112 protein-coding genes, 2 pseudogenes and 1 riboswitch (2 of these 115 cut by a window edge) are annotated in these 115,343 nt (G+C 37.4%); of the genes and pseudogenes, 70 read left to right on the top strand and 44 right to left on the bottom strand.

Annotation, left to right across the window (positions count from 1 at the left end; translation table 11 throughout):
- From ribD to J7E77_RS07200, 11 genes are all read left to right on the top strand, one after another.
- Positions 1-783, top strand: the 3' portion of a protein-coding gene (gene ribD, locus J7E77_RS07250; RefSeq protein ID WP_214713280.1) for a bifunctional diaminohydroxyphosphoribosylaminopyrimidine deaminase/5-amino-6-(5-phosphoribosylamino)uracil reductase RibD. The gene continues 324 nt to the left of window position 1, outside the view; 783 of the gene's 1,107 nt are visible here — the last part of the coding sequence; its start codon lies beyond the left edge, outside the window; the stop codon is at positions 781-783.
- The gene (locus tag J7E77_RS07245) at positions 783-1,355 is read left to right on the top strand and encodes a 5' nucleotidase, NT5C type (protein WP_214713279.1); all 573 of its coding nucleotides are present in this window, start codon (positions 783-785) and stop codon (positions 1,353-1,355) included. The genes ribD and J7E77_RS07245 overlap by 1 nt, the downstream gene beginning before the upstream one ends.
- 194 nt (positions 1,356-1,549) lie before the next feature.
- Positions 1,550-2,725, top strand: a complete 1,176-nt coding sequence (locus J7E77_RS07240; RefSeq protein ID WP_214713278.1) for a hypothetical protein — start codon at positions 1,550-1,552, stop codon at positions 2,723-2,725.
- A 113-nt stretch (positions 2,726-2,838) separates the two neighbouring features.
- Complete coding sequence (locus tag J7E77_RS07235) at positions 2,839-3,795, top strand: NAD-dependent epimerase/dehydratase family protein (protein ID WP_214713277.1); 957 nt, start codon at positions 2,839-2,841, stop codon at positions 3,793-3,795.
- Entirely contained in the window at positions 3,776-4,726 is a 951-nt protein-coding gene (locus tag J7E77_RS07230; RefSeq protein ID WP_214713276.1) for a lysylphosphatidylglycerol synthase transmembrane domain-containing protein, read from the top strand. The genes J7E77_RS07235 and J7E77_RS07230 overlap by 20 nt, the downstream gene beginning before the upstream one ends.
- The gene (locus tag J7E77_RS07225; RefSeq protein ID WP_214713275.1) at positions 4,723-6,171 is read left to right on the top strand and encodes an alkaline phosphatase family protein; all 1,449 of its coding nucleotides are present in this window, start codon (positions 4,723-4,725) and stop codon (positions 6,169-6,171) included. The genes J7E77_RS07230 and J7E77_RS07225 overlap by 4 nt, the downstream gene beginning before the upstream one ends.
- 3 nt (positions 6,172-6,174) lie before the next feature.
- The gene (locus J7E77_RS07220) at positions 6,175-6,954 is read left to right on the top strand and encodes a glycosyltransferase family 2 protein (RefSeq protein WP_214713274.1); all 780 of its coding nucleotides are present in this window, start codon (positions 6,175-6,177) and stop codon (positions 6,952-6,954) included.
- Between the two features lie 93 nt (positions 6,955-7,047).
- Entirely contained in the window at positions 7,048-7,800 is a 753-nt protein-coding gene (locus J7E77_RS07215; protein WP_214713273.1) for a hypothetical protein, read from the top strand.
- 37 nt (positions 7,801-7,837) lie between these two features.
- Positions 7,838-8,761: an FTR1 family iron permease gene (locus J7E77_RS07210; RefSeq protein WP_214713272.1), complete on the top strand. Its 924-nt coding sequence runs from the start codon at positions 7,838-7,840 to the stop codon at positions 8,759-8,761.
- A gap of 69 nt (positions 8,762-8,830) precedes the next feature.
- The gene (locus J7E77_RS07205; protein ID WP_214713271.1) at positions 8,831-10,294 is read left to right on the top strand and encodes a glycosyltransferase family protein; all 1,464 of its coding nucleotides are present in this window, start codon (positions 8,831-8,833) and stop codon (positions 10,292-10,294) included.
- Between the two features lie 50 nt (positions 10,295-10,344).
- The gene (locus J7E77_RS07200) at positions 10,345-11,691 is read left to right on the top strand and encodes a UDP-glucose dehydrogenase family protein (RefSeq protein ID WP_214713270.1); all 1,347 of its coding nucleotides are present in this window, start codon (positions 10,345-10,347) and stop codon (positions 11,689-11,691) included.
- 21 nt (positions 11,692-11,712) lie between these two features.
- Here J7E77_RS07200 and alr read toward each other — a convergent pair whose 3' ends face one another.
- The 3 genes from alr to J7E77_RS07185 form a co-directional block, all read right to left on the bottom strand.
- Positions 11,713-12,897: an alanine racemase gene (gene alr, locus J7E77_RS07195; protein ID WP_214713269.1), complete on the bottom strand. Its 1,185-nt coding sequence runs from the start codon at positions 12,895-12,897 to the stop codon at positions 11,713-11,715.
- Positions 12,898-12,957: 60 nt separating this feature from the next.
- Positions 12,958-14,091 carry an alanine dehydrogenase gene (ald, locus tag J7E77_RS07190; RefSeq protein WP_214713268.1) on the bottom strand — a complete coding sequence of 378 codons (1,134 nt, stop codon included), beginning with the start codon at positions 14,089-14,091 and terminating at the stop codon, positions 12,958-12,960.
- Between the two features lie 129 nt (positions 14,092-14,220).
- Entirely contained in the window at positions 14,221-15,459 is a 1,239-nt protein-coding gene (locus tag J7E77_RS07185; protein ID WP_251026725.1) for a PucR family transcriptional regulator, read from the bottom strand.
- Between the two features lie 331 nt (positions 15,460-15,790).
- Between J7E77_RS07185 and alaP the strand changes: the two genes are divergently transcribed.
- Both alaP and J7E77_RS07175 read left to right on the top strand, forming a co-directional pair.
- Positions 15,791-17,191 (top strand): alanine permease AlaP, encoded by a 1,401-nt coding sequence (gene alaP, locus J7E77_RS07180; protein ID WP_214713266.1) that lies wholly within the window; start codon positions 15,791-15,793, stop codon positions 17,189-17,191.
- 207 nt (positions 17,192-17,398) lie between these two features.
- Positions 17,399-18,178, top strand: coding sequence for a 5'-nucleotidase, lipoprotein e(P4) family (locus tag J7E77_RS07175; RefSeq protein ID WP_374102956.1), 780 nt, complete (start codon positions 17,399-17,401; stop codon positions 18,176-18,178).
- A gap of 78 nt (positions 18,179-18,256) precedes the next feature.
- Here J7E77_RS07175 and J7E77_RS07170 read toward each other — a convergent pair whose 3' ends face one another.
- Together J7E77_RS07170 and J7E77_RS07165 are read right to left on the bottom strand one after the other, a co-directional pair.
- Positions 18,257-18,622: a cytochrome-c oxidase gene (locus J7E77_RS07170; protein ID WP_088085957.1), complete on the bottom strand. Its 366-nt coding sequence runs from the start codon at positions 18,620-18,622 to the stop codon at positions 18,257-18,259.
- Between the two features lie 152 nt (positions 18,623-18,774).
- The gene (locus tag J7E77_RS07165) at positions 18,775-20,031 is read right to left on the bottom strand and encodes a DUF445 domain-containing protein (protein WP_214713264.1); all 1,257 of its coding nucleotides are present in this window, start codon (positions 20,029-20,031) and stop codon (positions 18,775-18,777) included.
- A 264-nt stretch (positions 20,032-20,295) separates the two neighbouring features.
- Here J7E77_RS07165 and J7E77_RS07160 point away from each other — a divergent pair.
- Positions 20,296-20,520 (top strand): annotated as a pseudogene (locus tag J7E77_RS07160) (CGCGG family putative rSAM-modified RiPP protein); the annotation flags it as partial.
- Between the two features lie 104 nt (positions 20,521-20,624).
- Positions 20,625-20,921, top strand: a complete 297-nt coding sequence (locus J7E77_RS07155) for a hypothetical protein (protein ID WP_214713263.1) — start codon at positions 20,625-20,627, stop codon at positions 20,919-20,921.
- Positions 20,922-20,975: 54 nt separating this feature from the next.
- Here the strand turns inward: J7E77_RS07155 and J7E77_RS07150 are convergent, their stop codons facing one another.
- The 4 genes from J7E77_RS07150 to J7E77_RS07135 form a co-directional block, all read right to left on the bottom strand.
- Positions 20,976-22,328 carry a hemolysin family protein gene (locus J7E77_RS07150; protein ID WP_214713262.1) on the bottom strand — a complete coding sequence of 451 codons (1,353 nt, stop codon included), beginning with the start codon at positions 22,326-22,328 and terminating at the stop codon, positions 20,976-20,978.
- A gap of 292 nt (positions 22,329-22,620) precedes the next feature.
- Entirely contained in the window at positions 22,621-23,949 is a 1,329-nt protein-coding gene (locus J7E77_RS07145) for a hemolysin family protein (protein ID WP_214713261.1), read from the bottom strand.
- A 139-nt stretch (positions 23,950-24,088) separates the two neighbouring features.
- Positions 24,089-24,643, bottom strand: coding sequence for a GNAT family N-acetyltransferase (locus tag J7E77_RS07140; RefSeq protein ID WP_214713260.1), 555 nt, complete (start codon positions 24,641-24,643; stop codon positions 24,089-24,091).
- A 133-nt stretch (positions 24,644-24,776) separates the two neighbouring features.
- Entirely contained in the window at positions 24,777-25,916 is a 1,140-nt protein-coding gene (locus tag J7E77_RS07135; RefSeq protein WP_214713259.1) for a histidine kinase N-terminal domain-containing protein, read from the bottom strand.
- Between the two features lie 298 nt (positions 25,917-26,214).
- Between J7E77_RS07135 and J7E77_RS07130 the strand changes: the two genes are divergently transcribed.
- The 7 genes from J7E77_RS07130 to J7E77_RS07100 all read left to right on the top strand — a co-directional run bounded on the left by J7E77_RS07130 (position 26,215) and on the right by J7E77_RS07100 (position 35,590).
- The gene (locus J7E77_RS07130; RefSeq protein ID WP_214713258.1) at positions 26,215-26,439 is read left to right on the top strand and encodes a FeoA family protein; all 225 of its coding nucleotides are present in this window, start codon (positions 26,215-26,217) and stop codon (positions 26,437-26,439) included.
- On the top strand, positions 26,439-28,442 hold the full coding sequence (gene feoB / locus J7E77_RS07125) for a ferrous iron transport protein B (RefSeq protein WP_214713257.1): 2,004 nt from the start codon (positions 26,439-26,441) through the stop codon (positions 28,440-28,442). The genes J7E77_RS07130 and feoB overlap by 1 nt, the downstream gene beginning before the upstream one ends.
- Before the next feature lie 21 nt (positions 28,443-28,463).
- Positions 28,464-28,619: a FeoB-associated Cys-rich membrane protein gene (locus tag J7E77_RS07120; protein ID WP_214713256.1), complete on the top strand. Its 156-nt coding sequence runs from the start codon at positions 28,464-28,466 to the stop codon at positions 28,617-28,619.
- A 110-nt stretch (positions 28,620-28,729) separates the two neighbouring features.
- Positions 28,730-29,185, top strand: a complete 456-nt coding sequence (locus J7E77_RS07115) for a helix-turn-helix transcriptional regulator (RefSeq protein ID WP_088085971.1) — start codon at positions 28,730-28,732, stop codon at positions 29,183-29,185.
- A 153-nt stretch (positions 29,186-29,338) separates the two neighbouring features.
- The gene (locus tag J7E77_RS07110; protein WP_214713255.1) at positions 29,339-31,387 is read left to right on the top strand and encodes a transglycosylase domain-containing protein; all 2,049 of its coding nucleotides are present in this window, start codon (positions 29,339-29,341) and stop codon (positions 31,385-31,387) included.
- A gap of 433 nt (positions 31,388-31,820) precedes the next feature.
- On the top strand, positions 31,821-33,578 hold the full coding sequence (locus J7E77_RS07105) for an ABC transporter ATP-binding protein (protein WP_214713254.1): 1,758 nt from the start codon (positions 31,821-31,823) through the stop codon (positions 33,576-33,578).
- The gene (locus J7E77_RS07100; RefSeq protein WP_214713253.1) at positions 33,575-35,590 is read left to right on the top strand and encodes an ABC transporter ATP-binding protein; all 2,016 of its coding nucleotides are present in this window, start codon (positions 33,575-33,577) and stop codon (positions 35,588-35,590) included. The genes J7E77_RS07105 and J7E77_RS07100 overlap by 4 nt, the downstream gene beginning before the upstream one ends.
- Before the next feature lie 74 nt (positions 35,591-35,664).
- Here the strand turns inward: J7E77_RS07100 and J7E77_RS07095 are convergent, their stop codons facing one another.
- On the bottom strand, positions 35,665-36,285 hold the full coding sequence (locus J7E77_RS07095) for an NAD(P)-dependent oxidoreductase (RefSeq protein ID WP_214713252.1): 621 nt from the start codon (positions 36,283-36,285) through the stop codon (positions 35,665-35,667).
- A gap of 316 nt (positions 36,286-36,601) precedes the next feature.
- On the opposite strand from J7E77_RS07095, the gene fumC reads away from it, so the two are divergent.
- A complete protein-coding gene (fumC, locus tag J7E77_RS07090) occupies positions 36,602-37,984 on the top strand; it encodes a class II fumarate hydratase (protein WP_214713251.1) in 1,383 nt (460 codons plus the stop codon).
- A gap of 76 nt (positions 37,985-38,060) precedes the next feature.
- Here fumC and J7E77_RS07085 read toward each other — a convergent pair whose 3' ends face one another.
- The gene (locus J7E77_RS07085) at positions 38,061-38,264 is read right to left on the bottom strand and encodes an alpha/beta-type small acid-soluble spore protein (protein ID WP_026566044.1); all 204 of its coding nucleotides are present in this window, start codon (positions 38,262-38,264) and stop codon (positions 38,061-38,063) included.
- Between the two features lie 356 nt (positions 38,265-38,620).
- Between J7E77_RS07085 and J7E77_RS30475 the strand changes: the two genes are divergently transcribed.
- Positions 38,621-38,863: a hypothetical protein gene (locus tag J7E77_RS30475; RefSeq protein ID WP_251026727.1), complete on the top strand. Its 243-nt coding sequence runs from the start codon at positions 38,621-38,623 to the stop codon at positions 38,861-38,863.
- Between the two features lie 34 nt (positions 38,864-38,897).
- On the opposite strand, the gene J7E77_RS07080 is transcribed toward J7E77_RS30475, so the two are convergent.
- The 8 genes from J7E77_RS07080 to J7E77_RS07045 all read right to left on the bottom strand — a co-directional run bounded on the left by J7E77_RS07080 (position 38,898) and on the right by J7E77_RS07045 (position 46,583).
- On the bottom strand, positions 38,898-39,998 hold the full coding sequence (locus tag J7E77_RS07080; protein ID WP_214713250.1) for an ABC transporter ATP-binding protein: 1,101 nt from the start codon (positions 39,996-39,998) through the stop codon (positions 38,898-38,900).
- Between the two features lie 105 nt (positions 39,999-40,103).
- Entirely contained in the window at positions 40,104-41,015 is a 912-nt protein-coding gene (locus J7E77_RS07075) for a PucR family transcriptional regulator (protein ID WP_214713249.1), read from the bottom strand.
- Positions 41,016-41,145: 130 nt separating this feature from the next.
- Entirely contained in the window at positions 41,146-41,337 is a 192-nt protein-coding gene (locus J7E77_RS07070; protein ID WP_214713369.1) for a hypothetical protein, read from the bottom strand.
- Positions 41,338-41,418: 81 nt separating this feature from the next.
- On the bottom strand, positions 41,419-41,628 hold the full coding sequence (locus tag J7E77_RS07065) for a YheE family protein (protein ID WP_088085981.1): 210 nt from the start codon (positions 41,626-41,628) through the stop codon (positions 41,419-41,421).
- A gap of 85 nt (positions 41,629-41,713) precedes the next feature.
- Positions 41,714-42,760 (bottom strand): YheC/YheD family endospore coat-associated protein, encoded by a 1,047-nt coding sequence (locus J7E77_RS07060; RefSeq protein WP_214713248.1) that lies wholly within the window; start codon positions 42,758-42,760, stop codon positions 41,714-41,716.
- Entirely contained in the window at positions 42,757-44,121 is a 1,365-nt protein-coding gene (locus J7E77_RS07055) for a YheC/YheD family endospore coat-associated protein (protein ID WP_214713247.1), read from the bottom strand. Before J7E77_RS07055 ends, J7E77_RS07060 begins: the two co-directional genes overlap by 4 nt.
- Entirely contained in the window at positions 44,099-45,202 is a 1,104-nt protein-coding gene (locus J7E77_RS07050; protein ID WP_214713246.1) for a YheC/YheD family endospore coat-associated protein, read from the bottom strand. Before J7E77_RS07050 ends, J7E77_RS07055 begins: the two co-directional genes overlap by 23 nt.
- A 1-nt stretch (position 45,203) precedes the next feature.
- Positions 45,204-46,583: a YheC/YheD family endospore coat-associated protein gene (locus tag J7E77_RS07045; RefSeq protein ID WP_214713245.1), complete on the bottom strand. Its 1,380-nt coding sequence runs from the start codon at positions 46,581-46,583 to the stop codon at positions 45,204-45,206.
- Positions 46,584-46,777: 194 nt separating this feature from the next.
- Between J7E77_RS07045 and J7E77_RS07040 the strand changes: the two genes are divergently transcribed.
- The 3 genes from J7E77_RS07040 to J7E77_RS07030 all read left to right on the top strand — a co-directional run bounded on the left by J7E77_RS07040 (position 46,778) and on the right by J7E77_RS07030 (position 50,005).
- Positions 46,778-47,125, top strand: a complete 348-nt coding sequence (locus J7E77_RS07040; protein WP_168242412.1) for a YlbF/YmcA family competence regulator — start codon at positions 46,778-46,780, stop codon at positions 47,123-47,125.
- Positions 47,126-48,110: 985 nt separating this feature from the next.
- The gene (locus J7E77_RS07035; protein WP_214713244.1) at positions 48,111-48,980 is read left to right on the top strand and encodes a Cof-type HAD-IIB family hydrolase; all 870 of its coding nucleotides are present in this window, start codon (positions 48,111-48,113) and stop codon (positions 48,978-48,980) included.
- 233 nt (positions 48,981-49,213) lie between these two features.
- The gene (locus J7E77_RS07030; protein ID WP_214713243.1) at positions 49,214-50,005 is read left to right on the top strand and encodes an enoyl-CoA hydratase; all 792 of its coding nucleotides are present in this window, start codon (positions 49,214-49,216) and stop codon (positions 50,003-50,005) included.
- Positions 50,006-50,043: 38 nt separating this feature from the next.
- Here J7E77_RS07030 and J7E77_RS07025 read toward each other — a convergent pair whose 3' ends face one another.
- A complete protein-coding gene (locus tag J7E77_RS07025; RefSeq protein WP_214713242.1) occupies positions 50,044-50,229 on the bottom strand; it encodes a YhzD family protein in 186 nt (61 codons plus the stop codon).
- 122 nt (positions 50,230-50,351) lie between these two features.
- Here J7E77_RS07025 and J7E77_RS07020 point away from each other — a divergent pair, with 122 nt between their 5' ends.
- The 6 genes from J7E77_RS07020 (at position 50,352) to J7E77_RS06995 (ending at position 58,200) form a co-directional block, all read left to right on the top strand.
- Entirely contained in the window at positions 50,352-51,251 is a 900-nt protein-coding gene (locus J7E77_RS07020) for an ABC transporter ATP-binding protein (RefSeq protein ID WP_214713241.1), read from the top strand.
- Positions 51,244-52,497 (top strand): ABC transporter permease, encoded by a 1,254-nt coding sequence (locus tag J7E77_RS07015; protein WP_214713240.1) that lies wholly within the window; start codon positions 51,244-51,246, stop codon positions 52,495-52,497. Before J7E77_RS07020 ends, J7E77_RS07015 begins: the two co-directional genes overlap by 8 nt.
- Positions 52,498-52,645: 148 nt before the next feature.
- Complete coding sequence (locus J7E77_RS07010; protein ID WP_214713239.1) at positions 52,646-53,866, top strand: metallophosphoesterase family protein; 1,221 nt, start codon at positions 52,646-52,648, stop codon at positions 53,864-53,866.
- 18 nt (positions 53,867-53,884) lie between these two features.
- Complete coding sequence (locus tag J7E77_RS07005; RefSeq protein ID WP_214713238.1) at positions 53,885-56,890, top strand: AAA family ATPase; 3,006 nt, start codon at positions 53,885-53,887, stop codon at positions 56,888-56,890.
- A 50-nt stretch (positions 56,891-56,940) separates the two neighbouring features.
- A complete protein-coding gene (gene yhaM, locus J7E77_RS07000) occupies positions 56,941-57,885 on the top strand; it encodes a 3'-5' exoribonuclease YhaM (RefSeq protein ID WP_168242419.1) in 945 nt (314 codons plus the stop codon).
- A 114-nt stretch (positions 57,886-57,999) separates the two neighbouring features.
- Complete coding sequence (locus tag J7E77_RS06995; RefSeq protein ID WP_168242420.1) at positions 58,000-58,200, top strand: sporulation YhaL family protein; 201 nt, start codon at positions 58,000-58,002, stop codon at positions 58,198-58,200.
- A 45-nt stretch (positions 58,201-58,245) separates the two neighbouring features.
- Here the strand turns inward: J7E77_RS06995 and J7E77_RS06990 are convergent, their stop codons facing one another.
- A complete protein-coding gene (locus tag J7E77_RS06990) occupies positions 58,246-59,118 on the bottom strand; it encodes a peptidylprolyl isomerase (RefSeq protein ID WP_214713237.1) in 873 nt (290 codons plus the stop codon).
- 209 nt (positions 59,119-59,327) lie between these two features.
- Between J7E77_RS06990 and J7E77_RS06985 the strand changes: the two genes are divergently transcribed.
- Together J7E77_RS06985 and J7E77_RS06980 are read left to right on the top strand one after the other, a co-directional pair.
- Positions 59,328-59,414: a YjcZ family sporulation protein gene (locus J7E77_RS06985; protein WP_214713368.1), complete on the top strand. Its 87-nt coding sequence runs from the start codon at positions 59,328-59,330 to the stop codon at positions 59,412-59,414.
- A 35-nt stretch (positions 59,415-59,449) separates the two neighbouring features.
- Positions 59,450-59,542, top strand: coding sequence for a YjcZ family sporulation protein (locus tag J7E77_RS06980; protein WP_066251949.1), 93 nt, complete (start codon positions 59,450-59,452; stop codon positions 59,540-59,542).
- 94 nt (positions 59,543-59,636) lie between these two features.
- On the opposite strand, the gene J7E77_RS06975 is transcribed toward J7E77_RS06980, so the two are convergent.
- Positions 59,637-59,816, bottom strand: coding sequence for a hypothetical protein (locus tag J7E77_RS06975; RefSeq protein ID WP_214713367.1), 180 nt, complete (start codon positions 59,814-59,816; stop codon positions 59,637-59,639).
- Between the two features lie 241 nt (positions 59,817-60,057).
- Between J7E77_RS06975 and J7E77_RS06970 the strand changes: the two genes are divergently transcribed.
- Positions 60,058-60,393: a DUF1878 family protein gene (locus tag J7E77_RS06970; protein ID WP_214713236.1), complete on the top strand. Its 336-nt coding sequence runs from the start codon at positions 60,058-60,060 to the stop codon at positions 60,391-60,393.
- A gap of 7 nt (positions 60,394-60,400) precedes the next feature.
- Here J7E77_RS06970 and J7E77_RS06965 read toward each other — a convergent pair whose 3' ends face one another.
- On the bottom strand, positions 60,401-60,976 hold the full coding sequence (locus tag J7E77_RS06965; RefSeq protein ID WP_088090333.1) for an HTH-type transcriptional regulator Hpr: 576 nt from the start codon (positions 60,974-60,976) through the stop codon (positions 60,401-60,403).
- Between the two features lie 335 nt (positions 60,977-61,311).
- Between J7E77_RS06965 and yhzF the strand changes: the two genes are divergently transcribed.
- Positions 61,312-61,503, top strand: a complete 192-nt coding sequence (gene yhzF, locus J7E77_RS06960) for a membrane protein YhzF (RefSeq protein ID WP_168242423.1) — start codon at positions 61,312-61,314, stop codon at positions 61,501-61,503.
- Between the two features lie 57 nt (positions 61,504-61,560).
- On the opposite strand, the gene J7E77_RS06955 is transcribed toward yhzF, so the two are convergent.
- On the bottom strand, positions 61,561-62,088 hold the full coding sequence (locus J7E77_RS06955; protein ID WP_088086002.1) for a tryptophan transporter: 528 nt from the start codon (positions 62,086-62,088) through the stop codon (positions 61,561-61,563).
- Between the two features lie 145 nt (positions 62,089-62,233).
- Positions 62,234-62,653 (bottom strand): HIT family protein, encoded by a 420-nt coding sequence (locus tag J7E77_RS06950; protein ID WP_214713235.1) that lies wholly within the window; start codon positions 62,651-62,653, stop codon positions 62,234-62,236.
- Between the two features lie 596 nt (positions 62,654-63,249).
- On the opposite strand from J7E77_RS06950, the gene J7E77_RS06945 reads away from it, so the two are divergent.
- The 3 genes from J7E77_RS06945 (at position 63,250) to J7E77_RS06935 (ending at position 66,018) form a co-directional block, all read left to right on the top strand.
- Positions 63,250-63,990, top strand: a complete 741-nt coding sequence (locus J7E77_RS06945) for an ABC transporter ATP-binding protein (protein ID WP_214713234.1) — start codon at positions 63,250-63,252, stop codon at positions 63,988-63,990.
- Positions 63,983-65,194 carry an ABC transporter permease gene (locus J7E77_RS06940; RefSeq protein ID WP_214713233.1) on the top strand — a complete coding sequence of 404 codons (1,212 nt, stop codon included), beginning with the start codon at positions 63,983-63,985 and terminating at the stop codon, positions 65,192-65,194. Before J7E77_RS06945 ends, J7E77_RS06940 begins: the two co-directional genes overlap by 8 nt.
- A gap of 98 nt (positions 65,195-65,292) precedes the next feature.
- Positions 65,293-66,018, top strand: a complete 726-nt coding sequence (locus tag J7E77_RS06935; RefSeq protein ID WP_214713232.1) for an EcsC family protein — start codon at positions 65,293-65,295, stop codon at positions 66,016-66,018.
- A 16-nt stretch (positions 66,019-66,034) separates the two neighbouring features.
- Here the strand turns inward: J7E77_RS06935 and J7E77_RS06930 are convergent, their stop codons facing one another.
- Complete coding sequence (locus J7E77_RS06930; protein ID WP_285290500.1) at positions 66,035-67,213, bottom strand: M20 family metallopeptidase; 1,179 nt, start codon at positions 67,211-67,213, stop codon at positions 66,035-66,037.
- A gap of 146 nt (positions 67,214-67,359) precedes the next feature.
- Between J7E77_RS06930 and J7E77_RS06925 the strand changes: the two genes are divergently transcribed.
- A complete protein-coding gene (locus J7E77_RS06925) occupies positions 67,360-67,998 on the top strand; it encodes a phosphatase PAP2 family protein (RefSeq protein ID WP_214713231.1) in 639 nt (212 codons plus the stop codon).
- A 39-nt stretch (positions 67,999-68,037) separates the two neighbouring features.
- Here J7E77_RS06925 and J7E77_RS06920 read toward each other — a convergent pair whose 3' ends face one another.
- Positions 68,038-69,435, bottom strand: a complete 1,398-nt coding sequence (locus tag J7E77_RS06920) for a hypothetical protein (protein WP_214713230.1) — start codon at positions 69,433-69,435, stop codon at positions 68,038-68,040.
- Positions 69,436-69,736: 301 nt separating this feature from the next.
- Between J7E77_RS06920 and hemE the strand changes: the two genes are divergently transcribed.
- The 8 genes from hemE to J7E77_RS06880 all read left to right on the top strand — a co-directional run bounded on the left by hemE (position 69,737) and on the right by J7E77_RS06880 (position 80,860).
- Positions 69,737-70,783: a uroporphyrinogen decarboxylase gene (hemE, locus tag J7E77_RS06915; RefSeq protein ID WP_214713229.1), complete on the top strand. Its 1,047-nt coding sequence runs from the start codon at positions 69,737-69,739 to the stop codon at positions 70,781-70,783.
- 172 nt (positions 70,784-70,955) lie between these two features.
- Entirely contained in the window at positions 70,956-71,888 is a 933-nt protein-coding gene (gene hemH / locus J7E77_RS06910; RefSeq protein WP_214713228.1) for a ferrochelatase, read from the top strand.
- Positions 71,889-71,918: 30 nt separating this feature from the next.
- Entirely contained in the window at positions 71,919-73,361 is a 1,443-nt protein-coding gene (hemY, locus tag J7E77_RS06905) for a protoporphyrinogen oxidase (protein ID WP_214713227.1), read from the top strand.
- A 203-nt stretch (positions 73,362-73,564) separates the two neighbouring features.
- Entirely contained in the window at positions 73,565-75,928 is a 2,364-nt protein-coding gene (locus J7E77_RS06900) for a YhgE/Pip family protein (RefSeq protein ID WP_483861469.1), read from the top strand.
- A 108-nt stretch (positions 75,929-76,036) separates the two neighbouring features.
- Positions 76,037-76,771 carry an MBL fold metallo-hydrolase gene (locus tag J7E77_RS06895; protein ID WP_214713226.1) on the top strand — a complete coding sequence of 245 codons (735 nt, stop codon included), beginning with the start codon at positions 76,037-76,039 and terminating at the stop codon, positions 76,769-76,771.
- A 16-nt stretch (positions 76,772-76,787) separates the two neighbouring features.
- Positions 76,788-77,777: a lipoate--protein ligase gene (lplA, locus tag J7E77_RS06890; protein ID WP_214713225.1), complete on the top strand. Its 990-nt coding sequence runs from the start codon at positions 76,788-76,790 to the stop codon at positions 77,775-77,777.
- Positions 77,778-77,928: 151 nt separating this feature from the next.
- Positions 77,929-79,491, top strand: a complete 1,563-nt coding sequence (locus tag J7E77_RS06885) for a fatty acid--CoA ligase family protein (RefSeq protein ID WP_214713224.1) — start codon at positions 77,929-77,931, stop codon at positions 79,489-79,491.
- A 97-nt stretch (positions 79,492-79,588) separates the two neighbouring features.
- Complete coding sequence (locus J7E77_RS06880; protein WP_214713223.1) at positions 79,589-80,860, top strand: M48 family metallopeptidase; 1,272 nt, start codon at positions 79,589-79,591, stop codon at positions 80,858-80,860.
- 162 nt (positions 80,861-81,022) lie between these two features.
- On the opposite strand, the gene J7E77_RS06875 is transcribed toward J7E77_RS06880, so the two are convergent.
- A complete protein-coding gene (locus tag J7E77_RS06875; protein ID WP_088086018.1) occupies positions 81,023-81,259 on the bottom strand; it encodes an IDEAL domain-containing protein in 237 nt (78 codons plus the stop codon).
- A 192-nt stretch (positions 81,260-81,451) separates the two neighbouring features.
- Between J7E77_RS06875 and J7E77_RS06870 the strand changes: the two genes are divergently transcribed.
- Complete coding sequence (locus J7E77_RS06870) at positions 81,452-82,027, top strand: competence protein ComK (RefSeq protein WP_246869705.1); 576 nt, start codon at positions 81,452-81,454, stop codon at positions 82,025-82,027.
- Between the two features lie 21 nt (positions 82,028-82,048).
- On the opposite strand, the gene J7E77_RS06865 is transcribed toward J7E77_RS06870, so the two are convergent.
- The gene (locus J7E77_RS06865; RefSeq protein ID WP_088086020.1) at positions 82,049-82,414 is read right to left on the bottom strand and encodes a YhjD family protein; all 366 of its coding nucleotides are present in this window, start codon (positions 82,412-82,414) and stop codon (positions 82,049-82,051) included.
- Positions 82,415-82,685: 271 nt separating this feature from the next.
- Here J7E77_RS06865 and J7E77_RS06860 point away from each other — a divergent pair, with 271 nt between their 5' ends.
- The 5 genes from J7E77_RS06860 to addA all read left to right on the top strand — a co-directional run bounded on the left by J7E77_RS06860 (position 82,686) and on the right by addA (position 92,315).
- On the top strand, positions 82,686-83,621 hold the full coding sequence (locus J7E77_RS06860; RefSeq protein ID WP_168242440.1) for an LCP family protein: 936 nt from the start codon (positions 82,686-82,688) through the stop codon (positions 83,619-83,621).
- A 41-nt stretch (positions 83,622-83,662) separates the two neighbouring features.
- Positions 83,663-84,328: a TVP38/TMEM64 family protein gene (locus J7E77_RS06855; protein ID WP_214713222.1), complete on the top strand. Its 666-nt coding sequence runs from the start codon at positions 83,663-83,665 to the stop codon at positions 84,326-84,328.
- Positions 84,318-84,872 carry a signal peptidase I gene (gene lepB, locus J7E77_RS06850; RefSeq protein ID WP_214713221.1) on the top strand — a complete coding sequence of 185 codons (555 nt, stop codon included), beginning with the start codon at positions 84,318-84,320 and terminating at the stop codon, positions 84,870-84,872. The genes J7E77_RS06855 and lepB overlap by 11 nt, the downstream gene beginning before the upstream one ends.
- Before the next feature lie 169 nt (positions 84,873-85,041).
- Positions 85,042-88,524, top strand: coding sequence for a helicase-exonuclease AddAB subunit AddB (addB, locus tag J7E77_RS06845; protein ID WP_214713220.1), 3,483 nt, complete (start codon positions 85,042-85,044; stop codon positions 88,522-88,524).
- Positions 88,521-92,315, top strand: a complete 3,795-nt coding sequence (gene addA, locus J7E77_RS06840; protein ID WP_214713219.1) for a helicase-exonuclease AddAB subunit AddA — start codon at positions 88,521-88,523, stop codon at positions 92,313-92,315. Before addB ends, addA begins: the two co-directional genes overlap by 4 nt.
- Positions 92,316-92,362: 47 nt before the next feature.
- On the opposite strand, the gene J7E77_RS06835 is transcribed toward addA, so the two are convergent.
- From J7E77_RS06835 to J7E77_RS06810, 6 genes are all read right to left on the bottom strand, one after another.
- A complete protein-coding gene (locus J7E77_RS06835; protein ID WP_214713218.1) occupies positions 92,363-92,581 on the bottom strand; it encodes a spore germination protein in 219 nt (72 codons plus the stop codon).
- Between the two features lie 56 nt (positions 92,582-92,637).
- The gene (locus tag J7E77_RS06830) at positions 92,638-93,045 is read right to left on the bottom strand and encodes a spore germination protein GerPE (RefSeq protein WP_214713217.1); all 408 of its coding nucleotides are present in this window, start codon (positions 93,043-93,045) and stop codon (positions 92,638-92,640) included.
- A gap of 5 nt (positions 93,046-93,050) precedes the next feature.
- A complete protein-coding gene (locus tag J7E77_RS06825) occupies positions 93,051-93,227 on the bottom strand; it encodes a spore gernimation protein GerPD (protein ID WP_168242447.1) in 177 nt (58 codons plus the stop codon).
- Entirely contained in the window at positions 93,224-93,838 is a 615-nt protein-coding gene (gerPC, locus tag J7E77_RS06820; RefSeq protein ID WP_214713216.1) for a spore germination protein GerPC, read from the bottom strand. The genes J7E77_RS06825 and gerPC overlap by 4 nt, the downstream gene beginning before the upstream one ends.
- Positions 93,839-93,900: 62 nt before the next feature.
- Complete coding sequence (locus J7E77_RS06815; RefSeq protein ID WP_214713215.1) at positions 93,901-94,128, bottom strand: spore germination protein GerPB; 228 nt, start codon at positions 94,126-94,128, stop codon at positions 93,901-93,903.
- An 18-nt stretch (positions 94,129-94,146) separates the two neighbouring features.
- The gene (locus J7E77_RS06810; protein WP_214713214.1) at positions 94,147-94,368 is read right to left on the bottom strand and encodes a spore germination protein; all 222 of its coding nucleotides are present in this window, start codon (positions 94,366-94,368) and stop codon (positions 94,147-94,149) included.
- A 261-nt stretch (positions 94,369-94,629) separates the two neighbouring features.
- Positions 94,630-94,716, top strand: a riboswitch (cyclic di-GMP riboswitch).
- Positions 94,717-94,849: 133 nt separating this feature from the next.
- Here J7E77_RS06810 and J7E77_RS06805 point away from each other — a divergent pair.
- The 6 genes from J7E77_RS06805 (at position 94,850) to J7E77_RS06780 (ending at position 98,639) form a co-directional block, all read left to right on the top strand.
- Positions 94,850-96,154: a TadA family conjugal transfer-associated ATPase gene (locus J7E77_RS06805; RefSeq protein WP_214713364.1), complete on the top strand. Its 1,305-nt coding sequence runs from the start codon at positions 94,850-94,852 to the stop codon at positions 96,152-96,154.
- Positions 96,151-96,441, top strand: a complete 291-nt coding sequence (locus J7E77_RS06800; RefSeq protein ID WP_251026717.1) for a type II secretion system F family protein — start codon at positions 96,151-96,153, stop codon at positions 96,439-96,441. Before J7E77_RS06805 ends, J7E77_RS06800 begins: the two co-directional genes overlap by 4 nt.
- Before the next feature lie 113 nt (positions 96,442-96,554).
- Positions 96,555-97,463 carry a fumarylacetoacetate hydrolase family protein gene (locus tag J7E77_RS06795; protein WP_214713213.1) on the top strand — a complete coding sequence of 303 codons (909 nt, stop codon included), beginning with the start codon at positions 96,555-96,557 and terminating at the stop codon, positions 97,461-97,463.
- A 140-nt stretch (positions 97,464-97,603) separates the two neighbouring features.
- Entirely contained in the window at positions 97,604-97,963 is a 360-nt protein-coding gene (locus tag J7E77_RS06790) for a YisL family protein (RefSeq protein WP_214713212.1), read from the top strand.
- Positions 97,964-98,092: 129 nt separating this feature from the next.
- Positions 98,093-98,365 carry a ubiquitin-like small modifier protein 1 gene (locus J7E77_RS06785; protein WP_214713211.1) on the top strand — a complete coding sequence of 91 codons (273 nt, stop codon included), beginning with the start codon at positions 98,093-98,095 and terminating at the stop codon, positions 98,363-98,365.
- Position 98,366: 1 nt separating this feature from the next.
- Positions 98,367-98,639: a MoaD-like domain-containing protein gene (locus J7E77_RS06780; protein WP_214713210.1), complete on the top strand. Its 273-nt coding sequence runs from the start codon at positions 98,367-98,369 to the stop codon at positions 98,637-98,639.
- 83 nt (positions 98,640-98,722) lie between these two features.
- On the opposite strand, the gene J7E77_RS06775 is transcribed toward J7E77_RS06780, so the two are convergent.
- Positions 98,723-100,555: an aldehyde ferredoxin oxidoreductase family protein gene (locus J7E77_RS06775; RefSeq protein ID WP_214713209.1), complete on the bottom strand. Its 1,833-nt coding sequence runs from the start codon at positions 100,553-100,555 to the stop codon at positions 98,723-98,725.
- A 243-nt stretch (positions 100,556-100,798) separates the two neighbouring features.
- On the opposite strand from J7E77_RS06775, the gene J7E77_RS06770 reads away from it, so the two are divergent.
- Positions 100,799-101,827: a ThiF family adenylyltransferase gene (locus tag J7E77_RS06770; protein WP_214713208.1), complete on the top strand. Its 1,029-nt coding sequence runs from the start codon at positions 100,799-100,801 to the stop codon at positions 101,825-101,827.
- 45 nt (positions 101,828-101,872) lie between these two features.
- Here J7E77_RS06770 and J7E77_RS06765 read toward each other — a convergent pair whose 3' ends face one another.
- On the bottom strand, positions 101,873-102,436 hold the full coding sequence (locus tag J7E77_RS06765) for a DUF2777 domain-containing protein (protein ID WP_214713207.1): 564 nt from the start codon (positions 102,434-102,436) through the stop codon (positions 101,873-101,875).
- Between the two features lie 222 nt (positions 102,437-102,658).
- Between J7E77_RS06765 and asnB the strand changes: the two genes are divergently transcribed.
- On the top strand, positions 102,659-104,506 hold the full coding sequence (gene asnB, locus J7E77_RS06760) for an asparagine synthase (glutamine-hydrolyzing) (RefSeq protein ID WP_214713206.1): 1,848 nt from the start codon (positions 102,659-102,661) through the stop codon (positions 104,504-104,506).
- A 115-nt stretch (positions 104,507-104,621) separates the two neighbouring features.
- The gene (locus tag J7E77_RS06755; RefSeq protein ID WP_214713205.1) at positions 104,622-106,133 is read left to right on the top strand and encodes an alpha-amylase family glycosyl hydrolase; all 1,512 of its coding nucleotides are present in this window, start codon (positions 104,622-104,624) and stop codon (positions 106,131-106,133) included.
- A gap of 27 nt (positions 106,134-106,160) precedes the next feature.
- Here the strand turns inward: J7E77_RS06755 and J7E77_RS06750 are convergent, their stop codons facing one another.
- A complete protein-coding gene (locus J7E77_RS06750; RefSeq protein ID WP_214713204.1) occupies positions 106,161-107,033 on the bottom strand; it encodes an SDR family oxidoreductase in 873 nt (290 codons plus the stop codon).
- Positions 107,034-107,147: 114 nt separating this feature from the next.
- Positions 107,148-107,645: a YajQ family cyclic di-GMP-binding protein gene (locus J7E77_RS06745; protein ID WP_088086042.1), complete on the bottom strand. Its 498-nt coding sequence runs from the start codon at positions 107,643-107,645 to the stop codon at positions 107,148-107,150.
- A 136-nt stretch (positions 107,646-107,781) separates the two neighbouring features.
- Here J7E77_RS06745 and J7E77_RS06740 point away from each other — a divergent pair, with 136 nt between their 5' ends.
- Both J7E77_RS06740 and J7E77_RS06735 read left to right on the top strand, forming a co-directional pair.
- On the top strand, positions 107,782-108,645 hold the full coding sequence (locus J7E77_RS06740; RefSeq protein WP_214713203.1) for a CvfB family protein: 864 nt from the start codon (positions 107,782-107,784) through the stop codon (positions 108,643-108,645).
- A gap of 67 nt (positions 108,646-108,712) precedes the next feature.
- Entirely contained in the window at positions 108,713-108,844 is a 132-nt protein-coding gene (locus J7E77_RS06735; RefSeq protein ID WP_024028473.1) for a DUF3941 domain-containing protein, read from the top strand.
- 46 nt (positions 108,845-108,890) lie between these two features.
- On the opposite strand, the gene J7E77_RS06730 is transcribed toward J7E77_RS06735, so the two are convergent.
- A complete protein-coding gene (locus tag J7E77_RS06730) occupies positions 108,891-109,751 on the bottom strand; it encodes a DegV family protein (RefSeq protein ID WP_214713202.1) in 861 nt (286 codons plus the stop codon).
- Positions 109,752-109,875: 124 nt separating this feature from the next.
- On the opposite strand from J7E77_RS06730, the gene J7E77_RS06725 reads away from it, so the two are divergent.
- Complete coding sequence (locus tag J7E77_RS06725) at positions 109,876-110,718, top strand: YitT family protein (protein ID WP_214713201.1); 843 nt, start codon at positions 109,876-109,878, stop codon at positions 110,716-110,718.
- A gap of 166 nt (positions 110,719-110,884) precedes the next feature.
- On the opposite strand, the gene J7E77_RS06720 is transcribed toward J7E77_RS06725, so the two are convergent.
- The 3 genes from J7E77_RS06720 to J7E77_RS06710 form a co-directional block, all read right to left on the bottom strand.
- Positions 110,885-111,070 carry a DUF3813 domain-containing protein gene (locus J7E77_RS06720; RefSeq protein ID WP_088086046.1) on the bottom strand — a complete coding sequence of 62 codons (186 nt, stop codon included), beginning with the start codon at positions 111,068-111,070 and terminating at the stop codon, positions 110,885-110,887.
- 1 nt (position 111,071) lies between these two features.
- The gene (locus J7E77_RS06715; protein ID WP_168242474.1) at positions 111,072-111,224 is read right to left on the bottom strand and encodes a hypothetical protein; all 153 of its coding nucleotides are present in this window, start codon (positions 111,222-111,224) and stop codon (positions 111,072-111,074) included.
- A gap of 112 nt (positions 111,225-111,336) precedes the next feature.
- The gene (locus tag J7E77_RS06710; protein WP_251026716.1) at positions 111,337-112,152 is read right to left on the bottom strand and encodes a Cof-type HAD-IIB family hydrolase; all 816 of its coding nucleotides are present in this window, start codon (positions 112,150-112,152) and stop codon (positions 111,337-111,339) included.
- 278 nt (positions 112,153-112,430) lie between these two features.
- On the opposite strand from J7E77_RS06710, the gene J7E77_RS06705 reads away from it, so the two are divergent.
- Together J7E77_RS06705 and J7E77_RS06700 are read left to right on the top strand one after the other, a co-directional pair.
- A complete protein-coding gene (locus J7E77_RS06705; RefSeq protein WP_088086048.1) occupies positions 112,431-112,739 on the top strand; it encodes a metal-sulfur cluster assembly factor in 309 nt (102 codons plus the stop codon).
- A 398-nt stretch (positions 112,740-113,137) separates the two neighbouring features.
- Positions 113,138-114,262, top strand: a complete 1,125-nt coding sequence (locus tag J7E77_RS06700; RefSeq protein WP_214713200.1) for a TIGR04053 family radical SAM/SPASM domain-containing protein — start codon at positions 113,138-113,140, stop codon at positions 114,260-114,262.
- Positions 114,263-114,342: 80 nt separating this feature from the next.
- Here J7E77_RS06700 and J7E77_RS06695 read toward each other — a convergent pair.
- A pseudogene (locus J7E77_RS06695) lies at positions 114,343-114,630 on the bottom strand (helix-turn-helix domain-containing protein); the annotation flags it as partial.
- A gap of 333 nt (positions 114,631-114,963) precedes the next feature.
- On the opposite strand from J7E77_RS06695, the gene moaA reads away from it, so the two are divergent.
- A protein-coding gene (moaA, locus tag J7E77_RS06690) for a GTP 3',8-cyclase MoaA (RefSeq protein WP_214713199.1) crosses the window boundary here: on the top strand, positions 114,964-115,343 show its 5' end (the start). Its footprint extends 637 nt past the window's final position; the window shows 380 of its 1,017 coding nt (coding positions 1-380); it begins with the start codon at positions 114,964-114,966; its stop codon lies off the right edge, out of view.

Genomic DNA, 115,343 nt, shown 5'->3' with positions numbered 1-115,343 from the left:
TCAGGGAATGGAGTAAAAATTCTAAAAGACGCAGGAATTGAAGTAATAATCGGGGTTCATCAAGAGGAATCCCAAAAGATGAATGAAGTATTCAATAAATTCATCTTGGAGAAAAAACCATTTGTCACCTTAAAATCAGGGATTACTCTAGATGGGAAAATAGCCACTTATGCATCAAACAGTAAATGGATTACTTCGGAACAATCCAGACAGGATGTCCATCTTCTGAGGAATGAAAATATGGCTATTCTTATAGGGGTTAATACAGTAATAAAAGATAACCCGGAACTGACAGCGCGAATTCCGAATGGAAGAAATCCAATTCGTGTTATTTTGGATTCTACTTTAAAGATCCCTATAGATTCAAAAGTTGTAACAGATAACCTTGCTGAAACTTGGATATTTACGTGTCAGAAATATGATCAGGATAAGGAAAAAACATTAAAGTCCTTAGGGATGAAAGTCTTTCCTACCGATGGGGTGGAAAAAGTTGATCCTAAAGATGTCATGGAAATATTAGGTGAGCACCTTATCTCATCCGTATTAATTGAAGGAGGGGGCACCATAAATGCTTCTTTTCTTGAAAATAAATGTATTGATAAAGTAATTCTTTATTTTGCACCCAAATTAATTGGTGGAAAGGATGCACCTACTTTCTTAGAGGGGGCAGGAATAGAGAAAATGTCTGATGCAGTGGATTTAGTGGATACATCGATCATTAAAATTGGAAAAGACTTTAAATTTATTGGCTATCCGATTTATTCAAAAGAGGGAATTATGTGATGAGATTTGGTTTTGATATCGATGATACATTAATAAATCTACGCGAGCATGCCTTTAACATATACAATCAAAGATTGAATCAAAATGTACCGATTGAAATTTTTCATAACTTAAAACGAGTGGAGATACATGGACCCTTTGGATTAACAGATGAACAAGGGAAAGAAATGTGGCGTAATTCTTTAGAAGAAATTTATTATACGTCATGTCCTGCTTTTCCAGATGCTGTTGAAACTTTACAAGAACTAGAGAAGAAAGGGCATGAAATATATTATATTACGGCAAGACCCAAAGAACATGGGGAAAGAACGAAAGAATGGTTAAAACAAAACGGTTTTCCTGTTCATGAGGAGAGGTTTTTTTATGGTATGCAGGATCATGAAAAGGTAGAAATCATTAAAAAATTAAAACTCGATTATTATTTTGATGATAAACCAGAGGTTTTAAATACATTATTAAACGAATCAATTAAAATTTTTCTCAGGGATCAATCCTATAATCGTCATTTAAATTTACCGAGAATTATAAATTGGAGTGACCTTGAGGAAACAATAAAAGATAAAGTGAAATAAGAGTCGAGTTTTAGTGTGTGTTAAAGCTATCTTGTAAGACAAGATAGCTTTTTAATATATATAGGTTAAAAATGTGAATATTTTGTTACATATTATTAAACAAGTTGACAATGATAATCATTCTCTTTATAATCAGAATTGTGAATGATAATCATTATCAAATATAAAAATTATACAAACCGGGGGAAAACACAATGTCAATCAAATTTAAACTTCTAGCAGCAATGGCAGCCCTTTCATTAGTTCTTGGAGCTTGTGGAAAAGCAGAAGAAACAACAGATAAACCAAAGGTAGAAAACAAAGCAAAATCAGCAGAGAAAGAAGAAGTAAAGGAAAAAGAAGAAGTGAAATATGCTGATGTTTTTAAAGAGGCCGTAACTGAGCTTGAAAAAGCAAAAGAAGGTAAAGATGTTGATTTTGACAAAGTGACAGATTTATATAATTCCAATTTAAAAGAGTTAGTTCAAAAGAGAGACGCAGAATTTGAGGATACAATTGATGAAAAAATCACTGTAGCTTTAGCAGCTGGTAAAGATGGTTCAATGGATAAAGTAATCGTAAAACAAATCTTTGATAAATTAATGCAAAAGGTATTTTATACATCTATTAAACACGATTTTACAGAAGTAACTGAAAAATGGGGCAAAACTGAAGAAGTCAATGCAGAATTAGAAGAAGCAAAAGGATATTATGCCATTCTAAAATCAACTGTAGAAAAGCGTGATGCTGCTTATGGAACAAACCTTGTCAGTGTAATTGATGGGGGATTTAGTGAAATAGAAACAGCAATTAAAAACAATGATCAACTAAGCTTTAACTTAGGTAAGCAAGTGGTTGACAAAACGTTAATGAAGACCTTCTATCTAGCAACGGGTGCACTTCCAAATGGATATGCAACAAAGGCTGCAGCGGAAGCAGGGAAAGATGCTGCTTTAGCCAAAGTAGAACAGGCAGAAGGCTGGGCATTCTTCCAATCTTTATATAGCTATTTGAACAAACATGCAGCTGATGAAACTGCCTTGATTGAAAAACAATTCAATCTTGAATCTGATGTAAAAGCAGTTGATCCAGCTGCTGTTAATAAAGCTTTTGTTCGTGGTTTTGCAAAAATTGCCATTTCTGAGTATGGCGAGAGTAAAGAATTATTTGGTGAAGATAAAGCTGTTATCACTGGTTTAGAGGGTGCGTTATTCATCGATATCATCGGCGAAGATATCAAGGCCCTTCTTGGAGAAGATGGTTATAAGACACTAACTGAAAAAGCACAGAAATATGTTGAAACAGCAAAAGCTAAAGATAAAACCGCTGGTGAAGCACAATTGAACGAGTTAATTTCCACTCTGAATACAATCGTAGAAAAAGCGAAATAATGCAGAGGAAAAACCTTGTTAACTTACGCAAGGTTTTTCCTTTTTTCTCTGATATGAGAGAATAATGTACATAATAAGTCGTGATGACCAACTAGGTATAGAGGTGTTATACATTGAAAGTAATTGTTACTGGCGGAGCAGGGTTTATTGGCTCCCATCTTACAAGGAAATTGTTAAAGGAAGGCCATGAGGTTTTAATCATCGATGAACTGCATCCTTACTATTCTGTTGCTAGGAAAAAACGACAGCTAGAATTTGCACGTGGAGCAGGAGAGTTCGCTTTCTTTCAAAAAAGTCTTCTAAATGACGAAGCGGAAGTAAAGGAAATCTTTCTTTCCTACAAGCCAGAAATGGTAATACACCTAGCGGCCATTCCTGGAGTATCACATTCAATAACGGCCCCGAATGAGTATGTTGACTACGATATTAAAGCCACCATTAATGCACTGCGATTTGCGGGTCAATCAAACGTAAAACATTTTATTTTTGCTTCTTCCTCATCGGTTTACGGAGAACAAAAGAACGTTCCGCTTCAAGAAGAGATGGCGATGGGAAAGGTGGTATCTCCTTATGCAGCAGCTAAATTTGGGGCTGAATCCTTTTGCCATGCCTATTCTTCATTATTTGACTATAAAATTTCTATCCTTCGCTTTTTTACCGTTTATGGACCCTGGGGTAGGCCAGATATGGCCATTACAGGGTTTATTAAAAATTTGCTGAATAAACAGGAAATTACATTGTTTGGAAATAGAACGGCTAGAGACTATACATATATAGATGATTGTATAACAGGGATCATTAGTGCTTTTAACCAAACTGAAAGGGTCGGTACCTATAATATAGGGTCTGGTAAACCGATTTTTATTGAGGAATTAGTTGAGTATTTAAAGCAGCATTTTCCTGATCTAACTGTAAAACAAGGTGGTTTTCGCCAAGGGGATGTCAATTCCACATGGGCGGATATTTCGAAGGCACATCAACAGCTTGGATTTTCCCCATTAATATCTTTTTCAGAGGGACTTGCTAAAACGATAGAATGGGCCAAAAAGCATGTTTCGGAAATCAGTTAAACGTTTGGTTAAAGTGATGGGATTCATTCTAGCAGGAATTTTTATCCTGTTGTCCTGGCGATATTTTCATGCTGAAAACTTCTTAAATGGGTCCAAAAAATTTTTCTTGGGTAATCCTTTGATTATCATAGTTGTTACCGTGGGTTACCTATCCTCATTTATCCTCAGAGCTGAGGCGTGGAGATTATATCTAGGAAAGAAAGCCAAGTTTATAAGCTGTTTACAAGGCATTCTCTTAAGTCTTTTCGTAAATCATATCACTCCAATAAAGGTTGGGGATGCGGTTAGGGTCGGGGTGTTGTCCTGGAAGGAAAAAAACATAAGTCCTGATATTTCTGCACATTCTGTAGTTGTGCTCAGATCGCTTGATATGTTGTTCCTAATGTTATTTTCCATAATTGGACTTGTTGCTTTTTCCAAAGCGTTTATCTTCCACTTGTCATTAGGAGTATTGCTTATTTTAGGTTTAAGCTTTCTAATAGGAGGATTTATAGTCTTTAAATACTGTCCACTCTTTGTGGAAAAGCATATCTTATTATTAAGAACAAGCTTTAAGGGCTGGAATTTTGTTTATATTTTTTTCTTAATTGGATTAAGCTGGGCTATGGAAGGCGCTGTTTTGTGGGGAGTAACAGCTTCGTTAGGTGATGGTCTTTCTATTTATAAGTCAATTTGGGTCAATTCTATTACTGTCGGTGGGCAGGTATTTCAAATTACACCTGGGGGAATATCTACATACGAATCAGTCATGACTGCGGCTTTAACAAGTTTTGGGTTTCCGACAAAGGATGGATATATGGTTGCTCTTATTAGCCATAGTTATAAGTTTATTTTTTCCTATTTCGTTGGTTTCCTGCTTTTGATTCATTCACCTGCATCAAATTTTAAACAAATAAGAGTGTTTCTAAGAATGAGAGGAAGACAAAAATGAAAAAAGCATCTTCTTTTGAAAAAGTGGCGGCAAGGTGTTGGAACCTTCTGAATGAGGGGAAGCCGTTTACTCCAATATTTACAATCGGTACCATGTTGATTTATTCCCTATCTAAGTTGGGATCCCCTTCTTACAGTTTAGATCTATTCTTAGGGTTATTAGCAATCTTACCTCTATTAATTATTTACTACCTGTACGATTATCCATTATTTCTTAGAAACTATTTATGGATCCCATTTACAGCCTTTCTTATCATTTGGGATCATGTGAATATTAGTTTGCTTTTTACTGGCATTGGTTTATATTTCTTCTTTACAGTCTTTTTTTGGGGCACATTTTATTATCATTTGCGCATCGGTACCTCATGGCTGAATTTTACCCGGTTCTGGAAGCTCGTTTTAAAAAATAGTGATTCAACAAGTGGGAATGCCCAAGAACAACTGCCAAAGTTTCTTTTGTTATTATCACTTTGGAATTTGACTATTGAGAAGCAAACCTGGTCGGGAAGTGAAATTGGAGTCATCGTATTCTTCTATTTAGGAATTCTATTGTTTTCTTGGATTCTTCATAAAAATCTGTTCGATTGGAAGCCGAAGATTATCCCTACCTTTACTTCTAATGTTGCAGAGCGGACAGATGCCATTAATAAGAAAGTTATTGTTATGGTCATTGACGGAATGAGGAAAGAGCGTTTTGAAGAAGCGAACACTCCCTTTCTCGACTATTTGAGAAAAAATGGAACAGACTATACTAGAATGGAAACCGTATATCCAGCAAGAACTGTCGTTTGTTTTTCATCGATGTTTTCAGGAACTTACCCATTTGAACATGGAATCAAGTCGAATATGGTTTGGAAGCATGGTATTAAAGTAGAGAGCGTATTTGACACATTAAGAAAAGTAGGGAAAAAGGGTTCATTATTAGCGGTAGCCCATCTCGTTGATTCCTTTGGAAAGGATGTAGAGACATTCACAGCCGTAATGCACAATAATGTTGTTGATCGTAAAATTATTGATCGAGCGAAAAATATCATGGAAGAACAGGATCCCGATTTGCAAATTGTGCAATTAATAAGTACAGACCAAACTGGACATAGCCGAGGAGTATTATATAACGAATATATTCAAAAAATCGAAGAGGCTGACGCCTTAGTTAAAGAATATTTTGAGTGGTTAAAAGAGAAAGGTAAGCTTGAAAATTACACGTTTATTGTTTGTGCTGACCATGGTCAAGCTGATGGGATTGGTGGACATGGCCACCTCGATGAAGGTGAAAGATTCGTACCGTTCTTTATGTATGGTCCGTCTATTGAAACAGGAAAAAGTGTGGAGGAAAAGCATAGCTTGGTTTCCCTCGCTTCAACGATTTCCTATTTGTTGGGGGCACCATATCCTAGTCACAGCCGTGGGCCAGTATTAATAGAGGCAGTAAGGAAGGATGTTTAATCAATGGAGCAGCAAAAAGTAATTGTCTTTCTTCCAGCTTTCAATGAGGAAGAGTCGATTGCCCAAGTCATTCAAAAAATACCAAGAGATTTCGATCCAAAGGTGAAGGTAGAGGTTTTAGTGATAAATGATGGCTCTAATGATCGAACGGTCGAGCAGTCCTGGAAAGCAGGGGCAGATTATGTCCATACCTTTGGTAAAAACCTTGGATTAGGTGCTGCTGTTCGTAAAGGGCTGGAGCTTTGTGTTTTAAATGGAGCAGATATTGGTGTCATGATTGATGCTGATAATGAATACCCTGCTGATCAGATTCCTGATATTGTCAAACCCATCTTAATGGGAACAGCTGATTATGTAATGGGTTCCCGTTTCCTTGGAACGATTGAAGGAATGCGGTGGAACAGGAGAATTGGGAATTATTGTTTTACGTTTCTACAAGCTCTTATACTAAGAAAATGGATTTATGATGGACAGTCTGGGATGAGAGCTTTTTCTAGACAAGCTATGGAAGAAGCTGAAATTGTTCATGATTACAATTATGCACAAGTTGTCACGCTGAATCTCATTAGAAAAGGTTTTCGGATGAAAGAAGTCCCAATTCGATATCAGGTCCGTAAAGCAGGGGAATCATTTATCAAGTTTCGTAGTTATATGACATCGGTCTTACCTGCCATTTTAAAAGAAATGAGAAGGCCAGTGAAAAAGGTGATCCATAATAGGACAACATCTGGTGCAAGAGACAGGGAATTACACCTTTTGAAAGCAAGGGAGATTAATAAGTAAGATAAATATGATAAATATGTGACATTCTAAATCCTTGCATTGACAGCGAGGATGATAATCATTATCATTATCCATGTAGGAGGGAAATTCTTAATGAAGAAATTTTTTGGATTATTTTTTACTTTCGCATTAATTTTTTACAGCATTCCTTTAAGTAGTGCGTTTGCCTATTCCTATGGTGATCCGAATGAGGAGAAGGTAGCTGAGGTGTACAAAGAAATGGTAGTGAAGCTTGATGAGAATCCTCCCAATTACAATTCCGCCAAAAAAAACTTTGAAACTGTTAAAGAAGAGATTGATATGCATATGGGCCAAGAGCCTGCTAAGCTAATTCTGAGTAACCTTAAAGATAAGGACAAGGAAGCCACCATTAACAATATGGAAAAACTACTGGTTTTAAATATTGCGAGGCGTTTAGAGAGTATTGAAAAGGACTTTGCTGAATATGACACAACGAAAAGACTCCTAGCTAAAGCCTTTGCTACATACGATGCGTTGTCTCCTAAAGTGGAAGCTGAAAAACCTGAGAATGATAAGAAAATCAGAACGGATTTTGATCAGGCCCTTGAAGCATTGGGGAATCCCGGACTGTTTGGAGTCGGGAAAAAAGAAGCGAATCTAGACGCATTTAAGGAAAATAAAGACGAGATTTTAAACTCATTAAAAACTGAATTCAACATAAAAAGTCTTGAAGTCGGGCATTTTTCTGAAAGTGCTACAGAATCTGGGACTGTAAAAAAAGACTGGACGGATATTTCGAATATCCGAAACTGGGTACCGCTTGTATTAATCGCAGGTATAATAATAGCGGTAATCATAGTTGTTATCCGCAGAAGAAGAAAATAGAAATTAGGAAACATCACCATTGGGGAGGGACTCGGCTGTGGAAATTCAAGCTCTATTAATCACATTCCGTGAAGTGTTAGAGGCGTTATTGATTGTTGGCATAATAACTACCTATCTAAAAAGAGTGGACCATAAGCAGTACAATAAATATGTTTGGTTAGGAGCAGGTCTTGCCATATTAGCAAGTGTCGGGGTTGCCCTCCTATTCCAAATTGTTTTTACAGGATTCGCTGCAATGGGAAGCGAAATGTATTTGAAAATAGGAATTATGCTCGTTTCGACCGTATTATTAACCCAAATGGTTTTCTGGATGGCAAGCCACAGCCGTGATTTAAAAGGAAATATGGAAGGGAAAATGAATAAATTCATTTCCACAGGTAACGTTGTTGGAATGGTAATCCATTCTTTTCTAGTCGTCCTTCGTGAGGGGGTAGAAACCGTATTCTTTTTTGCTGCAATTACAGGTGGAAACATCGGCGCAGCTATGCAGGGATGGGGCGCGATTACTGGTGTGGTGATCGCGATTATTGTCTCTTATTTGTTCTTTAAAGGAACGATGAGGATTCCTTTGAGCACTTTCTTCAAGTTAACCGGTGCTTTTATTATTCTTATATCTGCTGGACTACTAGTACAAGCGATTTCCATGATGCAGGACCTTAATATCATTGGCAGTGTACTTCCACATGTGTATGATCTTACATGGTTCCTGCCAGAGCATCCGATTGATTACACACATTACCTTCGTGATACTGGTTCGGCTCCGATATTATCCGGGGATATTGGAATATTTCTAAAAGCGCTGTTCGGCTATTCTTCCATGCCTTCTATTGAAGAAATATTGGCTTATATCGGATACTTTGTCGCAATTTTATTGCTTACCTCTTCCAAACCTGCAGGAAGCAAGCAAACAAATAAAACTAATTCAAAGACAACTAAAATTCTTGAGACACAAGTGAAATGAATTTTTGAACATTTAAAGTACAAGGCCGATGCCTTGTACTTTTTCTCTAGATCAGGTGGTGGATATTTATTGTTCAAAAGTGATTTAAAAGATCCCTTTTTATTAGTGATAAGTGTTGCAGCTATAATTATTGTTTTTATATCTCAACTGTATTTTATTAATCCATATACCTCCTCGTGGGATCAGGTAGATTTTGCACTGGCCGTGAAGCGCTATGATTTAATGGCTATGCAGCCGCACTTCCCTGGATATCCCTTTTTTATTTTAGGAGGTAAATTCATTCATCTGTTTGTGATGGACCCATCAAAAGCATTAACGATTTTTAATGTCTTTTGTTATGCTAGTTCTGTTTTTCCCATTTATAAGTTGTCCAGGAGATTCATACAGAGATCATTTGCTAGTTTATCTACAGCACTTATTTATTCAGCAAGCTACAGTGTTATTATCGTTAATCAGCCGATGTCAGAAGGAGCGGCACTGGCAGCATTTTGGTGGTATTTATGGAGCCTTCTTTTTGCTTTAAACATAAAAAATTCAAGAGCGATTTTAATACCATTAGGTTTTTTGAGTCTTATGCTAGGAATTCGCCTTTCCTACTTGCCCTTTGCAATCGGTATAATCTTTCTGTTTTATTGGAAAGTAAAAAAAGATGGATTAAAAATGAAAGAGATCATATTATACTTGATCTCGGGAGTCATCTTTCAAGCAATATGGGTAATTGGTCTTGTCATTTCTGAGGGAAGTATAATCGGTTTTATTAAGCTTTCTTTAGCGTTTACCAGCGGTCATTTCAATGATTGGGGAGGAACGGTAGAGGCAGCTGATATTGGTTTTTTTGATAGATTTATCATTTTTTCCTCAAAGAACATCCTATGGACAGGGATTGCAACTGAATCAGTGCTTAGTGCTGTCATTGATATTTTCCTTCTCATTTATATATTTTTTAGGGCGTTCAAAAAAACAAAAAAAAGATGGCCATTTATGAACCTTCTATATATATTGTTTAGCAGTTATTTTGGTTGGGCACTATTGGCTCAAAATGTAGAAAAAGCAAGGCATGCGCTCCCGCTTGCGGTCTTATTGATATTTTTCCTTTGTATTCGTCTTTTTTCAGAAAGAATCCCTTTTTTAGTCGTGGGACTCAGCATTTTCGTCCTAGGCCATCAGGTAAATCAAAATGTAACCCTATTAGCGACGGAAGCTAAAGAACCTCCAGCTGTTTATAAAATGAATGCATTTATTGAGAAAATGAATGAACCTGTTATACTCTACACATGGGAAGAAACGAGGGTGTTACAGTATTTAGAGGTTCCATATACACACAAAAGGATAGAAACTTATCAATATTTCCGGTATGATGCGAAATATTTCCAAGACAGGACCGTACTACTTACAGATAAAGTGATTCAAGGATTTAGGTCACAAGGTATTTTAATAGATGGGAAAATCAAAAAGATAGCAACTTTTCATTCCAACGGGCTTTTTGATCCAGTTTATCATGAAATAATTTTATATAAATGGATGGAGAAATGAACTGAGTAGTAATTAATAAGAAATACTCAATATGGAAAGGAAAATCTTCATTGAAAAAAATAGCCATTGCTGGAACAGGATACGTTGGACTAGTTACAGGGGTTTGTTTAGCAGACATCGGCAATGATGTGATTTGCGTAGACCAGGACCATCATAAAATAAGTACATTAAACAATGGGTATCCTCCAATTTATGAGCCAGGATTAAATGAACTGATGTTGAAAAATATGGAGGAGGGGCGGTTACGGTTTACAACTAGCCCTTCTATTGGCTTTAAATCGGCTGAAATCATCATGATAACAGTAGGAACTCCTCAAAATGAAAATGGCTCCCTTGATTTACAATATATTGAACAGATTTCTAAAGAAATTGGCAGGTCAATAAAGCGAAATAACGTCATTGTCGTTACAAAAAGTACGGTACCAGTAGGAACAAATGCAAAAATTAAAAATTGGATTCAATCCGAAATGCAAACAAGTCTTAAATTTCAAATCGTTTCCAATCCTGAATTTATCAGCCAAGGGTCGGCAATTTATGATACTTTTCACGGGGATCGGATAATTATTGGATCTGATAGTAAGGAAGCCCTCCATTCGTTGGAAGAATTATATCAGCCGTTTGGTATTCCCATTTTTAAAACGGATACGAATAGTGCTGAATTAATAAAAGTAGCATCAAATTCATTCTTAGCTTTAAAAATTAGTTACGTAAATGCACTCGCAAGTATTTGTGAACATGTTGGCGGAAATATTGAAGACGTATCATTTGGAATGGGAATGGATTCAAGGATCGGATCATCATTTCTTAAGGCTGGAGTAGGTTTTGGCGGCTCATGCCTGCCGAAAGATACCCACGCACTAGTTCAAATGGGTAATGATGCGGGAGAAGCTTTTAACCTCATTGAGGAGGTTATTGAAGTTAATAAAAGACAGGAACTTAAACTAGTGGAAATGGCCCTGAACCGATTTCAAAGTTTACGTGGAAAAAAAGTTGCATTACTGGGGCTTTCATTTAAACCTGATACAGACGATATCAGGGAGGCTGTTTCGATTAAGTTAGCAAAGCGTCTAGTTCATGAAGGGGCGATAGTAATTGCCTATGATCCCGTCTCAATTCCAAATGTGAAAAAGGTTTTAGGAAAGCTAATTTCTTATGCAGATACGGTCGAGCAAGCTCTTATGGATGCTGACCTTACGTTTATTGTAACTGAGTGGGATGAAATTAAAAATGTTCCATTAAACCTCTTCCATGAGTTAATGAAAGAACCCGTTATCTTTGACGGGAGAAATTGCTTTCAATTAGAATCTATAAAAAATTATCCAGTTGAATATTATTCAATTGGCAGACCTAATATAATTGGAGAGATAAACACGGTGCTACACAACAAAGGCAGCTAGTCGGAATAGCTGCCTTTGTTATTAAAATAATAAATTACTTTGTACATTCTTTGCAGGTTTGAATAGTTCATTGTAGTTGTCATACACTCGGGGGACTCTTTTACCAATTAAACAAACAACCTCATAATTGATGGTGCCCATTAAATGGGCAATTTCGTCCACGGACTGAAATGAAGAGCAGCTTTCTCCAAATATGGTGACTACATCACCAACAGAACAATTTTGTATATCCGTAATATCGATCATCGTTTGATCCATGCACACCCTTCCTGCAATAGCAGATTTTTGCCCATGGATTAAGACCTTCCCACGGTTTGATAGTAGACGGGAAAGTCCGTCAGCGTATCCAAGCGGAAGGGTAGCGATAAGACTTACTCTTTCCGGCTTCCAAGTCCACCCGTAGCTGATTGCTTGTAAAGCTGCTACTTTTTTTATAGCTGCAATTTTCGTTTTGAAGGTCATGGCCTGCTTTAGCTGGATGGAGTGGTTTTTTAACGAAGCATCTGGATATAACCCATACAAGGAAACTCCAATTCGAACCATGTCTAGATGCATTTCTGGAAATTTCATTGTTGCAGCACTGTTGCAACAATGTTTTATAGGTATATAAATATAGTTGTTTTCCAAATATTTTACTATTGATTGAAATTTATTAAACTGTGCATATGTAAGGTCACTGTTTTCACTATCTGCATTAGCAAAATGAGTAAATACCCCTTCAAGACAAACATTTTTTGCTTTCATTGCCTTCTTAGCAAGAATAAGTACATCATCACTGGAAGTAACGCCAATCCTGGACATACCAGTATCAATTTTCAAATGAATAGAAGCAGTTTTGCTTAAGCTATCCGCTTGGACAATGACTTCATCCAATACTTCATGGTCAAAGACTGTTAGCGTGATATTTTCTAAAATGGCAGCCTTAATCGAACGTGTCGGAGTATACCCGAGTACGAGAATGGGATGTGTGATCCCAGACAGTCTAAGTTTGATGGCCTCATCTACAAGAGCAACTGCTAAATAATCTGCACCAGCATCAATCGCTGTTTTTGCAATTTCAATGGCCCCGTGTCCGTATCCATCTGCTTTAACCACTGCCATGATTTTTGCATGTGGGTGAACAAACTGCCTAAACTGTAGATAATTATTTTTAATATGGTCTAGTGAAATTTCAGCCCATGTATCGCGGTAACTCAATTGATTCATGTAAACCATCCCCTTTAATCAAAAATCCCCTCAAGAGTTTCTTGAGGGGAATAACTACAATTAAATCGTAGCTAGTTCTTTTTCTAATGCCTTTTCGACTGTTACATAATCAAACCCTAGATCTTTTGCTACTGCTTCATAAGTGATTTCTCCGTTGGCAACGTTAACGCCAAGATATAATGCAGCATTTTCAGAAATGGCTTTGAAAACCCCTTTATTTGCGATTTGCAATGCATATGGAACTGTAACATTGGTTAGTGCGATTGTTGAAGTTCTTGGAACTGCGCCAGGCATATTTGCAACAGAGTAGTGTACAACACCGTGTTTGATAAAGGTTGGATTGTCATGTGTTGTCACATGGTCGATTGTTTCAACAATTCCACCTTGGTCTATCGCAACATCGACGATCACTGAACCTGGTTTCATTGATTTAACCATTTCTTCTGTAATTAGCTTAGGAGCCTTTGCACCAGGGATTAATACTGCACCGATAAGAAGGTCAGCCTCTGCCACTGCTTCAGCAATATTGAAAGGATTAGACATTAATGTTTTGATTTGATTTCCAAAAATATCGTCTAACTGACGGAGACGGTCAGCACTTAGGTCAATAATTGTTACGTCAGCACCTAACCCGATAGCCATTTTAGCTGCATTGGTTCCAACAATCCCACCACCAACAATGGTAACTTTTCCACGGTTAACTCCTGGGACACCAGCAAGGAGAATTCCAAGACCACCATTATTTTTTTGTAAGAACTGTGCGCCAATTTGAGCAGCCATGCGTCCAGCTACTTCACTCATTGGTGTAAGCAGTGGAAGAGTCCTGTTTACAGAAACTGTTTCATAAGCAACTGCGATAACACCTTTTTCTTTAAGAGCTTTTGCTAACTCTGGCTCAGCTGCAAGGTGTAAGTAAGTAAATAAAATTAAACCTTGGCGGAAGTACTTATATTCACTTGAAAGAGGCTCTTTCACTTTCATAATCATATCTGCTTTTGTCCATACCTGTTCAGCGCTATCTATAATCTCAGCACCAGCTTTAGCATAATCGTCGTTAGTGAAACCGCTTCCAATTCCAGCGTCCTTTTCCATAAACACAGTGTGGCCGGCATTTAGGAATGATACAACACCTGCTGGAGTTAGTGCTACACGATTTTCATTATTTTTAATTTCTTTAGGTACACCTATAAACATAATCTTATTTCCTCCCCTAGTTACATTAAATTGTTTTGCTATGGCTAAAGTATAGAATGTTTGCCAGAGAATTTCTTTGTTTAGAAAAGAGAAAGATTTTCATTCTTTTTGGGGATTTTCACAAAAAGTTCAAATCCCCTGATATTTTTCCAGTTTTAAATCTAGGTAGAGTATCATTTTTTGGTTAGGATCCTTGAAATTTACATCACCAATTTCGGTGATTCGTTTAAGCCGATAATTTAATGTGTTAGCATGGACATTTAATTCCTTGGCTGCATCATTAATGTTGTTATCTTTATTTAAGAAAACCTCTAATGTTTCAATTAAATTGCTGTTGTGTTTTTGGTCATATTCATGAAGCAGTTTTAAGGAATAATTTTCATATTCTTCGGTTTGTCTTTTTTCTAAAATAAGATCAAAAATTTGATATATTCCTAGTTTTTGATAATTAAAAATGTCCTTTGTTTCAATTGGGAATTTTTCTTTAATTGATAAAACCGCCAATGTTTCCTTATATGCTTTGTTTGTTTTTTGATAATCCTCTTTAATACTGCTATATCCTGGTTTGATCTCCTTAATTCCATATCTTTCACTCATTTGCAGGACAAAGAATTTCGCAAATTGATCAAGTTCATTGAAAGGGTTTTCAATATTAGTAACTGATACCAATAGAATTAGTTGATTGCAGTCTATTGTATAAAGAGTAATTTTTATTCGTTGATTTGTTTTCAAAAGATATGAGATGGATTGCTCTACTTTGTTCGTGATATTATCATGGAACTGAAAAACAAGAACCGCATAAGAGGTCGGCGGTGTAAGTTGTAATGAATGGAAATGTTCGAAAATTTCCTCTTTTGCTTTCAGATGACCTGTTAATAGCTTCCAAAAGAATTCTTGTGAACGCTCTTCCTTTTTGTTCTTTCTCGTCTGGAGCTGTAATAGTTTATTTTTTGCGGAATCCGCTGCTTTTTTTAAAAGGATGAAATCATCAGCCGTTAATGTTTTATCAATTTCTATTGCCCAAATAAATCCGATCACTTGATCCTGCTTCCAAATAGAGATGGCGACTCTATGGTTAAGCCCTATATCATTCATGTTTTTCACACGGATAGGCTCTTGGGTCTTTAGTAAAGCAGGAATCGTTCCTTCTTTCCATAATTGATTAATGACTTTTTCCGGTACTCTCCGGCCTATGATGGTAGAAATTCTTGCTGGATCTGTACGTTCATCATGAGTACTATAGGCAAGTAGGCGGTGGTTTGCATCCTCAATTGTAATAGGGCACATTAGTACCTGACTAATAAGGTCGGCAAATTCATCTAAGCTATCAAAGGCAGTCTTAAATGGGTCATGTAGTCTAGTATTCAAAATGATTACCCCCGGATTAATATATAATGACATATGGTAGTCTTGTTCAGTTCATAAAATGCCTTTGTTTAATTTTACAAAAAATATAAAATAATTTCATGTATTTTAACAAAATAAATAATATGCAATAATGTTAAAATGATTTTGAGTAATCCCAAAAGAGTTAATATTTTAATAATTACTCTTTTGAAAGCGTTATCATTAGAAGAAAAGGAGGAATTAGTAATAAAAAGCTTAAAAGTGAAGTCTAATATTGCTATATTAATAAAGAGAAGAAATTATTTCATTAGGATGAGAGAATTTTGAAGTTTATTCATAAAGGGGGATTTATATGAGTAAAAACACTCATGGGAAAGAGCTGCATCGTGGTTTAGAAGAAAGGCATATCACCTTGATGTCTTTAGGGGCAGCCATCGGGGTGGGACTATTTCTTGGTTCTGCGACAGCCATTAAAATGGCGGGACCAGGTATTTTGTTTGGATATGCGGTTGCTGGATTAATTATGTTTTTTATTATGCGTGCACTGGGAGAAATGGCGATTCAAAAACCGGTTGCAGGTTCTTTTAGTAAATATGCACGTGATTATTTAGGACCACTTGCTGGATACATAACAGGTTGGAATTACTGGTTTTTATGGGTCGTTACCTGTATGGCAGAGATTACAGCTGTAGGAATTTACATGGAGTATTGGTATCCGGATGTTCCACGGTGGATCTGGGCACTCACCGCACTGGTGGTTATGGCGACTGTCAATTTCCTTGCGGTAAAAGCGTATGGTGAATTAGAATTTTGGTTTGCGCTAATTAAAATTGTTACGATTATTGCGATGATTGCCATCGGTATTGGAATGATTTTCTTTGGTATTGGCAACGGTGGTATTGCTACTGGAATTAAGAATTTATGGGATCATGGCGGGTTATTCCCTAATGGGATTAAAGGTGTTTTATTATCATTACAAATGGTTATGTTTGCTTATCTAGGGATAGAAATGATTGGGGTTACAGCAGGTGAGGTTAAAAACCCTGAAAAATCCCTTGCAAGAGCAATAGATTCTGTATTCTGGCGTATTCTTATTTTTTACGTGGGTGCTTTATTTGTCATTATGTCTATCTATCCATGGGAGGATATTGGTACAAAAGGAAGCCCATTTGTATTAACCTTTGAACAAATTGGAATACCAGGAGCAGCAGGTATTATTAACTTTGTCGTATTAACAGCAGCACTTTCGTCCTGTAACAGTGGGATTTTTAGTACGGCACGGATGTTATTTAACCTTGCTCAGCATGGTGAGGCACCACAAAATTTTGCGAAAGTAACAAAAAGTGGGGTTCCAGGGATTGCAGTAGTAGCTTCTGCCGGTGCGCTATTGATTGGCGTCGTCTTAAATTATATTGTTCCTGCAAAAGTTTTTACATGGGTTACTAGTATTGCGACCTTTGGTGCGATCTGGACGTGGGGAGTCATTCTTTTATCGCAAATTCGCTATCGTAAGACCTTAAAGCCGACTGAGACGAAAGCTTTAAAATATAAGATGCCACTTTTCCCATTTACTTCATATATTTCATTAGCCTTCTTAGCTTTTGTCATTGGGTTAATGGTTTATAATCCGGATACAAGGATTGCATTAGTAATTGGACCGTTATTCCTAGTATTCTTGGTTGCTGTTTATTATGCAAAAGGATTTCATAAACGAGATTCCATCAAAAATAATGTTGAAGAACGAGTTAGTTAATAAACTATGTGAAATAGGATTAGGAAGAAGCAGTGGGGCAACCCACTGCTTATTTGTTGGAATTATTCATGTGCAGTATTACGTTCTACCGCTTCAATGTGCTGTTTTGCCCGATAGATGGATGGGGATTTTTGCGATTCCACATACTAACATTGTCAATTAAAGGAGGTAATGGTTTTGTTGGTGAGGAGAATAACTGTCCTGATAATGGCCATTGTTTTAACACTTTCATTTTATAAAGTTGTTGCAAATGCAGAAACAACGGCAAACTTGTCTGAACAAAATACGATGTCGGTACTTTGGTTTCAAAGCGCCGGGGAAGCAAAAGGGTTATATTATCAAGGCTATAACATTGGAAGGATGAGATTGGACGAAATCATGAATAAAGAAAGGGGAAAAAATAACCTAAAGCCAGCAATTGTCCTTGATATCGATGAGACCATTTTAAATAACAGCCCACACCAAGCTAGGTATGTAATTGCCGGAAGAAAAATTCCTTTTAATTGGAATGAATGGTTCAATCGATCTAAAGCAAAACCACTTCCAGGTGCAATTGAGTTTTTGCATTATGCAAATTCTTTAGGTGTAGAGATTTATTACATTTCCAACCGTTATGAATCACAAAAAGCTGCAGCTATTAAAAATTTACAGAGTGTAGGTGCACCCCAAGCTGATTCAGACCATGTATTATTACTGCAGCCTGGTGAAATTGGGAAAGAAACGCGCCGCAGGCTAGTAGGGAGAACACATGAAATACTTCTATTATTTGGCGATAACCTTGGAGATTTCAGTGGTTTTGATGTGTTATCAGTTTCAGAAAGAAATCAAGCAGTGGACAGATATAGAGAGGAATTCGGTAAAAAGCTGATTCTGTTTCCAAACCCAATGTATGGTGATTGGGAATGCGCCATTTATAATTATGATTACAAAAAATCTGATGAAGAAAAAGCCAAACTAAGAAAGAAATTCTTGGAAACATACCGGTAGAATAAAAAAGACGCCAGAGAAGGCGTCTTTTGTCTGGACGAAATAAAAATAAATAATATCATAGACAACTTGAGCAACTCAATTCCTTACATTTTTAAGGATATTGATTGCAAAGACAATGATACCTAATACCATTAAGGTTCCACCTGTAGCTACTGCAGGCGCGGCACTTTCCGTTCCGGTTACTAAAAAAGCGAGTCCAATCATCATAATGGGAAGAGAAATATTATGAAGCCAAAAGTGAACCTTTGCGAGTGTTGTTTCCGCAGCACCTGGAAAACCAACATAGATGAGACCAGCGACAGCCATAGTCAGCCAACCTAATAAATTAATATGGGCATGAACCGGTGTGAAGTCGAAACTTTCCGTCATTGACATATACATACCCATGCAAACCCCAATGACAAAATACACAACAGAAATTTTAATCAACCTAATTGCCATTTTCCCGCCTCCTCTTTTAAACCTAAAAGATATGACTACAGTACTAATTATGTTGAAATACTCTGAAAAATAACTTTGATTTCAAGAGGACAAAGCAAGAATTTCATGGACGAAAATAAGCCACCAATAAATGGTAGCTTTTTTGCAAAGCATTAAAAAAGTGCTTTAATACCTACTAAAACAATCCCTATTAAAAATCCACATACTGCACCATTGACACGGATCCATTGAAGGTCTTTTCCAACGTTAGTTTCAACCATATCGATAAGTGTTTTATCATCTAGTTTTTCTAAATTTTCTTTAACAAGCATTCCTATTTTTGAATGATTTTTATCAATAAAACTAAAAATATGATTTTTAATCCAAGCTTCAATAACGTTCACTTTTTCTGGATTTAATTCGATACCTTCTAAACCCTTTTTAATTAAAGGGAGGAGATAATCATCATAAAAGGCAGGTTTTTCGACAAAGTCATAAGCTTTTTGCTGGATCTGACTTAATAAATCAGTAATTTGTTCTTGCAACTCCCATTTATCTACTAACTGGGATTTAAAGTTATTAAGTTCTTCATAAATCTTTTCATCACTTTTTATGGATTGCAGCTTTTTATTCATATGAATCATTAAGGTATGTCTATTTTGATTTAAGGGGTCACTATAGCTGGCTACACCTTTTAGAATAAGACTTTGGATAATGTTCCCTAGCTTTTCTTCATTAACAAGGTTGCTAAATGACTTTAAGGCAAATTGCATAAAACCATCTGCCTTAATATTTTCCACCGCATCTACAGCCAACCCACCAAGTTTGTATTTTGTACTTTCTTTCCTGGCCCATTCATCAATTTCTTTTAGGATATAATCTAGTACTTTTTCATCATATTTTCTAATACTAATCTGATCGATAAGCAAGGGGAGATAATTCTTGCTATCCAAATCGTTGATTCGTAATTTTAGTTCTTTTTCTAGAAGCGGAGCAAATTTTTTTATATCAAATATTTTTATCAAATGTTTAGAAATCATTAGGAAAGACTTTTGAACGGCTTGTGATGGTAATTCATTATAGATGATCTCAAATAGTTTTTTAGTAAAATTGATGGTGTCTATTTTTTTTCGAATACTCTCTTTTGTTAGCCAATCATTTTCTAACATTGATATGATTCCAGCAATAATTCTGTTACGATTTTTGGGAAGAAGAGCAGTATGTGGAATAGGAATTCCTAGTGGATGACGGAATAATGCGGTTACCGCAAACCAGTCAGCCAGTCCCCCTACCAGACCGGCTTCAAATCCCCCTTGTAGGATGCTCCCCCAGATTGAATTCTGTATCGGAATAGTGGCTAAAAAGCCGATTCCCATCACAGCAAGAAAAATTGTCGCTAAATGCCGTGTTTTATTCTTACGATTTAACATCATGAAACCCCTCGTTTTTTGAGTATATTATTGTCTAATGCTATTATCTCAATTTTACAGAAAAAAAAGCAAAAAAAATTACTTATTATTGACTTATTTGTTAAAGCACCGAATAGAAAAAAATTTTAAAAAAACTTTTTGTAACCCTTTTATACTTTTCTCGTCTAAATTTATGTTGTAAAAGGAAGATGCCAAGCCTGAGGAATTACCAACTGCTGAAGATAAGGCAAAAGCGAGTGAAGCTGCTGCGGCTGTTTAGAGCATGGTGAATACAAATTTAATATTGATCTGATCATTAAAGATGCATTGCAGGCAGTGAAAGAAACGAAAAAGGGGCACTTTGTAAATCTAGTGACAGCTGAAACGTTTGGAAATCCTGTTGATTATATACAGCCTCTACTAGAGGAGTTGTATCCTGATCAAGTAAAGATTAAATTCATTGATCAGTGTGGATGCGGTGGATATGTATTAAGGGTTTGGAAAAGTTAATTTTTTAAGTCCATTTATTCTACCGTACAAGTGTTGCTGATATTGTAACATATATATAGTGAAAATAATGTTACGATTAAGGCAAGAAAAAAGGGGGTTTTACAATGGTGAAGGAGTTCGATAAATTAACAGAAAATGATAATGACATTAAAAGCTTAATTCAAACATTCAATGAAACACTAGATAATATTGAAAAACGACTATCAAGGCTTGAAAAGATGGATAGCATTGAACACCGTGTAGAAGTAAACCAGATTGACCTTTCCGATATTAAGGAATCACTTCAGCGGATTGAAGAATCAAACAATAGCGATATACAGCATATTAATCGACGTCTTGATTCGCATTTAGTTAAAATCGCAAAAGTTGAAGAGGATATAATAATTATTAAAACAAAATAATTATTTTTCATAAGAAAAAACCAGACCGGAAAACGATCTGGTTTAGGAAGTTTTTTAAGATAGTACTTCTGAATTGGATATTGATACTTGTGGGCTAACTGCTTCACCATTATTGGCATTTTTCGTGACCTCAATATATTTAATATGGTGCTCTTCCATATCGAGAATTTTAAAGGAATAGGTATCATGAAGTAGGATGTCTCCTTCTTTTGCTTCGTAATTTTCGGTTAGAATCCAACCGCCAATCGTATCGACATCTTCATCGTCAATCTCCACTCCCAATAAATCATTGACCTCACTAACTAATACTTTAGAATCGATAATATAATGGTTTTCCTTAATTTTGCGAATCTCTGGAATTTCATCCATATCGAATTCGTCACGAATTTCCCCAACAATTTCTTCTAAGATATCCTCAACAGTTACAAGCCCTGATGTACCGCCATATTCGTCCATTAAAATCGCCATATGGACACGGTCTTTTTGCATTTTTACTAATAAGTCATGGATAGGAATCGTTTCTATTACTCTAATTATTGGTCGTGTATAGTTTTCTAGAGTCCGTTCTGCTAGTTTTTCATTACCAATTAAATCAGTCATAACTTCTTTTATATTAATAAGCCCAATTATATGATCCTTATCACCATCAATGATGGGATACCGTGTGAATTTTTCTTCACGTAAAACCTGAAGAAAAGTCTCTAATGTATCATCCTTAGATAAGGAAACGATTTCCGTTCTAGGGACCATAACTTCTTTGGCAATACGGTTATCAAATTCAAAAATTTTATTTACATACTTAAACTCTGATTGGTTAATTTCACCACTTTTGTAGCTTTCAGATAGAATAATTCGAAGCTCTTCCTCTGTATGGGCGATTTCGTTTTCAGAAACAGGCTTAAGCCCAAAAAAACGTGTTGTAATTCGTGCAGAACCATTAAGCAGCCAAATTACAGGATACATCACCTTATAAAAAAGGATGAGCGGACGTGACATCATCAGGGTAATCCATTCTGCTTTCTGGATCGCCAATGTTTTAGGTGCAAGTTCACCAATTACTACATGTAAAAATGTAATCGCTGCAAATGCAAAGCCCACAGATAATATTTGGTTAATACTTTCGGGAATATGCAGGCCTTTAAAAATAGGGTGCAGGATCTTTTCAAATGTCGCTTCTCCAAGCCAACCTAATCCAAGGGCAGTAATGGTAATTCCTAACTGACAGGCAGAAAGGTATTCATCTAGGTTCGAAATCACTCGTTTAGCAGTCACAGCACTCGAATTTCCGTCTTCGATTAACTGATCAATTCTTGAGCTTCTTACTCTGATAATAGCAAATTCTGAAGCTACAAAAAAAGCAGTTAAAGCAATTAAAATGGCTATAATAACCAAGTTAAATATGTCCAAATAAGTTCCCTTATCCCGTTTTTAGACAGGTAAGGAGTCACCTCCCAGTTTAATAAAAAAAATTAACTCGTATCAAAATAAACTCATATCTAGTTTTCTGCTAATCTCGTCTAATGGTCATTATACCACCTCGACAATTTTGTAAATTAACAATAATTATAAAGAATTTGAACCGTACAGTCAAACGTTCTGGTTAGTATATTGGTTGATAACTATATTTTATGGGAAAACATAGTGAATATGAACAGTAAAGACGAAATATTACAAAAATTATCTAAAATAATACTGGCTCCTATTCAGGAGCCACTTCCACTTTTTTTTGTTCTGTTTTTGCTTTATATACTTCAATATATAAGATATGGTGACCTTCTATCTCATTAATTTGGAATACAAATCCGTCGTTTTCGATGGAATCACCTTTATGTACATCAAACTTTTGTGTTAAAAACCAACCCCCAATCGTGTCTACATCTTGCTCATCAAGTGATGTGCCCAGTAGATCGTTTACTTCGCTTATTAATACTTTTCCATCCAAAATAAAATGACCATCTGCTTTTTTCTGAACCAGTGGGAGTTCATCCAAGTCAAATTCATCCCGTATTTCCCCAACAATTTCTTCAAGAATATCTTCGACCGTGACAATTCCTGCTGTCCCTCCATATTCATCAGATAAAACGGCCATGTGTGAACGGTTTTTTTGCAGTTTGACTAGTAGTTCCTGAATGGGAATTGTTTCAATGACATGAATGACTGGCTTAAGATAAGGGATAAGCGGTCTTTCGCCGGTACATTTTTGAAGAATACAATCGGTTAAGACCTCTTTAATATTAACAACACCTAAAATATTATCTTTGTCACCATCAATAAGGGGATATCTAGTGTATTTTTCTTCCTTAACTATTTCAATAATTTCTTCCATTGAGGCATCCCTGGATAGAGTTACAAGCTCAGTTCTCGGAACCATAATTTCTTTTGCAATCCGGTTATCAAATTCAAAAATTCGGTTCATATAACGGTATTCAGATTGATTTATTTCCCCACTCTCATAGCTTTGAGAAAGGATTAAACGCAGTTCTTCTTCCGAAAGGACGATATCATGCTCAGAAGCTGGTTGTATTCCGAAAAGTCCAGTAACAAATCTGGCGGAACGATTAAGAATCCAAATAAAGGGATACATCAGCTTATAAAATAGGATTAACGGTCGCGCAAAAAACAAGAGGATTTCTTCTGCTTTTTGAATCGCTATTGTTTTTGGTGATAATTCTCCAATTACAACATGGAAATAGGTTATAGCAATAAAAGCAATGATAAACGAGATAATGTGTTTTAAAGATAAAGGTAATTGAATCCATTCAAAAACGGGATCTAGCAGCTTTCGAATAGTGGGCTCACCCAGCCATCCTAATATTAGGGAGATGATTGTAATTCCAACCTGAGTAGCTGATAAATATCCATCCAAATTAGAAATGACTTTCTTTGCTGCTTCCGCTTTGGGGTTTCCTTCTGACAGTAATTGATCAATTCTTGTTGTTCGAACCTTTACCATCGCAAATTCAGAAGCGACAAAAAGTGCGGTAAAGGCTATTAGGATAACAATTAAAATTACATTCATCCAAATCATTTATCACCTTACAAATGGTAAGGTATGCCACCTCACTTACGTTGTACTGTATACATTATTTCAAAAAAAAATTCTATTAGCAAATCGCCCAATAAAAAATACTGCCAATAGGCAGTATGTAGCGATGTAATTAGATTTTTTAATAGGGAATTCTTTTATTCCAGTCGCGGGCAAGCATACCATAAACAAAGAGGTCATGAAATTTTCCATACAATTGTTCACCGTCTCTAATGATCCCTTCCTTTACAAAACCGAATCTCTCAGGAATCGCACGGCTTTTTTTGTTTTTTATACCACAGCGAATTTCAACACGGTTTAAGCCTAATGTGAAAAAGGCATAGTTTATAAGGGATTGAACTGAACGAGTCATGATGCCATGACCTTCTGCATTTTTGGAAAGATAATAGCCGATACTTGTCATACGGTTATGCCAATCAATTTGATGTAATCCAATTGAGCCAACTAGTTCACCTTTATAGAGTATCCCTACGTTTAATCCGCTATTTTCTGAGAACTGGGACAGCCATACGGGAATAATCGACTCAAATTGATAAGGGGAGTTCATGCTATCCACCCAGGGCATCCATTCACGTAAATGTTCACGATTCTCCTCAACTAGCTGATACAGTCTTAAGGCGTGATGCTGCTGAAACAACTGGAGCTCAATTTCATTATCAACCTTTAATGTAAACATTGGCCTAATCTCCTGATAAAAATTTTAATTCATCATATGCAACAGGAGTCTATAACGGAAGATATATTGAAGAGAAATAAAAAAATCCCTGCTTTAATGAAAGTGGGATTGGATAATAGGACTATGAATGACCTTATTCATTGCCACTAGGGATGGCTGTGACTGGTAAGCTAATAGAAAATGTAGTTTTATCAGGGGTGGAATCACAATCTAAATTCCCTTTATGTTTTTCAATAATTTCTTTACATACAAACAAACCAAGACCTGTACCTAGTTTTTTGGTCGTGAAAAATGGTTCGAAAATGGATTTTCTAAGTTCTGCTGGGATCACGGGTCCATTATTGGAAATATTGATTTTGATGGACTGATTTTCGAGACTGCTATTGATCTCAATTGTTGGAGTGGGATTCTCATCATGATTTAATACATCAATCGCATTAAATATGATATTAATTAATACCTGCCTAATTTCATCCGCATACCCATTAAGAGTAATATCTTCACTTAATTCTTTTCTTATTTTTACTTTTCCATCGAGAATGCTTGGATATAGAAAGTTTAATACTTCATCAATTAATTTATTTAAATTAAAGTCATCCTTTTCTTTTCCAATTAACTCCTTTTTTGATAAAAGTAAGAATTGCGAAATACGAAAATTAAGTTGATCCAATTCACTTGAAATGATATCTAAATATTTCATATCCGGATAATCAGCTTTCAGCAATTGGATAAATCCTTGAACAGATGTTAGTGGGTTCCTAAACTCATGAATAAAGCTAGATGTCATCTGGCCGAGTAGTGTTAATCGGTCCTGATGGGTAGAATCGATGTGCATTGTTTTTTCTTCGATGATTTTGTTTTTTGCTTCAGAGTAATTTGAAACAGCATAGTATAAAAATTTATCAAAGCAAAAATTTATCCTGTTTAACGCTTCTTGCATATCTGTCCATGGGATCCCAGTGTTACTTAAATAGCTGTATAAAACTGTTCTCCCAAGATTTACATTATAAACAAAATCTCCAAGGTTGATTTCAGCCAATACTCTTTCTTCCGAAACTTCTATGGCTAGCTTTTCGATAATGTTTAAAAGCTCTTGCTTAGTCATTTTATGCATATTAAGCAAAGCTTCGAGTAAGGCTGCTCCGTTTTCATGAATCTTCAATTTAAAAGGGTCTGCTTTAGTGGTAACAATAGCATTTTCCCATTCTTGAATCAATTTCTGTTTATTTTGATTAAAATAGTCAATTAAATCCGTTTGGTTTTCCGTGAACATGCCGTTTTCCCCCTATGCTATTGACAAAACTGCTTACAGTGTAAATTCGATGATTAAAGCAAAAATCCTTCTTTATTTTATCATAAAAAGTGTTACTTCCCATTTTAATCATAATACTAGAATCATATGGGACAATAAGAATAAAATCTAGCATCACTCAGTTTATTTTTTCCTTGTAAAAGCCACAAAAGATTTCGAACTTTTGACAAATTTATTATGCTTAGTACCTACGAATAAGTGTTAAAATGACGATATAGAAAGATAATCATTCTCAATTAACATAGATAGGGTGATATAAATGTTCGGATTGTTAAAAGCAGGGGGTAAAGGGAAAATCGTTAATCTTTCTCAAGTTGGTCTCCTAGTGCAAAGACGTTTACTTGACTTAGGGATCACAGAAGGCTCAGAAGTGTGTGTGAAGTGTGTAATGCCATTTGGCGGGCCAGTTATGATTGAATCATGTGGTCAATGTGTCGGTATCCGCCGTACGGAAGCAGTTCAGATTGAAGTGGAGAAAATATAATGGAAATCGCTCTTATTGGAAATCCCAATACTGGGAAAACTTCATTGTTTAATAATCTAACAGGATCCTATGAGTATGTTGGTAACTGGAGCGGCGTAACCGTTGAAAAGAAAGTTGGCATTTTTAAAAATAATATTGGCCATTTAATTGATTTACCAGGTGTGTATACACTTAATCCGTTGTCAAAGGATGAAGGAGTGGTTACATCCTTCTTTTTGAATGAATCCGTTGATCGCCTGCTAAATATATTAGATGCTTCACAATTAGAACGTAATTTACATTTGACCTTGCAATTGCTAGAGTTTGAAAAGCCTGCCCTTATTGGACTTAATATGATTGACGTGGCGAATAAGCGCGGAATTCAAATAGATGCAGGAAAGCTTTCGGAGTTTCTCGGGGTACCAGTTGTTCCGGTGGTGGCAAGAAGCGGTAAAGGCTGTGACAAGCTAGTAGATGTCATCTCAACAAAATCAATCCAGCCTGTCAAAAAGAACCTCGTTTACTACGGAAAAGAGGTCGAAGAAGCGATTGTGACATTGACCGGTATGTTAAATGGAAAAACCGGACTTTCTGCACGCTTTCTAGCGATCCAATATTTTGAAGGAAATGAATATGTCAGAGACTATTTAAATAGCATTGTAGATGTAACTAAACTAACTTCTATTACGGCAAATCTTGAATCAATATTACAGAAACAATATGATGTAAAATCTTTAGCCAACTATATTTATAAAAAAAGAAAAGAAGTAATCGAGAAGATTTTCGCGGAAGTTGCTAGGAAAAGTAATTCAGATATTCCTCTTTCTGAAAAAATTGACAGTATTGTTACGAATCGCTTTTTAGGAATGCCAATTTTCTTGTTGCTCATGTATTTTATGTTTATGTTGACTTTTGATTGGCTCGGAACCCCATTATCTGATCTTTTGGATGGATTTTTAACCGGACCGATTACGGCAGGATTTGAGAAGGGATTAACTGCTATCCATGCTTCCGATTTTATTCATGCGTTAATTATTGAAGGCTTAGTTGCAGGGGTAGGCGGGGTTCTCGTCTTTGTACCGCAAATTTTTATCCTCTTCTTTTTTATATCTTTATTAGAAGATTCAGGGTACATGGCTCGAGTCGCATTAGTAATGGACCGGATTATGGAATCAGTTGGCTTAAATGGGAAGGCATTTATCCCAATGATGATTGGTTTTGGCTGCAATGTACCAGGAATAATGGCAGCAAGAACAATTGAAACACCAAGGGAGAGGCTGTTAACCATTTTACTAACCCCGTTAATGTCTTGCTCGGCACGATTACCGGTATATGCATTATTCGTTGGAGCGTTTTTTGCAGGAAATAAGGCATTGGTTGTCCTTAGCCTGTATGTACTTGGCATCATTGTTGCGTTAACCTTGGCAAAAGTCTTTTCTTCTACTGTACTTAAATCAGAAACTTCATTATTTGTTATTGAACTGCCACCCTACCGACTGCCCCAATTTCAATCACTTTGGAGAAGTACATGGGATAAAGGGAAAGGATTTGTAAGAAAGGCTGGAACATTTATTTTTGCTGGTTCTGTCTTTATCTGGCTGCTATCATATGCGGGTCCCAATGGTTTAAAGGTTGACATGGATGATAGTTATTTAGCGGCAATTGGGAATGTTATTGCGCCAATTTTTGATCCGATTGGTTTTGGAACATGGCAGGCATCCGCATCGTTAATTACTGGATTCTTGGCAAAAGAAGCAATTATTTCTACCATGAATATCATCTATTTTGTTCCGAACGATGCAAGTCTGCAAGGGTTATTGGCAGATTATTATACACCGCTTGCAGCTTATAGTTTTATGGTTTTTATATTGTTATATATTCCATGCTTAGCGACGGTTGCAACAATCTATAAAGAAACGAATTCAAAGAAATGGACAGCTTTTTCAATGATCTATGCATTTGCTATTGCGTATGTCCTCTCTTTGATTATCTATCAAGGTGGCAAACTGTTTGGACTTGTGTAATTCTTAAAAGAGGTGGAGCAAATGATTGCCAATATTTTGATAGGGGCAGCTATTTTTGGATACGCGAGCTGGGCCTTAGTCAGGTTTATTAATAAATCGAAAAAGGGAAAATGCGGCGCATGTGATTTGAAAGATTCATGTTCTAGCAAGTGCGGCATTCCTCCTAAAATACAATAATTATTAAAAGACTGCTATCCATGAGGTAGCAGTTTTTTAATGATAATATTTGAATGATACGACAATCTAGTGTAAAATTACACTAGTTGCAATTGAAGGAAGGGCTGAACGTGACCAGGGATGAAATTATGATGCAGGTTTCTGAAAAACTTCGTCTCATACGAACCGAAGCAGGTTATACTCAGGATAAAATGGCAGAAATCATTGGTGTCTCAAAGAAAACACTTGTTCAAATTGAGAAAGGCAGAGTTCTTGCCAACTGGTCTACCGCTGTTTCGATTTGCGCTCTTTTTCGTGAAACGGAAACAGTCCAATTCTTATTTGGAAATGAACCGCTCGAAGTGTTAGAAACGGTTGCCCGCGAAGGAATAGATATTCGTAAATCAAAAACGTTTGGCGGCAGGATCTGGTGGAGAGTATTATCAAAGAAAAACGGTTATATTCTTCAACAAAATATTCTAAGTAAACATTTTCGCATCTTAGATGAAAGAAATTACCGCATCTTTAGCAGTATTGATGAAAAGCTTTCAAGACAACGCTTTAAAGAATTGACAAAAAATGAATAATAGACATTGAAAAGATGGGAATTCTGTCCATCTTTTTTCTTTTTTGTGGAATACTAATCGGTGGAGTTATCATTCATAGAAAACCATCATAAAATCAACTCCATAATCAAAAAGTATACCTGTTATAGATTACAGTTAAAGGATGTTTTTCATTTGGTATTTAAAGATAAAGTAAGTGCCATTTTTACAAATTGGAAAAAGTGGCACTTACTACAAATATTAGTGCTATCAGTATTGGTACTCGTCTTAAGTTTTTTCGGTCTTCTTTATTATTTTTCCAAGGATGCAGATATTTCTGGACTTAAAAACGAGCTGCCCCAAGCAACCGTGTTTTATGATGTAAACGAGGATGTAGCGAGTAAAGTGTCGGCCAATAAAAATGAAGGCGTCTCAATCAAGCAGGTCCCTGATTCAATGAAAAATGCCATCATTGCCATTGAGGATCATCGGTTTTATCAACATAAGGGTGTCGATCTAATTGGAACCTCTAGGGCACTCATCCGTGACTTAAAAGCAGGGGGAATGGTCGAAGGCGGCAGTACCATTACTCAACAATTGACAAAGAATACTCTACTTACATCACAAAAAACTTTAAACAGGAAGATGGAGGAAGTTTTTTTAGCACTGCAGATTGAACGGGAGTATTCGAAACCCGAAATCCTCCAAATGTATTTAAATCAAATCTACTTTGGAAATGGTGCATGGGGAATAAAAACTGCCGCCAGCAAATATTTTGCCAAAGAAGTGAAAGACCTATCAATCAGTGAATCTGCCTTACTTGCAGGGTTAATTAAAGCGCCATCTGCCTTAAATCCGTACGAACATATGGAGAAAGCGACTGAAAGGCGAAATCTAGTATTAACTCAAATGCGAAAACAAGGGTATATTTCGAGTCAGCAATATGGGAAGGCGAAGCATGAAAAAGTGGTTTTGAACGATAGGGGAGGGGACCCGTTCCGAGGTAAATTCCCATACTATGTTGATCAGGTATTAGATGAAGCAATAAACCAATATGGATTATCACAGGATGAATTACTAACAGGCGGCTTTCAAATTTATACAGAGCTGGAACCAACGATGCAAACTGCCATGGAAAAGACGTTTCAAAATGAGGCGTTATTTCCAGAAGGAAAAGATCGCCTTATACAGAGTGGCGGAGTATTAGTTGATCCAAAGACAGGGGGGATCAGGGCCATTGTTGGCGGTCGAGGGAAACACACCTTTAGGGGCTATAATCGTGCTTCACAATTAGAAGCACAGCCAGGTTCCTCCTTTAAGCCATTAGCTGTTTATACACCTGCACTGGAAAATGGCTGGGGAATTTCCGATATGTTAAAAGACGAACCGATGACTTTTGGCGATTATCAACCGAGTAATTACGATCATCAATATGCTGGAGAAGTGCCGATGTATGAAGCCGTTAAAGAATCAAAAAATGTTTCAGCTGTATGGTTATTAAATGAGCTGGGAATCGAAGAAGGATTAGATTCTATCAAACGGTTTGGAATTTCATTGGACAAAAATGACCGCAATCTATCCCTTGCCTTGGGAGGCTTGCATAAAGGAGTCTCTCCCCTGAACATGGCGGAAGCCTTTGCTGTTTTTCCGAATCATGGTGTAAGAGTGAAGACCCATGCAATCAAGAAAATTGTGGATGCAGACGGGAATGTAATCGCCGAGTGGAAAACCAAAAAGGAGCGAGTCACTACAAAAGCTGTTACCGATAATATGACAACAATGCTCCTTGGTGTAGTTGAACAAGGAACAGGAAGTGCTGCACAAATACCCGGCCGAGAAACGGCAGGGAAAACAGGTTCAACTCAGGTTCCAATCAAGGGAATCAATGGTGTAAAGGACCAATGGTTTGTCGGTTATACACCACAGCTGGTTGGAGCCATCTGGGTTGGCTATGATAAAACAGATGCTAATCATTATGTAACTCCAATAAGTAATAAAGGTTCGGCGGTTGTTTTTCGTGAAGTGATGACGGAGGCACTAAAGAATGCACCATCGGAAAGCTTTAATGTCCCACATATTGCTTCATTGATAGAGAAGAAAAGGCAGGAAGAAGAGGCGAAGAGACGAGGTAATTTTCAAGAGAACTTTAATAATGAGGTTCAGAAATGGGAAGAGAAGTGGAATAAACAAAAGGAAAAGTGGAAGAAGAAATGGATGAATAAAGGGAATGGTAAGGGTCACTAATATTTTTATCGTAATAGACAATAGATAAAACAATTCTGAAAAATGGGAATTGACTTTTAAATAAACTGGTGATAATCTAACAAAAGAAGAAAAAAAAGGAAAGGGAGGGTTACAAAAATGATTAAATTCAATCAAGCTTTTTTACCAATTGAATATTTGAATGTAACCTGTCCTGAAGAATTTTCCTGTTAATTTTAGACGCGAAAATTAATAAATGACAAAAACACAGGTTGCGTTTTTTTTGATACGTAATTTGTGTTTTTTAGTCCCTTTTTTTAAAAGGAGGCATACTGCACTACTGCGGTATGTCTTTTTTTATAGATAAAAGTGCTTAAGGGAGGTAAATTTGATGGGAAATTTAGAATTAGTCAGGATTGGAAATACAACGGAGGCGCTAGAAGGCGGATAGTAAAACATAAGGGGGCAGTCAGTTATGTTTGCGGTATTAAAAAAATTAAGTTGGTTTTTTAGAGAAAATTGGCAGCGATATGTGACAGCAATAACGCTATTAATTTTAGTCGGTATATTGGATGTGATGCCGCCAAAATTAATTGGAATGGCGATTGATGATATTCATGTCGGTATTATAAGTAAACAGAAAATTCTTAGGTACCTCGGTATCCTTTTATTAATCATGGTGTCATCCTATGCGGTCACCTATGTATGGATGTATCGTTTATTTGGGGGGGCCTTCCTCGTTGAAAGGAAACTCAGGTCTCGATTTGTCAAGCACTTATTAAAAATGACCCCGGGATTTTATGAAAAAAATCGAACAGGGGACTTAATGGCACGTGCTACAAATGATTTAAAAGCCATCTCCATTACAGCAGGTTTTGGGATCCTAACTCTAGTGGATTCTAGCGTCTGGATGTTAACCTTGCTGTTGACAATGGGACTTTTCATTAGTTGGAAGTTAACATTAGCTGCCATTATCCCGCTGCCATTAATGGCCATTTTAATGAAAATTTATGGGAAAAGGATTCATACTCGCTTTATGGAAGCGCAGGACGCTTTCGGTGAACTGAATGACAGGGTGCTTGAATCTGTCGCAGGAGTTAGGGTCATCCGTGCTTATGTTCAAGAAGTGGCCGATAGTAATCGGTTTCATCAACTCACGGAGGATGTTTATCATAAGAATATTAGGGTTGCAAAAATTGATGCCCTATTTGATCCCACGATAAAGGTGCTTGTAGGAATAAGCTATTTAATTGGTCTCGGGTATGGTGCTTATTTGGTTTTCCATCAAACGATTACATTAGGCAATCTGGTTTCCTTTAATGTGTATTTAGGGATGCTGATATGGCCAATGTTTGCTATTGGTGAGTTAATCAATGTGATGCAAAGAGGGAATGCTTCACTAGACCGTGTGAATGAGACACTTAATTATAAGGTAGAAGTCGGCAATCCACTCGAACCTGTTGCAATCGCTACAGCGGATCGTATTGATTATCAAATGGTAACCTTCAGGTATCCATCTTCTAAAAATGACAATCTAAAAAATGTGGATGTTAAACTTCTTCAGGGGCAGACATTAGGAATTGTAGGTAAAACGGGCTCAGGAAAGACCACCTTTATTAAGCAGTTATTAAGGCAATATCCACTTGGAACCGGTGAGGTATCCATTTCTGGGGTATCATTAGAGGAACAAACATTGAATCAAGTCCGCAACTGGATTGGTTATGTGCCCCAAGATCATGTCCTGTTTTCTCGAAGTGTGAAAGACAATATTCTTTTTGGCAGGACAGATGCCAGCGACGAAGAGTTAGAAACAGCCATAGATTTAGCGGCGTTCCGTAAGGATCTTGAAATGCTTCCAGAAGGATTAGCTACGCTCGTAGGTGAAAAGGGTGTGGCCTTATCAGGAGGACAAAAACAACGTATCTCGATTGCCCGCGCGCTTATCAAAAATCCAGTTATCCTAATTCTCGATGATTCCTTATCAGCCGTTGATGCGAAAACAGAAAAACAAATTATTGATAATATCCGCCTAGTAAGAACAGATAAAACAACCATTATTACCACTCACCGAATGTCTGCTATCGAGCACGCAGACCATATTATCGTCCTTGATGAAGGCAAAATTGTTGAAGAGGGGACACATGAGCAGCTCATTGAACAAGATGGGTGGTATAAGGAACAATTTATCCGCCAACAGATTGCAGGTAATGTAGAGGAAGGGGTATCAGCATGACAACAGGGAAGCGATTAACTAGGTACGCTTTTGCTTATAAAAAAATAATCATAGCAGCATTGCTCATGCTGACCATTTCTGTCGGAACCGACCTTGCAGGACCGTTTATTGCTAAAAATATTATTGATCAGCATATATTAGGGATTGAATCTGTTTGGTATGAAACGACAAGTGGCAATCGGGCAGTGAATTATGACGGTAAATTTTACACAAGAGAAAAGTATTTATCTAAATCAGAACAAAAGGGAAAACAAATTCAAATTTTGCAAGTCGGTTCCAAGTTCGTTTTCATTGACCAAAAACTTGAATTTGATGGAAAGAGAAGCTTAATAGAAGGGACTTTGGTGATTAAAAAGGGTGTGCAAAAAGCGGAATATAAGGCGAAAACCCTAAAGGGGTCTGAAATATTGTCCTTTTACCAGCCAGAGATTCCAGCTATCTTTCAACTATTGGCTATCTATTTTGGACTCTTGGTTGTATCAGCCGTTTTTCAATACGGAGAACGTTTTTTATTACAAAAATCAGCCAACCGTATCATCCAAAAAATGCGTGAAGATGTCTATGGTCAGATACAACGGCTGCCGATTCATTATTTTGATAATTTGCCTGCAGGTAAAGTGGTAGCAAGAATCACAAATGATACAGAAGCAATCCGGGAGTTATATGTTACTGTTCTTGCTACCTTTTTTACTAGTGCCATATATATTACCGGTATATATGTTGCCTTGTTTATTTTGAATGGAAAGCTTGCAGCGATTTGTTTGTTATTATTGCCGATTCTATATGCATGGATGCTAATATACCGGAAGTTTGCTTCTAAATATAACCGTGTCATCCGGTCCAGGAATAGCGATATAAATGCAACCATCAATGAATCCATCCAAGGGATGAGTATTATTCAGGCGTTCAGTCGCGAAAAAGAAACAAAAGCAGATTTTGAAAAACTAAACCATGAGCATTTTGCGTACCAGAATAAGCTATTAAGTTTAAATGCATTAACCTCTCATAATCTGGTTGGGATATTAAGAAATCTCATTTTTGTGGCATTTATTTGGTATATCGGGGGCCAGGCACTGAATACTTCTACTATCCTATCACTTGGGATGCTATATGCCTTTGTTGATTACATCAACCGCCTTTTCCAACCTGTTCAGGGGATTGTCAATCAATTGGCTAATTTAGAGCAGGCACTTGTGGCTGGTGAACGAGTATTCAAGTTGATGGATGAGCCAGGGGAAAATGTTAGTGGTGAGCGGATTGCTCGTTTTAAAGGGAATGTAAGATTTGATCATGTTTCGTTTGGATATAAAGAAGGAGAATTCGTGCTAAAGAATATTGATTTTGAAGCGAAGCAAGGTGAAACAGTTGCCCTCGTTGGTCATACAGGTTCTGGAAAAAGTTCGATCATGAATTTACTTTTCCGCTTTTATGATTGTCAAAAGGGGAAAATTACGATTGATGGAAGGGATATTGAATCCATCCCACGTCAAACGATCCGAAACCATATGGGCATCGTTTTACAGGATCCCTATCTATTTACAGGAACGATTGCTTCCAATGTAAGTCTTAATGATCCTTCGATTACAAAAGAAAAAATCGAGAAAGCATTAAAGGATGTTGGAGCAGAAAAGGTATTCAAAAATTTAGAAAATGGGTATGATGAACCTGTTCTTGAGAAAGGAAGCACCCTTTCGAGCGGGCAGCGGCAGTTAATCTCCTTTGCCCGCGCGCTTAGCTTTAATCCTGCGATTCTAATTCTTGACGAAGCCACTTCTAGTATTGATACAGAGACGGAAGCAGTGATACAAGAGGCTATGGATGTCCTGAAGAAAGGGAGAACAACCTTTATCATTGCCCACAGGTTATCAACGATTCGAAATGCCGATCAAATAATTGTATTGGATCGAGGGACGATCGTTGAAAAGGGATCACATGATGAATTGATGGGGAATAAGGGGAAATATTATCAGATGTACCAACTTCAGCAGGGCAGCACAGATCTGGCAGGATAGGAAAAACAATATTAGAGAGATAGGTCGTTAAGAAGTAGTGAACCCCTTAACGAAATGTATTAAGGGGTCTTTTTTCAATAAGTAAGTCCTACACGTGAGCCAATAAATTGATTGTTAAATAGCTGTTGAAAGGCGAAATCAGCCGTATCATAAATCGAGATGGAAGAAGGATGATCAGGTAGAAAGTCTTTTTCGTACCTGTAATCCCCTTTTCTTTCACCTACAGGCAAGTAGGTAGGACATACAACCGTCCAATCAAGTCCAGAATCTTTTAGCATTAAATAGGCTTTTAAATGTTCCTCCGCATCACGAGTGCTTTTCCGTTTCGACTCAGACGATTGAAAACGATATAAATGGGGGGCAGAACGAGCCTGCAGAATTCCTGCTGTACCAATTGTAATAATTCGTTTTATTTCCTGCTCTTTCATATGTTTAATGATTAATGGCATCGATTCAGACAGTGTGGTGGTGCCATTTGTATTTAATGCACTAATGACCACATCTGAACCAGTTAAGCTATTAGCAATATCTGTCTCATTTAGTACATTACCTCTCTTAATCTCAAGACCTGCACCATTACTATTTAGCTTTTTCATATCTCTCACTAGTGCAGTTATAGAATGTTGCTGGGACATAGCATTTTGTAAAATGATCGAGCCTACTCTGCCCGTTGCACCAAAAAGGCAAATGTTCACAAAAAGTTCACCTCTTATTCAATAATGTGTAATCATCATCACTTGTCAAACCCGCCGCTTGTGATATTTTAAAAATGTTTAAGTATTTAAATAATATCGGGGTGGGATGTATATGTCAGAGTATTCAGTAGTACTATTGATCGGTAGTTTTTTAATCCTTTCTTATTATATCGGATATACAATCATTAAACATTAAATTATTAACTGCAGACAAGTGTCTGCAGTTTTTTTATAGTAAATTGCTATTACTTTAATAATATGGATAGGAATGGGTATATATATTGAAGTATACGAATTTGTGAGGTGTGGATGACACGTGGAGAATTATCGAATCGAAAAAGATACGCTTGGTGAGGTTCGTGTGCCAGTAGATAAATATTGGGGTGCGCAAACACAACGAAGTAAGGAAAATTTTAAAATTGGCACCGAAAAGATGCCATTGGAATTAATTTATGGTCTGGTTTTTATTAAAAAAGCTGCCGCAATCGTCAATTTTCAATTAGGAAAACTCAGCGAAAGGAAAATGAAAGCAATCATAAAAGTATGTGATTCTATTCATAACGGAGAGATAGATGAACATTTCCCATTGGTAGTTTGGCAAACAGGCAGTGGTACTCAATCCAATATGAACGTCAATGAAGTCATTGCCAATCGGGCGAATGAATATTTAAAAGAGCAAGAAGCCAATCTTGAAAAAGTCCATCCGAATGATGATGTCAATATGTCGCAAAGCTCCAATGACACCTTTCCAACAGCAATGCATATTGCTGCCTATACAAAAATAGTTGAGGATCTCCTTCCTGCTATTTCAGAATTAAAAAACACGCTGCTTGTAAAAGAGAAGGATTTTTCAAAAATAATCAAAATAGGGAGAACTCATTTGCAGGATGCAACACCACTAACGCTGGGACAAGAGATCAGCGGATGGCGGGTAATGCTTGAAAAATGTGAAAGGATGATAACAGAGGCAAGCCAGTATCTGCTTGATTTGGCGATAGGAGGGACAGCGGTTGGTACAGGAATCAATGCTCCCTCACAGTTTGGAGACAAGGCTGCCGAGCAGATTTCCATGCTCACAGGTTATCCATTCCGTTCCTCTGGAAATAAATTTCACGCATTAACAAGTCACGATGAAATTGTTCATGTTCATGGGGCGCTAAAAGCTTTGGCAGCTGATTTAATGAAAATGGCTAATGATGTCCGTTGGCTTGCTAGTGGGCCGCGCAGTGGAATCGGTGAACTTAGCATACCCGCAAATGAGCCAGGGAGCTCAATTATGCCGGGGAAGGTTAATCCTACTCAGAGTGAAGCGTTGACGATGATTGCGTGCCAGGTTTTTGGGAATGACGCCGCCATCGGTTTTGCTGCAAGCCAAGGGAATTTTGAGTTAAATGTGTTTAAACCAGTTATAATTAATAATTTTATCCAATCAATCAGGCTCCTTTCGGATGGAATTATTTCTTTTAATAAAAATTGTGCCTTAGGTCTTCAAGCCAATGAAGAGATGATCAAAGAGCATGTAAACCGATCTTTGATGTTGGTTACAGCGTTAAATCCTCATATTGGCTATGAAAAGGCAGCAGAAATTGCCAAGCTTGCTTATAAAGATAATTGCTCATTAAGGGAAGCGGCTATAAAAATAGGTTATGTTACAGAAGACCAGTTTTCAAAATGGGTCATGCCTGAAAATATGATTTAAACAAAATGAAAGCCCCCTCCAAAAGGAGGGGGCTTAGCCATAATATTTATTTGTATTTACTGGGTTTTTCTAAAAATTAGCGTTGGAATCCGCCAAGTTGAGACTCAGCCATTGCTACAAGACGCTTTGTAATTTCTCCTCCAACAGATCCGTTGGCACGTGAAGTAGTGTCAGCACCAAGATTTACACCAAATTCTGAAGCAATTTCATACTTCATTTGACTAAGAGCTTGCTCGACGCCTGGTACTAGAAGTTGATTAGAGTTGTTGTTACTTGCCATAGTTGAATAACACTCCTCTTAATAAGTTTGGGGTCAGTATGGAGTTGAACCATAATGGAGATTAAACCATTGCCGCCTTGGCCTAACCCATGTTATCAATGTTACTTTTGATAAGCTTCTACAAATTGGAGATTCATTCATTGTCTTTTGTTTGGTTGGATGAGTCGGACTTGCACCGGCTATTACCCTTTTTGGTTTCATCCATCGTTGTAAGTAGGTGTTGCTTGCTTTGTAATACTTATTATGATTAAAACGGAAAGACTTATTCAAGAATCTAATTGGTAATTGATTCCACCACATATGGCTTGCAAGTTAACACAAACTAAGATTATCAATTAAACAAAAGGGTGATTTGTATGTCAGTATGCCCAGTATGTAATGGTTTTCGGGAAGCTTACTTATTATGTCCAAGTTGCGGTGAGCCTATGATGGAGAATGGACGTCTTATGGATTTCTATGATGATTATAGTCCATACATGGAAATAGATCTAATGAAGATGGAGGATGGGTATCCTGATACAAATTCAGGTCAAAAGTGTCCCCATTTGTATCGATGTCCTTCCTGTAATAAAGAAGAAGTATTTTTTATAAAAGAATAAGCCCCGTTTCGTGAACGGGGCTTATCGGTTCTTATTATGGGCGGATTCGTGATTCTGTTTCAACATCAAAGAAATGTGCTTTGTTCATATCAATTGCTAGTTCTAAAGTATCGCCAGGATGAATATCTCCACGGGAGTCAACGCGGGCTACGAAATCTTGGCCGCCAATACTTGAATAGATCATTAATTCTGCGCCAGTTAACTCTGCAACATCAACGTTAGCATTAATTTTTGTACCTGCAGACGCATCAATGAAAACTGGCTCATCATGAATATCTTCAGGGCGAGTTCCAAGAATGATTGATTTTCCAACATAGCCTTGTTCACGAAGATATTTCATTTTTCCTTCTGGAACGGCTAAAGATGTTTTTCCAATCACAAATTTTCCATCTTCTAGTTTTCCGTTAAAGAAGTTCATTGCTGGAGAGCCGATAAAGCCACCGACAAAGACATTCTCAGGCTTTTCATACACTTCTTTAGGTGAACCAACTTGTTGAATGACACCATCCTTCATAACAACTAGTCGAGTAGCCATTGTCATTGCTTCAGTTTGATCGTGCGTAACATAGATAGTAGTTGTATCTAAGCGGCGGTGAAGTTTTGCAATTTCAGCACGCATTTGAACACGAAGCTTTGCGTCTAGATTTGATAAAGGTTCATCCATTAAGAATACCTTTGCATCACGGACAATGGCACGTCCTAATGCTACACGCTGACGCTGTCCACCAGATAGAGCTTTAGGTTTACGGGTTAAGTAAGCCTCTAAACCAAGAATTTTTGCAGCATCTTGTACACGACGATCAATTTCATCTTTAGGGAACTTGCGCAGTTTTAAACCGAATGCCATGTTATCATATACCGTCATGTGTGGATAAAGAGCGTAGTTTTGGAAAACCATGGCGATATCACGATCTTTCGGTGCTACGTCGTTCACTCTTTTACCATCAATGTAAAAATCACCTTTTGAAATATCTTCAAGACCAGCAATCATTCGAAGTGTAGTAGATTTTCCGCACCCAGATGGTCCAACAAATACGATAAATTCTTTATCCTCAATATGTAAATTGAAGTCTTGAACTGCGGTTACTTTATTATCATAAATTTTATAAATGTGATCTAATTTTAACTCTGCCATTAGTAAATCCTCCCTTTATCTTGTTAACAATATTGTACAATTAGAGAGCAAAAATCAGTATGGACAGAGTGCACAAAGATTGAAAGCGCTTTTTTGGGCAGGTTGTTACTTTGCTAGACTCTGCTCAAATAGTAAACACGCTAAAAACACTGTAAAGGCACCGTAAAAATCCTTTAATTGGATTCCAGATTTATCGATGAATTTATCGATCCGGTATTGAAGTGTATTTCTATGAATATACAATTTTTTTGCCGTTAAGCTGGCATTTAAATTATTCTCAAGAAAGACTTTTATTGTTGAATACATCTCTGTGTCTTCAGTAAAGACCCCAAAGATTACTTGATTGACCATTTGTTTTAAATCAGCCGGCAAGTGAAAAGCTAAATAGGCTGGGAAAACACGCTCAAATGTAAAGATATTCAAGTGGGTCACAAGATTCGCAATCCCAAAAGAGAAGTATTCTTTCTCCTGAAGATATTTTGCGCGGAGTTGATTGGAAAAAGGATGGAACTTTCCGATAAAAAAAGAAATTTTTACATAAAAATCGCTTTCTACTGTTTCAGTCATTGAAATCAAATCTTCTTCTCTCAGAGCAATTGCGCTGCCTGCTTCAATGACAATACCTCGATTGCTGTTTTCCCAGATGACTATGACTTCTTCAGAAAAAAAACCTTTTAAGGCAGACTCAATTTCGCTTTGGTTCGTATCATCGCTGTTAAATTGAAACTGAATGAAACGAAGATACGTCTCAGGTTTACTAGTAGGGAGAGGACCATCCAATAATAAATAGGTATCCCATCCCTTCGCAGCGGAGTTGCTCGCAGGATTTTTATATTCAACTAATTGGTAAATTGTTTTAAGGAGGGTTAATTCCTTTTCAGTTACCACAGCTTTAGGAATGGCGATCCATTCGTTTTCAATCTCATTATAGAAGATATAAAATTGTTCAGAGGGATTTACTGGCTTAACTGGAAACAAAATGGAATTCTCATAAATAGACAACAATTTTTTTAACATGGTTGATTTCCCCGTTTTTTAATATTTACTTGATTCATTTATTATACCAGTAGTTGATAAAAGCAAGAAAATAATAAAGGCTAGCCTTTGTTAATGCGGGCTAGCCTATCATATATGGTGGTAATATCGATTAATCGCATTCATAGGGTGGTTGTTCTTCAAGGAACTCATGAGCTTCTTCGATATTAGTTGTATCATGGCGGGAATGAACGGCACCACCAGACATGCCTTCGTTAATCATACGGTCCACATCCATGAACACCTTATCTCTGCCTTCATAAGCAGAACCTAAATCCGTTACCTTGTCTTTTCCTTTATCCATAACCATCATCCCTTTCCGTAAACTATTTCTAGTTTGTGGAAAAGGTGAGTTTTCATACACTTTAAAGATCCCGGTATTACATTATTCATAAACATGGTAAAGCATCAGCTCATGGATTTGGCTTGATAATGCCTCGATCTCATCTCGTTCAGGCACATTTGTTGTCCATTCTATATTCCCTGTTTGATGATAAATTCCTGTGACTCTTTGCTTTTTATGATAAAAGGAAAAATTCCATCCCGGAATATTTTTATTTTCAAATAATGGCTTGAATTGAAAGTGCATTAACATCGTGAAATCCCCCTTTTAATTTACTTACTATTAGCTTAACTTGTTTGGGAGATTTTTTAAATAGAATTTTCTGTCAATTTTTTCATCAGATCTGAAAATTTGAGAGTTGGAAGAATAAGCGGCAAAGTTGCTCAATTTTCTTTTCTTCTATTTCGTGTTCGTCAAAGCTCATGGGTTTGGAATTTACCTCGTAAATATAGTACTGCCCCGTTTTACTTACCCCAGCATCGATGGAAAATTCACCAAAATAGCCAAATCGTTCAGATAATGCCCTTCCAATATAAGGGATAATTGTTTCGATAAATTGATCATGCTTTTCAGAATGCAAAATTTCATAGGGCAAGAGCCTCCCACCGGAGGGTATATGAGTAGTAATTCCTTGTTCTTGTGATTGCCTAATCCCAATCCCAGTTAAAATATACTTACCTTCATCTGCGTGGGCAAGGATACGAAAGTCGAAACGATTACCTTCGTATTCAGCTGATGTTATTTCCTCTTGGGCTAGGTAGTTTTTCTCAAGTAGCTCCTTGCCCCAGTTCTCCCAAAAATGATTAAAGGATTTATAAATTTCCTGAAGATAGATTCCTTCTAATTGAACCTTGGAAGAACCCATCAACTTTAAGCGGAAAATCCCTTTTCCTTTTGATGATTGCGCAGGTTTTAAATATATGCTTATTTGCTTCTGCAGAAAAGTGATCAAGTCCTTTTTTTGCTGGATGAGGATTGTTTGCGGCAAAAAGGTTTGCAAAAACGGATGGGTTTTAAGTAATTCATATAACGCAAATTTATCGATAAAACATGGATTGAAAAAAGGGATATTTTTCTCCTTTAAAATCGAAAAAAGGCGTTGGTATTGCTCATTTTGTTCTGACTTTCGGAAAGGAACCCGATTATAAACCAGGTTTGGATAGGGGAATATTTCCTTAACCCAGTGATTTTTATCTGGTGAATAGGTATAGCCAGTAATAAGATCTGAATCTACATCTTCCGGAGTAAAGACAAAGCTTATTCCATCAAGTGAAATAAGCTTCTTTTGTAATGCTATAAAAAGCGGGCCATTACCCGCAATAGAACCATTTGATTTTCTCGCTGACATAATACCAATCAGTGGCCCTGCTTGATTGGCTTTCATGTGAATAGCTCCTCTGGGTGTAATAATGATTGCTCAGTAAGAAAGACAGCAAATGCGATGGACAATTTTCGTGTTAGCAAATCAAAATCTTTCAATTCGGGATGAGCAAAGATGGTCCTTCCAGGTTTTGAATTTGCTTCAAAGAGCCAAACATCTCCATTTCGGTCGATACCTAAATCAAAACCAATCTCACCAATAATGCCTTCTACATTCCTATCCAAAGAACTGCTTAAAAGAAGGGCGGCATGGGAGAGTCTTTCTTTATACAAAGTACGTTCATCCCCTGAGAATATTTCTTCGAGCGTTTTAACATTACCACCGCTTCTTGTATGAGTGGTCACGCTGCCAGGGCCTGCAATTTTCGCTGCAATCGCTGATACATGCCAATTTCCCAGATCATCTTTATTCGTGTGGACGCGAAAATCAATTGGTCTTGATTCGCTTCTGAGTAAATTAATGCCCTGCTGTACCAACATTTTTTCAAGTGATTGATTGGCGAATACGATACCCATCAATCGTTCTAAACTTGAAAATCTTCGCAAACGATTTACACCACTTTCATCTTGGTAGCGGCAAAAGTAATCATCGGTGTGCTTGTCATATATTATTTGGTGAACACCTAAACCAAGACTGCCATTTTTAGGTTTAATAAAAACATGGCCATGGGTAGAAAGCATAGTCTCGATCGAGGAGAAGGACGTAAATGGCAGTGTTTCTGGTAGGAAGCTTGCAACTATGTCATCTTGAATAAGCCTTTCATGAATATCAAGCTTGTTAAAAAATCCCGGATTATACCAAGGAATAAGGTATTCCTTTTGCAAGCGGTCACGCACCTTAATTAATTTTGGGTTATTTTCACTTCTCCGATTGGGCAGCCGATCATAAATAACATTAGGAAAAGGCACTTCAACCGTCTCCCATGCATTATTTTGAAAAATGTACCCTTCTATGATTCCTTGGTCCCAATCAATATGCTGTTCTCCAAATACAAAAGGTAAAGCACCCACCATTTTATTAACGGATAGAAGTTTTGAAAAGAACAATGTTCTTTCACCAATAGGTTCCAAAGGTAGTGAGGTAAATCCCGCTGTGAAAATACCTACAAGTGGACCGATAATAAGACTATGATTATTGAAAAAGACATGCAGTGGAGTGTTGAAATTAGGAAAATGGAGTGCTTTTTGAATTTCTCTGCTTATCGAAACCCGGTCATCCTTATCAGGATGAGGGATAAAATCAACTTCTATGGATCTCGAACCAAAGGCAATCCTTGTGATCTCTTTATCTTTAAGAAATGATGGAGGACAGAAAACAACTAATTGATCATTTTGAGCAACTTCAATGAGATAATGTTTTCTCATAATAGCTCTTCCTTTCTTTTGAATCTATCAGGGTTAAGTGTTTCCCGTAAAGCAATGGCGCTAGGTTCAGAGAATCTTTAAGGTCTGGTTGAGTTTGCAAGAGCACTTTTCGCCCAGGTTTCGAATTTACATCCAGAATCCAGATTGAACCATTTTTCGCTATGCCAATATCTACTCCGAGTTCAAATAATGGTAAAAATGCATTTTCAAGAAGAGGAGGAAGATTGGTGAGAATGTATGTTAATTCTTGATTAATATATTCCCTAGTAGCAGGTGGGAGAGAAGGTGACCAATCGGCAAAGGGGAGGACGGTCCCACCAGCACTTAAATTTGATAAAATACCGCCAGTATTTCCTCTACGAATCCCTCTTCCTAATTCGCTCCATTTCCCATCCATATTTTTTTGCAGTAGGACGCGAATGTCGAAGGGCTGCAGTTGATTATTTGATAATTCAAGATAAGGTTGCAGTAAGTATTGACGATTACAAATGAGCGATTGTAACCACTGGGTTAGCTTCGTTTCATTTGGGAAAATCCGTGAAATAATCTTCTTTTGTTTTTCAGTTTTAACATGAAAGGATTTTTCATTTTTTTTCAAATAGTAAATGCCATTCCCTTGCGATCCGTTAATGGGCTTTAAAATAATCCTTTTCTTTGTTGTTAATTCATTTAATACGATGTTAGTATCGGAAACAGATTGAGTTACAGGTAAGTAAGCCGATAAAACTGTTTTTCTTAATTCTTCATAGAGTTCTAGTTTATTTGGCAGCCCATATCCTAAAAAGGTGATGTCAGTTCTGGTCTTTAGCCAAGATACAATCGGAATGCATTGTTTGGAATGCTCATCATCACCGTAAAAACAACGGTCATAAATAATCGCTGGAATGTGAAATTCACTGTCGACCCAGGATTTTGTAGTTGAATTAAATTTTTCCCCTTTTACTTGAAGTGTCAGCGGATCTATTTTTGAAGGGATGAAGCGGTAGCATTCCATCCCACAGGATTCTGCAAGGTTCGCGATTTCGTTTATATAGGACTGTTCACTTTCCATGCTAACTGTCATTATTCCAAATGCAATCAATTTAATGATCCTCCTTTACAATTGTAGATTCAAATGCAAGCAACGTACAAAATTGGATGAGCGCCTTAGCAGACGGCCTAATTTTTCCTAACCCATCCTCAAAGTTTTTAGAAGGTTTAGAGTTTACTTCTATTATCCACAGCTGTCCCTCTTGATCGACCCCGATGTCGATCCCTAATTCTCCGGTTATCCCTGTTGAAGAACCACTAATAGTCGAAGCCGTTTCAAGCGCTAATTCCTTCATAAGTGCAAGCACTTCTATCGATTTTTTATGGCCGAGACAAGTGTGTAGAACATTTAAGGGTCTGAGAATTCTTCCTCCCCTTGCAATGTTGGAAACGAACTCATTTTCCGATGCGACCCTTGCCACAATCGAGGTAACTTGCCAATGGTTGTTTAGATTTTTGTGACACAAGACTCTAAAGTCCACGGCACAGGATTCAAAAGTAACTAACTCAATCCCCTGTTGAACAATATAAAAGCGATTATGGAGTATTTGCTTTATAAGTTGGTGGACTTCATCTAAGAGATATTTATTTCTAGATCTATCGTTAAGAGCAGCGATAGAGGTTTGTAAAGAGAATTGGCTATCCTCTTCCTTTTTCAATTTCATAATATTTCTGCCTTGACTGCCATGAACTGGCTTGATAAATACCGTTTCAAATTCTTGAGTAAGTTCATATAAGTGTTCTTTTGTATAAATTTTGGTTTTGGGTAAAAACGGAAAGAGATGTTTCTCGTGAAATATTTGATTATACACTTCCCATTTTGAAAGAAAGCGTTCATTAAAAAGTGGAATCAGTAAGGTTTCAAGTCTTTTACGAAAATGTTTGAATGGCTCAGAGTGTTCAAGTTTGCGGGAATGGATTCGGTTGTAAATAACATCTGGTAAAGGATGTTCGAAGGGACTCCATTTCCCATTTATAAGGTAATACCCACGATTTAAAAATTGATCATAGGAAAAAACATAAAAAAAGCCGCCAGTCTCGGTAATTCCATGATGAAGCTCTTCGCAAAAAGCATGAATAGAACGAAAATGGGGTTCCTCTTCCTCATTTGAAGGGAAATCAGTTAAAAGTCCAATCACAGGCCCAAGCTCAAGTGTGAGTAAATCAGGCTGATAGATGGCCTGAAATTTATAGTCCTGAATGGGGAGACAAAAATCTTTTAAGATATTTTCGGGTATAAGCATCATATTTGGGTCCATTTCAATCGTTTTGACTTTTGTATTTATCGTCTTGTGTCCTAATTTGATATTTAAGTCAAGGTTATGATTCACTAGTAAATTGGTAAACAATTGGTTGGACATTTGCACAAAGCAGTCATTTTTATTTTTTTGTTTCATTGGTTTAATCGTAATTGGAGTTATTGGAAAAAACATAAGCATTCCTCAATTTCTACCTAGAGCTTATAGGCATTAGTTGATATAGTAATGTATGTAACATTAATCTAGATGGTGATATTAACATTCTCGCATTTAAGTGAATAGTTTGTTATAGTTGATTCGGAATAAAAAAGCGGAAGCGCCCGTTTAGCGGCGCTGGAGCTAGACATCATTAAAAAGGAGTGACACAAGTGGCAGTAAATTTATATGATTCCGCCTATGCGTTAGAAACAGCCATTCGTCAAAGTGAAGAATATACCCAACTACAGCAAGCTTATAAAGAGGTAAATGCTGATCCAGCAGCAAAACAGATGTTTGATAAGTTCCGTCAAATCCAAATGGACCTGCAACAGAAACAAATGATGGGGCAGGATATATCAGAACAAGAGGTCCAACAAGCACAATCAACCGTTGGACTCGTTCAGCAAAATGAAAAAATTGCTCGGCTTATGCAAGCGGAACAACGGATGAGCATGGTTATTGGGGAATTAAACAAAGTGATCATGAAGCCATTAGAAGACCTTTATGGAAAAATGTAAACTCAGTTAGAAAAGCCTTGGGAAAAGTGACCGAAGGCAGGTTGTCGAAAAACTTTCGATAGCCTTTTCTTTTATTCCCTTTCTTTAATAATTCACCGCGTTAATTTATAATAATAATATATAGGATTTTCAACTAGTCTGTTGATTTGCGCTCCAGGCGCTTCGCTTTCCGCGGGCGTGCCGGGGAGCCTCCTCGTCGCTTTGCTCCTGCGGGGTCTCCCCTGCCCCGTACTCCCGCAGGAGTCTGCGCGCCTTCCGCTCCAATCAACGGTGTAGTATTCAATTTAAGCTCTTCAACTCATCTAAAAAATACGCTCTTTTCTAAAAGAATGTTGCTTCTTAAACTCGCTCATAAAACACGAGATTCGCTCATAAAAGCTCATTATTCGCTCATTGAAACCCAATATTCGCTCATTGAAGGAAAAAGACGAATAATATATCATGAATGTTCAAATGTTGAAGTGTAATTTTACACAAAATATCCTTTTTAATTATCTGATCATTGATTTATAACAACATTATCTTCTAAAACAGCCAAAGAATATAAAGAATAAGTGTGAAATCAATGTTTAAGCCAAAATAGTTTTGCCAAAGTGAATATGAATTTGTGTCTATTGATGAACTTATATCAGAAGATTTAGTTGGGCTAGAAAAAGAATGTTGCAATGCTTTAGGTTAATTTGTCTCCCTGTTGATTGGAGTGGAGGGCACTCGACTCCTGCGGGACAGAGAGGTCACGGGAGACCCCGGAGGCGCCAAAACGCCGAGGAGGCTCCAGGACCTCCCCGCGGAAAGCGAGTGCCCGGAGCGGAAATCAACAGGCCAGTTAGCAGGGACAATCAATTAATAATTTCACCCATACCTAACGACTATGCTTTGGTCAATATGCCTGTAAGGTAAAGCTTCCGCTTTTCTGTTCTATAAATGCCTAAAAAATCATAAAAGTGATATAAAGGCTAATTCACCAAGAACAGGGGGCAACGTAATGATTTATCGCTTGCTTGCTTTAAATATTGATGGCACACTTCTTCAAACAAATGGAAAAATTCATAAATCAACAAAAGAAGCAATCGAATATGTTCAACAAAAAGGGATATATGTCACACTCGTTACATCAAGGAGTTTTCCTTCTACAAGGAAAGTAGCGAAGGCCTTAAAAATAAAATCACCATTAATCACTCATCAAGGCGCTTTTATTGCCAGTTCAGAGGACAAACCAATTTATGTGAAAAGGATAAATGAAGATATAACCTACGATACAGTAAGCTTTTTAGAGGCCCTGCCCTGTCAAATTCGTCTAGTCCACGAACAATTTTCATTAGCAAATAAATTAAAGATAAATAATAATTTGTTGGCTAAAACCGTTTTTACCTCAGGAGATCCAGTCTTCTATTCACAGCAATTTGTTTCATCACTATCGGAATATTTACATGACCAACCAGTGAGCCCGCCTAAGATTGAAGTATATTTTGAAGAAGAGAGTGACCTTCAAGATGCCAAAAAGGCGCTTAGAAAAATGTTTACAGAGATTGAATTGATTGAGCTTGACTCGTTACGGTTAGATATTGTACCCGTGGGTGTTTCAAAGTTATCAGGGTTATCCTACCTAGCGAGCCAACTTGGAATCCATCGAAAAGAAATGGTCTATATCGGTGATGGTCTAGATGATATTCCATTGCTTGAAGCCGTAGGTCTAGGAGTATCAATGTGGAATGCCGATTTCGAAGTAAAGAGAGCATCCGATTGGGTTACCAGATCAGAGAATGAACATGGTGTTGCATATATGGTCAAAGAACATTTTAGAAAGCAGCAGCCAATTGAGTTTTTAAGAAGGATGAACATTATCAAAAAATAATCCCAGAAAGATATCAGTGGCAGAGCCGTTGATATCTTTTTTTGTTTGAACTATTATCTAAATAATTTCCACTGTATTGATTTAACTTTCAGTGGGTATTCCTTTGCCTTTTTGACTGTGATAAGAAAAAGATTAGGTAATAGAAAATTCACTATATTTTAAAAACTTTTATTTATTTATCCCATCAATTCCCTATATAATGGAATTGATGAAAGAGGATGGGAGGGTTGGGCATGTCGATAAATTTTATTACCGATAAGGTGCATGTGAAGATTGCTGGCCGTGTTGCAACATTAGAAATGAATAGACCCGAAGCTTTAAACGCAATGGATCCAGATATGATTAGGGGGCTTGTCTGCAAGCTTAAAGAAATCAGTGAATCCGATGAAATTGATATTGTTGTAATAACCGGAAAAGGTAGAGCCTTTTCAGCCGGCGGTGATATTAAAACAATGATTTCTAGCATGAATGAAAATGAATTTTATCCAGTCATGGATAGCATTAGTGAGCTTATTATTACTCTTTATAGTATGCCGAAATTAACGATTAGCGCTGTATCAGGGGCAGCAGCAGGCTTGGGATTCAGCCTAGCATTAGCTACAGACCATATCATTGCCGAAAAGACTAGTAAGTTTGCAATGAATTTTATTGGAATTGGTTTGATTCCTGATGGAGGTGCCCATTTCTTTTTAGAGAAAAAATTAGGAGAAGCAAAAGCGAAACACGTAATCTGGGACGGTAAAATGATGAATGCTGCTGAGGCATTGGAGTTGGGGTTAATTGAAGAGGTAGCCACTGGAACGCTTCAGGAGACATTAGATGCTAGAATCGCAGATTGGTTAAGCAAACCGGTTCAAGCAATGATAAAAACAAAAAAAATATTGGCAGACATGAATCGTCCATATTTACTAAAAATATTAGAATTAGAAAAACTCTCCCAACAAAAAATGCGTGAAACGATTGACCACCAAGAAGGAATTCGAGCATTTATTGAAAAAAGGCCACCTAGATTTATAGGAAAGTAAACAAAGAAGCCACCCGGCTTCTTTGTTTTTTAGCCATTTTAAGAATGAAACAGTAATAATTTTCCACTTGGCGAGGTGCAGCGATGTGTACATTCTAATAAGTTTTTTTCAGTTAACATCTTTTCGGCTAATTCTTTTGCAGCCTCATCATGTTCAGCCTGAATAGATTCGTCTAAAATCTTTTCTCCATTGGTTTCAAATGCTGTTAATTTATAAGTCTTCATTCCACCAACCCCTTAATAAACTAATGTTACTTAATATTTTCACATAATTAAAAAAAAAGCGCAAAAAGAAAGTGAAACAATTTTGTGTAATATTCGTAATTAAATGGAGAGGAGTGTGTGAAATGGGTCTGATACTTGAACATGTCACGAAAAGGTTTGGAGATTTTGCTGCTGTTGACGATTTATCTTTAGAAATACCCGAGAAAGAAATGTTTGGCTTTTTAGGGGCAAATGGAGCAGGAAAAACAACGACATTCCGTATGATCTTAGGTCTACTCGATTCTAGCGGTGGAAAGATTACATGGGACGGGAAGCCGATTGATTATTCTTCGAGTCACTTAGTCGGCTATCTTCCGGAGGAGCGAGGCTTGTATCCAAAACTAAAAGTCCGTGACCAAATTGTCTATTTAGCAAGATTAAGAGGGATGCGAAAGACGGAGGCACTTGCAGAATTAAGGTCATGGCTTGAGCGATTTAAAATTCAAGAGTATGAGAATAAAAAAGTCGAAGAACTTTCCAAGGGGAACCAACAGAAAATTCAATTCATTGCTGCTGTCGTACATAAACCGAAATTATTAATTCTCGATGAGCCATTTAGCGGGCTTGACCCGGTAAATGTGGAAATGCTGAAGGAATCAGTTTTATCCTTAAAAGAAAGTGGAGCAACCATCGTGTTTTCGAGTCACCGGATGGAACATGTAGAAGAAATGTGTGAGCATCTTTGCATTTTACACAAAGGAAGTCCAGTGGTCCATGGTTCATTAAAAGAAATAAAGCGGTCGTTTGGTAAAAAGAACTTGGTTATTCATGCTGATTTTTCGTTAGATTCCTTAAAAAGTTATCCTGGAGTTGTTAAGTCAAAACCTACTATGGAAGGAATTCATCTACAAATTGAAGGAGAGTACATAGCCGAAAAAATTCTTAAAGAGATAGTAAATCAAGGGTTTATTCGGAAATTTGCTCTTGAAGAGCCTTCTTTAAATGATATTTTTATTGAGAAAGTAGGTGACTCTTATGAATAGTTTTTGGATTATTTTGTTCCATACTTATATAAACAAATTAAAAACAAAATCCTTTATCATCACAACCCTTTTAACAGTTGTAATCGTCTTAGTCTTAACTAACTTATCAAATATCATTGATATATTTGATAAAAATGATGGGAAAGAAATGGTTGTTGTTTTAGATGAAACAGGACAATTATACAAACCATTGGAAAAACAAGTTAGATCAATTAATAAAAATATTAAACTGTCTCTTTACGAGGGCAGTGAAGCTGAAGCTGAAAAAGCGGTAGAAAAGGGAGATTATCAAGGAATTCTTCTGCTCAGTTTCAATGATGAAAAACTGCCAGAAGCACAATTTAAAGCCATGAGTATGGCTGATTCAGCCTTGTTTACTGATCTTCAAACGAGCCTCCAGCAATTAAAAACAATGCTCGCAGCTTCTCATATCAATCTGACACCCGTCCAGCTTCAAAAGCTTTATGAACCCGTTTCTTTTGAGAAAATTGCCCTTGAGAAGAACGCAAAAACAGAGGAGGAATTAAATCAAGCAAGGGGTCTTGTCTACGTCCTGCTATTTATCATTTATTTTTCAGTTATTATGTATGCAAATATGATTGCGATGGAAGTTGCGACAGAAAAATCTTCAAGGGTAATGGAAATCTTAATATCAAGTGTCTCACCGATTAAGCAAATGTTTGCAAAAATAATCGGAATAGGTCTTTTAAGCCTGACACAACTTGCTGTATTTCTCTCTGTAGGCTATTTCTCGTTTAAACAGAATATGGAATCCTTAAAAGAAGGTTTTTTTGGTGTATATGGTTTTGGTGATATCCCTGGAGATACGATCGTGTATGCGGTCATTTTCTTTATTCTAGGCTATTTTCTTTATGCCACACTTGCAGCATTTCTCGGGTCACTTGTCAGCAGAATTGAAGATGTTCAGCAAATGATTACGCCAATGACCATGCTCGTTGTTGCTGGATTTATGATTGCTATGTTTGGCTTGGGAAAGCCTGATGCACCGTTCATCACGATAACATCTTATATACCGTTCTTTACACCAATGATCATGTTTCTGCGTGTTGGAATGTTGACAATTCCGGTCTGGGAGGCTCTATTAGGAATAGCTATCCTGGTAACAACTATTATTTTCTTAGCGATATTTGGGGCTCGCGTATATCGTGGCGGAGTCTTAATGTATGGACAGTCAAACTCCTTTAAAGATATTAAAAAAGCATTACAGTTAACTAAGAAAGAATAAAGGTGAACTTGAGTTTTTACCTAGGGTAAAAGTTTTAGCTTTTACCCCAGGTAAAAGCTCTTTATTTTTTCATCCTACTATTAACAAGAACGTGCATTCGTATTTCAGAGGTGCTACAATGGAGAAAAGATGAGGAAAGGAATTTTTTATGAAAAAGATAACGTTTATTCATGCAGCTGATCTGCATTTGGACAGCCCGATGGTTGGATTAAAGTATTTGCCTCATAATATCTTTTTACGAGTGAAAGAAAGTACGTTTACAGCCTTAAAAAAGGTTACGGCAGCTGCGATTTACCATCAGGTCGACTTCGTTATATTAGCAGGCGATTTGTTCGATGGTGAGGACCGCAGCTTGCGGGCACAATCCCGCTTTCGGACCGAGATGCTTAAGCTTGCAGAAAAAGAAATTCCTGTTTATATCGTCCATGGTAATCATGATCATTTAAACGGGTCCTGGGTTCACCTCGACATGCCACCAAATGTACATGTTTTTAATAATGAGGTAGGAACCAAAGTTTTACATACAAAGAGCGGAGAAATCATCCATCTATATGGCTTTAGTTATCCAACGAGACATGTCTATGATAGAAGAATAGATGATTATATAAAGAAAGAAGGAGCCGACTTCCATATCGGAATTCTTCATGGAAATGAGAGTTCTGGGGTTGAGCATGATAACTATGCTCCATTTACAGTTAGTGATTTGCTTCGAAAAGATTTTGATTATTGGGCATTGGGCCATATCCATAAAAGAACGATCCTATCTGATAAACCGCCGATCATTTATCCAGGCAATATCCAAGGTAGAAATAAGAAAGAAACAGGAGTAAAAGGAATTTATCATGTATCGTTAACCGAACTTGATCTGAAAATGACCTTTTTAGAAACAGCTGATATTATTTGGGAAGAAGCAGTGGTTGATGGATCTTCAGCCAGAAGTTTTCATGAACTATTACAATTATGCCAAACTCAAATCAATAGTGTAAGGAAGGAACAGAAGGGGACGCTATTATCTCTTGTTTTGAAAAATATTCAATTAGACGATGAACGGGAAAAAAGAAGCGTCGATGCCGAACTTTTAGAGCTTCTCTTAGAGGATGAAAAAGATGAGAAATCATTTGTTTGGGTTGTCGACTTAACCATCACAGTTAGTCAGCAAATAGATAAAGAACAAATGAAAAGGGACGCTAATTTTTATGCAGAGCTCTTTGAAACCATTGACCATTATGACGATGTGGAGCATGCTTTGGCTCCATTGTACGAACACCATTTAGGGAGAAAATATTTAGCTCAGTTTACGGCTGCAGAGCAAAAAGAACTAGTCGGAAAAGCAGAGAAGTTGCTTATACAATTACTTTATCAAGCTTAGGGAAGGTGTGAGGGAGATTTGAAAATCCTCGAACTACACATATACGGGTATGGCCAATTAGAGAATGTCCAAATTACCAACCTTCACGATTTTCAAGTTTTCTATGGAGAAAATGAAGCTGGTAAGTCCACAATTATGGCCTTTATCCATGGTATCCTATTCGGTTTTCCTACAAAACAACAATCATTAGTGCTCCGATATGAGCCAAAACATAGTACCAAATACGGAGGAAAAATTAGAATATATCATGAAAGTCACGGCGGGGCTGTGATTGAACGTGTTAAAGGAAAAGCTGCCGGCGATGTCAAGGTCGCTTTGGACAATGGTAGGATGGGCGGCGAGGAATTACTTAAAGAATTAACTGGAAACTTTGATAAAAGCTTATTTCAAGCTATTTTTTCTTTTAATTTGCATGGTTTGCAAAATATCCATCAAATGAAAAGTGAAGAGATAGGGAAATTCCTATTTTCCGCTGGAACATTAGGAACTGAAAGGTTGTCAAAAACAGAAGGTTTCCTGCAAAAAGAGTTAGACGCGCGCTTTAAGCCTTCAGGAAAGAAACCTTTATTAAATGAAAAGTTACAAGCACTTCATGAAATCAATGAAGAATTGAAAATAGCAGAAGCAAAAAATAAAAATTATTCAAATCTAGTAGAAAAAAAAGAGATGCTCCAGGAAGAACTAACCGGAATAAACAGGTCTATACAGGAGCTTGGGGCAATGATTGAAAAACTAAATGAATGGAAAAGGATCGAATCCACCGTCAAGGATGAAAAGTGGACATCGAAGGAGCTAAAGGAACTAGGAGAGATTGGGTTTCCGGCACGTGGTATTGAACGGGTCGAAAACATAAATCAACTCATCCATCCTTATCGTGCGGAGATTAACAGTATGACCGAAAGAATTGGAATTTTAAAAAAAGAAATAGCGATGATTCAGCCAGACCATTCTTTTCTAAAAAACGAGCCGGCTCTTCTTTCCTTGCTTGACCAAGTCCCGCTCTATGAGCAATTAAAGCAGGAGAAACTGAAATGCGAAACGAAACTTTTAGCTATTGAAGAAGAGCTTTCTATAACTAAAGAAAAGCTTCATTTAAATTTAAATGAGGAAAATATCTTTTCTATTAATACAAATATTTATATGAAAAACCAAGTTGATGTAGTTTCTCGGAAAGTTCAAAGGCTAGAAGAAGTAAAGGAAGAATTAGAAAATCAATATCAAGAAGAAAAAGGCAATTTAGAAGAAATAGAAAAAGAGGTCCGACTAACAGAGAGACATGTTCTAACTGTACAGGAACGGTTGCGGCTTGAAGAGAAGTTAACTTCGGGAAATGATAAGAAGAGCATAGAAGGAGAACTAAGGGCCTTACAAGATAAAATAGAATTCTACCATCAGGTAAATGAACGAGATAAAGTAGCTTCAGTCAAGCAAGAGAAGCAGAAGAAACATCAGTTATATCTTTTTGAGTTTATTCTAGCTGCAGTTACACTTTATGGCATACTTTCAAAGCAATGGTTTTTAGTTACTTTAGGTTTACTAGGGTGTAGTTTAATAGCCATTTTTATGACTAAAAGGAAGAAGCAATCGAAGGAAGTAGACTTAAATCAAACATTAAACGGTTTACGAGAAAAGGAAAAAGAGTTAACGAAAATACTCCACTCAGCTGAATATATCGAAATAACAAATTTTGAGGAGCAGTTAGAGCTTGATAACCAGAGGAAAGAAGAACTGCAAATAGTAAAAATGAAGTTAAAGCAGCAGCAAGCTCAATATGAAAAGGTCATTGCAAAATTTGAACAATGGGAATTGGAGTCAGCTCAAAATAAAGAAAAGCTGTTATCCATTAGCAATGAATTAAGGATTCCTGAATATATTGCAAATTCCTTTTTACTAGAAGCATTTGAACTAATTGAACACTATAAGTTGATTTATAGAGAGAAAAAACAATTACATTCAAGAATTGAGCAAATAAATCAGCAGCAGGAAAAAATAATAAAGAGTCTCCATCATTTTGAGAAGCTTTATTTAAATGAAAAAGGTTTAGATTTGTATAATGCTGCCTATGTATTGCGAAACAAGTTGAAAGAAGAACATGGCAAGCTAATAACGAGTCAAGAGAGACTAGCTAAGCTTACCGACCTTGAAGCTGATTTAAGGCAAAAGTCTCAGGAGTTGACTCATCTGCAATCAGAATATAAAAAACTTATCTCTTCTGCACAGGTGGAAACGGAGCACCAATTTTATGAACTTGGAGCAAAGGCAGAAAAGAAAGTAAAGCTGACTGAAAGATTAGAATCATTGCAGAGCCAACTACAATATTCGATTCTCTCTGAACAGGAACGGGAAAACTTCCTCCAAATGCGACCTAGTGATGAATTACTGACTGAATGTAATCAGGAGGTCCAATTATTACAAGCAAAATTAAAAAAAATTCTGGAAGAACAAGCTTCCATTAAATATGAAATTCAAGTCCTAGAAGAGGGGGGCATTTATTCAGATATTCTCCATCACTACAAGCAGAAAAAATTTGAATTGGAAGAGGCAGCGAAAGAGTGGTCCGTCTATTGTTTAGCACAAGAGATCCTCTCAGATACGATTGAAAAGTATAAAAATATTCATTTACCAATGATGCTCTCCAAAGCAGAGGAATATTTATTGTTTCTCACTGATGGCAACTATCATAGGATTCACTTACAGGACACAGGATCGGGTTTTTTAGTTGAGCGCAAGGATCGTACTATATTTGAAGCAAATGAACTAAGCCAAGCGACAACCGAACAATTATACGTAGCCATACGACTTGCCTTTGCAGTTACGTTATATGAGAAACATCTGCTCCCAATTATTATTGATGATAGTTTTGTAAATTTTGATGCAAATAGAACAGAAAAAGTGATAGAACTACTAAAAGGGCTGGAGCGAAATCAACTATTATTTTTCACTTGTCATAAACATTTGCTTCCACATTTCCCAAGGGAAAATGTTCTTTTTTTAGAAAAAGGTGCTGTTCAGATAATTTCATAGAGTGATAATTGGATATGTTATACTCTTACTAGTGGAAAGGACGTGAAATTATGGGTAAAGGAATATTAAAGCATGAAGTAGGGGAACAGGTGGAACTTTTTTTATTAATAAAAAGTTCTACTAAAGGAATTGCAAGTAATGGCAAACCTTTTTTAACACTAATTCTCCAAGATAAAAGTGGGGAAATAGAAGCAAAGCTTTGGGATGTTAATGAAGAGGATGGAAAGAGTTATGCACCACAAAGCATTGTAAAAATACAAGGTGATGTGCATAGTTATCGAGGGAAAAGTCAACTTAAAATCCGTCAAATTCGCCGTACTGGGCCGTCAGATGGCGTAAAATTGGATGACTTCTTAGAGACCGCTCCACTAAGCCAAGAAGAAATGTCAGGCAAACTCACTCAGTATATTTTTGAAATGAAAAATCCTAATATCCAAAGAATTACACGACATTTAATTAAGAAGCACCAGGAGGCTTTTTTAGAGTTTCCAGCAGCAACTAAAAATCATCATGAGTTTGTGTCAGGACTTGCATATCATGTTGTCAGTATGCTTGATCTGGCCAAATCAATTGCCATGCTTTATCCAAGCCTTGACAAGGATTTACTCTATGCAGGGGTTATTTTACATGATATGGGTAAAGTATTGGAACTATCCGGTCCCATTTCGACGGTCTACACGATTGAAGGGAATCTGCTTGGGCATATTACGATCATGATTAATGAAATAGGCAAAGCAGCTGAAGAACTCGGTATTTCTGGGGAAGAAGTCCTTATTCTCCAACATCTTGTTCTAAGTCATCATGGAAAAGCAGAATGGGGCAGTCCAAAACCGCCAATGATTAAAGAAGCTGAGATTTTACATTATATCGATAATCTTGATGCAAAAATGAATATGCTTGACCGTGCATTAGAAAGAGTGAAGCCAGGTGAATTTACCGAGCGAATTTTCGCCTTGGATAATCGTTCCTTTTATAAGCCAGTTTTTCATAAATAAAATAACCCTCTTTTGGGTTATTTTTTTTGCTTTAAAAGGTAATATGAATAATTTCATTTTAAGGGAATATCATTTAGTAAAGGTGGACAACCACTAAGAAAGGAGCAAGAAAAATTGACTATTCCTATTTGGGTATATGCTGTTGTGGTTGGTATTGTAGTGAGTGCACTAATGGCACTGAAAACAGGAAGAGAAGAGCGACTAATGGAAATGGAAAACATTGAGCAGGAAGGCGAGATCTATATGAAACGCCTGGAGAGAGAAAAGGAATTGAAGGAAGAACTTAAAGAAGAACTTAAGGCAACTGGTGAATAATAAAAGCGGAAGCGCCCATAGGAGGCGTTCCGCTTTTTTCATTTCTTATTGTGCAGCAGTTGCTGCTCCTGTTTGTGGGTTAAGTGCGTCTTTTAAGTCTTTATCACTAACCTTTACATCTGCAGCTTTAAGTTCACGTTCCATAGCTTTATTAATTTCTTCAGTGGTTAATTTAGAAGATTTTACTTGTGTTTCAATTTCGTCCTTCATTTCTGCGTATGGTTTTTTCTCTTTTTTGTCAGTTAATTGGATAATATGATAACCAAATTGTGATTTTACTGGAGCACTAATTTCATTGACTTTTAAAGCATATGCAGCTTTTTCGAAGTCAGGATCCATCTTTCCAGTTCCAAACCAACCTAAGTCCCCGCCGTTTGCTTTAGAGCCTTCATCTGTTGAATACTGTTTTGCCATATCTTCAAATTTCGCTCCACCATCAAGCTTTTTCTTCACTTCATTTGCTGTTTTTTCATCAGCAACAAGGATATGACGAGCCTTTATTTCAGGTTGATAAGTAGCGTAGTAATCCTTTAATTCCTTTTCAGTTACCTTAACGCCTTTCATCGCAGCTTTTTCCTGCATCATGCCGAGCTTCATCGTTTTCTTCAAGTCATCTTCGCTTTTATAACCATATTGTGCAAGCGTAGATTCAAAATTTGCACCAAGATCTGTTTTTAATTGGTCGATTTTCGCATTTAATTCCTTATCAGTAACCTTGTATTTCTTAGATAGAACTTTTTCATATACAAGCTGCTGAAGGGCTTGGTCCCCGTATTTATCCTTCATTGTGTTGTAAAGTTCTTCTTGCGTAACGTTACCAACTTTGCTCTCTGCCACTGTATCAGATCCGCTTTGATTACATGCAGTTAATGCAAGTACTCCACCAGCCAATGAAAGGGCTAATAACCATTTTTTCATGATGAAATCTCTCCTAAACAGTAAATTCTTGTCCACAAACTCTACTATAACATAAATGGGAACTACTGCAAAAATTATAACGATGTTTATTTTTTGAAATTTATAAAAAAGGCAACCTAAAAATCATTTCAAAAAAAGTGGGAAGTGCCTAAACGAAATGAATACGGTTTGAATAGTATATCGTAGTAAATGAAAAAGGAGGTATTACGATGAGCCATGGATATGGAGCGGGCTTTGCTCTAATTGTAGTACTTTTCATACTATTAATTATTGTCGGGGCTTCTTGGATTTGGTAAGACCAAATTAAACATTTATGAATGGAGGTAAATATATGTCTGGTGGAGCAGGTTACGGTGGAGGATTTGCCTTAGTGGTTGTCCTATTCATTTTATTAATTATCATTGGAGCTTCTTGGGTTTATTAATAAACGTACCAAACTAAAAGCGATGAGAAATGCTCTCATCGCTTCTATTTTTAATGAATACAAATCCCTTCGTTCGCTAAGCGTTCTAATTGGATTATGTATATAAAATTTCCAAATATGAAGAGATCAGAAGAATCGTAATTAGGATATTAATGGTACGAAACACCTTATGTTGGCTTTCTTCAGGAATTTCTTTTTGGATACAGAGTGAATTGGTCATTTTATTTACATAAAACAAGATAAAAATAGCGAAGACAATAAAAATGGAGATCATCAATGATTCCCTCCCTGATGTTCGTGTTATGATTAATACAATATCAAAAATCACCCAAAAAAGATAGTCAAAAAGAATGGAAGAATGTTAGGCTCTTAATGGATGCTTTAACCATTTATATTCTGTCTGGAACTACTAATTAATAATTTTACCTGTTATTATTAAAAATGGTTTACCCAATGTTTTAAAAGGTTAATAATAAACATATAAAAATGTTAAAGTTCTGAAAAGAGGGCATAGGATGAATGAATATGAATTACTGGAAAGAATAAACTTGCTTGAATATCATCAAAAGCTATTATTAAAATTGCTTAATGATCCCAAGCTTGAATTATATAAACTAATAATTGAAAATGGGATTACCGAACAGGAAATAGAGAAATTTTATTCTTTATGTGAAAAAATGAACCTAAAAATGGAAGAACAAAAAGCGGAGGGGTATGTTTACTTCCATCCGCTTTTTCATGAATTATCTGTATCATTACCATCTACGCTAAATATAAGAGAAGTAATTAACGCGTGTTTAACGCAAAAGCTTTACTTACCTCTTTTTCAAGAGATGGTAAAGTACTTATAATACAATATTAAACGAGTTCTTGTTCAGTATTTTTTGATTTTCTTAGCTTACCATCCTCTTCAACAAACCTACTTTCAATATTATGAAATGAACGTTCAAAGATTTCCATGAAATCTTCCCCATAAATGTTACGGACGATCGCCATCATTTCAACAATCTCTGGAAACTTGCCGTATAAGTCACGAAGCGGCAAAGCACCAGAAAATACAGCATTGCCATTTGGCTCATAGGTTTCCATTAGTTGAAGTAAAATCTCGTCACCCTTTTCAGTAAGCTGGATATAAGTATTACGTTTGTCATTTTCCTTTTTTGAAAATTGAAGCAAACCTCGTTCTTCTAACTTTTTCGAAAAGTTAAATGCTGTTGAAACATGCATAACCCCGAACTTGGCCACATCCGATATAGAAGCCCCATTTAAATGGTAAGCAATCCATAGAATATGATGTTCATTAATATTTAAATCAAAAGGCTTTATCCATTGCTGCCAATCTTTCTCAATCGATTTCCACAAGGCTTTACTTAATTGTGCAACTCTCTGAGTAAAAATCATCGCTTCCTTCATTGAATATTGTTTTTCAGTCATCCCCATTTTCACCCACTTTATATTTCTCTATTTTCATTATGCCAATAAAGTAAAAATTAATAAAGTATAAATTCACAAAATTTTTAAAAATTCGAATAATATCCTATTGAATTTTAAAAAAATATGCATATTCTTGAAAAGAATCATATTTTTTGACTAGATCCACCGAAAAATAGCAACATTTAGAAAATTCACTCTAGAATTTTATTAAAGAAAAGTTCCCATTCATCCCTTTTTTTAACTTATAGACCTTGTTCATAGGAATGGACGCCTAAACATATAAATAGTTACAACAAATGGTCGAATTTTTGAAACTAAATAGGGGGATAAGATAGATGAAGCTTGCTGCAACCCTTTTTTTTATTTTTGGTGCGATCCTTTTATTAGGAGCAATTAAATATTTTTTAAGATTAACAAGCCCCGGTGTATATCCACCTAAACAAATATTAAAGAAAAGAACATTTGCATTAGCTGGAGGTGGAGGGATTTGTCTGGTAATTGCTGTAATGATCACCTATTTTTTATAGAAAGTATATTAAGAAAAGAACCCCTCTGGGTTCTTTTCTTAAAAAGGATCCCGTTCATTATTTTTGAATGACGGAAGGTGTTGTTAATTTAGTTCGCTTAACAATTGATTGAGCTACTGGATACAAAATAACCATTGTAACGGTATTGAGTGCAATGGCCGGCAAAACACCTGCTGCAAATAGTGCGGTAAAAGACATAGGTAAGCCTACAAGATAGAATGCTGATGTTAAAAAGATTGTCCCTGAAACAGCAGTTCCAACCGCAGTTAAGACGGCAACACTTACAATAGAGTTTCGGTATTTTTTTAAGGATAAAAATAAACCGAGGAAGACCAAAGCAGTGATGGGCTTATCAATGATATTTGGAATTTGTCCACCTGGAAATCCAGTTGTTAATGCAGACAATACTCCGGTCACAATAGACAAGAGCAAGACACTCTTTATCTCAGGAATAAGGATTATTCCTAAAAACATCATAGCAAGCATCATGTCAGGTTTAATTCCAAGAAAACTTGGCATTACCGTATGCAAGACCACCCCAATCCCCGCTAATAGGGCTAAAATTACAATGTTCTTCGTATTCATTTCTCTTCTCTCCTCTGCTATACTAATCTATTTGTTCCTCCTGCAGTGCTCTAGTTGCCTGCAGCGAAAAACCTGCTTTCATTATAACATAATTATATAATAATAATAAAGATATAATTTTCAGACAATTAAAAATACATCAGTTTTACACTTGATTGTTAATATTTGCAGCCATTTCTTCTAACATTTGGAAAGTATATTCACTTTGATTACTTTTCCATATAGCTCCAAATCCGTCCCCTTTTCCATAACGCGGAAGTAAATGCATATGATAATGAAATACGGATTGACCGGCATGTTCACCATTATTATTTAGCGTATTTAATCCAATCGGTTCAAATTCTTTTTTTAAGGCATTCGCAATGGCAGGGACCACTTCAAAAAGGTTCCTGGCAATTTCTGGAGTTAGTTCAAATAAGTTTTCCTTATGTATTTTCGGAATAACTAATGTATGTCCTTTTGTTACCTGTGTAATATCCAAAAAGGCTAATACATGCTCATTCTCAAAAACTTTTGCGGATGGAATTTCTCCATTAACAATTTTACAAAAAATACAATCGCTCATTACATACACGATCCCTTCTGATTGGTTTGTATTATTTTACCATACAAACTCCAAAAAGAAAAAGGCAGGATCCGCATGGAATCCTGCCCTCTCGAAGGGGAATTGCTTCAAAAGGTACGTTCAATAGGAGTGTTCTTTGATAAACACCTCATTTTTCATAGAGTGTTTTTTATAAAGAGACATTATTGTTCAAGCTGACCATCCCCTATAGTGTTTTTATATGTTTTCCCAACTTATAAAAACAGGTAGCGATCTGCGGTAAACACCTCATTTAATGTTTATTTTTTTAAGATAAACAGTTACTTGGTGTTACTAGAACTCAAAATGGTTCCTGTGCACTTTGTACAAAACAACCATCCCCTTATCTGAAACGGATTGGAAGCTCACTTATTTGAAATGTAAATTGTCTTTGACAGACACCTCATCTCAAGTTTTGATGAATCGCTTCATCGAAGTAAGTTATTTCCCCTTCGAATATTATGATGTCCGATGTGAAAAGAAATATACAAAAAAAAGATAAAAAATTGAATTTCTATTTTTATCAAGGACAATTTGTTAAAATAATAAAATAATCGTGCTTAGGAAGGACGTTGCAAATGTCTTTATTAATGATCGAAAATCTTGTCGGTGGATATACCCGAAACCCTGTCTTAAAAGATGTTTCCTTTGAAGTAAAGGAAAAAGAAATCGTCGGCCTTATTGGATTAAATGGGGCGGGCAAAAGTACAACCATAAAACACATTATTGGATTAATGGAACCACACCGTGGTGCAGTAAAAATAAATGGACAAACCTTTACAGAAAATAAAGAAGCTTATCGTAAATTGTTTACGTTTGTTCCAGAAACCCCGGTTTTATATGAAGAATTGACCCTTGAGGAGCATTTGAAACTTACGGCAATGGCATACGGTCTTGATGAGGCCACTTATAAAGAGCGTATTACATCATTGCTGACAGAATTTCGTATGGAAAAGCGTTTAAAGTGGTTTCCTGCCCATTTTTCTAAAGGCATGAAACAAAAGGTAATGATTATGTGTGCATTTTTAATTCAGCCGTCTCTATATATTGTTGATGAACCTTTTGTCGGGCTTGACCCGCTGGGTATTCAATCTCTACTTGATTTAATGAAAAAAATGAAAGATAACGGTGCAGGTATTTTAATGTCCACTCATATTTTGGCCACTGCGGAAAAGTATTGTAATCGATTTGTGATCTTGCATGAAGGAAAAATACGTGCAAAAGGGACGCTTGAGGAGTTGAGGGTGCAATTTTCCATGCCAGCTGCTTCTTTAGATGATTTGTATATTCAATTAACAAAGGAAGAAAATTATGTTTGATGAAAAAAAGCTTTGGAAAGACCGAGCTAGCAGTCGTATTAAAGATTTAGGCAGGTATTTACGCTATATTTTCAATGGGCATCTGGTCGTTGTTTTATTGTTTTTAATTGGAACGGCCTCATTTTATTATCAAAAGTGGATTGAAACCCTTTCAGATGGTTTTCCTGCAGAAATAATTATCGCTGTATTGATTGGTATCTTGTTAACCTATAGTCCTGTTTACAATTTCCTGCTTGAAGCCGATCAGGTGTTTATACTCCCGCTTGAGGATAAATTAAAAGGATATTTTCTTCGTTCAGGAGGAGCGAGTCTTGTTTTTCAAGGGTATCTTCTCCTTATGGTGTTGGCAGTTTTGATGCCAATGTATGCCCAAATAAGTAGTACTGGCTTCCGTTCATTTATCCCCTTTCTAGTTATACTTTTGGCCTTAAAGGCTTGGAATTTAGCAACTAGCTGGCGAATCGACTATTTCGTACAATCTTCTATCCATAGATGGGACAACTTTGTTCGCTATTTAATAAATGCAACTTTTACATATTTGTTATTTAAACAAGCGAGTATTTTTATCCTATTGCTAATTGTGGTAGTTTATATTTTTTATTACTTTTACTTTTATGTTCAAACTAAGAAAATGGGCCTTAAATGGGATTTATTAATTAATCAAGAAGAGAAAAGGATGGCGTCCTTCTACCGGCTGGCAAATATGTTTACAGACGTACCAAAATTAAGGGATACGGTAAAAAGAAGAAAATGGTTAGATTTATTCATTAACCGAATTGCCTTTTCCCGAGATAAGACCTATCAATATTTGTTTTCGAGAGCCTTTTTACGGTCATCTGATTATCTAGGACTCTTTACGCGCTTAACAGTAATTGGTGCACTTGCGATTTATTTTATTGCTTTTGGGATAGGTCAAATTTTACTTGGAATTTTATTCTTATATTTAACGGGTTTTCAGCTTCTTCCACTTTGGAATCATCATCAAAATAAACTATGGGTAGACTTATATCCTGTGGAACAAAAATATAAAACAGGAGCATTTTACTCTTTATTAATGACCATTTTAGCGATCCAAGCAGTCATCTTTTCATTATTTATATTGTTTAAAGGTGATTTGTTCATATCGTTGCTATCTTTAGGTGCTGGACTTGTTTTTAGCTATGTTTTTGTTTATTTTTACGCTAGTAAACGATTGAAATCATAATCGGAAATCCCCTTTTAAATCATAGAAGGGGATTTTTTTGAAACTATTGGGCGGAGAACTTCGTATGTATGCATATTATTATTGTGGAGGGGTTGCCAATGAACGAGTATGAATTAAAGGTTTTTGAGGAAGTCGAAGAGTGGAAACGAAAATTAACGAGACGTTCAGGGATGATGAACCGATTATCGAAAAAAGCTCAAGTGAAAATAAATGAATTAATTCCTGAAAAGGTTCATGAGGTAATGACAGAAAGTATCAAAGCAATGGTAAAAGCAACGTTATTCGGCTCGCAGGTGACAACAAATAAGGATCAGGCATGTGGGTTAACGCTTGCTGAAAGAGATGAATTGGCAGCTAAAAAAATCACTGCCTTTCAAAAGACAGCGATGATTGAAGGTGCGGGGACTGGTGCTGGTGGTATTTTGCTTGGACTTGCTGACTTTCCGTTACTGCTTTCCATTAAGATGAAATTTCTATTTGAAGCAGCATCCATCTATGGGTTTAATACAAAGGAATATGCAGAAAGACTTTTTATTCTTCATGTTTTTCAGCTTGCATTTTCAAGTGAGGACATACGTAAGAGTACACTAGATGAAATTGAAAACTGGGAGAATCGAAAGCGGGTTCTTGTGGAAATGGATTGGCGCAAGTTTCAGCAGGAGTATCGGGATTATATCGACTTAGCTAAAATGCTCCAACTAGTCCCGGGCATTGGAGCTTTTGTCGGTGCTTATGCCAATCACAATCTCCTTAAGCATTTAGGAGAAACAGCTATGAATGCCTATCGATTAAGACTACTGCAAAAATCCCCTGACCCAATTTGAGTTCAGGGGATTTTCCTTAATCATTACCATGAATACTAATTGCGGCCACACCCAATGTTTTCGCTGCAATTAACATTGCCTTTTCATCAATATCAAATTTGGGGTGATGATGAGGGTATCCTGTTTCGCTACCTACCGGCTTTGCTCCAGTGAAGAAGAATGTACCTGGCACGTTTTGCAAATAATAGGCGAAATCTTCACCGCCCATTTGCGGCTCGCTTTCTTCCATAGTGGTTACTTCTGCGACCTTCTGTGCACAGGAAGTCAAATAAGCGGTTTCTTTCTCATGATTGACCACCGCAGGGTAGCCCCTATCAAACCTAAATTCATACGAACTGCCTGACATAGAGCATGTACCAGCAATAATTCTTTCCATTTCATCCTCGATAAATTGACGGACGCTATCATTAAAAGTCCGCACAGTGCCAATGAGACGCGCTTTGTCAGCTATAACGTTGAAGGCATTCTGTGCCGTGAAAGAGCCAATGGTGACAACAGCGGAATCAATCGGATTAATCCTGCGACTGACAATTTGCTGTAGATTTAAAACAAGCTGAGAAGCAATTACGATGGCATCTACCGTTTTATGTGGCTGGGCACCATGACCGCCTTTACCCTGGATGTCAATTTCAAAGCGGTCAGCCGCCGCCATGATTGGTCCGGTTCGATATTGGATGGTTCCCGTCGGTTCACTTGCCCATAAATGAGTACCAAAAATCACATCAACACCATCTAAACATCCATCTTCAATCATTGAAATCGCACCACCAGGAGCATACTCCTCAGCGTGTTGATGGATAAAAACATATGTGCCTTCCAATTCCTCTTTTAAATCGTTGATTGTTTTTGCTAGGACGAGGAGAGTAGCCGTATGACCATCATGTCCACAAGCATGCATCACTCCTGGAACTAAGGATTTGTATGGAACTTCCTTTTCATCCTGAATGGGTAATGCATCAAAATCAGCGCGTAATGCAACCGTTTTACCAGGCTTCTTTCCATAAACCTTAGCAACTACACCATTACCACCCACGTTAACTCTTACTTCAATTTGGAGCTTCTCATAAAAGGATTGAATGAATTTTGCTGTATTATATTCCTTAAAAGATAACTCTGGATGCTGGTGCATATAACGGCGTAAGGCAACCATTTCTTCATATGACCCTTCTAAGACAACAAACAGCTTGTTTAACAAATCGATTCCCCCAAACGTATCAGAAATAAAGAATGTATTTTCAAACTATTTTATCACTTTTATCCTATAAAGTAGATTTTTATATTCCTTTTCATTATACTTTTATTAGAATTTCTACTAGATAGATGCAGGAAAGGGTTTGGGGAATGGGGAAAAATCAAAACAAGTGGAATCCTTCTTTTATTTTTATGTTTATTGCTGTATTATTTGCCTTATTTACTACAATCAAAGTTGGTATCCACAGCCAATTTTGGATTGATGAAAAAATAGCAGGGTTATTCTCACATGTACCTAAGACAATCATTCCATTATTTATTCAACTAACAGAAATGGGGGATAAAAAAGGGATTGGGGTTGTGGCCTTGCTTGCGTTAGCCTGGTTACTACTAAAAAAAAGGAACTATGTTGGTGCTGCCGTCCTGGCCTTATCAATAGCATTAGGTAATGAAATTAGTAAGCTTTTAAAAGATCTTTTTGAGCGCCCAAGGCCAGACCTTGAACATCTTGTCAATGTGAAAAGCTACAGTTTTCCGAGCGGTCATGCCATGGTAGGGATGATTGTTTATTTTATGATTGCGTATCTTTTAATTGAGGGAACAAAATCAAAGGCAGGAAAAATAACCATTGCTGCAATTACAACCATCTTACTATTATTAATAGGTGCTAGCCGAATTATATTACATGTTCATTATCCTTCTGATGTCCTTGGAGGCTATGCTTTAGGTTATCTTTGGGTAGTGATTTGGATTCAAATATATACCTATTTAAAAAAAGCTATAAAATAAGTAAAGAGGCTGATCACTGGATCAGCCTCTTTACTTGGTTTAAATGAGAAACATTGCTGCAATCGTTGTCACGACGAGACCGATCACAACTGGTAGAAGGTTTCGTCTGGCTAGTTCAAATGGATCAACATTACAGATAGCGGCAGCCGGGATTAACGCCCATGGTACAAGTGTTCCGCCGCCTACCCATATAGCAGCGATTTGCCCGAGTGCAGTCAATGTGGCAGCACCTTTACCTATAGCCACAGCAAATAGGCTGGCAACGGATCCGGCAAGCGATATGCCTGAAAAGCCTGAACCATCCAGACCAGTGATGGCCCCTACAGTAGTTAGGGTAATCGCCCCAACTTCTTTGCTTAACGGAACGATATTCGCGAGAGAAACGCCTAAATCATTGACAATCCCTTGGGAAGCCTTCGGTAAAAAGTCACCAATGATTTTCCCAAATCCGGCGTCACCCAAATAGAAGAATGCGGCAATTGGAATAACAGGACCAAAAACTTTAAAACCAAATTGGAATCCTTCTATTAAATATTGTGTTGTTTTTTCTAAGCCTTTATTTTTATGGCTCGTTAAAGTGATTAACAGAAGAATTAGAATGGAGGTACCACCAATTAATGCTGTGGCATCACCACCTGCTAAATCAAGGATTGACATGGCGGCAACATCTGCAGCAAATAATAATGGTACTAATATAGCAAAGAAGCGTTTTTGAGCAAGTGATAAAAGCGCAGGATGGTCAGTGCTGCTCGAAGGCGAATCCGCGCTGACAGAAGTTGTAGTGGTTAGAACACCACGCTTCATATCCCTTCGTAAGAAGTAGAATGCCGTAACGGTTGTAACAAGACCCATAATAAACACTAATGGAATGCTGGCATTAATAACATCTTGAATTGGAATACCGGCCGCATCAGAGGTTAGTTTGGGGGCAGCTTGGATCACGAAGTCACCAGATAAAGCGATTCCATGACCAAACAAGTTCATTGCCATGGCAACGCCAAGGGCAGGAAGTCCTGCTCGAATCGCAACTGGAAGTAGGACGGCACCTAAAAGTGCAACAGCAGGGGAAGGCCAGAAGAACCAGGAAATAATCATCATTAGAATTCCTATTGTCCAATAGGCGAGAGTGGGGTTACGGATAAGTTTTCGAAAAGGTGAAATCATGACATCATTAATTCCGGTTACCGTTAATGTATTGCTCATCGCTACAATTATTGAAATAACAAGAATAGTAGATAATAATTCTGTAATGGCATAACTGAAACTGTTGAAAATACTACTTATCGAATGACTTAACGACCCGGTTGCTGTGATAGCAATTAGGAAAATACCGACGATACAAACAATGGATGTGTCCCTTCTCATTACCATAAACCCAATAATAAGAACAATAAAGGTCACATATATCCAATGAAGTGCAGTAAGCTCGACAATCATACAAGTTCCTCCTTTCTTTCACCCAGGGGGGCTATAGCCCTGTTGGATGTAATACAGAATATGAAAATTGCATCAAGTGGTGAGAGCTAAAAGTGAAAAAATATTGGGAAGTCAGCCTGCAGATTTAACGAATTTTAAAACATAAAAACGACTTTTTTTTGACAGTTAATAGCGTTATCTATACACAAATAGGATTAATAGATATAGTAAATACAGTTTAGAAAGAATCAGAGAGTTTTAAATTCATGCTATATATATTAAAATGGACAACAGACATGTTTTTGAAAGGTGGACTACCCTAATGACAAGACCGATTAATGAAACATTTTTAAAAGCAGCCAGAGGTGAGAAAACTGACCATGTACCTGTATGGTATATGCGCCAAGCTGGTCGTTCACAACCAGAGTACAGAGAGATTAAAGAAAAGTATTCCTTATTTGAAATCACTCACCAGCCTGAGCTTTGTGCGTATGTAACGCGCTTGCCTGTTGAACAATACAACGTCGATGCAGCCATTTTATATAAAGATATAATGACACCCCTGCCAGCGATTGGCATGGAGGTAGAAATAAAAGGTGGGATTGGACCAGTTATTGACAATCCAATCCGTTCTTTAGCAGATGTTGAAAAACTAGGAGAAATTAATCCAGAAGAAGATGTTCCTTATGTATTGGACACCATTAAATTATTAACCCAAGAGCAATTATCCGTGCCATTAATCGGTTTTTCTGGTGCACCATTTACTTTGGCAAGTTATATGGTCGAAGGCGGCCCTTCTAAAAACTATAATAAGACCAAAGCGTTTATGTACACCGAGCCAAAGGCATGGTTTGCACTTATGGAGAAACTTGCGGACATGATCATTACATATGTAAAGTCGCAAATTAAAGCTGGTGCAAGGGCCATCCAGATTTTTGATTCATGGGTGGGAGCACTCAATGTAGAGGATTATCGTTATTTCATTAAGCCTGTCATGAATCGTATCTTTACTTCATTAAAAGAGGAAAATGTTCCGTTAATTATGTTCGGCGTTGGTGCTAGCCATCTTGCATTAGAATGGAATGACCTGCCACTTGATGTTGTAGGTTTAGATTGGCGTCTGCCAATTCACGAGGCAAGGGAAATGGGCATTCATAAAACCGTTCAAGGCAATCTTGACCCGGCTATTTTGTTAGCTCCATGGGAAGTAATCGAAGAAAGAGCGAAAGCAATATTAGACCAAGGAATGGCACAAGATGGTTACATCTTTAATTTGGGTCACGGTGTATTCCCTTCAGTTAACCCAGAAACGTTGAAAAAATTAACTTCATTTGTCCATGAGTATTCAGCATCAAAACTCAGTCGTTAAGTTTCCATCTTAAGTCTTTAAATTGGTAAGCAGTCCAATTTTTTGGCACAATAATATGGGCTGCTTGATATTGGGTCTTTAAGAGTACTCCAGCTTTTATTGGCCCGCAACCTAATCAGTCGTCCAACATTGAATACGGAAAAGCGAAGAGACTTGAAAATGAGGTGCGGACATGACAAAAAAGAAAATGGGTCTGCTGGTAATGGCATATGGTACCCCATATAACTTAGATGATTTAGAGGGGTACTATACACATATTCGCCACGGCCGGAAGCCAACTCCAGAAATGATTGAAGAGCTTCGCGGTCGGTATGAAGCGATTGGCGGGATTTCCCCTTTGGCAAAGATCACACTCGAGCAAGCAGAAAAACTCGAAGAACATCTAAATAAAATTCAACAAAATATAGAATTCAAAATGTATCTTGGTCTAAAACATATCCAGCCGTTTATTGAAGATGCTGTTCATCAAATGCATGCTGATGGGATCGAAGAGGCTGTAAGTATAGTTCTTGCTCCGCATTTTTCAACCTTTAGCATAAAATCCTATAATGGAAGAGCCCAAGAAGAAGCAGAAAAATTAGGCGGGCTAAAGATAAGAACAATTGAAAGCTGGTATCAGGAACCAAAGTTTATCGATTATTGGGCAGGAAAGATTAAGAAAATCTTTGACCAAATGCCTGAAGAAGAAAAGGCTGATGCTGTACTCATCGTTTCAGCGCATAGTCTGCCAGAGAAGATTCTGCAGTTTGGGGATCCATATCCGAGTCAACTGAAAGAAACAGCTGACTTAATTGCTGAACAGGCTGGTGTAAAAAAATACGTTGTTGGCTGGCAAAGTGCTGGGCAAACTCCAGAGCCTTGGCTGGGTCCAGATGTTCAGGATTTAACAAGGGATTTATATAAAGAGCATCATTATAAGGCATTTGTTTATGCACCTTTAGGGTTTGTATCTGAACACCTTGAAGTGCTTTATGATAATGATTATGAATGTAGAAAAGTGACGGAAGAATTAGGTGTAAGCTATTATCGACCGGAAATGCCAAATGCAAAGGAAGAATTTATTGATGCATTGTCGACTGTTGTTCTTAAAATGACAGCTGAGTAAGATTCAGATTAGTGGAAGAAGGTGAGCACCGTGGCGGAAGAAAAACAAAAGATTATCATCATTGGGGGAGGAATTGCTGGGCTCACATCAGCTTTTTATCTTCAAAAAGCAATTCAAGAACATAATCTCCCGTATGAAATTAAACTCATCGAAGCATCACACCGTCTCGGTGGCAAAATGCAAACCGTTGTCAGGGACGGTTATACGATTGAGAGAGGTCCGGATTCATTTTTAGCACGAAAGACAAGTATTTCCAGGTTAGCTGCGGAAGTAGGGATGGATGATCAATTAGTCCATAATTCCACGGGAAAATCATTCGTTTTAGTTAACGAGAAACTTCACTCAATGCCCGGTGGTTCGATCATGGGAATTCCAACGGAAGTAGGACCTTTTCTCACAACAGGTCTTTTTTCTATTCCCGGTAAACTAAGAGCTGCGGCAGATTTCCTTTTACCTCGGTCCGAAAGCGGAAGAGACCAATCATTAGGAGAATTCTTCAGAAGAAGACTAGGCGATGAGGTTGTCGAAAATTTAATTGAACCATTATTATCTGGGATTTATGCGGGTGATATAGATCAATTAAGCCTCATGTCTACTTTCCCGCAATTCTATGAGGTAGAACAGAAATATAGAAGCCTGATCATTGGCATGAAAAAATCTACCCCTGCCCAACCCAGCAAACCTGAAAGTAAGGAAAAAGCTAAAGGAGCTTTCTTAACATTTAAAACGGGGCTTCAATCCTTTGCAGAAGCCATTGAAGCAAAATTGGATCCAATATCTATTTTAAAAGGACATCGTGTAGACAAAATCACCAAAGTTGAGAATAAGTATGAAGTTTATCTCAATAATGGGGAAACAATGGTGGCAGATAGCGTCATTGCAGCGACTCCTCATAAAATAACACAGGCGATGTTTGCAGAGTATAGTTTTTTTGATCCTTTGAAATCAGTCCCTGCTACATCAGTAGCAACAGTAGCTTTAGCATTTCCGGAAGAGGCAGTGAAAAATGACATCGATGGAACAGGTTTTGTTGTTTCTAGAAATAGTGATTATTCGATCACTGCATGTACTTGGACACATAAAAAGTGGGATCATTCAACACCGAAAGGGAAAGTATTACTCCGCTGCTATGTTGGGAGGTCTGGAGATGAAGCCATCGTTGACCTCTCTGATGACAGAATTATTAAGATTGTACTAGATGACTTGAAGAAAACGATGGACATCACAATGAATCCGGATTTTGCAATCATTTCACGTTGGAAAAATTCAATGCCCCAATATACAGTGGGACATAAACAACGTTTAGCTGACATTTTAAAGCATATGAAAACGGATCTACCTGGTGTATTTTTAGCAGGTTCTTCTTATGGTGGTGTTGGACTTCCGGATTGTATTGATCAAGGAGAGGCAGCTGTCAAAGACGTCCTGGAGTTTTTATCAGGAAAAGATTTTTCTAAAGGAGCTGTTCATTGATAACAGCTTCTTTTTTCTGCTTGCAAACAGGCAGGAATCGTTGTATACTCTAAAAGTATTAAATGACCGAATTGTTCAAGTGGTCATAATTTACTATGGTGGTTAATAGTCAATTATAGGGTTGTCTATGGGATAGTCCTTATTTTTTGATTAAAAATGACCAAATGAACAAAATGGTCATAAATATAAAAGGAGGATCATTAGTGAAAAACATGCTATTTAAGGAAGAGCTCCTTGCTATTGTAAGGAATAAAAAAGTGTTAATCCCAATTATTGCTGTCATGTTTGTCCCCGTATTATATGCAGGAATGTTTTTATGGGCATTCTGGGATCCATACGCAAAACTTGATGAACTTCCAGTTGCTGTTGTCAACGAAGATGCGGGTGCAACACTCGATGGGACCCATTTGAAGCTGGGTGATGATTTAGTAGCTAAGCTAAAGAAAAATAAACAATTTGGGTTTGAGTTTGTCGATAAAAAAGAGGGCTACGATAACTTAAAAGAACAGAAATATTATATGGTCATCGAAATCCCGAAGGATTTTTCAAAAAATGCGACAACTTTATTGGATGAGCAACCGGAAAAGCTGGAATTGGTTTATACACCTAATGAAAGTTATAACTTCTTATCTGCGCAAATCGGCGGCACGGCTGCAGAAAAAATCAAAACAGCTGTTGCTGAAAAGGTAACTGAAACTTATGCTGAAACCATGTTTGATAAAATCAGTGAGCTTGCCGATGGTGTTGTAAAGGCGAGCGATGGTGCTGTCCAGTTAAGTGATGGTTCTGTTGACCTTGAAAAAGGCTCAAAGGATTTAAATGAAGGACTTGCAACCCTTGCTGAAAAAACAAGTGAGTTTAACGGTGGAATGAAAGCAGCTGATGCCGGATCTAATAAGCTTGCAGTTGGTTCGATGGATTTGTATAACGGACTTACTACTTTAGCAAAAAAGTCGATTGAATTCGACAATGGTGTGAAGGCAGCAACTTCCGGCTCTAAACAAGTAGCCACAGGATCGACTGAGTTGAAAAAAGGGCTAGCAAAAGCTGATGCCAATCTTCCGTTGCTTATTGATGGAACGAAGGAGGTATCTGCAGGTGCAGAACAATTAAAACGTGACCTTCCCGCAGGAATTGCTGCAGGAATTGAAAAAGAATTGACTGGTAGTGTTGGCGAACTTAATGCGGGTATTGATCAATTTCAATCACAGTTAACTAACACATTAGTATCCCAAATTGCGGATCAAACAATAACGCAACAAACAGAGAAAATGCAGAAACTAGCCCAAACCTTAATTGAGAACAAAGTGGATCCAGCACTTGTTCAAGGAATAATGGCTAATGAGAAAAAAAATGCGCCAACGAAAGAACAGTTAGAGCAGCAAATTTTATCAGAACTTAACCCTAAAATGGAAGCTGGCTTTAACCAATTCAAAACAGGGGTAGATGAAAAATTAGCAGGTTCATCGAAGGGCTTAGAGGATAAAATTAAAGCACAAACAACCCCTTATTTTGATCAATTAATTGCCGGTATTGGCAAAGTTAATGGCGGTCAGCAGGAATTGCAAAAAGGGATCCATGATTTATATGCAGGTTCATCAAAATTAACAGATGGCACTAACAATCTTTCTGATGGGATCAGTCAGTTGGCAGATGGTGCTGATAAAATTACCATAGGAACCGGACAATTAGCATTAGGTTCGGGAAATCTGAAAAAAGGAGCCGCGGATCTTACAAATGGTATGAATCAATTAACAGCGGGTGCGTCTGCCCTAACATCTGGAACGGGACAATTGGCAGATGGTTCCGGGCAGTTAAAAGACGGTACATCCAAACTTTCTAATGGGGCCAAGGAATTAGCAGATAAACTTTCAGAAGGTGGAAAAGAAGTTGCAAAGGTTCACTCAAATGAAAAGACTTATAATATGATGGCAGCTCCGGTAAAGCTAGATAGTGAAAAAATTAATCATGTGCCAAACTATGGAACGGGATTTACACCATATTTCCTATCATTAGGCTTGTTTGTGGGTGCACTTCTTCTCTCAATTGTCTTTCCACTTCGTGATACAGCGATTGCTCCGGCCAATGGATTTAACTGGTTTTCTAGTAAGTTTTCAATCATGGCTGGGATTGGAATTTTCCAAGCTTTATTGGCAGATGTGATTCTTCTTGTAGGATTAGGTCTAGATGTTCAAAGCGTACCAAAATTTATTCTTTTTTCAATAATAACAAGCTTAACGTTTATCGCGTTAATTCAGCTCCTTGTCTCGGTATTTGCCGATGCTGGCCGCTTTATTGCGATTATTATCTTGATTTTACAATTAACTACCAGCGCCGGGACATTCCCGCTTGAGTTAATCCCGAACTTCTTACAGCATTTCAATGCCTATCTGCCGATGAGCTATTCGGTTCAAGGCTTTAAGGCTGTTATTTCAAGTGGCGATTACAGTTTCATGTGGCAAAATTTCATCATTCTAATAGGCTTTATGCTTATTTTCTCTGTAGGAACCATCGCTTACTTTACAATGAGATATAATCACAAATATAAACACCAAATGAATAATTAATGAAAAACCAGCCGTGAAAAAAATGCGGCTGGTTTTTTGTACTATACTGAAAAGAAATCATTTTTTGAGTATATTAGGAATATAAACATTGAATTGGAGGAGTTTAATTTGAAACTTACGGTTATTGGTTTTTGGGGTGGATATCCGAAACTGAATGCGGCTAGTTCGGGTTATTTACTTGAACATGAGGGATTTCGGCTATTAATCGATTGTGGAAGCGGGGTACTTTCTAAGCTCCAAAATATTATCCAGCCCGAAGAACTAGATGCTGTTTTACTTTCGCATTATCACCCAGATCACATTGCAGATATTGGTGTTTTGCAACATGCAAGATTAATCCAAGGCTTTTTAGGAAAGAAGACCTCAACCCTACCTCTATATGGACATGATATGGATCCATATGAATTTAGCAAATTAAACTATAAAGAGATTACAAAAGGAGTAGCCTATAATCCTAGTGAGATTCTTACAGTTGGTCCATTTCAAGTTTCATTTCTAAAAACAGACCATCCAGTCCCTTGTTATGCAATGAGAATAGAGGCAGATGGAAAAGCAATCGTCTACACTGCTGACAGCTCCTTTAAGGATGAATTTATCGAGTTTAGTCGGAATGCGGATGTATTATTATGTGAGTGCAACTTTTACGGACATCAAAACGGTAAGTCGGCAGGACATATGAATAGTATCGACGCCGGAAAATTTGCGCAAAAAGCTGATGTTATGCAATTAATTCTTACCCATTTGCCGCATTATGGCTCAATATCTGAGTTAATCACCGAGGCAGCCAGTGAATTTACTGGTATAATAATACTTGCAGAAGAATTTCAATCTATTTCACTCTAAGAAGGGGAAGTAAACTATGTTATTCATCGATAATAAAGGGATCACTGATCCGCAAATAAATTTGGCAATCGAAGAGTACGCACTGAAGAATCTTGATATTAATGAAACGTATTTATTATTTTACATAAATGAACCTTCTATCATAATTGGAAAGAATCAAAATACAATTGAAGAAATTAACACGGAGTATGTGGAAGGAAATGGAATTAAAGTAGTCCGCAGGCTTTCAGGCGGTGGAGCGGTTTATCATGATCTTGGAAATTTAAACTTTAGTTTTATTACCAAGGATGACGGGGAAAGTTTTCATAACTTCCGTAAATTCACGGAGCCGGTCGTGGCAGCATTGAAAAAGTTAGGAGTAAATGCGGAATTAAGCGGCAGAAATGACTTAGAGGTTGGAGGTCGAAAAATCTCTGGTAATGCCCAATTTTCAACAAAGGGCAGAATGTTTAGCCATGGTACATTGATGCTTAATTCAGAAATCGAAAATGTGGTTTCAGCTTTAAAAGTAAAAAAAGATAAAATTGAATCAAAAGGAATTAAATCAGTTCGCAGTCGGGTTGCAAATATTTCTGAGTTTCTTACTGAAAAGGTGGAAATTGCTGAATTCCGGTCTTTATTGTTAAAGAATATTTTTGAAGGGCAAGATGAAATACCAGAATATGTTTTGACGGACGAGGATTGGGAAAAGATTTACCAGCTATCAAAAGAACGCTATCAAAACTGGGAATGGAACTATGGGAAGTCACCTAAGTTCAATCTACAGCACTCTCACCGCTTCCCAGTAGGCTCCATTGATGTCCGCCTTGAAGTTAATAAAGGTGTCATTGAAAATTGTAAAATCTACGGTGACTTTTTTGGTGTTGGTGAGGTAAGTGAAATTGAGGAGAAGTTAACAGGCACCCGCTATGGAAAAAATGAAATTGACAAGGCGCTTGCAGATATTGATACAACCCATTACTTTGGAAATGTTACGAAAGATGAGTTTTTAAACTTACTATACTAAGACCAGGGCACAGCGTTTATTGCGCTGTGTTTTCCGTTTTGTGTGAATATTTAGTATTATACTTGAATAGATTACTTTCTTTTAATATAATATATTTAGAAAATTGTAACAATTTTATGAATGAGCATTCATTCAACTTAGGGGGAGAAATATGAATCTTTTATCACAGTTTGAAGAATCTGCGAAGAACTTTTCCACTAAACCGGCCTATTATTTTATGGACCAAACATGTACTTATGCTGAATTGGATGGGGCAATTACGAAATTTGCATCGGGTCTCGAAAAATTAGGGGTGAAAAAGGGGGATCATATCGCATTATTGTTGGGTAACTCCCCTCACTTTGTGATCAGCTTATATGGGGCATTACGGTTAGGGGTAACTGTTATTCCCGTGAATCCCATTTATACTGCAGATGAGATTAGCTACATATTAAATAATGGCGATGTCAAAGTAGTGATTGCGCTTGACCAAGCGATCCCGTTAGTCGAAAAAGTGCATACTTTCCTACCGAAAATTAAGCATTATATTTTTTGTGAAACGACCCCAAATAGCAGAATAGAATCGAAAATTGAAAACCTCTCAGGATCTTCAAAAATGAAATCGTTTACAGCGATCGTGGCTTCTGGAGAATTAAACTTTAAGGGACCAAATCTCGAAGACGATGATACAGCCATTATTCTTTATACCTCGGGTACAACTGGCAAACCAAAAGGTGCTATGTTAACCCATAAGAATTTGTATAGTAACGCTAAAGATGTCAGCGAATATTTGAAAATGAATCCCGATGATAGAATAGTAACGGTTCTGCCGATGTTCCATGTTTTCTGCTTGACGGTCGCTTTAAATGCACCATTATTAAGTGGGGCGACACTATTAATTGCACCCAAATTTAGTCCAAAGGAAATTTTTGAGCTTATCAAGAATAATCAGGCGACTGTTTTTGCTGGTGTCCCGACCATGTATAATTTCCTCTTCCAATTTCCTGATGGTAATCCTGAAGACCTAAAATCCTTACGCTTATGTATTTCAGGAGGAGCTTCATTGCCTGTTGTCCTCTTAAAGAATTTCGAACAAAAGTTTAATGTTGTAGTATCTGAAGGTTATGGTTTATCGGAGGCTTCACCTGTTACTTGCTTTAATCCGCTAGACCGCCCGCGCAAGCCCGGTTCAATCGGAACATCTATCCTGCGTGTCGAAAATAAAATTCTGAATGAGCTTGGTGAGGAAGTACCTGTTGGTGAGGTGGGTGAACTTATTGTTCGTGGTCCCAATGTAATGAAGGGGTATTATAAAATGGCAGATGAGACGGCGGCGGCCATTCGGAATGGGTGGCTTCATACCGGTGACCTAGCCAGAATGGATGAAGATGGTTATTTTTATATTGTCGACCGAAAAAAGGACCTAATCCTTGTTGGAGGCTATAATGTCTACCCGCGAGAAGTGGAGGAGGTTATTTATAACCATTCGGATGTTGTAGAGGTGGCTGTCCTTGGCGTTCCAGACCCAAATCTTGGTGAGGCTGTTAAAGCCTATGTTGTAAGTAAGAATCCAGGGCTAACGGCAGAACAATTACTAGATTATTGCAGGGAACACTTGGCTAAATATAAACTTCCATCTTCGATTGAATTTATCAAAGAACTTCCAAAAAATACAACTGGGAAAATATTAAGGAGGGCACTAAAGGCACAAGTAACCCAAACTATCAGTAACTAATTCTTAAATAGTTGGGCAGGTCACTTTTACAGTTCTAATTTGTCCTTTTTTAACTAAACTAAGTATAGAGAGTCTGTACACAAAGGAGGGACAAATTATGGCTAGAAAAATGGGAGTCTATGCGGTTATGGGCTACATTCTATATGGATTATTTTTTTATTGGTATTTATTCCATTTTACCGATACAAACCTGCCATTTGAATACGAAGGATCAAAGGCGGACCCGACGACCTTTTTAAATGGCAGGGAACTTATGCTGAGCGAGGAGTATTCAAAAATAAGGAATTTATTATTTTTCCTATCTACACCTTTTGAATGGCTTTTATATTTCTTAATTTTATTATTCGGTTTTTCCAAGGCATTCAAGCGCTGGGCGGAAAACTCATCAAAGTATAAGCTGCTTCAAACAGCCATTTATCTTATTTGGTTATCGGTATTCGCTTATTTGGCGACTTTTCCTCTAAGCTATATTAGTTTTTCTTTATCAAAAACATATAATATTTCAACTCAAACCTTCGCTTCCTGGATGAAGGATGAGTTGATTGACTTTTGGCTTAATTATGGGACATGGTTGATCATTGTCCCCGTATTATACTGGCTCATGAAGAAAAGTCAAAAGCGGTGGTGGCTATATGGATGGCTTTTATCGATTCCATTTACATTATTTATGATGTTTCTCCAGCCAGTTGTTATTGACCCGTTATACAATGACTTTTATCCATTAACAAATAAGGAATTGGAAACGAAGATACTGGCTTTGGCCGATAAGGCTGATATTCCAGCACAACATGTTTTTGAAGTGAATAAGTCAGAGGAAACGAATGCTTTAAATGCCTATGTTACAGGAATTGGGTCTAATGCTCGGATTGTCCTGTGGGATACTACCTTAAATAAATTAACAGATGATCAAATTTTATTTATCATGGCTCATGAAATGTGCCATTATGTCGAGAAACATATTTACTTTGGAATTGCAGGATATTTGCTAATTTCGCTGCTCGGATTGTATTTGACGTATCGGATTATGAATTGGGCAACAAGACGCTGGGGCAAGGAATTAAATATCTCAGACGTTAGAGATATCCGATCACTTCCATTATTTTTTATGATTCTTTCGATGCTCCTATTTGCTGCAAGTCCACTGACGAATTTTACTTCTCGTTATCAGGAAACACGCGCTGACAAATATGCGATTGAGATGACCAAAAATCCAGAAGCAGCGATTACTTCTTTTCAGGAATTAACCCGCTCTGGATTAAGTCAAGTAAATCCACCGCTATTGGTGAAAATTTTCCGCTATACCCATCCTTCAATGCTTGATAGAATTTCAATGCTTGAAGATTATGAAGTTAAACATAGGAACAAATAAATACAATCCATGGGAAGGCTGAGACATTTTGATATGTCTACAGTCTTTTTTTTTACAAAAATATGTTATTTGACGAGCCTTCGTCCACTTACATTTCCTATTTACGTGTTAGAGAAATATACAATAAAAAAGCCGTCAATCTATGACGGCTTTAACAAAATTCTACGTTCCAAATCGTTTGTTGATTTCATTGAGCTGTCCGGATAGAAGGAGGAATGACTTTTTGTCTTGACAATCAATGGCCACATCAATTTTCTGTAATAATTTTTCTTTTTCTACTTTTAGTTGAATTTCGGACAACAGCATTTCGATGTACAAATCTTGGACGAAGTTCTCCTTCAGACGATTTCGTTTCATGGCTCCTAGTTTCATTAATTCCGTGTATGATTTTTCATTCATGAAAATCACCTCTGTTGCTTTTTAAAATTATATGGTTTTTTTTGAAGAATATCATTAGTTTTTATAATTTTCTGATAAATATTTCTTTGACATGAATTTTGTGAATAAATTAGGAACAATTCAGAAAAGTGAGGGAATTAAAAACCGGTAGTGGTAAGATATGGTGGATAATATGAAAAGGAGTTGAATGGGTTGAAGCATCCTCAAATCGAAGAATATGAGATAAATACGTGGACGATGTTTGTAGAACCGGTGACATATGGAGGGAAAATTTATTCACGTGCAGTAGAATTGGAAGATGAATTCTTGTCACCCTTTAAGCCATTGGATATCATCAAAAAAGGCTGCGTTTATTTTGGTGTTGATTACGAAAGCAGGAAAAAGGGAACAAGACAACTAATTGGCTATTCTCGAAAAATCCCAATTGTTATTGAACCAACTAACCACATCTATTTTTTTCCTACCGTATCACCGCTAACTCCTGAGTGTATATGGATTTCACTTGAGCATGTGGAGTGTTATCGTCGCGTTTCCTCTAAGAAAACGATGATTATTTTCCGCAATAAGCAATCTCACATTTTTCCAGTTCCAATTGGTACAATTGAGGGGCAAATGTTAAGAACCTCATTACTAAAAACAAAACTTTTGCAAAGAATAGAAAGTAATGGGAGAAAGTTATTTTATCAGCCTAACGGGCCCCAGTCGTTAAATGCCTTGGAAAGATCCCGTGAATATGATGCTGATTCCCATTCAAAAGACCCGAAATAAAGGGTTGAATTTTCTTAACTATTAACGGGACAGATGTTTTTTTAATAAATAGGCCTCCATTAATTCTTGGACTTTGTTGCGGATTCTTGGATTAAAGTAATTATGATTTTCTTCATAGCCTTTATAAATAAACCTGTACAACGTAAAAGCATCGTCCCGTTTTGTTTCAATCACCTGAAGTTTATTCTTTTTCATATATAGTTTTACCTCAGCAAGTTCCCTTTGGATCTCCTTCATCGTTTCCTCAATCAAATCCAAATATGGTTGTTTTAATTTAAACGGGCTATTTGCAACTACAGTTAAATCCCTGTTTAAGATAATTAGAACCATTGGTAAATACATAGCCTTTTCCATTATGTCTCGATCATCTTCGGGGATTCTAGTCATTTTTTCAGTCACACCTTTCTAAATTAAACGAACAAACGTTCTTCTTTATTTTACAAAAAAGAACCGTCAAAAGCAATAGGACTTTCCATTTACAAAAACCCGTCATTGGGCGAGTTTTATTTATTGAAATGTTTAGTTGATATATGAGAAAGTTTTTATTAATAGAAGGATATCTGATAGGGGAAAATGAATTAAATGAAGAAACCCTGAGAAAGAAAAAACAGTTATAAATTTAGGAGAATAAAAAACCTGGATGAATAGGTGATTAACAATGAGATCTGATAAATATCAAACCAAGAAAAAGAGAAGATGGCCATCCGTTTTACTTGTCTTCTTACTGCTAATAGGTGCAGGGGCAGGTTATGCTTATTATCAATACAAGCAGGGCGTTAACCAATCATTAAAAAAAATGAATAACAAAGCATCAAATGTTGTCTATGCTTTCGAAGGAAAAAAGGATCAGTATGGGGGGACAAATATCCTCGTGCTTGGTAGTGATGCTAGAGGAAAGGAAAAATCTCGGGCAGATACAATCATGATTGTTCATTATAATGAAGACAAAGGAACATTTAAACTAACTTCTATTATGAGGGACAGTTACCTTGAGATTCCGGGACATGGACAGCATAAGGTTAACTCCGCATTCGCACGCGGTGGTCCAGAATTAATGAGACAAACGATTAAGCAAAATTTTGATATTGACCTCCAATACTATGTCATTGTGGACTTTCAAGGATTTGTGCAACTAATTGATGAAGCATTCCCCAATGGTGTAGAGATCGATGTGGAAAAGAAAATGTCAAAAAATATTGATGTCACTTTAGAACCAGGTCTGCAAAAATTAAATGGAGCAGAAATGCTCGGGTATGTCCGCTACCGTCATGATGCGATTGGTGATTTTGGAAGGGTAGAACGTCAACAAAAAGCGGTTAAGGCCATTGGGGACCAATTGATGGGCCTCCAAACGATTCCAAAACTCCCGAAGCTAATTGGAGTTGTCACGCCTTATGTGAATACAAATATGAGCACTTCCGACATAACATTTATGGCTAAAGATTTCTTTTCGAATGATCGAGGAAATATCGATACGTTACGGATTCCTGTTGAAAATAGCTATTCCGATGCTCGAATCTCAGGGGAGGGAGCCGTATTAGAGATCGATGTCGAAAAAAATAAAGAGGCACTCCATCAATTTATTACAAAGTAATCATAGGCACAGCTAATTAGTAAAAAATGAGGAGAAACCGGATGGATATTGAATCATTAAAAGCATGGTTTACGCTTGAACATATTATGAGTCTTATTCAAGAATACCGAGCTCTTGGACCCATACCAGGCATATTGCTTATTGTCATTGAATCATTCTTGCCATTTCTCCCATTGTTTTTATTTGTAATGGCTAATGCCAGTGCCTTTGGACTTTGGTTAGGATTTTTGTATTCATGGCTTGGAGCCTGTATCGGGGCACTGCTCGTATTTTCGCTTATTAGAAGGTATGGGCAAAAAAGGTTATTATCCTTTCTACCTAAGCACCCTCAAGTCCGTAAGCTAATGGACTGGGTAGATCGTCATGGGTTTGGCCCACTCTTTCTACTGCTTTGTTTTCCATTTACACCCTCGGCAGTTGTTAACATTGTCGCTGGTCTTTCCAAAATTCGATTTTCCCAATACATGCTGTCCGTTTGTATTGGGAAAATGGTGATGATTTTCACGATTAGTTTTGTTGGCTATGATATTCAGTCATTACTGACGAAGCCTCTTCGGACTGTTGTAGTATTGCTTGTTATTTTCATTCTTTGGTATGTTGGTAAAAGAATTGAAGGCAGAATGAATAAGGGCACGGAAACTGACCATAATGGTGAAATAGATAGAAATTATAAGCAGGAGAAACGGAGGAGCTTTAATGAAGATTGAATGGAAAAAGGAAGGCATGGAATGGGCAAAGGCTTTTGCGATTGGTATCATTATTTTTGCTTTTATTCGTACATTTTTCTTTTCAAATTATGTGGTAGAAGGCGAATCGATGATGCCGACGCTACAGGATGGTAACAAACTGGTAGTCAACAAGCTTGGTTATCAAGTCGGGGAATTGAACAGATTTGATGTCATCGTTTTTCATGCCAATGAAAAAGAGGACTTTGTCAAACGTATTATTGGGCTGCCAGGGGATAAAATTGAATATCGTGATGATCTATTGTTTATAAATGGGCACAAGTATGAGGAGCCATTTTTAAATGTTTATAAACAAAAATCACCTGGAATCAGGATTACTGGAGATTTCAGTTTAAAGGAAATAACCGGTGAAAATATAGTTCCTGATGGGAAATTGTTTGTCCTTGGTGATAATCGATTAGGTAGTTGGGACAGCCGCCAATTCGGTTTTATCTCAGCTAGTCAAGTTGTCGGCAAAGTTGATTTACGTTATTGGCCATTAACTGAAATGGACGTCCATTTTTAGATGAATAGATTAAGGGAGGAGCACGATGATTAAATCGTGTTTTTTTCTGTCATAAAATTACCATTTCTGCCTCTAATCTGTTTTATGGCAATACAAACGTTTGTGCTTGTTTTATGATAGAATGAGAGATATAAAGTTTATGAGTGGTTGTGGAAAGCGAGGTTTTTTCATGTCATTAAGAATGGTAATCGGGCGGTCAGGAAGCGGAAAAACAGCTATGTTCCTTGATGAAATAAAGGGGCGGCTTGTGGAAAACCCAGATGGGACACCGATCATTTATATCGTTCCAGAACAGATGACGTTTTTATCTGAATATCGCTTGGCAACTGACCCAGCAATTAGCGGAATGATTCGTGCCCAAGTCTATAGTTTTTCCCGCTTGGCGTGGCGTATCTTGCAAGAAACAGGCGGGATTAGCCGAACACATTTAAGTAGTGTCGGGATGAGTATGTTAATACGCAAAATCATCGATGAGCAAAAGGAACAACTAAAGCTTTTTCAGCGAGCTGCAGATAAGAATGGTTTTATCCAGAAGCTTGAGCAAATGATAACAGAATTTAAACGTTACTGTATTAGGCCAGAGGAGCTAATTCAAGGCTCATCCTTATCGGGTGAAGATACCAATGCCTTAAATGATAAACTTCAAGATTTAGAAATGATCTATAAAAAGTTTGAGGACGAAGTATTTGGTAAATATATCGATTCGGAGGATTACTTTCAACTCCTATCCGAAAAAGTATCCTTCTCTTCGTATTTAATAGATGCAGAAATATATATTGATGGTTTTTATAGTTTTTCACCGCAGGAATATCAAGTAATGATCGAATTGATGAAACATTGTAAAAACGTTTCAATTGCATTGACGACTGATCACCTCTCGATTGATTCTCCACCGGACGAGCTTGATTTGTTTCGCTTATCAGGTGAGACTAGTTATTCTCTCTATGATTTAGCTAAAGCTAATGGTATTGAAATCGAGCAGTCTGTTGTTCTAAAAGAACAAAGAAAATGGACAGAGCCGTCTTTAAGTCATTTTGAAGAAAAATTTGATGCCCGGCCTGCAGTATCATATGTTGGTGAGACAAAAATTAATATTTGCCAAGCCGTAAACCGTAGAGCTGAGATTGAAGGGATTGCAAGAGAGATTCGCCAATTAGTCAGGACAAAGGGATACCGGTACCGGGATATCGCTTTATTAATTCGAAATGGCGGGGACTATCATGAGATTGTTGAACCAGTTTTCGACGATTATCAGATTCCCTATTTTATTGACCAAAAAAGAACGATGCTGAACCATCCATTGATCGAATTCATTCGCTCAAGCCTTGAAGTCATTAATTCCTACTGGCGCTATGAGCCGGTGTTCAGAGTGATCAAGACAGAATTGCTATATCCCCTACAAGAAAAGCCAGCAAAAATGCGTGAGAAAATGGATAAACTAGAGAATTATTGTTTAGCTTACGGAATTAACGGAAGTAAATGGACGAAAAAAGAGCGTTGGAGCTATCGACGCATTCGAGGACTGGAATTAGAGGTAAACTCGCAAACAGACCTTGAAAAAGAAATGGAACAAGAGTTAAATGAATTAAAGCTTATGGTAACTGCACCCATTTTACGGTTATCAAGACGTTTGAAAAAAGCGGATTCAGGCCGAAAATTTTGTGAAGCCATCTATTTGCTGCTAGAGGAATTGGATGTCCCAACAAAGCTTGAAAAATGGAAAGCAGCTGCCGAAGAAAAAGGTAATCTTGTAAAAATGCGGGAGCATGAACAAGTATGGAATGCCGTGATTGATCTCCTGGACCAATACGTTGAAATTCTAGGGGAAGAGCAAGTCACATTAAAGGCGTTTGCTGCTGTTTTAGAGTCAGGATTTGAATCCTTACATTTTTCACTTATTCCGCCGGCACTTGATCAGGTACTGATTGGGGATTTAGAAAAATCAAGGCTAAATGAAATCAAAGTAGAATTCGTAGTTGGTGTTAATGAAGGAATTTTGCCTGCAAAAATATCTGATGAAGGAATCCTCTCTGATGAAGACAGGGAAATGCTCCTAGCAACAGGTGTTAAAATCGCACCAAGCAGCCGGACACGTTTGCTGGATGAAAATTTTCTTGCTTATAAAGCTTTTACAGCACCATCAGAAGCCCTTTATGTTAGTTATCCACTTGCGAATGATGAAGGAAAAGCGTTAATTCCTTCTTCGTATATTAAGAGAATAAAAGATATGTTTCCTAATGCTAATGAGCTATTTTATGTGACAGACCCATCACAAGTTTCGGAGCCCAGTCAACTAGGCTTTATTTCAAATTTTACAACGACGTTATCTTTCCTTAATGCGCAGCTTCAATGGAAAAAGCGAGGGTACCCCATTTCAAATTTATGGTGGGATGTATATAACTATTACCTTGGAAGTTCGGGAAAGGGCAAAGCTCAAAAAGTGTTTTCAAGCCTTTTTTATACAAATTCAGCCGTACAGCTCTCTAAAGACTCAGCGGATGAATTATATGGTGAGGCCATTCAAGCCAGTGTTTCTAGAATGGAATTATATAACTCCTGCGCATTTTCTCATTTCGCTCAGCATGGACTAAAGCTTCGTGACCGGCAAGTGTTTCGTTTGGAGGCTCCGGATATTGGGGAGCTGTTTCATGCGGCACTAAAGCAGATTGCAGATATTGTTAATGAACAAAACCTTTCTTGGGCCGAGCTGTCGAGGAAACAATGTGAAAACCTTTCTAAGGAAGCGGTCAAGTCACTAGCCCCTAAACTGCAAAACGAAATATTGTTAAGCTCAGAGCGCCATCATTATATTAAACGGAAATTGGAGCAAATTATTACACGCGCTTCTGTCGTATTAAGTGAGCATGCAAAGGTAAGTGGATTCTCACCGATTGGTTTGGAATTAGGCTTTGGACCCAATGGAAAACTGCCGCCACTAACATTTTCACTGAAAAATGGAAAGAGAATGGAATTGGCCGGAAGAATTGACAGAGTCGATCAGGCAAAAGCGGAAGACGACAGCGTCTTTTTACGAGTGATTGATTATAAATCAAGTGAAAAAGATGTCAATTTTAGCGAAGTATATTATGGACTTGCCCTGCAAATGTTAACCTACCTTGATATTGTCATGACCCATTCGAATGAATTGGTTGAGATGAAAGCTAGTCCTGCGGGTGTCCTCTATTTTCACGTCCATAATCCATTCATTAATACAACTAAAATGCTAACGATTGATGAAATTGAAAAGGAAATGATGAAAAAGTTTAAGATGAATGGATTAATGTTAAGCGATCAAAATGTGATCCGGCTTATGGATCAAACACTTGAATCTGGTGATTCGCATATTATTGCCGCAGGAATAAAAAAGGATGGAAATTTATCCAAAAAATCCAAGGTTGCCAGTTTATCGGAATTTGACGATTTGAAAACGTATGTCCGGAATTTATATCAGAAAACAGGTAACGCCATTATTGATGGTCAAATAGACATTGCTCCTTATAAATTAAAGGACAAAACACCTTGTACATTTTGTTCTTATAAATCAGTATGTCAATTTGATGAATCAATTGAAACGAATCAATTCCGGGTTCTCACACCCCACTCGAAGGAAGATGTTTTAGAACTAATTAGGAAGGAGGTACGTCAATCTTGAGAAATTTCACCATACCGCCTAAGCCAGAAGACGTGACATGGACAGACGACCAATGGAAAGCAATTATGGCAAAGGATCGAGACATCCTAGTCGCAGCAGCAGCAGGTTCGGGAAAAACGGCTGTCCTAGTGGAAAGAATGATCCAAAAAATCCTGTCAAAAGAAGACCCGATGGATGTCGATGAATTATTGGTGGTGACCTTTACGAATGCATCAGCTGCAGAAATGCGCCATCGGATTGGGGAAGCATTAGAAAAAGCCATTGATGAAGACCCGTGGTCGCGCCATTTAAGAAAGCAACTGAGCTTATTAAATAAAGCATCGATTTCAACACTTCATTCCTTTTGTATGGAAGTGATTCGAAAGTATTATTACTTAATCGATGTCGATCCTGGATTTCGAATTGCCGATGAAACAGAGGCACAATTAATCCGAGATGAAGTGATGGACGAGTTGTTTGAAGAAGAATACGGGAAAAAAGATAATGAGGCATTCTTCAACTTGGTCGATTCATTCACAAGTGATCGAAGTGATGCCGCATTAATGGATATTGTACGATCGATATACGATTTTGCTCGCTCCAATCCCTTACCAGACCAATATTTAAAGTCAATCATTCGTATGTATGATGTTTCAGCTATTAATAATCTAGCCGAACTCTCCTTTATTCAGGCACTTCTTTTTGATATTGAGTTGCAACTAGAAGCTTCCAGAGAAATGATTAAGCGGGGATTAGAAGTAACAAAGCTCCCTGGCGGACCTGCACCGAGAGCTGAAAACTTTTTAGATGATTTAAAGATGATTGATACTCTTCTTCTTGCCAAGCAGGACTCATGGGAAACTCTATATCAAGCAATGCAGACCTGGTCTTTTTCACGGGCAAAGCAAGTGAAAGGTGACCAATATGATAAAGAGCTGACAGAAAAGGCCCAAAAACTCCGAGAAAAAGCGAAGAAAAAAATCCAAGATATCAAAGAAGAGCTATTTACGCGAAAGCCTGAAAGTTTTTTACGTGACATGGATGAGATGCGGCCGTTAATAGAAACGCTAGTTCATATTGTCAAAGAATTTTCTCTGCGGTTTGAAAAGGTAAAAAGAGAAAAAGGGCTTGTAGACTATGCAGATTTAGAGCATTACTGCCTTGCAATTTTGACAAAGGAAATCTCAGCAGAGGGAGAATTTCTTCCATCCGAGGCTGCACTCGCTTACCAAAGGCATTTTAAAGAGGTCTATTGCGATGAATATCAAGACACAAATATGGTCCAGGAAACGATCCTAAAGCTTGTAACTAAAAAGGATGAGTTGAATGGTAATATGTTTATGGTCGGAGATGTTAAGCAGTCGATTTATCGCTTTCGTTTGGCTGAGCCGAACCTTTTCTTAGGCAAGTATAATCGCTTTAAAGCCGACGGAGATTCTACGGGACTACGTATTGATCTAGCAAGAAATTTCCGAAGCCGAAAAGAAGTGCTCGATGCAACCAATTATTTATTTAAACAAATTATGGGGATTAAAGTTGGTGAAATCGAATACGATGAGGCGGCAGAATTGCGTGCTGGCGCACCGTATCCAGACGATGAGCCCTATCCGGTAGAACTTTTGCTTATTGATCAAAATGCACAGGATAATGGGTCACCTGTAACGGAAGGCGAGACAGAGGTGTCAGAACTAGAAGAATTTGATGCTATCGGGCTTGAACAATCCCAACTCGAAGCGAGGATAATTGCTTCTAAAATAAAAGAACTAGTTGCAAGTGGAGCACCTGTATATACTACAAAAACGAAATCCAATCGGCCACTTATGTATCGGGATACAGTCATCCTGCTCCGTTCAATGACTTGGGCTCCGCAAATTATCGAAGAGTTTAAGCAACAAGGGATTCCGATTTATGCTAATCTTTCAACAGGGTATTTTAATGCAACCGAAGTGGCAATTATGATTTCATTACTACGAGTTATTGATAATCCCTTCCAAGACATACCGCTTGCAGCTATTTTACGCTCACCCATCGTTGGGTTGAACGAAGAAGAACTATCAATCATCCGCATTCATCAGAAGCGAGGTTCCTTTTGGGAGGCTGTTACCGCTTTTTGCAAGAGTAAAGAAGCCAAAAATACGGCTGAATTTTACGAAAAGCTGCGCCGTTTTTATGACTTTCTAGCAGAGTGGCGCGGGGTGGCAAGACAGGGTTCGTTGTCTGAGTTAATTTGGCAGCTCTACCGTGATACCCAGTTTTATGACTTTGTCGGCGGTTTACCAGGGGGAAAACAGCGCCAAGCTAATTTACGGGCATTATATGACAGAGCTAGACAATACGAACAAACATCGTTCCGTGGGCTGTTCCGGTTTCTTCGTTTTATCGAGAGAATGATTGAAAGAGGGGACGATCTTGGTGCAGCAAGGGCACTTGGTGAGCAAGAAGATGTTGTTCGGATTATGACCATCCATAGTAGTAAAGGACTTGAATTTCCCGTTGTATTCATGGCGGGAATGGCACGGACTTTTAATATGGCTGATGTTCGGAAACCATATATGCTCGATAAAGAATACGGATTTGCATCTAAGTATGTAAATGCGGAAAAAAGGATTTCTTACCCATCCTTACCGCAAATTGCTTTTAAGCGAAAAAAGAAAATGGAGATGCTCGCGGAAGAAATGCGCGTGTTATATGTGGCGATGACAAGGGCGAAAGAAAAACTTTATTTAACGGCTACGCTTAAAGATGCGCAAAAAAAAATAGACCAATGGAATGAAGTTTCCTCCCATATAGAATGGTTGTTAAAGGATTATGAGCGGGCAGCAGTTTCAAGCTATATTGACTGGATTGGACCAGCGCTTGTTCGCCATCAGGACGCCAATGAAATAAGGCTTAGTAGTACGGGAAATGCCCTTGTTCCTGAAGAAATTACAAGTCATCCTTCTTCATGGAAAATTTCTCTAATAAGTGCAGAAGAAATCAAGAAGACGGAATTAGAAATCGGAATGAATGAAGACCAATTTCTTGAAATGGTCCAAAAAGGGGAACATGTCCCAGCCACGTCGCCATTTGATGAAGAAATTAAGTTACGCTTAGACTGGGAATATTCCTTCCCAAGTGCCGCAGCCCATCGCTCCAAGCAATCCGTTTCTGAAATGAAACGCCAAAGAGAAATGGCAGATGAACAAAGTGGGACGGACCTTGTGAACCATGTGAATCACTATAAAAAGTCGATAGTTAAACGCCCAAAATTTATGCAGGAAAAGCAATTAAGTCCAGCTGAACGGGGGTCTGCCATGCATATGGTTATGCAGCACGTAGATTTAACCAATTCAGTTAGTCAAGAATCTCTCCAGGAACAGTTAACATGGATGGTAAACAACGAATTGTTAACCCCAGACCAAGCAGAAGTCATTGACAAAAATTTAATTGTTCAATTCTTTCATTCAGATTTAGGGATTAGATATTTTAACGCAAAAGCAATCAACAGAGAGGTTCCCTTTACCCTTTCCATGCCTGCTCGTGATGTGTACCCCACTTGGAAGGATGAAGAAGAATCTGTTTTTGTGCAAGGGATCATTGACTGTGTCTTTGAGGAAGAAAAGGGTCTTATTTTGGTCGATTATAAAACGGATCAAATTTCCGACAGGTATAAAGGTGGGTTTGATCAAGCAAAGTCCATACTTGAAAACCGTTACAAGATGCAAATTAACTTATATACAAGAGCAATTGAACAAATATGGAAAAGAAAGGTCACAGAAAGGTACTTGTTTTTCTTTGATGGAGCACATATTTTGAAGGTTGAAAAGGATTAAACGAACAAAAAATGACATAGACCATTTAGGCTGGTTTATGTCATTTTTTAATTATTCCCGACAATTGGCTGGTCAATTAACTTGGTATCAAGAACATTGGTTCCACTTAATCCGGAATTCGATACGATAAATCCACCAGTATTAAATGCACCTGAACCAGCATTTGTCTTTGAGGTGCTCTTTGGAGAGATATACACGGTATCGCCAAATTGCACTATACCTCCACTTACGTGAACGATTTGGACAGGACCAATAATCGCTGGCATGACAAACATCCTTTTTTAGTATATTCCCGGCATTTCCCTTAACGTAACTTATGCTTTTATCTTTGTCCCTGTTCTTCTACTTCTTCTTCTTTTCTAGGAATAGGAAGTAACTGTCGAATATGCTTAACTCTAGCCTCCATGGAAACATGGCGGCTGTTCCCAACGTGTAAAAGGGAAGATGAAGATATCCCGATAATATCAATTTTACTTACCTTAATTAGTGGGTTTGGATTTTGACGGGAGTATGAGAAAGGTTCATCGATAGGTAGAAAAGGAATAGGTTCGGAAAAGACTCGATAAGAGGATAAATTCCCCTCATTTCCATAAAATACGTCAGCTTCCCTTTGGACAGCGAGTGCTCTTGAAAGTCCATTAATGATACAGGAATCCCCTAGCTGTACCGTAGAGGAAAAAGAGGCAATCTTAATATTTATAGTGTCTACACAAGAGGTTCTCTGCAACATGATGGTCACTCCGGTGATAGGGGAACAAACGGGCCTATGATTAACGATTCTGCAGGGGTATCAAAGGTTGAGGCCAATTGAATCGTTTCCGTATCTCCCACCATTACTAACGATGAGCTTGCTACCCCAGTGATTTTTATGTTTTGGACAAAGAGTTCTCGGTTATAAACCTCGAAGTTCATTCTGTTTTCATCCCTTTCATATTTTCAGGTAAATTGCTGAAAAAAACAAATACCCCATTTTGAATTTCCTTTTTTAATGCTTCTATAACTAAATCGTCCGAAGGCGCATTTTCAAAAGAGCGGCTGCCAGAGGAATGGGCGTTTATATGTTGTTCAATCCTGATAGGAAGCTGTTTAATGATGTCTTGTTTTATGAACGATAAATATTCATCATTCGGTTGAACGGTTAATTCCCTTTGGGCATTTTCAACTAATTGAGGTAAATCCGTTTCTAAATATCTGTAAATAGCTTCCTCGATTTTCATTGATCTTTGCATTTGATCCTTGGGTGATATTGGTGTGGTTAAGGATTGACTTTGTACTGCGAAGTCCTCGATTCCTGATAATTCGGATGGGTTTAGACCTATGTTTAATGTTCCTTCAAGCGTCTCAACTTTCAATTGATCAAATTTATATTCAATTTTATCAACATGGATGGCCTTTTTTTCATTTAATTGTTTGATATCTTCTTTCATTTTTTGGAGAGCGTTCTCTAAAGTTAGAATTCGCTGCTCCTGTGCTTGAATACACATCTGCAGCCATTGAAGATATTGGGAATAATCCTGATACATGTAATCACCTCACAATTATTTCGCCAATAAGTTTATCAATTTTTATATGATAGGGCGGCTTACTAATCCTGTTCTCTAACAGCAGCTTGTAATGGTACGGCTGGTGTCCCTAATAAAGTCCCTGAAGGTTGAATGGATTGCGGTGCGGGTTGTGAAAATCCACCGGTATTATATAAATGAGCTGTTGGTTTAATAATCCCAGCACTGCCTATTTGTAGGACGGAGGAATTGGTAATCCCGCCAATTTTAATAAAATTAATCTGAATGGACTGCTGGATATAGAAATTCATTTGAAAATCACCCATTCATTAAGCATTAAGTGCAATTCCTTGATCGTAAACATCTGAATCATTGGTATTTGTGGAACTAACATTATTATGGAGCTGTAAGCTATCCCCTGTGTTAAAGGAACCAGCACCGGAAAAGGTTTTTGCAGTAGAAAATGGCATAATTTTATAAACATCTCCAATATGGAAAACAGAACTGCTGCCAAGTGTAATGACCTGTGCAACTCCAACAATCGCTGGCATTTTCAACACCCTTTTTTCATAGTATCTTCTACATCCTATGTATGGGCAAAGGTAATGTGATTGATTCGCCCAAATAAATTGGAAACAGAGGTCATTTAAGTTTATTTACACTTTTATTTATTTGTTTTTAGGGGTATGAATGAAAAACAGTTCAATTAACCTATGATTTACCACGCAAAATGATAAAATAGTAGGATATCAGATAAGGGTAAAACGTTCTATTATGTGATTAAGAGATCAGTCGGAAAAATAAACACTGAGTCTCGATAAAGGCAAAGCTGATGAAAATCAGTGACGCAAAGCTACAGGGGCTAAGGTGCATTTGCACTAAGCCAGCCAGTTACCGAAAGATCAGGGTGTTTCATAATAGATATTCTATGTCTGCATAGGTTTTCTATGTATATATGGTTGTTCTATGAATTCTATCCCCCCCTTTGGTAAAGGTGGGGCTATTTCTATTTCACGGAGGTGAAAATTGTTGATGATACCTTTAATGGACGAGGAAAATGAAAAGGCGAAAAAAGCTAACAAACATCAGGAATTAAAGAATGTTCTTCATAAGAAAATTTTGCAAGAGTTAAAAGAGCAAGAAATTGAGGAAATCATTCCAAAGTTTGACGGAATGGCAGTCGAAATAATAAAAGAAGATGAAGAATTCCGTGGGCAAATTGATCGAAAAAAAGTAGATGATGAGCTAATCAACGACCTAACTGGTTTCGGACCAATTAATTCCCTTCTTTTAGATGAAGATGTTTCAGAGGTAATGGTGAATGGACCCAACCAAGTTTACTGTGAACGAAAAGGGAAGTTGGTGTTAACGCCAGTTCAATTCCGAGACAATGAACATGTCATGAGTGTAATAGACAAAATAGTTGCCCCACTGGGACGGAGAATAGATGAAAGTTCTCCAATGGTAGATGCCAGGCTTCCGGATGGATCGCGTGTTAATGCTATCATTCCCCCCTTGGCATTAAATGGACCAACTATAACAATCAGGAAATTTCCAAAGGATCCCTACCAGATTGAAGATTTGATTAACTTTGGAACAGTCACAGAAGAAATGGCTATCTTTCTAGATGCTTGTGTGAAAGCACGGTTAAATATGTTTGTCAGCGGAGGAACAGGATCTGGCAAAACAACCACACTCAATGTTTTGTCAAATTTTATCCCAGATGATGAAAAAATCGTAACTATTGAGGATGCAGCCGAGATTCAATTGGGACAAGAGCATGTGATATCCCTAGAGTCACGTCCGCCCAATATAAAAGGTAAAGGAGCCATCTCCATTAGAGATCTTGTCAGGAACTCACTACGGATGAGACCAGACCGCGTTATTATCGGGGAAGTACGTGGAGGAGAAGCGCTTGATATGCTGCAGGCAATGAATACGGGACATGATGGTTCATTGGCTACAGGGCACTCAAACAGTCCAAGAGATATGATTGCTCGGTTGGAAACAATGGTTCTTATAGCTGGTGTAGATTTGCCGATAAAAGCACTACGTGAGCAAATTGCTGGGGCGATTGATGTGATTATACAGCAAACACGTTTGAAGGACGGAACAAGGAAAATTGTCAATATAACTGAGGTACAAGGAATGGAAGGAGAAATTATCGTTCTCCAAGATATCTTCTCTTTTAAACAAGAAGGACTTAACGCAGAAGGAAAAATCATTGGAAGGCTTGTACCTACCGGTGTCCACCCTAAGTTTTATGATCGTCTGGAGGCATCAGGGATTCACATTCCGTCGTCCGTGTTTATAGAAAATGAGGAGTGGCGGCAATGATTGGACTGCTCCTGATTTTTTTCAGAGATAGGCTTGATGTAGATATTGTTAGAGCGTTTATCAGTAATGTTTTACAAGCTGAAAAATTAGGAATCGGCATGGTTCGAGTGCTCCGAGTTCAATCCAATGAAGTCAGAGAACAGAGAAAGCAACGGGCGGAAGAGACGGCTATGAAAGCACCAATCAAAATGCTCTTTCCGTTAGTTCTTTTCATATTTCCAAGTTTATTTATCGTTTTGTTAGGACCGGCAATCATCCAATTTATCGATGCTTTTAAAAATAGTTAAGGGCTGATTCCCTTTTAATTAGGGATCGGCCTTTTTTGATTCTTTATATTTGTTCGGTTCATCTGTTTCTTTTACTATATAAAGTGTAATTACTATAAATTGAGGTGAAAACGATGAAATTTGTAACAGTAGAACATAATCATGAAACATTTGTTGGTTTAGTAGACCCAGATGAATCAAAAGTAATTTTATTAAATCCTGCTGAAGAAGCAAGGACAGGTAAAAGAAGTTTCCCTTCTTCAATGCAGGAATGTATCGATTTAGGAGAAAGTTTTATCGAACAAGTCCAAGTTTTGTATGATTGGGTAATTAGTGGTACACATGCTGCGTCATTATACGTCCCCATGGAAGAGGCAACCTTGCTAGCTCCTATTCCAAGACCAAACAAGAATATTTTCTGTGTAGGAAAAAATTATGCAGAACATGCGATTGAAATGGGAAGTGAAGCAGATATCCCGGAACATGTAATGGTCTTTACGAAAGCCCCTACAACGGTTATTGGACCGAATGAAACAGTCCTAAACCATCAAGATGTAACAAATCAACTTGATTATGAAGGGGAGCTAGCTGTCATCATCGGTAAAAAGGGAAGGGCGATAAAAAAAGAAGAGGCCCTCGACTACATTTTTGGTTATACCATTCTGAATGATGTGACCGCACGAGACTTACAATCAAGACACAAGCAATTTTTTATTGGTAAAAGCTTAGACACTACCTGTCCGATGGGACCATGGATTATCCATAAAAGTGTGATTGAAAATCCAAACCATTTACATATAGAAACTAGAGTTAATGGGGAAGTGAGACAGAACTCAAATACAAAGAATTTTATTTTTCCAATTGAGGAGGTTATCTCCGTTCTTTCAGCCGGAATGACACTTGAACCAGGGGATATTATTGCGACCGGCACACCAGCTGGAGTGGGAAAAGGCTTAAAGCCTCCTAAATTTTTATCTCCTGGCGATCAGATGGAAGTCACCATTGAAAAAATCGGAACACTCAAAAATACCATTAAGCAATAGGCACTCTTTAAATACCTCAAAATTGTAGGGGAACATATCCATTTTTGTTACTAGATTGACTTACTTTTTTCGTTTTTATCAAAGTTTTATGGTATGATAAGGTCGAAATAAATGAATTTCATTCATTAGGAGGTACTATATTGATTCACGGTCATATCACTGCATGGGTTTTAGCATTAATTTTATTTTTCATTGCTCTTTCCTTACATAAAAGTGGAAAAGCAAAAGGATTTAAAATTCTACAAATGATCTTACGAGTACTATACTTAGTTATAATAGCAACAGGTGCAGGACTTTTGTTTTCGGTTTACAGAATTGATGTTTGGTATATATTAAAAGCGGTTGTAGGTATATGGATAATCGGATTATTTGAAATGATCCTTGGCCGTGTGGCTAATAATAGAAGAACTTCTGTATTCTGGATTCAGTTTATCATTGCATGGGTGCTTGTATTATACCTAGGCTTTGCAAAATTACCAATGTCATTTTTACACCCATAAAACCTAATGTAACTAGTAAAGGCTGCCGAGCATATCGGCAGCCTTTTTAAATTTGCGAAAATGATAAACAACGTGACAACTGCTTAGTTTGGTTTTAATATTGAAATAAGTAGAGAGGAGAGGATCCATATGCTCGTAAAAGTGTTTGCTAATCTCCGGCAAATATGTGGTGGGGTAACGGTAGACGTTCAGCCGGATGGTGAACGGGTGATAGATGTTCTTGATAAAATGATTGAAATGTTTCCTGCATTAAACAATGAAATCTTTACTATTGAAAAGGAACTGCTTCCGTTTGTTCATGTCTATGTAAACGGGAGAAATATCATCCACCTTGATGACCTTCAGACTAAGGTAGAAGAAAAGGATCAATTTGCTCTTTTTCCGCCTGTTGCAGGGGGCTGATATGGTCATTAGAGATTTGGAGTTTCGTGGTATTAGTATTGAACATCTTGGCATGTATTTTGAAGAACTTGGTGCTTTACAGAGGACAGATAGGTTCCCTTATGTCTATGAAGCGGATAACTGGAAGGGTCAAATACTCTCCGAAGAGGAAATTTCATTTACTTCAAGTTTTAAGGTGAATACCGTCCAAGTGCGTTTTTGTGCAAATGACGATCATGCTTTAGATGTGTTAATCAAAAATTACCGCTATAAAACAACAAGAATTGGCGGTTAATTAAGTATAGCGTTAGCGCTGTCAAAACTTACGTATTAAAAAAAAGCTTCTGCATTTGTGCAGAAGCTTTCTTAATTAATGTCTTAGACAGGTTGTTTTACTTCAGGATCGATAATTCCTAATTCACGAAGCTTTTCATCTGTTACCAGGCCGTCTTTCCAGCCGCGAACTTGATAATATTCTTCTAGCATGATATCCATCCGGCTTACATGGCCCGCACTGTTCCCGGACGCCGGTTCTTCAGTAAAACGTTTTGGAAGGAAGTCATCTTCACGTTTATTAAAGCCTGCAAGGTTATTGTAATAACGTTCAAGATTATAGATTCTTTCCCCAGCCTTCATAACATCCTCAGCTGATAGTTGAACTCCAGTCATTGCACTGTATTGCTCCGCATAATGCTCTGCGTTTTCTGAGAAGGATGAGAACTTACAAATATTCATAGAATCTGAGAATGCTAGCATATCTTGGAATACTTTTAGTAATTCGCCTTTTCCTTCTGGCTTTAATCGGTCAGTTGGTTCAGGAATACCAGCAATTTCACTGGCTACAGTGTACCCACGAAGGTGACATGCACCGCGGTTACTTGTAGCATAACCAAGTCCAATACCTTGAATGCCGCGAGGATCATAGGCAGGGATGGATTGGCCTTTAACAGACATTGATAATTCAGGTGCACCCCAAAGTGCAGTTGCACGTGCAGGCCCTTCAGCAAGTACGCCGCCAAATCCTTCACGGAAGGCGATTTTTTTGGTTAATTCAATCATTGAATCGGCGTCGCCCCAGATTAGTTCCTCGGTAATAATCCCTTTTTCAAAAGCTTCCATTGTAACGGAGAAACAATGTCCAAGTTCAATTGTATCAAGCCCATATTCATTACAGCGGTCGATCATAAATGAAATCGCTTCTGCATCACTTAATAAACAGTTGGAGCCAAGTGACCAAGCGGATTCGAATTCAATGCTCTCTACTCGTGTTTTATACTTCCCATCTTTTACTTCTACTTCAATTTTACAACCAACTGGGCAGGCATGGCAGGTCTTGTTAGCAACACGTAAATTAGTGTTGTAATATTCACCACTGTGTTTCTCTGCTTCATCCCAGTGTGTTAATTGGGAGTTCTTTGTTGGAAGCGCTCCCACTTCATTGATCAAGTTGGTTAATACATTTGTTCCATATACGGATAATCCGCCTTTATTAGGTGCCGTTAAGCCGCCATCAAGGATCGCCTTTACAGCTTTTTTATTGGCATCTTTGTAATCGGTATCTAATTTTGGTTGTGGCATATTGCCTTTTTGAGCAGCTTTGATAACAATTGCTTTTAATTTTTTATAGCCCGCAACAGCAGCTGTCCCACCACGGCCTGCAGCACGGTCATGCTCATTAATAAATGCAGCAAAGCGGACGGTGTTTTCACCTGCTTGACCAATCGTCATAACACTTATGTCCTCTTCACCGTGTTCGTCTTTCATTGCTTGAATAAAGGCTCGTGTGCTAGTTCCCCAAAGGTTTGAAGCGTCACGGAGCTCTGCTTTACCATCTTCAATAAATAGGTATACAGGCTTGTCACTTTTTCCTGAAAAAATAATATTATCCACACCTGCCCATTTGAGCCGCGCTGCAGTCCACCCGCCGATGTGTGAATCCGTTACCGTACCAGTCAGCGGAGATTTAGTAACAACACAAAGCCGTCCGCTCATCGAAGAACGTGAGCCTGTGACAGGGCCTGTCATAATACAAATGATGTTTTCTGCAGATAATGGCTCGACTTCAGGGCCGTTATCTAAAACATACTTAACCCCTAGGCCACGACCACCTATGTACTTAACTGCATCATCTTCGTTGATTCCTCTGTAATCAACCACACCATTTGTTAAGTCGACTAATACTTCTTTGTTTTTAAAACCGCCTAGATTCAAAGTTTTTCCCCCTCTTTCCCATATTAAAAAAATATATACTAATCTCTTATAATATTAGATATTGTTATAAGAGATTCCTACCAAATTATACTAAAACCCAATATTTATTATATCTCTTTTTCAATATTTTTAAAATTAAATTATTTATAACAGACAATCAAAAATAATTTGGTAAGATAATAGTAATATAACTTTTTCTTTTGCGGTTCATGATTACAGTTTAACTTAGGAAAGAGGTGGATCATGAATGATTTAGAACGCTATTCAAGACAGATTCTTTTTCAACAGATTGGGGAGTCAGGACAAATAAAATTGCAAAATAGCAAAGTGGCAATTGTTGGAGTTGGTGCACTTGGCACGGTAATCGCGAACCATCTGGTTCGTTCTGGAGTTGGCTATATAAGGTTAATTGATAGGGATTTGGTTGAACTATCAAATTTGCAGCGGCAGACACTTTTTGATGAAGAGGATGCAAAATTACAGCTCCCAAAGGTAATTGCTGCAAAAAAAAGATTAAATCGAATTAATTCTACTGTTACAGTCGATGCAGTAATCGCTGATTTAAACCTAGATAATGCGGAAGAATTATTAACGGAATTTAATTGTATCGTTGATGGCTCTGATAATTTTATGACACGATTCTTAATCAATGATGTGGCCGTAAAGTACGGAATTCCTTGGGTTCATGGTGCTGCTGTTAGTTCAAGAGGCATGTTTGCCTCGATCAAACCCGGAATTACCCCCTGCTACCGCTGTCTCTTTCCACATGTCCCAACTGGGACGGGGGAAACCTGCGATACAGTTGGCGTATTGTCACCATTGACGGATATTATCGGTTCCTTTCAAGTCATGGAAACAATGAAAATATTAATTGATGAAAAGACTACACCTAATCTAGAACAAATTGATATATGGGATTATACCACCATGCAAATGGATATTTCAGAAGGGAGAAATTCTAATTGTCCGACATGTGTGAATCATCAATTTGATTTTTTAGATCGATCCTCGGAACTCCAGGTGGCCTATACGACACTTTGTGGGCGTAATACAGTCCAAATCAATCCTAGAAATAAACGAGACTTAGATGTAAAAAAGTTGGCTGCGAATCTCAAGAAAAGTGGTAAAGTATCAGGAAATGACTACTTAATCCGTTTTACTCCTGATGAAGATATTTCTATTGTCGTATTTAAAGATGCACGTGTATTGATTCATGGTACAAATGATTTGGTCCAAGCAAAATTGCTTTATTCAAAATACATCGGGAACTAAATTGGTACCAAAAAAAAAGGCGTGGGAGCTGCCCCAGCCTTTTTCTTATGATATCATTTTTTCGATCACTAATCGTTTTCCGGTATTTAATGTAAATTCAAATCGATCATTAACTTTTTCATAGTAACAAAAGTGGTGCTGGACATTACAAATTTGCTCCTGATTATCGAAAACCAAAAAATTAACTCCATCCTTTCGATTTTCGTCCGATAAGAAGGATAAATGGTTGTAACAATAGATGCAATCGTAAATAGAAAAGTTTAAGGAGTTTAAAGTGGTCACAAATTGAAAAAAAGCATCATCATTGATTCCATCTAAAAGCCGCTCAAGTGAATAAATTAAATGTTTCCTAATTCTTACTAAATCATGGTTACGAAGCATCGTTGCTTCGTTTCCAATTCGGACCTTTCCTGTTTCATACAATTTACCTTTCTTCCAACGATTCATTCGGAAGACTTCTATTTCCTGCTGAAGGTAATCATCTAACATTTCGGCTTCTTCTGTTTCCTCATCAAAAAAAATCCATTGTTCATTAATTTGTTCAACAGTTCCTTCTGTGTATGCTCTTTCCTGAAAATCGTAAAGTCTCATTCGTTGTTGTCGATTCATTATTAACCTCCGTGCCCAGATGCTATCATATTCTTTTTAGACATCTTCATGAAATTTTATAACTGAAAGATAAAGTATTATCTTTTAAATCATATGAATTGTTGGCTTACTCCATCGACCTCCGCTTTTCTATTCGGACAATTAACCATTTCCCATGGGCTGAATACTATAAAAACATGAATTCATGTACAGTAGTTCTGTTAATGAGGAGTGTGATAGGAAATGTGTGGTATTACAGGCTGGATTAATTTTGATAAATCACTTAAGAACGAGGCGGGTACACTTACCAAAATGACCAATACACTGGCAAAAAGAGGACCTGATGAGACCAACATCTGGTCTGAGACACATGTCGCTTTTGGCCATAAGAGACTTATTGTTGTCGACCCTGAAGGGGGAAGGCAGCCAATGTCCAAACAAAAAGACGGCTTCGATTACACCATTTGCTACAATGGGGAATTATATAATACAGAAGATATCCGCAAAGTTCTCCATACTAAAGGATATTCATTTAAAGGTCATTCTGATACAGAAGTTCTATTATCTGCCTATATAGAATGGGCGGAAGAGTGTGTAAATTACTTAAATGGGATTTATGCATTTGCCATTTGGGATAATAAGAAGGAACAGCTCTTTATTGGTCGTGACCGCTTAGGGGTTAAACCATTATTTTTCAGAGAACACAAGAAGGGGCTTATATTTGCTTCTGAAACCAAGGCTATTTTAGCCCATCCAGAAGTGAAAACAGAGATTGATCAAGAGGGGCTTGCTGAGATCTTTGGAATCGGCCCTTCCAGGTCACCGGGTTCTGGTGTTTTTAAAGGGATTAAAGAACTAAGACCAGCCCATGCATTAACATTTTCAAAAAATGGTTTAAAAATTTGGAGATATTGGAATGTAAAAAGTGGTGAACACAAGGATAATGTGGAAGAAACAGCAGAAAAGGTCCGTTATTTAGTCACCGATGCGGTAACAAGGCAGCTTGTTTCCGATGTTCCTCTAAGTACCTTTTTATCTGGCGGACTAGATTCTAGCATCATCACGGCCATTGCCGCAAAAGGATTCAAGGACCAAAATAAGGGGCAGTTACACACTTATTCAATCGATTATGAAGGTAATGACAAATTCTTTTCTTCAAATGAATTCCAGCCGGATGCTGATGGGAAATTTATTCAAATGATAACGGATAAATTTAATACAAAGCACCATAACAAAATTATTACTCAAAGGCAATTGGTCAATGATTTGGTGGAAGCTACACATGTTAGAGATCTTCCAGGGATGGCAGATGTGGATTCATCGTTACTGTGGTTTTGTAAGGAAATTAAACAGGATTTTGTTGTCAGCCTTTCAGGGGAATGTGCTGATGAAATTTTCGGAGGGTATCCTTGGTTCCATCGAAAACAAGACTTAGAACGTCCAGGATTTCCGTGGATGAGATCTGTATCAGAAAGACAAGGTTTGTTGAAATCGCATTGGCAGGAAAAATTAAAATTAAATGACTATGTCATGGAAAAGTATTATCAAGCGGTTGCCGAAACCCCGAGGCTAGAGGGTGAAAGCGGGGAAGATTCTAAACGCAGAGAATTATTTTATATTAATATGATTAATTTTATGACAACATTACTTGATCGGAAAGACCGAATGAGCATGGGCGCAAGCCTGGAAGTCAGAGTTCCCTTTGCTGATCACCGTCTTGTCGAATATGTATGGAATATCCCATGGGATATGAAAATGTATCGAGGCAGGGAAAAAGGGATTCTTAGAAAAGCCTTTGAAGGTATATTACCAGAGGAAGTATTGTACCGGAAAAAAAGCCCTTATCCAAAAACACATAATCCTGCCTATACCATTGCCGTTCAAAAACTGGTGGAAAATATATTACAAGATAAATCCTCAGCATTGCATGAATTTTTTAATAAAGAACAGCTTGAGAGTATCGTCAAGTCTGGTGGAAATTCATTTCAAGAACCTTGGTTCGGGCAATTGATGACAGGACCACAGTTATTGGCATATCTTGTGCAGCTCCATACATGGTTTAAGGATTACAATATTAACATAGTAAATTAAAAATGAATTTCCGATAAAACGAAGAATTAAAATTTGGAATAAGGACTTGATTAGATTAAAATGGTGTAGGGAAGAGGATATCCTCTTCTTTTTTTTTAGAGGAGGATATAACTTTATGAAAAAAATTACTTTTATTTTAATGCTATTATTACTAAATTCATCATTTCCTGCAAATGCTGCTGTTGAAAAGGGTGAACGTTTGTGGCAGGATGAATCCGTTTATTCTATCATGGTAGATCGTTTTAACGACGGGGATAGAAAAAATGACATCGATGTTAATGCCAAAGACCCATTAGCATATAACGGCGGTGATATCCAAGGTATTATTGATAAATTGGATTACATCCATGATATGGGATTTACTTCGATTCGACTAACTCCGATAGTTGACAATGCAAAGAATGGCTACCATGGTTCTTGGGTGAATGATTTTTACAAAGTAGACGAGCATTTTGGCACAATTAAGACTTTCCAAACGCTTGTAAAAGAAGCGCATAAGCGAAAGATGAAGGTTATCATGGATTTTGTGACGAATAATGTAGCTGCGGACCATCCATGGTTAAGTGATACTAATAAGCAGGACTGGTTTCATGAAAAAAAGGATACCCTTGCTGGAAATGAAAATCAGAAGGAGCTTGAAATGGGCTGGTCGGAGGGCTTGCCTGACCTTAATCAGGACAACCCTGAAGTAAAAAAATACTTAATTAATGCAGCAAAATGGTGGATTAATAAAACAGATATTGATGGGCTTAGTCTACCAGAAGTAAATTATGTTCCAGTAAGCTTTTGGACAGATTTTTCAACTGAAGTTAAGAAAGAAAACAAGGATTTCTTTCTGTTGGGAGTCATGTCGAAAAATACTTCAACTAATCTGAAAGAGTATGAAAGTGCCGGAATAGATAGTGTAGTTGATTACTCGTATAGCGAAAAGTTAAGAAAAACGTTTGCAGGTACGGATCAATCTTTCAGCACACTTTATTCGGGTGCTGATAATGGTCTGAACTCCTTATTAAGGGCAAATTTTATGGATAATGAATATACGTCAAGATTTACGAGTGACATTGTGGCAAAGAAACAATTCCCTGGCTCACGCTGGAAAACAGCATTGGTTTATCTTTACACGACCCCTGGAATCCCCTTCTTTTATTATGGAAGTGAAATTGCTTTAAATGGGGGAGAAATCCCGGATAACCGTGGGCAAATGAGCTTTCGAGCGGAAAAGGACCTGATTGATTATATTACCAAGGTGAGTGAATTAAGAAATCAGCTTCCATCGCTAACAAGAGGGACAATGGAAATGCTCTATGATCAAAAGGGAATGGCAGTTTATAAACGAGTTTATAAAGGTGAAACGTCAATAATTGCAATCAATAATTCGAGTAAATCCCAAAGTGTTACGTTAACAAATAGTCAAATTGAAGGTGGAAAAGAGCTGCGGGGCCTGTTGGCAGGAGATAAAGTTAAAAGTGAAGATAATAAATACATGATCATCCTTGATCGGGATAATTCAGAGGTATATGTTTTAGCTGAGAAAAGTGGCATCAAATTCTCATTAATTGCTAGCGTAGCCGTTGTATACCTGTTGTGTTTCTTATTTCTTTATAAAATAAGGAAACGAAAAAGATAAAATGTCGGGGAAATCCCCGACATTTTTTTAACTATTGATAATTTCTCCGCCATTTACATGAATCATTTGCCCACTAACATAGGAGGAGTCATCTGAAGCCAGGAAAACATAGCTTGCGGCCAATTCAAATGGTTGTCCTGCTCTCCCCATTGGGGTAGTTGATCCGAAAGTTGCAACCTGGTCTGCAGGGAAAGTCGATGGAATGAGTGGTGTCCAAATGGGACCTGGAGCCACACCATTAACACGAATCCCTTGAGGTGCAAGAGACATCGCTAAAGAGCGGGTAAAGGAAACAACCGCACCTTTTGTAGCTGAATAGTCCAATAATTGTTCATTCCCCTTGTAAGCAGTAATCGAGGCAGTATTAATGATGGATGCCCCTTGTTTTAAAAAAGGCAGAACCATTTTAGTCATATAAAAAAAGGAGAAAATATTCGTTCGGAACGTTTTTTCCAATTGATCCGAAGTAATAGACAATAAGCTTTTTTGCGGATGTTGTTCCGCTGCATTGTTGACGAGTATATCTAATCGGCCAAACTCAGAATGAATCTTATTGACAGTCTCCTTACAAAAATCTTCATTGCCAATGTCACCCGAATAAAGAAGACATCTTCGACCCTCGGCTTCAATCATTTGTTTAGTTTCTTCTGCATCTTGATGCTCTTCTAAATAGACAATAGCAATATCTGCCCCTTCTTTGGCAAAATAAATAGCAACTGATTTTCCTATACCACTGTCGCCACCGGTAATAATCGCTGTTTTACCTGCTAATTTTCCTCCAGGCTTATAATTAGGATCAACTGAAATAGGCCGAGGATCCATTTCACTTTCTATGCCAGGTTGATGGTTCTGATGCTGAGGTGGAAAGATATTCTTTTGTTTATTTTGATTGTTGCTCATTTACTAAAACCTCCAAGTGTTTACTCACAATTAGTTTTAGTTAAATGGGTTAAATTATGAAAAATATAGATAATAAAAAGCGAAAGGATTTTAAATCCTTCCGCCGTTTTGTTCTTAACGATAATTAATAAACTGGACATCTACAGTTAGGTCAGCCTCGCGCACGAGGGAGATTATTTTTTGTAAATCATCGCGGTTTTTACCGCTAACACGAACTTGGTCGTCCTGTACCTGACTTTTTACCTTGACGCCACTATTTTTAATAATTGTATTGATTTTTTTGGCATTTTCTTTATCAATACCTTGAACAAGCTTGGCTCTTTGGCGAACAGTTCCGCCTGATGCTTTTTCGACTTTCCCATAGTCAAGATTTCTAACGGGAACGCTTCGTTTCATCAATTTGCTAAATAAAACATCTTTAAGCTGGTCCATTTTATATTCATCATCTGAAATAAGAACAAGCTCTTCTTTTTCTTTATCAAGTGAGACTTCACTTTTACTGCCTTTAAAATCATAGCGAGTGCCAATTTCCTTCATGGTTTGGGCAATCGCATTTGAAACTTCAGATAAGTCTACTTGAGATACAATATCAAATGAGCTATCTTTTGACATAACAAAACCTCCATTTTATAACAAAATGTGAAACTCAGCCTGCTAAAGTTTCCCTTTATGGGTACATTATAGTAAAATATAGCAGTTGTAACAACCGCTTAGGAAAATTCTCCGAAAAAGAAAGAAGGAGTTATATATGTCTTTAAATGAACTTATTGGTCAAACAACCACATTAACAGTCGCCCGTAAAGCATCCTTTGGCTATTTTTTAACAGACGGTAATGAAGATGTTTTGCTGCATATAAATCAAGCCAATCAAGAATTAGAAGAAGAAGATCAGGTTGAAGTGTTTCTTTATGTTGATTCAGAAGGTCGAATCTCTGCATCAACCATTATTCCTGAGGTTGCGATTGGACGATATGCTTGGGTTAAAGTAACGGACATAAATCCAAGAATTGGCGTCTTTATCAATATAGGACTTCCAAAGGATATTTTGTTAGGAATCGATGATTTGCCTGTGCATAAGTCAGTATGGCCAATGCCAGGAGATTTAGTATACATAACTTTAAAGCTAAGCAGCAATTACCTTCTTTACGCGAAGCTTGCCAGTGACCAAGTAATTGAATCTATTTCCGTAAAAGCAACAAGAGAAAATTTTAATAAAAATGTGCAGGGACATATTTATCGTACAGCTAAAGTAGGCAGCTGGATCTTTACAATAGAAGGGTTCAAAGGTTTCATTCATGAATCACAAAGACCAGAAGAGCCCCGTATAGGTGAAAAGGTTGAGGGAAGGATTATTGACGTTAAGGAAGACGGAACAATTAATGTTTCATTACTAGCAAGGAAAGAGGAATCGCAGGATCTAGATGCGGAACGGATATATGAATATCTAATGAGCAGAAATGGAGCCATGCCCTATAACGATAAAAGCATGCCTGAAGATATTAAAGATCGCTTTGATTTGAGCAAAGGTGCCTTCAAGCGGGCCCTTGGAAAGCTTATGAAAGAGGGCAGGGTATACCAAGAGGGCAACTGGACATATGTAAAGAAAGATTAATGTGTTTTTACATACTCTTTTCAAATTGACAGAAACTAAAATGAATCTATTTGAAAGGGGTAAGGATATGCCACACACATCAGACAACGATAAAAAAGCAAAAGACAACAATGCCCTTCGCCATGAAAAGAATATGATGCGCGAAAAAAATCGTCAAGCTGGAAAAAATCAATACTCCAAGCAGACAGACCATAAATAGAGTAATGGAAATGAGTGAGGTGCGCACCTCACTCATTTTTTTATTATTAAGAAGGCATTTGATTTAAGAAGAAAATGGCGATTGTTCCTGCACCTGTATGTGACCCAACGGCAGAACCAATGGAAGAAATGAATACCTCTTTCGGATGGAATTCTTCTTCAATCAGTGCTTTCATTTCTAATGTGGTTTCTTCACAATCAGCTTGGCTAATCCCAATCACTTGGTCTTCCATATTTGCCCCGCGTTCCTTCATGATTTCGATGATACGGCGCATTACTTTTTTCTTCCCACGTATTTTTTCAATTGGAACAAGTTTTCCGGCTTCTACATTTAAGATGGGCTTAATGTTCAATAATCCACCGAGGAAGGCAGATGCTTTTGATACTCGGCCACCCTTTGCTAAATAATCTAAATCTTCAACAGTAAAAAGATGTTCCATGTGTTGGCTTCTAAAAACAACTTCTTCTAAGATTGTTTCTTTACCGACACCTTTCATGGCGAGTGATGCTGCTTCTTTAACTACAAGACCAGATCCAAGCGATGCACATTTTGTATCGACAATTGTTAATTTAAAATTTGGATATTTTTCCTTCACTTGGTCAAGAATCATAACAGCGGTTGAATATGTACCAGATAATTCTGAAGAAAAAGCTATGTATATCCCATCTTCATCTTTTTCTGCCATTTCGGTAAATACTTCCTCAAACAGAAGTGGGGAGACTTGAGATGTTTTTGGAACAACACCATTACGGATTGCCTCATAGACGGTGTTTGGATCAATTGATTTTACATCTTCAAATTCTTTGCCATTAATCTCGACTTTTAAAGGAAATAAAGTAACATGATTCTCTTCATAAAAACTTTTTGGTAAATCGCATGCGCTATCAGCTAGTATTCTTACCTGCATGAAGCTCACCTGCTTTCAGGCTAATTTATAGTTTCAGTTTATCGGTTTCACCATAAAAATACAATTAGCAATCACCACAAAAGTATTAATGGATTGACAATCACATATAAAGGGGGAAATTGAAATGATATGGCTCCAGGCGCAAAAAATGGTAGTGGTGGCAGCGGGTTCATTGTTAGTTGCGTTAGCGATGAATTTATTTTTAATACCGGCAAATATTTATTCAAGTGGATTTACTGGAATAGCACAACTACTTTCAAAGGTGTTAAGTGACTATACTCCTATCCATGTTTCACTAGGGTTATTATTATTATTGCTGAATATTCCTGTGGCCATTTTAGGCTGGAAAAAGGTAGGGAAATCCTTTACCGTCTATAGCTTTATAAGTGTTGCCCTGTCCTCGTTGTTTTTAATACTAATTCCTATTAAACAAGTTTCGAATGATATCCTTCTAAATGCTGTTTTTGGTGGTGTCATCCAAGCTGTTGGCGTCGGGATTACGTTAAAATGGGGGGCTTCAACAGGCGGAGTGGATATCATTGCAATGGTTTTATCGAGAATGAAAGACAAGCCGATCGGACCCTATATGTTGGTTATAAATGGGGTGATTATTATAACAGCTGGATTTTTGTATGGCTGGGAGAAAGCCCTTTATACACTTGTCACTTTATATACTTCGACAAGAGTGATTGACGCCATTCATACTAGACATGCAAAACTCACTGCAATAATTATTACCAAAAAGGCTGATGTAATGAAAAAAGCAATACAAGAAAAACTTGTAAGAGGAATCACGATTCTACCAGCAAAAGGTGCGTTCTCAAACGAAGCAAGAGAAATGTTGATGGTTGTTATTACCCGCTATGAGCTCTTTGATTTGGAAAGGATCCTTAAGGAAGTGGATCCCAATGCCTTTACAAATATTATTCAAACAACCAATATCTATGGATTTTTTCGTAAGGAATAAAAAGAAAAGCGGAAGCGCCTTGTTCAGGGGCGACAGGCATAAGAAGCCGGCTTGAAGGTTACTTTTTAACCTTCAGGACGGATTGGCTTATGACCCCGAGCCCCTAGGCGCTGTAGCTAGACAAAAAGAAAAGCGGAAGCGCCCGTAGGTGCCTCCGCTTTTCTTTTTAAGTCATCTGTTCAAGCTCTTGTTGCATTTGTTGGAGCTGTGCTTGCTCTGCTACAGTCGAATTTGCATAAGCAGAACTTAATGCATTTTTAGCTTTCGCGACAGCAGAATCAAGATCAGCTGGGTCGGCAGACTTCGCCATCTCAACAAATCTTCGTGCTTCTTGGAACAATTGGTTTCCCATGTTATATTCCTCCAAGCGAGGATTCTTGCACATTGGACATCTTCTGAGCTTCCGCTTCAGCGTAAGTCATGTGATAAGGAATACGTTCAGCATGCTTACTGACCGTATCCACTCCTTGCTGAACAAAGCGTTTTGATTTGTTTCGTTTACCCATTCGAATCCCTCCAATATGCTCATAGCTCATATTGAAACAGCAACGCTGCCTCAAAAAATAGTATGTACCAAAAGGGGGAGGTTCATTTAGGTAAACAATGGTGAAATGAGTGTTAATATTTTATATTTAACAAATCCGCCAAATATTGAGCAACACCATCTTCTTCGTTACTTAAAGTGACGTCATTAGCAATATTTTTCACACTGTCGATTCCATTTCCCATGGCAATTCCATGACCAGCATATTCAAGCATTTCAAGGTCGTTGTCTTCATCGCCAAACGCAATAATTCTATCAGCGGGAATACCATAATAATCAGAAGCCTTTTTTAACCCCACGGCCTTACTTAAGCCAACCTTTATAATTTCAACCACATGCCATGGAGCGGCCCAACTGCGATGATCGATAACTTCTGCATGGACAGCCGATAAGTGTTCGCGAATTATCTTTAATTGATCCTCCTCCGTATGAATTAACAAACTCGTGGGTGAATCATTTAAATAATTTGCCAGATCGCCCGTAGTGATTTTTGGATTGCCAAAGTTGAAAATATCTAACAGCTTTTCATCGTGGTAATGGAAGTAAACATCATCGATCACTTCGGCAATTATATTATGGAAGTGGAAACTTCTGCACGCTTCCACAATATCTTTTGCAACCTTTATATCAAGAGGTTCATGATAAAATCCCCAGTCAGGTTTTCGAGGGTGATGCATAAATGCTCCATTGAAATTGACAATCGGAGTGTCCAAATCCAATTCCCGATAGTACATCTCGCTGGAACGATAAGGCCTTCCTGTTGCAATCATAACGATATGACCTTGTTCTCTTGCTTTTTTAATAATTCCGTGTGTTTTTAATGATATCGTTTTATCATCTTTTAATAATGTCCCATCTAAATCTAATGCAATTAGGTGTCTATCTGTCATAATAACTCCTTCTAATTATAATTTTCATCGCTAATAAAGTGCGTCGCTTTAGGAAAAAATTTATATACATGTTACACTGCAATTATGAATTTAATACTTAGTGGAATTATTAATTCCTATATTTACTATGTTAACAATTTTATATCTAAACTGTAAAAAAATTCACACCAAATGATATAAAAAAACTATATACTTTTTTTAACTAAGTCTCAATCTTGGCATGCTTGATAATTTGCTATAATAGAGTGGGACAAAGATAATGAAGGAGTGGATCAAACATGAATGAAGAACTAAAAGAAAATATCATGGGTGCCTTAGAACTAGTAATCGACCCTGAACTAGGAGTAGATATTGTTAATTTAGGATTAGTATATAATGCTGAAATGGATGAAGAAGGAAACGTAACGATTACAATGACGTTAACTTCAATGGGCTGCCCACTTGCTGGAACAATTGTTGACCAGGTTAAACGGGCATTGGCCGACATTCCGGAAATCAAAGAAGTAGAAGTAAATATTGTTTTTAATCCTCCATGGAATAAAGAAATGATGTCACGTTATGCGAAAATCGCATTAGGAATTCGCTAAGCTTAATTAGAGGCTTTTGAACTCTCAGTAAAATAAGCGTATTTTTTAGAAACAGCAGATTTTCTGCTGTTTTTTTTATTTCAAAATAAGAAAGGTGAAAAATTTGAACTTAGATAACTGTCTAGCTCCAGCGCCCAGCGGCTAGTGTACTTCGCCCTTTTCCCTACGAAAAGTCAACATCGGATCGCTAACGCTCTACGTGTTTCCTTTATCTTAGTCAAAGTGCTCCAGTCCATACGCCGCTAACCGGGCGCTTGCGCTTTTCTTATTCTTCACGATTCAGACATATCTAGCTTACAGAATGTGAGATAGTTCACTTTTTTCAAATATAAACACCTTTATAATAAAGATTAATAAGGCTGTTGGATTTGAATAGCCGTTATTAGGAGGCGTTTCATATGGCTATTAGCCGAGATTTTAATAAAGACCCTTTTATCGTGATTTGGGAACTCACTAGAGCTTGTCAATTAAAGTGTCTGCACTGCCGTGCCGATGCACAGTATAAAAGGGATCCACGTGAACTATCTTTTGAAGAAGGAAAAAATCTAATTGATCAAATATATGAAATGAACAATCCGATGCTTGTTTTTACTGGCGGAGACCCGCTGATGAGAGAAGATGTTTTTGATATTGCGAAATATGCAGTTGAAAAAGGCGTTCGGGTATCAATGACCCCAAGTGCGACACCAAATGTAACAAAAGAAGCAATTGAAAAAGCAAAAGAAGTAGGTCTTGCTCGCTGGGCATTTAGTATTGATGGTCCTAGGGCTGAGATTCATGACCATTTTAGAGGAACAGCTGGATCATTTGACCTTACCATGGAAAAAATAAAATATTTGCATGAAGTTGGATTACCCATTCAGATTAATACGGTGATTTCCCGTTACAATATTGACTACCTTGATGAAATGGCAAAAATGGTTGAAGACTTAGAATGTGTGTTATGGAGTGTCTTTTTCCTAGTGCCAACAGGAAGAGGTCAACAATCAGATATGATTTCTCCAGTTCAACATGAAAAAGTATTCAGATGGCTATATGATTTAAGTAAGCGCGTGTCTTTTGATATCAAAACAACAGAAGCAATGCACTACAGACGTGTTGTGATTCAACAAAAAATGCGCGAAGCGAAAGAAACAACAGATGAGATTGAGTATTTAAGCGCATTAACAGAAAAGGGATTAACAGGCTCTATCGATGGTTTAGGGCGAGCACTAAAAGGTGTTAATGATGGTAATGGTTTTGTATTCATCTCTCATACGGGGGATGTATATCCAAGCGGACTATTACCCGTTAAAGCTGGTAATATCCGGGAAACTCCATTAGCGGAAATTTATCGTGAATCACCAATATTCCAATCGCTAAGAAACCCAGATCTTTTTAAAGGGAAATGTGGTGTCTGTGAATTCCGTCATGTTTGCGGAGGATCAAGGTCTAGAGCGTATGCGATGACTGGAGATTATCTAGAAAGCGAGCCATTCTGCGTTTATATTCCTAAATCATTAAGAGAAAAGCAAGTACAGTAAATTAAAACGATAAAACAAGGTTGCCTCAATAGTGAGACAGCCTTGCGTATATAGATAACTACAAATAAGTAAAGGCCAGCCTATTCGATACTGCAATAAACGGCAGAACAATTTTCACAGTCGATTTCATTTTTTAAGTATTGTAAATCCAATATAGAGATCTTTCCTTTTTTAACTGAAATGATTTTATCTTTCTTTAGTTCACTAAGTATACGGTTTGTACTCTCACGTGAAGTACCGCAGAAGTTGGCAAGTTCTTGGTTGGTTAACGGCAGATCTATTAAGATCTCATTATCTTTTTGAATACCATAACTATTCGACATACGGATAAGTGTTGAGAATAGCGCACCTCGTTTTCCATTTAACAACCATCTATTTTCCATCGTGATCAATGTTTAGTTTGTTAGTACCATTTTATCTCATGAGGAACCAATAAGAAGAAGTAAACAATGACAATATAGTGAAAACTCATATGAAATTAATCATGTTTATTTATTTTCTATTTGAATTTTAGGTTAAATGAATAAAATCTGTAGAGGAAAATTTTTACCAAAACAGTTATTTATAGATTGTAAAACTTCTGCTAAGATAAGAATTGTATTAAAAAGTATTGTTATAGTGAATAAAGTAACAGTTTTTTTATCTAAAGACTGGTACACTGAATATCATTAGGTTCCTTAAAATAATGGAGTTGATATGGAATGGAAAAAACCATTATTAAAGATAAATTAAATAGACCATTGCATGACTTAAGAATTTCTGTGATTGATCGATGTAATTTCCGTTGCCAATACTGTATGCCAGCTGACCAATTTGGTCCTGATTTTGAGTTTCTTCCTAAAAGTGCCTTGCTATCCTATGAAGAGATCGAACGCCTAGCGAAAATATTTGTTAGTTTGGGTGTGGAAAAAATCCGCCTAACAGGAGGAGAACCTCTTCTTCGTAGAGATATGCCCATTCTTGTTAAGAAGCTGTCAGCTATTGAGGGCTTACTTGATATCGGATTAACGACGAATGGTGTGCTTCTACCGAAATTTGCCAAAGATTTAAAGGAAGCAGGACTCAAAAGAGTAAATGTAAG

It is taken from the genome of Bacillus sp. ISL-77 (genome assembly GCF_018613105.1).
The sequence above is the reverse complement of the archived record's forward strand: the minus strand, read 5'-3'. Positions and strand labels throughout refer to the sequence as shown.

Bases quoted from the DNA above. Each gene is read 5' to 3' on its own strand.
- J7E77_RS06745 (WP_088086042.1), bottom strand. From the start codon at position 107,645: ATGTCAAAAGATAGCTCATTTGATATTGTATCTCAAGTAGACTTATCT.
- J7E77_RS06810 (WP_214713214.1), bottom strand. From the start codon at position 94,368: ATGCCAGCGATTGTTGGAGTTGCACAGGTCATTACACTTGGCAGCAGT.
- J7E77_RS07240 (WP_214713278.1), top strand. From the start codon at position 1,550: ATGTCAATCAAATTTAAACTTCTAGCAGCAATGGCAGCCCTTTCATTA.
- J7E77_RS06935 (WP_214713232.1), top strand. From the start codon at position 65,293: ATGAACGAGTATGAATTAAAGGTTTTTGAGGAAGTCGAAGAGTGGAAA.
- J7E77_RS07065 (WP_088085981.1), bottom strand. From the start codon at position 41,628: ATGTTAATGCACTTTCAATTCAAGCCATTATTTGAAAATAAAAATATT.
- J7E77_RS06750 (WP_214713204.1), bottom strand. From the start codon at position 107,033: ATGAGCAACAATCAAAATAAACAAAAGAATATCTTTCCACCTCAGCAT.
- alaP (WP_214713266.1), top strand. From the start codon at position 15,791: ATGAGTAAAAACACTCATGGGAAAGAGCTGCATCGTGGTTTAGAAGAA.
- J7E77_RS06715 (WP_168242474.1), bottom strand. From the start codon at position 111,224: ATGGGTAAACGAAACAAATCAAAACGCTTTGTTCAGCAAGGAGTGGAT.
- J7E77_RS07015 (WP_214713240.1), top strand. From the start codon at position 51,244: ATGAATAGTTTTTGGATTATTTTGTTCCATACTTATATAAACAAATTA.
- J7E77_RS07105 (WP_214713254.1), top strand. From the start codon at position 31,821: ATGTTTGCGGTATTAAAAAAATTAAGTTGGTTTTTTAGAGAAAATTGG.
- J7E77_RS07010 (WP_214713239.1), top strand. From the start codon at position 52,646: ATGAAAAAGATAACGTTTATTCATGCAGCTGATCTGCATTTGGACAGC.
- J7E77_RS07080 (WP_214713250.1), bottom strand. From the start codon at position 39,998: ATGGCAGAGTTAAAATTAGATCACATTTATAAAATTTATGATAATAAA.
- J7E77_RS06770 (WP_214713208.1), top strand. From the start codon at position 100,799: ATGAATGATTTAGAACGCTATTCAAGACAGATTCTTTTTCAACAGATT.
- J7E77_RS06990 (WP_214713237.1), bottom strand. From the start codon at position 59,118: ATGAAAAAATGGTTATTAGCCCTTTCATTGGCTGGTGGAGTACTTGCA.
- J7E77_RS07140 (WP_214713260.1), bottom strand. From the start codon at position 24,643: ATGTTTACATTAAAGGTTGATAATGAAATTGAGCTCCAGTTGTTTCAG.
- J7E77_RS07055 (WP_214713247.1), bottom strand. From the start codon at position 44,121: ATGAGAAAACATTATCTCATTGAAGTTGCTCAAAATGATCAATTAGTT.
- J7E77_RS06860 (WP_168242440.1), top strand. From the start codon at position 82,686: ATGAGATCTGATAAATATCAAACCAAGAAAAAGAGAAGATGGCCATCC.
- J7E77_RS07220 (WP_214713274.1), top strand. From the start codon at position 6,175: ATGGAGCAGCAAAAAGTAATTGTCTTTCTTCCAGCTTTCAATGAGGAA.
- J7E77_RS07070 (WP_214713369.1), bottom strand. From the start codon at position 41,337: ATGGATAAAGGAAAAGACAAGGTAACGGATTTAGGTTCTGCTTATGAA.
- J7E77_RS06885 (WP_214713224.1), top strand. From the start codon at position 77,929: ATGAATCTTTTATCACAGTTTGAAGAATCTGCGAAGAACTTTTCCACT.
- J7E77_RS06725 (WP_214713201.1), top strand. From the start codon at position 109,876: ATGATATGGCTCCAGGCGCAAAAAATGGTAGTGGTGGCAGCGGGTTCA.
- J7E77_RS06720 (WP_088086046.1), bottom strand. From the start codon at position 111,070: ATGGGAAACCAATTGTTCCAAGAAGCACGAAGATTTGTTGAGATGGCG.
- J7E77_RS06830 (WP_214713217.1), bottom strand. From the start codon at position 93,045: ATGTTGCAGAGAACCTCTTGTGTAGACACTATAAATATTAAGATTGCC.
- J7E77_RS06800 (WP_251026717.1), top strand. From the start codon at position 96,151: ATGATTGGACTGCTCCTGATTTTTTTCAGAGATAGGCTTGATGTAGAT.
- J7E77_RS06985 (WP_214713368.1), top strand. From the start codon at position 59,328: ATGAGCCATGGATATGGAGCGGGCTTTGCTCTAATTGTAGTACTTTTC.
- J7E77_RS06925 (WP_214713231.1), top strand. From the start codon at position 67,360: ATGGGGAAAAATCAAAACAAGTGGAATCCTTCTTTTATTTTTATGTTT.
- J7E77_RS07230 (WP_214713276.1), top strand. From the start codon at position 3,776: ATGTTTCGGAAATCAGTTAAACGTTTGGTTAAAGTGATGGGATTCATT.
- feoB (WP_214713257.1), top strand. From the start codon at position 26,439: ATGGAAATCGCTCTTATTGGAAATCCCAATACTGGGAAAACTTCATTG.
- J7E77_RS07175 (WP_374102956.1), top strand. From the start codon at position 17,399: ATGGCCATTGTTTTAACACTTTCATTTTATAAAGTTGTTGCAAATGCA.
- hemE (WP_214713229.1), top strand. From the start codon at position 69,737: ATGACAAGACCGATTAATGAAACATTTTTAAAAGCAGCCAGAGGTGAG.
- J7E77_RS07060 (WP_214713248.1), bottom strand. From the start codon at position 42,760: ATGAAAGCCAATCAAGCAGGGCCACTGATTGGTATTATGTCAGCGAGA.
- J7E77_RS07120 (WP_214713256.1), top strand. From the start codon at position 28,464: ATGATTGCCAATATTTTGATAGGGGCAGCTATTTTTGGATACGCGAGC.
- J7E77_RS06950 (WP_214713235.1), bottom strand. From the start codon at position 62,653: ATGAGCGATTGTATTTTTTGTAAAATTGTTAATGGAGAAATTCCATCC.
- J7E77_RS06970 (WP_214713236.1), top strand. From the start codon at position 60,058: ATGAATGAATATGAATTACTGGAAAGAATAAACTTGCTTGAATATCAT.
- J7E77_RS06730 (WP_214713202.1), bottom strand. From the start codon at position 109,751: ATGCAGGTAAGAATACTAGCTGATAGCGCATGCGATTTACCAAAAAGT.
- J7E77_RS06795 (WP_214713213.1), top strand. From the start codon at position 96,555: ATGAAATTTGTAACAGTAGAACATAATCATGAAACATTTGTTGGTTTA.
- J7E77_RS07170 (WP_088085957.1), bottom strand. From the start codon at position 18,622: ATGGCAATTAGGTTGATTAAAATTTCTGTTGTGTATTTTGTCATTGGG.
- J7E77_RS06975 (WP_214713367.1), bottom strand. From the start codon at position 59,816: ATGATCTCCATTTTTATTGTCTTCGCTATTTTTATCTTGTTTTATGTA.
- J7E77_RS07030 (WP_214713243.1), top strand. From the start codon at position 49,214: ATGTCGATAAATTTTATTACCGATAAGGTGCATGTGAAGATTGCTGGC.
- J7E77_RS06755 (WP_214713205.1), top strand. From the start codon at position 104,622: ATGAAAAAAATTACTTTTATTTTAATGCTATTATTACTAAATTCATCA.
- alr (WP_214713269.1), bottom strand. From the start codon at position 12,897: ATGAATCAATTGAGTTACCGCGATACATGGGCTGAAATTTCACTAGAC.
- J7E77_RS07245 (WP_214713279.1), top strand. From the start codon at position 783: ATGAGATTTGGTTTTGATATCGATGATACATTAATAAATCTACGCGAG.
- J7E77_RS06735 (WP_024028473.1), top strand. From the start codon at position 108,713: ATGCCACACACATCAGACAACGATAAAAAAGCAAAAGACAACAATGCC.
- J7E77_RS07165 (WP_214713264.1), bottom strand. From the start codon at position 20,031: ATGTTAAATCGTAAGAATAAAACACGGCATTTAGCGACAATTTTTCTT.
- gerPC (WP_214713216.1), bottom strand. From the start codon at position 93,838: ATGTATCAGGATTATTCCCAATATCTTCAATGGCTGCAGATGTGTATT.
- ald (WP_214713268.1), bottom strand. From the start codon at position 14,091: ATGTTTATAGGTGTACCTAAAGAAATTAAAAATAATGAAAATCGTGTA.
- J7E77_RS07035 (WP_214713244.1), top strand. From the start codon at position 48,111: ATGATTTATCGCTTGCTTGCTTTAAATATTGATGGCACACTTCTTCAA.
- J7E77_RS06945 (WP_214713234.1), top strand. From the start codon at position 63,250: ATGTCTTTATTAATGATCGAAAATCTTGTCGGTGGATATACCCGAAAC.
- J7E77_RS06955 (WP_088086002.1), bottom strand. From the start codon at position 62,088: ATGAATACGAAGAACATTGTAATTTTAGCCCTATTAGCGGGGATTGGG.
- J7E77_RS06875 (WP_088086018.1), bottom strand. From the start codon at position 81,259: ATGAATGAAAAATCATACACGGAATTAATGAAACTAGGAGCCATGAAA.
- J7E77_RS06785 (WP_214713211.1), top strand. From the start codon at position 98,093: ATGCTCGTAAAAGTGTTTGCTAATCTCCGGCAAATATGTGGTGGGGTA.
- J7E77_RS07075 (WP_214713249.1), bottom strand. From the start codon at position 41,015: ATGTTAAAAAAATTGTTGTCTATTTATGAGAATTCCATTTTGTTTCCA.
- J7E77_RS06835 (WP_214713218.1), bottom strand. From the start codon at position 92,581: ATGCCAGCGATTATTGGTCCTGTCCAAATCGTTCACGTAAGTGGAGGT.
- J7E77_RS07100 (WP_214713253.1), top strand. From the start codon at position 33,575: ATGACAACAGGGAAGCGATTAACTAGGTACGCTTTTGCTTATAAAAAA.
- addB (WP_214713220.1), top strand. From the start codon at position 85,042: ATGTCATTAAGAATGGTAATCGGGCGGTCAGGAAGCGGAAAAACAGCT.
- J7E77_RS07145 (WP_214713261.1), bottom strand. From the start codon at position 23,949: ATGATTTGGATGAATGTAATTTTAATTGTTATCCTAATAGCCTTTACC.
- J7E77_RS06805 (WP_214713364.1), top strand. From the start codon at position 94,850: ATGATACCTTTAATGGACGAGGAAAATGAAAAGGCGAAAAAAGCTAAC.
- yhzF (WP_168242423.1), top strand. From the start codon at position 61,312: ATGAAGCTTGCTGCAACCCTTTTTTTTATTTTTGGTGCGATCCTTTTA.
- hemH (WP_214713228.1), top strand. From the start codon at position 70,956: ATGACAAAAAAGAAAATGGGTCTGCTGGTAATGGCATATGGTACCCCA.
- J7E77_RS06980 (WP_066251949.1), top strand. From the start codon at position 59,450: ATGTCTGGTGGAGCAGGTTACGGTGGAGGATTTGCCTTAGTGGTTGTC.
- lplA (WP_214713225.1), top strand. From the start codon at position 76,788: ATGTTATTCATCGATAATAAAGGGATCACTGATCCGCAAATAAATTTG.
- J7E77_RS07135 (WP_214713259.1), bottom strand. From the start codon at position 25,916: ATGTTCACGGAAAACCAAACGGATTTAATTGACTATTTTAATCAAAAT.
- J7E77_RS06855 (WP_214713222.1), top strand. From the start codon at position 83,663: ATGGATATTGAATCATTAAAAGCATGGTTTACGCTTGAACATATTATG.
- J7E77_RS07130 (WP_214713258.1), top strand. From the start codon at position 26,215: ATGTTCGGATTGTTAAAAGCAGGGGGTAAAGGGAAAATCGTTAATCTT.
- J7E77_RS06940 (WP_214713233.1), top strand. From the start codon at position 63,983: ATGTTTGATGAAAAAAAGCTTTGGAAAGACCGAGCTAGCAGTCGTATT.
- lepB (WP_214713221.1), top strand. From the start codon at position 84,318: ATGAAGATTGAATGGAAAAAGGAAGGCATGGAATGGGCAAAGGCTTTT.
- J7E77_RS06705 (WP_088086048.1), top strand. From the start codon at position 112,431: ATGAATGAAGAACTAAAAGAAAATATCATGGGTGCCTTAGAACTAGTA.
- J7E77_RS06865 (WP_088086020.1), bottom strand. From the start codon at position 82,414: ATGACTAGAATCCCCGAAGATGATCGAGACATAATGGAAAAGGCTATG.
- J7E77_RS06825 (WP_168242447.1), bottom strand. From the start codon at position 93,227: ATGAACTTCGAGGTTTATAACCGAGAACTCTTTGTCCAAAACATAAAA.
- J7E77_RS06765 (WP_214713207.1), bottom strand. From the start codon at position 102,436: ATGAATCGACAACAACGAATGAGACTTTACGATTTTCAGGAAAGAGCA.
- J7E77_RS07025 (WP_214713242.1), bottom strand. From the start codon at position 50,229: ATGAAGACTTATAAATTAACAGCATTTGAAACCAATGGAGAAAAGATT.
- yhaM (WP_168242419.1), top strand. From the start codon at position 56,941: ATGGGTAAAGGAATATTAAAGCATGAAGTAGGGGAACAGGTGGAACTT.
- J7E77_RS06920 (WP_214713230.1), bottom strand. From the start codon at position 69,435: ATGATTGTCGAGCTTACTGCACTTCATTGGATATATGTGACCTTTATT.
- J7E77_RS07155 (WP_214713263.1), top strand. From the start codon at position 20,625: ATGGTGAAGGAGTTCGATAAATTAACAGAAAATGATAATGACATTAAA.
- J7E77_RS06740 (WP_214713203.1), top strand. From the start codon at position 107,782: ATGTCTTTAAATGAACTTATTGGTCAAACAACCACATTAACAGTCGCC.
- J7E77_RS06965 (WP_088090333.1), bottom strand. From the start codon at position 60,976: ATGACTGAAAAACAATATTCAATGAAGGAAGCGATGATTTTTACTCAG.
- J7E77_RS06815 (WP_214713215.1), bottom strand. From the start codon at position 94,128: ATGAATTTCTATATCCAGCAGTCCATTCAGATTAATTTTATTAAAATT.
- J7E77_RS07020 (WP_214713241.1), top strand. From the start codon at position 50,352: ATGGGTCTGATACTTGAACATGTCACGAAAAGGTTTGGAGATTTTGCT.
- J7E77_RS06700 (WP_214713200.1), top strand. From the start codon at position 113,138: ATGGCTATTAGCCGAGATTTTAATAAAGACCCTTTTATCGTGATTTGG.
- asnB (WP_214713206.1), top strand. From the start codon at position 102,659: ATGTGTGGTATTACAGGCTGGATTAATTTTGATAAATCACTTAAGAAC.
- J7E77_RS06780 (WP_214713210.1), top strand. From the start codon at position 98,367: ATGGTCATTAGAGATTTGGAGTTTCGTGGTATTAGTATTGAACATCTT.
- J7E77_RS07215 (WP_214713273.1), top strand. From the start codon at position 7,048: ATGAAGAAATTTTTTGGATTATTTTTTACTTTCGCATTAATTTTTTAC.
- J7E77_RS07225 (WP_214713275.1), top strand. From the start codon at position 4,723: ATGAAAAAAGCATCTTCTTTTGAAAAAGTGGCGGCAAGGTGTTGGAAC.
- J7E77_RS30475 (WP_251026727.1), top strand. From the start codon at position 38,621: ATGTCAGTATGCCCAGTATGTAATGGTTTTCGGGAAGCTTACTTATTA.
- J7E77_RS06880 (WP_214713223.1), top strand. From the start codon at position 79,589: ATGGCTAGAAAAATGGGAGTCTATGCGGTTATGGGCTACATTCTATAT.
- J7E77_RS07085 (WP_026566044.1), bottom strand. From the start codon at position 38,264: ATGGCAAGTAACAACAACTCTAATCAACTTCTAGTACCAGGCGTCGAG.
- J7E77_RS07045 (WP_214713245.1), bottom strand. From the start codon at position 46,583: ATGTTTTTTCCAATAACTCCAATTACGATTAAACCAATGAAACAAAAA.
- J7E77_RS06710 (WP_251026716.1), bottom strand. From the start codon at position 112,152: ATGACAGATAGACACCTAATTGCATTAGATTTAGATGGGACATTATTA.